This is a genomic window from Microbacterium sp. LWO14-1.2 (genome assembly GCF_038397715.1).
Taxonomy (GTDB): domain Bacteria; phylum Actinomycetota; class Actinomycetes; order Actinomycetales; family Microbacteriaceae; genus Microbacterium.
In genome coordinates this window covers 1,515,594-1,623,701 of sequence record NZ_CP151633.1, presented here as the reverse complement: position 1 = coordinate 1,623,701, position 108,108 = coordinate 1,515,594, and the positions used below count along the sequence as shown (strand labels likewise).

Genomic DNA, 108,108 nt, shown 5'->3' with positions numbered 1-108,108 from the left:
TGCGGGCAAGTTCTACGAACCGATCCTTCGTGAGTCCTCGACGGGAACAGACTCCGTGACCTGGGGGGAGATGGTCGAGGCCCGTCTCCTCGCCGAGTTCCGTAATCGAGACGTGACGGTGCAGAAGCTCCGCCCGGCGATCGAGCGGCTTCGCGAGCAGTTCGGGCGCTATCCACTCGCTCTTGCGCGCCCTTTTCTCGAAGTCGAGGGACGGGAGCTGGTGCAGGTGGTTCAGGAACAGGTCGGTCTCGACAAGTCCCTGCAGCTCGTCGTCGTCCGCAACGGGCAGAGCATCCTGACAGCTGCGACGCAGCGGTTCAGCGGTGCCGTGCAGTACGTGAACGGCGCTGCCGGAAGCATTCAGCCCGATATCCGCACCCCCGACGTCGTGATGGACCCCACTCGCACCTTCGGACAACCAGCGGTGCGCAACGTGCGCACGGAGATTCTGGCGAGCGACTACCGGGCCGGAAGCTCTCGTGACGAGCTCGCCGACCTCTACGACCTCACGGCCGGCCAAGTCGACGAGGCGCTGCGATTCGAGCTCATCATCGGCAGCGATCGAGCTGCGTGATGGTGCCGTTCTCGCCGATCTTCTTCGCGGACGAGAACACCCTGGGATTCGCCAAGATACTGCAGCGCTCCGGGCGCACCGACATCCTGTCCCCTGGCCATGATCGCCTTCCTGAGGTGCCGCTCGGAACGCCCGACTTGGACTGGATGCCGCTCGTCGGCGCGCGCGGATTCATCGTCGTCACGCGGGACCGCCGTATCCGTACGCGGCCGGCCGAGCTCGCTGCCTACCGGCAGCACGGCATCAGGTCGGTGTGGCTCGGGGCCAAGCGAGACATGCGTCCGGACGAGCAAGCAGAACTGTTCCTGCGCTTCGAGGAGCGAATCGTCCGGGAGATCATCAAGCGAGGTGCAGGGCCGTGGGCGCTGGCGTTGACCCTCACCGGTCCCCGCCCCATCCGTCTGACCGGATTCTGATCGACTGCGCTGGATTACGGCCGACCTCGGGTTGATCCTGCTATCGCAGTTGTGCGCTCGGGTCGCAGGAATTCCAGGAACGCCTGCGACCCGAGCGCGAAAGTGCGACGCGGCGCGCCCCTCAGCCCCGCCGTGCCAACCCCGCCACTGCGGCTCCGGCCACCGTGACCGCCGCCGCCCCGAGGAACAGCCACGAGAACCCGCCGGTCAGGGCCTCCGGCGCAGAGACCCCGGCCGCGGTCAGCGCCTCGGTCCGCAGCGAGGCGACCGTGCCGAGCACGGCGAGCCCGAGGGCGCCGCCGATCTGCTGGCTGGTGTTCACGAGCCCGCCGGCGAGTCCGGCCTCGCCGCCCTCGACCCCGTCGACCGACAGCTGCGTGGCGGTGACGAACGCACCGCCGAGACCGATGCCGATGAGCAGGGTGGGCCCCAGCAGCTGCGCGACGAATCCGGCATCCGCGGGCGCGAACGACAGCCACACGAGACCCGCGGCCAGCACGAGCAGCGATCCGATCAGCGTCGCGGTCAGGCCGAGGCGCTGCACGAGCGCGGGGACGACGCCGGCGACCACGACGAGCGCTCCGGCGAGGGGGAGCTGCGAGAGCCCGGTGGTGAGCGCGTCGTAGCCGAGTACCGCCTGCATGTAGACGGAGAGGGCGAAGAACAGCGCGACCATTCCGGCGCCGACGAGCAGCACGACCGCGTTGCCGATCGACAGGGTGCGGTTGCGGAACACCCCGAGCGGGACGAGCGGGGATGCCGTGCGACGCTCGATCGCGACGAACGCGGCTCCGAGCCCGACGGCGACGACGAGAAGCGCGAGAGGGAGCGGGTGCAGGATGCCGACCTGCTCGACGGCACTGAGGGCACCGACCACTGCGACGAGCGCACCGGTGATGGTGACGGCGCCCCACACGTCGAGCCTCTCGCTCGGCGACGCGGTGTCGCGCGAGATCAGCAGCGGCACGGCGACGAGCACGACGATGCCGACGGGGACGTTCACGAAGAACACCGACTGCCACCCGAACGCTCCGGTGAGCACCCCGCCGAGCAGCACGCCGGCGGCCGAGCCGATCCCGGCGACCCCGCCCCACACGCCGAGCGCCTTCGAGCGGTCACGCGCCTCGGGGAACAGCTGCGTGAGCAGTGCGAGGGCCGACGGAGCGAGCAGCGCCGCCGACACCCCCTGCAGGGCACGCGCCGCGAGCAGAATCTCGCTCGAGAACGACAGGCCGGCCAGAGCGGATGCCGCGACGAACCCCGCCGTGCCGAGAAGGAAGATCCGGCGGTGGCCGTACCGGTCGGCGAGGCGACCGCCGAGCAGCAGCAGTCCGCCGAACGCGAGGACGTAGGCCGTGATCACCCACGCCAGCGCGGCGGTGCTCATGTCGAGCTGGTCGCCGAGCACAGGCAGTGCGATGTTGACGATCGACGCGTCGAGCACGACGAGAAACTGCGCGAGAGCGAGGAAGGTCAGCGCGAGCCAGCGCCGGGTGCTCCGGGCGGTTGTAGCGGGTGCGGACGTGGTGACGGTCATGACAGACTCCTTGTCGATATCGGTGTTAGTGAGTGGTCACTCACTCGGAAGGGCATGAAGAAGCGAGCCCGGGTGGGATGGTTCATTCGGGATGACGGATGCCGTGCGCGACGATCTTCGCCCACGGCGCGCTGCTCTCGTCGACGCGCGCCGTGACGATCAGGTGACAGAGCTGCCCGTAGGCGATGAAGCGCTGCACGGCGTCGTCGCTCCCCGCCGAGCGCTGCCGCACGAATTCGGTGACCTTTGCGAGCCCGGCGCGCAGCGCCTCGCCGATCTCCGGGATCTCCGCCGCGGACTGCGCATGCACCTGCAGCATCAGCAGCGACCGGTCACGGATGAGGTCGGCGTACGCCTCGCCCATCGCATCCAGCACCTCATCGGGGGTGGGGGACTCGGCCGCATCGGCGCCCGCATCCAGAGCTTCGACGATGCGCTCGAAACACGCCTCGAGCGCTGCGACGAAGAGCTGCTCCTTGCGCGGGAACAGCTTGAAGACGTACGCCGGCGAGATCTTCGCCTCGCGAGCGACATCGGCCACGGTCGTGCGGAAGTACCCGCCCCGAGCGAACTCCACGAGTGCCGCCGCCGCGACCAGGGGGCGACGGACGTCGGCGGTCGAGAGGACAGGGGTGCGCGGGGTCATGGAAGCGACTGTACTCGCATGAGAGTGATTGGTCAATCACTCTCATGCGGCGTTCATCGGGGCCGCGGGTGCCGAATGCCTGCGAAAGCAGAATGCCTACCGGAGACGGTCAGTATCGTGGATAGTGACGCATCTAGCATCCATTCTGATTGTCGTCTTGATCCCGCATTTGGTGGCCGCGCCCCGCACAGCGGATACTCGACGCATCCGCTCCGACCACTTCGGGGCAGCTCACATCATGACCTCCACGCCTTCTCCCGCCCTCGCGCCGACCATCGCCGTCCTCGGCGCCGGACGGCTCGGCACCGTCCTCGCCGGCGCCCTGCGCGCGGCCGGCTTCACTGTCCATGGCCCTCTCGGGCGCGACGCGGAGTTCTCGACCGTCGACCTCGCGATCCTCTGCGTGCCGGATGCTGCGATCTCTGACGCCGCGGCAACCGCCCGCCCGCAGGCCCACCGCCTCGCCCACGTCTCCGGGGCCACCGGGCTCGGCGGCGTCGACCTCAGCATCCATCCCCTGCAGACGTTCACGGGAGGGGAACCGCCCGAGGTGTTCGCCGGAATCGGGGCCGCCGTCGACGGACGAACGGATGCCGATCTCGCACTCGCCACGGAGATCGCCACGACCCTCGGCATGCACCCGTTCCGGGTCGACGACACCCACCGCGCGAGCTATCACGCCGCGGCATCCTTCGCGTCGAACTTCGTGCTCACGGTGCTCGACGCGGCCGAGGAGCTTGCGAACGAGGCCGGCGTGGAGCGCGCGCACCTCGTGCCGCTCGTGCGGCAGACCGTCGAGAACTGGGCCGCGTCCGGCGCGGCTGCCGTGCTCACCGGGCCCATCGCCCGAGGCGACGAGGCGACCGTGGCACGGCAGCGCGCGGCATCGGGTCACCTGGGCGACCTCTTCGACGCGCTCGCCGCGGCGACGCGCGACCTCGCCGGACGGAAGGACGACGCATGAGGATCCTTCGGACGATCGCCGAGGTGCGCGCCGCTGTCGGCGACGCGAAGGCCGCCGACCAGAGCGTCGGACTCGTTCCCACCATGGGGGCGTTCCACGAGGGACACCTGTCGCTCATGCGCGCGGCGCGAGAGCAGACCGACCTCGTCGTCGTCTCGCTCTTCGTGAACCCGACTCAGTTCGCGCCGAACGAAGACCTCAGCACCTACCCGCGCGACGAGGCCCGTGACGCTGCGCTCGCCGAGACGGAAGGCGTCGACATCCTCTTCGTGCCGGATCCGTCGGAGATGTACCCCGACGGCTTCGCGACGACCATCCACGTCGCGGGCATCACCGACGTCCTCGACGGCGCGAGCCGCGGCGCCCACCACTTCGACGGCGTCGCGACCGTCGTCACGAAGCTCTTCGGCATCGTGCGCCCCGACACTGCATACTTCGGGCAGAAGGATGCGCAGCAGGTGCTCGTCGTGCGCCGCGTCGTGCGCGACCTCGACCTCGGGGTGCGGATCGTCGCCTGCCCGATCGTGCGCGAGTCCGACGGACTGGCGATGAGCTCGCGCAACGTCTATCTCGACGCGGATGCTCGGTCGCAGGCCGCCGCGCTGAACCGGGCGCTGGATGCGGGGGAGACGGCGCACCAGTCCGGAGGCGAGATCGTGCCGGCGGCCCTCGCGACGCTGGCAGATGCGGGGATCGAGCCCGAGTACCTGGAACTCCGGGATGCTGAGACGCTCGAGCCCGTCGCTCGCGCCGACCGCGACGCTCTGCTGCTCGTCGCCGCTCGCGTCGGCGCCGCCCGCCTGATCGACAACCACCTGCTGAGGGGAAACCCCGGATGAGCGCGCACGCCGCCCCGACCCGCCGCCTGACGATCGCCGATCTCGCTCGCAAGAAGGGCGCGGGTGAGCCGATCGTCATGGTCACCGCCTACGATCATCCCGGCGCGCGGATCGTCGAGGAGGCCGGGGTCGACATGGTGCTGGTCGGCGACTCCGCCGCGATGACCGTGCTCGGCTACGACAGCACCGTGCCCGTCACGATCGACGAGATGCTCATGCTCACGAAGGCCGTGCGGCGCGGACTGTCGCGCCCCCTGCTCGTGGGCGATCTGCCGTTCGGTTCGTACGAGGGCTCCGATGCCCTCGCACTCGAGACCGCGCAGCGCTTCGTGAAGGAAGCGGGGGTCGATCTCGTGAAGATCGAGCGCGGGGGAACGACGGTCGATCGCGCCCGCGCACTGGTGAATGCCGGCATCCCCGTCGTCGGACACGTCGGCCTCACGCCGCAGACCGCGACCGCGCTCGGTGGCTTTCGCGCGCAGGGGCGCACCGCCGAGGCCGCGCTCGCCGTGATCGACGACGCCCTCGCGCTGCAGGATGCCGGAGTCTCGCTGCTCGTGGTCGAAGCCGTGCCCTCGGCGGTGACGGCGGCGCTCATGCCGTTGCTGCGCGTGCCGGTGATCGGCATCGGAGCGGGCGCGGATGCCGACGGCCAAGTGCTCGTGTTCCACGACCTGCTGGGCATCTACGACGGACCGGCTGCCGCTTTCGTCAAGCGGTATGCCGAGGTGCGGGCGGCGTCGGTCGCCGGAGTCGCGGCCTACGCGAGCGAGGTGCGGTCGGGGGAGTACCCCGCTCCCGAGCACGGGTACGGGATGCCGGAGGCCGAGGTCACGCGGCTGCAGGAGCTTCTCGCAGAGCGGTAGAACTCGTTCGTTCCCTCGGCCTTCTCGTCTTCCCTCGGCCGCGAGTCTTCCCTCGGCCGCGAGCGTGGGATGTGGCCGAGCGAACGGCATCCGGCCGCGGGAACCACCCCGCGGTCAGGGCTCCCAGCGCAGCAGGTCGCCCGGCTGGCACTCGAGCACCTCGCACAGGGCGTCGAGCGTCGTGAACCGCACCGCCTTCGCACGGCCATTCTTCAGCACCGCGAGGTTCGTGGGCGTGATGCCGATGCGCTCGGCGAGCTCGCCGACGCTCATCTTGCGCCGGGCCATCATCACGTCGATGTCGACCACGACCGGCATCAGATCACCTCGTTGTCGAGCTCGGACCGCAGCGATCGCGCCTCGACGTCGCGGTCGATCGCCTGCCGCAGCAGCGCCTTCATCACCACGACGAGCAGCGCCATGCCGCACAGCACGAGTCCGGCGCCTCCGATCAGCGCGACGATCCCCGGTGCTGCATCGCCCGGAGCCAGCAGCGCCGCGAACGCGAACGTCAGCACTGCCGCGGCGAGGATCGCCCCGATGATCACGTCGACCAGCCGGAACGAGGATGCCGAGAAGATCGACCCCCGCCGCACGCGCGTCAACAGCATCCACACGCAGATCCCGAACACCTGCATCGTGCCGACCCCCAGCACGATGAGGCCCACGATCGCAACGCGCCCCCACAGCTCCTCGGCCCCCAGATCCAGCCAGAGCATCGGTGCGACGAGCGCCTGCACCGCGACCGACCCCAGCAGCGCGATCGCGATCAGGACCCGCAGCACGAGGATCGTCACTCGTCCCATGTCTCACACCTCTCATCGAAGAACAACAGGAATCTATCGTTAATCGTTCGATGAGGCAACGGGGGTGGGCTGCGGCATCCTTCGCGGGGTGCGGCTGTGAAGGAGTTCACGCGTAATGAAGGAGGGTTTCGGGTGGATCGTCCTTCGTTGCGTGTGATCTCCTTCGTTGCGCGCGCGGGGGGCGGCGAGAAGGGCGGGGCGGGGCGGGCCGCAGAAGCGCGAGAGGGGCGCGGAGGGATGCCGCGGCGCAGCGCGCCTACGCGGACCGGCGCACGCGCAGCACGAGGGCGATCACGGCGAGGGCGATCACGACGGCACCGTATCCGAGGCAGACCGCGGTCAGGCCGAAGACTCCGACGAGCATTCCGGCGACGACGGCTGGGACGGCGAAGGCGAGGTAGGCGAGCACGTAGATGACGGCGAAGGCGTCGGCGCGCTCGGTCGCGGGGATGCGCGGCGCCAGGGACGCGACGACTCCCGAGAAGGCGGTGCCGAACCCCATGCCCGTGATGGCCGTGACCACGAGGTAGAACGGCAGTGATCCGGCGCTCAGCGCGATGAGCGACAGAGCGGTGCCGACCGTGAGTGCGGACGTCCCGAAGATCACCGAAGTGCGCGCAGAGCGGTGGCGGAACGCGAACGCCGTGATCGCTCCGACGCCCGCGAGCATCGCCACCGACAGGCCCTGCCAGGTGTGCGCCTCGCCGCCGAGCTCGCTGCGCACGATGGTCGCTCCGAGCGAGAGGAAGAGTCCGCCGGTCGCCCATCCGGCGATGATCGCGGGCGCTCCGCGCCAGAAGTCGCCGCGCACGGCCGACGGCACCGACAGGCGGAACCGCAGCGACGCCCAGGCGCCCGCTCGCAGGGGAGCGGTCTCGGGTGCCACGAAGAAGAGCCCGGCGAGGATGACGTAGACCGCCGTGAGCGGGGCGAACACGTCGAGCAGAGCGGCGCGCGTGAGGTCGAGGGCGATGCCGGCGAGCAGGGCGCCGAGGGCGAGGCCGATCCCCGGGCTGAGGGCGTTCCACAGGGCGGCGGTCCGAGCGCGACCGCGTGGCGCGAGGTCGAGCGCGGCGGCCGAGAGCGTCGAGATGAGCACGCCGCTCGCAGCACCCTGCAGGATGCGGGCGAGCATGAGCGTCACGACCGTGTCCGCACGCCAGAACAGCAGCATGCTCGCCGCGAGGAGCAGGAATCCGGCGATCGCGACCGGCCGGCGGCCCACGTGGTCCGACAGCGAGCCGGCCGTGAGCAGCGCCAGCAGCAGCGCGATCGCGTACACCGCGAACACGGCGCTGATGACGATCGCGTCGAAGCCGATCTCGGCCGCGAGCACGGGGTAGAACGGCGACGGCGCGCTCGCGCCGGTCATCATGGCGATCTGCGCGACGATCGCGAGCGCGAAACCGAAGCGATGGCGACGGCTGCCGGGCTGCGCGTCGGCGGGGGTCGCGGCGGATGTCGACGCGGAGGTGGCGATCGGCGCGGTGGTCATGGGGCTCCTGTTCGGTTCGAGAATCATCGAACCTTGGCGAGCGTACTCGCCCTCGCGCGATTGTTCAACTATTCTCGAACCATGCCTGGTGACCTGCCGCACCCCGAGCGCTCCGACATCCAGCTCACGGACGTGCTCTTCGCCCTCAGCGACCCCGAGCGCCTCGCCATCGCCCGCCAGCTCGCCGGCGGTCCGCTCGACATGGCCGCCTGCCACGCCACCGACCCGAACCTGCCGAAGTCGACCAAGTCGCATTTCATGAAGGTGCTGCGCGAAGCGGGCGTCATCCGCAACGAGCCGAACGGGCGACGGCGGATGCTGACACTGCGCCGCGACGACCTCGACGCCCTCTTCCCCGGGCTCCTCGATTCCGTGCTGCGCGGCTGACGCGGCATCCTCCCGTCTCTCCGCCGTGCGCTGCGGTCGCAGATTCGCGTCCGCGTCGCACGGATGCGCGGCAGACCTGCGACGCAGACGCACAAGTGCGACGCGCGCGCGACGCTCACCACAAGTGCGACGCACGCGCGGCGCTCACCGGAAGTACGACGCCCCGTTCAGGTCGAGCACCGCGCCTGACGCCCACACGGCCCCCGGCGACGTGAGATAGGCCACGGCCTCGGCGACCTCCTGCGGGGTGCCGACGCGATCGAACGGGCTCTGCCCGCGGATGCCGTCGCCCCCGGCTCCCTCGAGCTTCGGCGTCTGCCGGTCGGTGGCGATCATGCCTGGAGCGACCGACGCGACCGAGATGCCGTGCGGCGCGAGCACGAGCGCCATCGACTGCCCGAACGCCTGGAGTCCGGCCTTCGTCGCCGCGTAGGCGGGGTGGTCGGCCTCGCCGCGGAACGCTCCGCGCGACCCGATGTTCACGATCGCCCCGCCGTCGCCGCGCGCGATCATGTGCTGCGCGACGAGCATCGTCACGTTCGAGGCGCCGACCAGGTTCACGGCCGTCATCTGCGCCCACGCCTGCTGCCAGGCCTCGTAGGTCGTCGCATCGACGCGGTGCTCGTTCGCCGCACTCGGCGCGACGGCCGCATTGTTCACCAGGATGCTGAGCGACCCGAGCGCCGCGATCGCGGCATCCACCACGTCCCGGGCACCCGCCGGATCGCCGAGGTCTCCGCCGACGATCGCGTGCCCCGAGCCGTCGAGCGACGCGAGAGTCTGCTCCGCGGCGTCGCGGTCGGCGCCGTAGTGCACCGCGACCCGGTCGCCGCGGCGGGCGAAGGCCTGCGCGACAGCGCGGCCGATGCCGCGCGAGCTGCCGGTGACGAGAGCGGTCGCCATGTCAGGACGCGACGCGTCCGCGGGCGTCGCGCACGTCGCGGATCGGCTCGATCTCGGCCCACACCGCGTCGAGAGACAGGTGCAGCACGCCGGCGATCGCGGCGATCGTCGGGAACGCCGGAGTGGCGACGCGGCCGGACTCGATCTTGCGCAGGGTCTCGGGTGAGACGCCGGCGTCGAGCGCGACGCTCAGCATCGATCGCTCGCCGCGAGCGCGACGCAGCAGGGCGCCGAGGCGCTCTCCCCGCTCGACTTCGGCGGGGCTCAACGGCAGGCGGACCATCATGCGCCCATTCTAATACCGGGATAGTATTACCGGGATAGTTATCGCAACGATGGGCGGCGCAGCACATGATCGAGATCCTCAACCACGACCAGCTCGAGCGGGCACGAGACACCGGGGCTCTCGTCGGCGGCATCCTGCAGACGCTGAAGCAGCGCACCGCGGTCGGCGTGAACCTGCTCGACCTCGACCGGTGGACCAGAGAGCTGATCGAGGATGCCGGAGCCGAGTCCTGCTATGTCGACTACGCCCCGTCGTTCGGCCGCGGACCCTTCGGCCACTACGTCTGCACCGCGGTGAACGACGCCGTGCTGCACGGCATGCCGCACGATCGCGTGCTCGCCGACGGCGACCTGCTCACGCTCGACCTCGCCGTGAAGCTCCACGGCGTCGCGGCCGACGCGGCGATCAGCTTCGTGGTCGGCGAGCACGCGGCATCCGCCGATCTGGCCCTCATCGACGCGACCGAGCGCGCCCTCGCCGCCGGGATCGCCGCCGCCGGGCCCGACGCGCGCGTCGGCGACCTGTCGCACGCGATCGGCACCGTGCTGAGCGAGTCCGGATATGAGATCAACCTCGAATTCGGCGGGCACGGCATCGGATCGACCATGCACCAGGATCCCCATGTCGCGAACGACGGACGCCCCGGTCGCGGGTACCGACTGCGTCCCGGACTGCTGCTCGCACTGGAGCCCTGGGTCATGGCCGACACCGCCGAGCTCGTCACCGACGCCGACGGCTGGACCCTCCGCAGCGCGACCGGATGCCGTACCGCCCACACCGAGCACACGATCGCCATCACGGACGACGGCGCGGAGGTGCTGACGCGCGCCCGCTGACGCTCGCCCGCTGACGCGCGCCCGCTGACTCGGAAGACGGATGCCGCGCGTCAGCGCTTCCGCAGGCCGCTCCGGATCCTGCGCACCGCCCGACCGGCCACGTCCTTGAGGCGTCCGCCTGGCCAGACGCGGCGCAGCTCGACCGCACCGCCGCTCGTCGCGACGGGCGTGCAGGTGCGTCCGGCGAGGAGCGGTGAGCGTCCGGCGCCGGCAAGCGTCGCAGCATCCGCTGTCAGGGGCACGTCGAAGGTCCATCCGGCGCGGCGGACCTTCGCGATGATCCGCGCCTCTCGCGACTCGTCGTCGGGGCCGAAGACACGCAGCGGGTCGATCGCGACGGTCGTGGTCGACCGTTTGCGCAACGACGCGCTCGTCACGTGCCTGACCGAGTCGCCCTCGCCCGGGACGACGAGCTCGATGCGGTCGTTCTGCAGCTCCCGCCCTGCGTTGAGGAGTCCGGTGGGGAGTCCGTCGAACGCCACGGGCAGCGACGTCAGCGCGCCGTCGTCGAAGGTCAGCGCCTCCCGCCCGTCGCGCGTGATGGCGACGCGCAGGGCGAGTCTCAGTCCGCCGCCGCGCGACCAGGATGCCGAGGTGACGGTGACCCGGCAGTCCATCTCCTTCTCGAAGCGCGCGAACGTCACGAGATCGGCGCGGCGGTCGGCGCGCAGCAGTGCGGCCCTGATCCGCTGGGGGAACGCGAGCCCGGCGTCGACGCCCGGCCCGAACCGGCGCTGCACGATGGGGATCACGGCGTCGAGCAGACGGTCGCGGTACTCGGCCGGGTAGGCGACCATGCGCTTGCCCGACACCCGCTTGAGGATCTTGCCGCGGAACCAGTGCCGCAGCAGGCGATCCCTCAACCGGCCGGGTTCGGTGTACTGCTCGACGAGATCGAGCACCGCCTCGAGGTGCGGGAAGTACGACTCCGGGTCGATGCGCGCCGAGCTCGCACTCCCCGACCGCTTCACCCAGGCGTAGCAGGGGACGCTGCCGAGGATCGAGATCGTCCGTGCCTCGAAGTACGCGCGCATCACGAAGAGGTGGTCCTCGAGGCGCACCTTGCCGTCGGGGAACCGCACGCCCTTCTCGCGCAGGAACGCGGTGCGGAACATCTTGTGCGGCGTCAGCATCTCGAGCAGCGGGTCTTCGCCGAGCTGCGCGTTCGGTACGTCGCGGCGGTAGATGCGGCGGGGCAGAGGTCGGCCGATTCCGACCTCCTTACCCACGATGACGTCGGAGCCGTGCTCGTCGGCGTAGTCGCACAGCGCCTCCAGCGCCGACTCGAACAGCCAGTCGTCCTGATCGACGAACTGCACGTAGCGGCCGCGCGCGGCGGCGACGCCCTCGTTGCGCGGAGTGCCGGGCCACCCGGAGTGCGGCAGGTACAGCACACGCACGTACGGCCGCGTGCTCTCGACCTCCGCCAGCCGCTCCCTGGTCTTCCCGTCGGATCCGTCGTCGCAGAGCAGCACCTCGAACTGCGTGCGGTCGAGGGTCTGCCGGTCGAGGGAGGAGATGAGCTGGTCGAACGCCTCGTTCGGATTGAACACGGGCACGACCACGCTCACGCGCACCGACTCGGGAGCGGACGACTCGGCGGGAGGGGACTGGGGATCTTCGGACACTGTCGACATCGTGAAGCAGTCAATCAGTGTCGGCTATGGATGCGCACGGGGGTTGCGATGCGTCTGCCGACGTGCAGTCTCGGGCGAAACTCCCACCCCATGCCCAGACTTAACGATATATCGTTGAGTATCGCTCACCGGCTCCACCAACAGCACTGGGAGGTCATCATGAACAACGCATTCCCCTTCGGCACCGGCTCCACCGGCGGCGACAACCCGCTCGGCGGCATCTTCGGATCCGGCGGCTTCGGCGGCCCCAACGGTCCGGCCGGCGCGCTCTTCGACGCGCTCGACCAGCTGCGCAAGTCGTTCGACCAGCAGCGCCCCAGCGGTGGGACGCGCATGGCCCGCGGCGACGTCCGCACCGCCGTGCTCTCGCTCCTCGCCGAGCGCCCCATGCACGGCTACCAGATCATCAGCGAGATCGCCGAGCGCAGCGGCGGATCGTGGAAGCCCAGCGCAGGATCGGTGTACCCGACGTTGCAGCTGCTCGCCGACGAGGGCCTGATCGAGGCCGAGGAGCAGAACGGTCGCAAGACCTACTCGCTCACCGAAGCCGGTCGCGCCGTCGCCTCCGAGTCGACCGAGACGCCCGCGCCGTGGGAGTCCAGCTCCACCAAGGACGGCCACCGCAACGACCCGCGCTTCTCCGCGCTGCCGAAGGCCGGTGTCGACCTCGCGGCCGCCGCCGCCCAGGTCGGACGCAGCGGCAGTCCCGAACAGGTGCAGCAGGCCATCGACGTGCTCGACGAGGCCCGCCGTAGGCTGTACACGATCCTCGCTCAGGACTGAACGCGAACGAACGGGAACCATCGATGACGGATGCCGCGGCGCAGGGCGCCCACCGCGCCCGCTACCGCCGCATCGTGTCGTTCGCGGCCCGCGAGTTCATCGCGATCTGGTGGTTCGAACTCGTGCTCCCACGGTTCGGACTCGCCGGCATCGCCGAGCGGACCCGCGGGTCGCGCATGCAGCGCTTCGCGCGGCGGTTCCACAGCCTCGCGATCGACCTCGGCGGTCTGATGATCAAGGTCGGGCAGTTCATGTCGTCGCGCCTCGACGTGCTGCCGCCCGAGATCACCAAGGAGCTCGAGGGGCTGCAGGACGAGGTGCCGGCCGTCCCCTTCCCCGACATCCGCCGCGTCGCGGAAGCCGAACTCGGCGCCCCGCTGACCCGCGTGTTCGCCTGGTTCGACGAGACGCCGGTCGCCGCGGCATCCCTCGGCCAGGCGCATCGCGCTCGGCTGTCCGACCAGAATGCCGCAGACACGGGCCTCCGCGACGTCGTCGTCAAGGTGCAGCGGCCGGGCATCGACGGGATCGTCGCGGTCGACCTCGCCGCCCTGCGCCGCGTCTCGCGCTGGGCGATGCGCGTGCGGTTCGTGTCGGACCGCGTCGACGCGCCCGCCCTCGTCGAGGAGTTCGCCGCGACGAGCTTCGAGGAGATCGACTACCTGCACGAGGCCCGCAGCGCCGAGCGCTTCCGGGAGAACTTCGCCGACGATCCGCGCATCGACGCCCCCGAGATCGTCTGGGAGCGCTCGACCCGACGGGTGCTCACTCTCTCCGACGTCACGGCCATCAAGATCAACGACACGGAAGCTCTGCGCGCGGCCGGCATCGACCCCTCGGCCGTCGCCGACGCGTTCGCCGAGGTCATGTTCGACCAGGTGTTCACGCACAGCTTCGTGCACGCCGATCCGCACCCCGGCAACATCTTCGTCACCCCCGACGCGTCTTTGCCGACCGGTTTCCGGCTCACCTTCATCGACTTCGGGATGATGGCCGAGGTGCCGGACAACCTGCGCGACGGGCTGCGCACCCTGCTCATCGCGGTGACCGCGCGCGACAGTCACGGACTCGTCGCCGCCGCGCAGGAGATCGGCGTGCTGCTGCCCTCGGCCGACACCGGCGAGCTGGAACGCGCGCTCACCGCGCTGTTCGCCCGCTTCGGCGGCATGGGGTTCGCCGAACTCGCGAAGGTCGATCCGCGCGAGTTCACGGACTTCGCGAACGAGTTCGGCGACATGGTGCGCTCGCTGCCCCTGCAGCTGCCCAAGAACATGCTGCTGCTCATCCGCGCCGTGTCGCTGACCTCGGGCATGTGCTCGAGCCTCGACCCCGACTTCAACGTGTGGGATGCCGCAGAGCCCTACGCCGGACGCCTGCTGCGCGAGCAGAGCGGCGGTCTCATGCGCGACATGGCCGACCAGGCGATGGAGACCGCCGCGATCACTTACCGCCTGCCGAAGCGGATCGACGCGATCATCTCCCGCGTCGACGCGGGAACCGTGACGTTCGACACGTCGCGACTCGAACGCCGTCTCGACCGGCTCGAGGGCATCGCCCGGCGCATCGGGTCGGGTGTGCTGTTCGCGGCGATGCTCGTCGGCGGGGCGCTGCTGGTGCCGACGCTCGAACCCCTCGGCATCACCCTCATCTGCGCGTCGGGGCTCCCGCTGCTGCACGCCGTCTTCGCCGGCCTCGGTCGCCGCTCGCGCTGAGCCCGCTTCGCGGGGCTTTGAGCGAGCGGTCGCCGCGTTTCGTCTCGGTCGACTTCGTCGTCCTCGCTCAACGACCGGGGGTGACGACCGATGGGCGCGAACCGGCCCCGATATGCCGGCATGGGAGAATCGGGAGTCATGGACACTCCTGACGAGACACCCCCCTCGCGGACCGACGTTCAGAAGACCACCACCGGAGCCCTGCGGCAGGCCGGGATGCAGGCGGGCAAGATCGTCCGCGACATCGCCGCCGTCCCGCCGCGCAGCGTCCACCCGGCCCTCGTGCCCGGCGTCTCGGTCGAGGAGACCGGACGCAGGTACCGCACCGATCCGCTGGTCTTCGGCGTCGCCGCATCCCTCACCATCGCGTTCATCGCGTGGGGCGTGTTCGCGGGCGACAACCTCGCCGGCACGACGTCGGCGGTGCTCGCATGGGTGGTCGAGTACTTCGGATTCTTCTTCACGACGATCGCGACCGTCATCCTCGTGTTCATGCTGTTCATCGGCTTCAGCCGGTACGGACGCATCCCGCTCGGTCGCGACGACGAGGAGCCCGAGTTCTCGATGTTCTCGTGGATCTCGATGCTCTTCGCCGCGGGCATGGGCATCGGCCTGGTCTTCTGGGGCGCCGCCGAGCCGCTGACGTTCTTCGAGTCGCCGCCGCCGGGCACGGTCGAGGCGAACACGCTCGAGGCCATGCACACCGCCCAGGCCCAGGTGCTGTACCACTGGGGTCCGCAGGCGTGGGCGTTCTACGCGCTGGTCGGCGGCGCGATCGCCTACGGCGCTTTCCGCCGCGGCCGCACCCCGCTGATCTCGTCGATCTTCGCTCCGCTGCTCGGCGAGGGGCGCACCACCGGACCGCTCGGCCGCACCATCGACATCTTCTCGATCATCGTCACCCTGTTCGGCACGGCCGCGTCGCTCGGCCTCGGCGCGCTGCAGATCGGACACGGCGTCGAGATCGTCAGCGGCATCGGCGAGCTCGGCAACGGCGTCCTCATCGCGGCGATCGCGGTGCTCACCGCCTGCTTCATCGCGTCGGCCGTGTCGGGCGTCTCGAAGGGCATCCGCGCGCTGTCGAACATCAACGCGGTCGCCGCCCTCGTGCTGGCGTTCTTCGTGTTCTTCGTCGGGCCGACGCTGCTGATCCTCAACGTCATCCCCTCGGTGGCCGTGCAGTTCCTCGGCGACCTGCCGCAGATGATCGCGCGCTCGGCATCCCAGGGCGACGAGACGCAGATGTTCCTCTCGACCTGGACGATCTTCTACTGGGCGTGGTGGATCTCGTGGTCGCCGTTCGTCGGCATGTTCATCGCGAAGATCTCGCGCGGACGCACGCTGCGCCAGTTCGTGTCGGTCGTCATCGTGGTGCCGGCCGTGATCTCGCTCGTCTGGTTCGCGATCTTCGGCACCACGGCGATCCAGCAGCAGATGGACGGTGCCGGCCTCACGGTCGACCCGCCGGAGGAGGTGCTGTTCGGCGTGCTCGAGAACCTTCCGTTCCCGCTGATCACCAGCATCCTGCTGATCCTGCTGATCTCGATCTTCTTCATCACCGGCGCCGATTCCGCGTCTCTCGTGATGGGCACGCTGTCGCAGCAGGGCCGCCCCGACCCGTCACGCTGGGTCGCGGTCGTGTGGGGTGTGCTCGTCGGAGTCATCGCCGCCGTGCTGCTCGTCAGCGGCGAAGAGGGCAGCGGTCTGCGCTCGCTGCAGAACGTGACGATCATCGCCGCGCTGCCGTTCGCGGTGATCATGGCGTTCATGATGGTCGCCTTCATGAAGGACCTGCGTCGCGACCCGATGATCCTGCGCGAGCGCTACGCGCGCATGGCCGTGCGGCACAGCGTCATGGCCGGACTCGAGGAGTACGGCGACGACTTCGCGCTCGTGCCGGTCGAGTACGACCACTCGGAGGACGACCTCGCCTGGATCGACGAGGCCGAGGTCGACGACAGCCTCGCCGAGGTCTACGCGACGGCCACCGAGGCGATCGACATCATCCCGGAGGCGGACACGGATGCGGGGGTGGATGCCGCGGCATCCCCTGCCCCGACGGACCCGCCCGCGGCGCTCGCCGAGGACACGGCCGAGTCGGTCGACGAGGCAGGCGGTACCGCCCCGACCGAGCGCTGACCCGCCCTTCGCGCGTCAGCGACCGGGCGCGACGGTCTCGACCGGCTTCTCCGCGGCAGCCGTGATGCGGGCCGCCATCCCGGCGAAGATGAAACCGTGGAAGGGCAGCACGGCGAACCAGTACAGCCGTCCGGCGAGTCCTCGGGGGAAGAACACGGCACGCTGCTCGTAGCGGGCGCCCTTGCCGTCGGGGAGTGCGCGCAGCTCGAGCCACGCCTCGCCGGGCACCTTCATCTCGGCGCGCAGGCGCAGCAGTCCGCCGCTCGCGTCGGACGCCTCGGTGTCGCGCCCCGGTTCCTCGACGGCCTCGACGCGCCAGAAGTCGATCGCGTCGCCCACCCGCGCCGCGGCCTTGTTGCGGCGGCCCCTGCGCAGACCGACGCCGCCGACGAGGCGGTCCATCCATCCGCGCACGGCCCAGAGGAACGGTGACGAGTACCAGCCGTTCTCCCCGCCGATGCCGATGATGACGCGCCAGAGCCCCTCGACCGAGGCGGTGGTGCGCAGCGACCGCGCATCCGTGAAGACCATGCGCCCGGCCCATTCGGGGTCGCTCGGCAGCGGGTCGCTCGGCGCGCCCGAGACCTCGGAGTCCTGCCAGCTCGTCTCGATCGCGTCCGCGTTCACTCGCCCGAGTGCGAGGCGCACCGACTGGCGGTACGGCGTGAGCCCGCCGTCGGGCCGGGGGATGAGGTCGTCCACGGCGCGGTCTTTGACGATGCACTCGTTCTGCAGCGACGCGACGAGCGGTCGTGCGATCGAGCGCGGCACGGGCGTCACGAGGTTCACCCAGTGCGAGGCGAGGCCAGGGGTCAGCACGGGCAGAGCGGCGATCGCCCGCTGGGGGAGACCGGCTTCGACCGCATAGCCGTTCATCATCTGGCCGTAGCGCAGCACGTCGGGTCCGCCGATGTCGACGGCGCGGTTCACGCTGTCGTCGACGCGGGCGGCGCCCAGCAGATAGTGCAGCACGTCGCGCACGGAGATCGGCTGGATGCGGTTGCGCACCCACTTCGGCGCCGGCATGTACGGCAGCACCTCGGTGAGGTGGCGGATCATCTCGAACGAGGCCGAACCGGAGCCGATGACGACGCCCGCCTGCAGCACCAGCGTCGGGACCCCCGACTTCAGGAAGATCTCGCCGACGTGCACGCGGGATCGCAGGTGCGCCGAGAGCTTCACGTCGTCGGGGTGGAGTCCGCCGAGGTAGACGATGCGTCGCGCGCCGGCGGCCGCCGCGGCATCCGCCACCGTCTGGGCTGCCTGCTCGTCGCTCTCCTCGAAGCCCTTGCCCGCCGACATCGAGTGGATCAGGTAGTAGACGACGTCGACGTCGCGCATGGCCTCGGCGACGGCATCCTCGTCGTCGGCGGATCCTTCGACGATCTCGGCGTCGGAACCCCAGGGGAAGGATGCCGCGCGCGCCGCGTCGCGCGCCAGCACGCGCACGCGGTAGCCGGCGTTGAGGAGCCGCGGGGTGAGGCGCCCGCCGATGTATCCGGTGGCGCCGAGGACGAGAGCTCGGGGCATCGATCCGTCGTCGCGGGGGACTGCGCGCAGCGCGTCTTCGTGGCCGGTGGGCTGGGTGAGCTCCGTCATGCTCCCGAGGGTATGCCGAGACACCGGAATTTTCACTAGGCTTCCGAATCACTAGTTCATCTAGTAACCTGCCATCGAAGGTAGGTGATGGATATGTCCGGAGCAGCGAATTCCCCCGTTCGCGTCGATCAGGCCCCACATGACGCGACGTCGACGCTCTCGGATGCGGCCAGCCTCGCGCCGCTCCCCGCCAGCGAGGCCGTGGGACGCGTGATCGGGATCGATCGCGCGTCCCTCGTCTCCGCTCGACCGGGTCGCGAGATCCTCGGAGCGGCAGGGCTCATGGTGCTCGTCGCCGCCGCATCCGTGCCGCTGATGACCGTGATCGTCACACAGCTCCTGCAGGCGTGAGCCGCAGACCGCAGACCACCGTTGGAAGAGAGAAGGGAAGCCCTCATGGGACTCGATGACAAGATCAAGAACGCCGCTCAGGACATCGCCGGCAAGGCGAAGGAGACCGTCGGCAAGGTGACCGACAACGAGAAGCTCGAGGCCGAGGGCAAGGCCGACCAGGTCAAGGCCGACGCCAAGAAGGCCGGCGAGAACGTCAAGGACGCCTTCAAGAACTGAGGCGTTCACGTCACGCGGGGAGGCGGCGGTGCCGCCTCCCCGTCGTGCGTTTCCGCGTGCATCCGGCGCGCGAACCGGGGGAGCAGGGAGAACATCATGTCCGAATCACTCAAGAGCGAGTCCCTCTGGCGACGGCTGGGCCGTCGACTGGGTCTCGTCAAAGACGACGAGCCGCGCCGTCTCACGGTCGACGACGTCACGGTCGTCGATCGACCGATGCTCCGCCGCGCGGTGGCCGGCACCGTCGTCGGCAACCTCATGGAGTGGTACGACATCGGCGTGTACGGGTACCTGGCCGTGATCATCGGCCGGGCGTTCCTGCCCGACGCCTCGGAAGGCGCTCAGGCCCTGTTCTCGCTCGGCGTCTTCGCCGTGACATTCGTCGCGCGTCCGCTCGGCGGCATCGTGCTCGGACAGCTCGGCGACCGCCTCGGGCGTCAGCGCATCCTGGCCTTCACCCTCATCATGATGGCCGCGGCGACCTTCCTCATCGGCGTGCTGCCCGACTACTCCGTGATCGGCGTCTGGGCGCCGATCCTGCTCATCGTGCTCAAGCTCGCGCAGGGATTCTCGACCGGCGGCGAGTACGCCGGCGCCACGACCTTCATCACCGAGTACGCGCCGGACAAGCGCCGGGGCTTCTACGCCTCGCTGCTCGACCTGGGGTCGTACATGGGCTTCGCCGTCGGTGCCGCGTTCGTGTCGATCCTGCAGCTCACGCTCTCGGATGACGTCATGCAGGGCTTCGCCTGGCGCATCCCGTTCCTCGTCGCCCTGCCTCTCGGCGCCGTCGCCATCTACTTCCGGCTCAAGATCGAGGACACCCCGGCCTTCCAGGAGGCGCAGGACTCCGCGAAGCGCGCGGCCGATGAGGCGCAGGCGTCCGCCGACGCCCCGAAGGGCGTGTTCGCGCTCATCCGCTCCTACTGGCGCGAGCTGCTGACGGCGTTCGTGCTCGTCGCCGCCGCCAACACCGTCGGCTATGCCCTCACCTCGTACATGCCCACGTATCTGACCGGCACCCTCGGGTACGACCCCGTGCACGGCACCCTGCTGACGCTGCCCGTGCTCGTGGCGATGGCCCTCTGCATCCCGTTGACCGGTCGGCTCTCCGACCGCATCGGTCGCCGGAAGGTGCTGTTCATCGGGTCGGTCTCAGCGATCGTGTTCGCCGTGCCCGCCTTCCTGTTCATGATGCACGGCGAGATCTGGTCGACTGTGCTCGGCCTCGTGCTGCTCGCCTTCCCCGTGACGTTTTACGTCGCCAACCTCGCGTCATCGCTGCCCGCGCTCTTCCCGACCTCGTCGCGGTACGGCGGCATGGGCATCTCGTACAACCTCGCCGTGGCGCTGTTCGCCGGCACCGCGCCGGTCGTGATGGAGGCGCTCGTGCAGTGGACCGGGTCGTCGCTGGCGCCGGCCTTCTACGTGATCGGCACCTCGATCGCCGGATTCATCGCGGTGATCGTGCTGAAGGAATCGGCGCGCCGACCGCTCCCCGGGGCGATGCCGAGCGTGCAGACGATCGAGGAGGCCGTCGAGCTCGTCGAGACGCAGGACGAGAACCCCGACCTCGATCTCGACGAGCTGTTCCCGGAGCGGGTCGAGGCGGGCGCGCCGGACGAGGCGGGCGCGCGAGACGAGGCGGGCGGGCGGGTCGAGACCGGCGAGCGGGCCTGAGCCTCAGGGCTATTCGCCCGAGGACTCGGATTCCTCGTGCGAGCGGATGACGTCGCGCAGCTCCTGATCGAGGTCGGAGGCCTCTTCGATCGCCGAGGTCATGCCGGCGAGGAAGCGCGTCACGACGGCGCGCTCCTTGTCGCTCATCTCGTCGACGAGGGCGAGCATGCGGCGGTGCATGGCGCCGAGCGTCTCGCGCACCTCGTCGTCGCTGCTCACGGTCGGCACCACGACGCCCGCGCGGCGGTCGGTCGGGTGCGCTTCACGGCGCACGTGACCGCCCTTCTCGAGGCGGTCGATGAGGGTGGTGGTGGATGCCGTGGAGATGTCGAGCATGCGGGCGATGTCGATCGGGCGCACGATGCGGCCGGCGCGCTGCTCGCGCAGCAGGAAGCGCAGTGCGACGAGATCGGTCTCGTTCATCTTCATCGAGGCGCGGGTACGGGCACGCATCGCGGTCTCGGCCGAACGGTAGCGACGCAGCAGGTTCAGCACGTCGACCGTGCTCGCCGAATCGGCGTCGGGGTACCAGTAGCCCGACCGCGTGAATTCCTCGGGAGACTGAGACATCAGGCCACCTCGTCGTCGTCGCTCATGCGATCCTGCTCGCGCGTGAGCATCTCGACCGCTCCGAATTCGACCTCCGCGGGCACGATGCTCAGCATCCCTCCGGTGATCGCCTCGTTCTCGGCGGCGACGATCTGCTCGAGCCGCCAGTCGGGGACCGTCGGGAAGCGCTCGCGCAGGCGCTCAATGACGTCGGAGTACAGGATGTACCCCGCCTCTTCGGGCGTGAATCGCTCTCCCATGGCGTCCTTTCCGACAGGACTCCATCCTCTCACCCGTTCGCGAAGCGCAGTGCATTGCATATCACTAGTCTGCCTGCTTACGTGGTTCTCTTGTAGAATGGTTCAGTCAGGGGGTGACGGAATGGCCGAGATCAAGGATGCGACGCAGGTGACGACGCGCGAGCTGGTGGAGCGTGTCGACGACCTCCGTCGTGCCGAGTCGCAGCTCGCTCGCAGGCTCTCGTCTCGCCGCGCACCGAATGACACCGACCGTGAGGCCATGCGATTCATCGCGGAGGCCCCGGCCGACTCCCCCGCGACGCCCGGCGACCTCGCCGCGCACCTCAACGTCAGCACGGCGGCGGTGACCAGCGTGCTCCGTCGCCTGCAGGAGCGCGGTCAGATCGTCGTGGCACCGCACCCCGTCGACGCGCGGTCGAAGGTGCTGCGGCCGTCGCTGCGCGATCTGAACTCCCCCGTCGACGATCTCACGCAGCGCATCGAAGACATCGCGAGCGAGTTCACGCCCGAGCAGAGCGACGTCGTCGCGCGCTTCCTGCGCCGTCTGACGGAGGAGATCAGCGACCTTTCGTGAACCAGTATTTCCCTTGGCTGGCATTTAGCTAGGTAACCTAGTAATCTAAATGTTGAAGGAACCACGGGATGGGAGACACGATGGGACACCTCACCTACGGGAACTCGACACTGCCGATCGACGTCGAGGACGAGACTCTGACGCACGTCCGAGCCGTCACGCTCACCAAGCTTCGGCGCAACGAATCGTTCGCCCTCACGCTGCACACGCCGGGAGGCGTCGAGACGCTGTGGGTGCAGGCGGCGATCCCGCTGCGCTTCGTGATGGAGGAGGAGACGCCCATCGACCGGGCGCTCCTCGTCAAGATGATGAACGCCGCGAACTCCTCGGGAGGCCTCGACCTCACCCGTGCCGAGTTCGCAGACGTGGCGGCTGCTCCGCAGCTCCACGCCATGAGCGCCTGACGATGTCGAAGCGCATCGGAGTCGCGGCACGCGCCGCGGCAGGAGCACGCACTCGTGCAGTCGCCACGCCCCGCGGGCTGTGGGTGGAGGTCGAGCCCGGCTTCCATGTCGGCAATGACGGGCTGCAGTACCTCGGGTCGATCACGGTCGTCCCCGGTCGGGGGTTCGAAGCGTCGGGGCCTCGGTCCGACGTGATCGGGATCTTCTCCGACCTCGACGACGCGAAGGCGGCCGTGGCGTCGGCGTCGGCGTCGGTCGCTCCGGAGGGCGCGTCTCTCCTGCGCTGAATCGCGGTCTCGGCGTATATCGGGCGGCCGTCACGATACGTGTACGATCGTACGCATGACCTCCGCCGAAACGATTCGACGCACCACGCCAGACCGCACCGTCCGTCGTGCGCGCATCGCCGTCTCGGCACTCTTCCTCACGAACGGCGCGCTGTTCGCGAACATCCTCCCGCGCTATCCCGAGATCAAGGCGAGCCTGGGTCTCGACAACGTCGGCTACGGTCTCGCGATCGCCGCATTCCCCGCCGGAGCCATCGCCGCCGGACTCCTCGCCGCCGTGCTCATCCGTCGCTTCGGCTCGGCGCGCATGGCCGTCTTCGGCACGATCGCGACCGGCCTCGGGTTGCTCGCGGCGGCGCTGTCGCCCTCCGGCATCCTGTTCGCCGTCGCCCTGCTGATCGGCGGCGCGTCGGATGCGATCACCGACGTCGCGCAGAACGCCCACGGGCTGCGGGTGCAGCGCCGCTACGGGCGGTCGATCATCAATTCGTTCCACGCGATCTGGTCGATCGGCGCTGTGCTCGGCGGCGGTATGGCCGCGGCGGCCATCGCGCTGCAGCTGCCGCTCGGCGTGCACCTGGGCATCTCGACCGCCGTCTTCGTGACGGTCGCGCTGGTCGCGCTGGCGTTCTGCCTGCCGGGGCGGGATGAGGAGGCGGATGCCGAGGCGACAGCCGATCCGGCCGAGGTCGCCACGGCCGTGCGCCGGCGCGTCACGCCGCGACTCGTCATGATCCTCATCGCGCTCACCCTGATCGCCATGGCCGGCGCGGTCGCCGAGGACGCGGGCAACTCGTGGGCGACGCTCTACCTCTCGGAGTCGCTGGGCGCCGCGGCGGCCGTCGCCCCGCTCGGCTTCATCGCGCTCGTCGGCGCGCAGTTCATCGGACGGATGCTGGGCGACGGCCTCACCGATCGGTTCGGCCAGCGCGCGGTGGCCCGCGTCGGCGGACTCATCGCCGCCGCCGGCATGACCCTCGCGCTCGTGTTCCCCAGCGTGCCGGGCACGATCGCCGGATTCGCGGCCGTCGGGTTCGGCATCGCGACGCTCATCCCCGCCGCGATGCATGCCGCCGACGAGCTGCCAGGACTCCGTGCCGGTGCCGGGCTCACGATCGTCTCGTGGCTGCTGCGCCTCGGATTCCTGCTGTCTCCGCCGTTCGTCGGTTTCCTCGCCGAGACCGAGAGCCTGCGGGTCGGTCTCATCGTGGCGCCGGCGGCAGCGCTCGTCGCGGCGCTGCTCGCCGGCGTGCTCGAGGGGCGCAAGCCCCGCGCATGACGGTGCGCGATCAGGGCGCGGTGTAACCGCCGTCGACGAGGTGGTAGCTGCCCGTGATGAAGCTCGCGGCGTCGCTGGCGAGGAACGCGATGAGGTTCGCCACCTCGTCCGGGCGACCGAGACGACCGATCGGGTGCTTGCTCACGAGGAACGCCTTCGCCTCGTCGCCCATGGTCGCGAGCAGCGGGGTGTCGATGAAGCCGGGGCCGACGGAGTTCACGCGAACGCCCTTGTCGGAGTACTCCAGTGCGGCCGACTTCGTCATCCCGACCACGGCGTGCTTGGCGGCCACGTAAGCGGGGGAGTTGGCGAAGCCGACGCTGCCGAGGATCGACGCGATGTTCACGACGGAGCCGCCGCCGTTCTCGAGCATCGATGAGATCTGCGCCTTCATGTTGCGGAACACGGCGTTCAGGTTGATCGAGATCACCTTGTCCCACGCGGCGTCGTCGTAGTCGGCGGTGGGAGCGGATGCGCCCCCGATACCCGCGTTGTTCACGCCGATGCGCAGCGGCGCCAGCGAGTTGGCGAGCGTGATCGACGATGCGATCCAGTCGGTGTCGGTCGCATCGCCCACCGAGGCCTCGGCGGTGCCGCCCGCGGCGCGGATCTCCTCGACCACCGCGTTCGCGTTGTCTGCGTTCAGATCGTTCACGACCACGGCCGTGCCGTTCGCGGCGAGGAGGAGTGCCGTCGAGCGGCCGATCCCGCTGCCCGCTCCGGTCACGATCGCGGAGCGGTCGGAGACGTCGTACTGAGCCATGGGTGGGCTTCTTCCCGGGCGGGCGCCGGTTCCGGGAGATCTTCTCGGACGGGTCCGTCCTTCCTTCCACCCTACGCCCGAATACGGGAGATGGATTCAGTTGAATGGAACTATCGCGACCGAGTCCGGCTCGCTAGACCGCGCGCCTGAGTGCGCGACGCAGGCGCTCGACGGCAGCATCCATGACGGCGGTCCCCGTGTCGGAGAACGATCCCATGCCCCCGCGATAGAGGCGTAGGGCGTCGCGGGCCGCCGCGCGCACGTCGGCGGGTCCGTCGAGGCCCTCGAACTGGCGCGCGAGCCGGTCGGCCACCTCGCCGCGAGGAGTGTCATCGTCGTGCGTCGCTGCGGCTCGGAGCCGCGCGATGGCATCGCGGATCTCGTCGAGCGAATGGGATGCAGTCGGCACGGCCTCAGGGTATCGGTCGAGGGGCAGACGCGGTGGTGCGCGATCGCGGGATGCCGAGCCGAGCGCGGACTGGACGATTCCCTGTTGACACCCGCCCTGCCGAGGTCTAACGTACAACCAAATGGTTGCACAAAGAGAACTGAGCGAAGCGGAGGTCGACCGTGTGTTCCATGCACTGGCGACGTCGACCCGACGCGACATCCTGCGTCGGACGATCGAGCGGGAACAGTCCGTCTCGACCCTCGCCTCCGAATACGAGATGTCGTTCGCCGCGGTGCAGAAGCACGTCGCCGTGCTCGAGGCCGCGAACCTCATCGTCAAGCGCGCCGAGGGACGCGAGCGGCTCGTCCGCGCGAACCCCGAGATGATCGCCCGCGCCAGGGCGCTCCTCGCCCGATACGAAGAGCTGTGGCGGTCGCGCATCGCCCGCCTCGACGATCTGCTGGCCGAGCCTTCGCCGAGCTCGGGCGCCCAGCGAACCACCTCCACCGACAACAGCAGCACCTCACGAACCGACGAAGGAGACTGACATGCCTGTCACCGATATCACCACGGATGCCGAGAACCTCACCATGACCGTCGTCGCGGACTTCGCGGCGCCGATCGAGCGGGTCTGGAGCGCGTACAGCGACCCCCGCCAGTTGGAGCGCTTCTGGGGCCCTCCCGGCTGGCCGGCTACGTTCACTGCCTGGGACCACACGGTCGGCGGGCGCGCGAACTACACGATGAACGGCCCGCGCGGCGAGTCCTCGTCGGGCTCGTGGGAGTTCCTGTCGATCGACGAGCCGCGCGGCTTCGAGGTGCTCGACTCCTTCGCGGATGCCGACGGCAACCCGCTCGACGGCTTCCCGGCGCAGCGCATGACGTTCGCATTCGAATCCACCGCCGACGGCACGCGCATGGTGACCACGAGCCACTTCGATTCGGTCGATGCACTCGAACAGGTCGTCGAGATGGGTCAGGTCGAGGGCATCCGCATGGCGATGAGCCAGCTCGACGCCGTGCTGCAGGATCTCCGAGACTACGCGCAGGGCAAGGGCACGGTCGTCGACATCCTGGACGACACCCACGTGCGCATCACGCGCCTCGTGAACGGCCCGCGCGATCTCGTGTGGCGTGCCCACAACGATCCGGAGCTCATGAAGAAGTGGCTGCTCGGACCCGACGGATGGGAGATGACCGAGTGCGTGGTCGCGACCGAGGTCGGACAGACGTACCGCACCTCCTGGGCACCGGTCGGCGACACCGAGGGTCAGCCCTTCGGGTTCGAGGGTGAGGCGCTCGTGATCGACGCACCTCGGCGCTCGGTGCAGACCGAGCGGATGATCGGGATGCCGGTCGAGACGCTGAACGACCTCAACCTCTACGAGGAGGACGGCGCGACCCTCATCACGCTCTACATCGAGTACCCCGACAAGGAGACGCGCGACATGATCCTCGCCACCGGCATGGCCGACGGCATGGAGGCGTCGTACGACCGGCTCGAGCGGGAACTGCTCGCGGTCTGAGCTCGCGTCGCCGCAGTCGCACCGCCCGGTTCTCGCGAGCCGGGCGGTGCGTCGGTGTCAGCGACGTCGTTCGCGCGTCGACCAGAGCGCGAGCAGCACGAGAACGGGCTGGAAGAACAGCCGCACGAACCGTTTGATCTCGGTGTCGAGGCCGAAGCCGTCGCGGTGGTGCACCCACTGGGCGAGGTTGCCCGGGAAGACGGCGATGAAGAACAGAGCGGCGATCACTCCGACGAGTCGGCGCTTCCCGTGCGCGAACAGCAGCGCGGAGCCGAGGCCGATCTCGACCACGCCGGACGCGAGCACCGTCGTATCCGGATCGAGCGGCAGCGATTCGGGCACCTGCGCCTGGAACTCCTTCCTGGCGAACGTCAGATGCGAGACGCCCGCGAACACGAGCGAGGATCCGAGGAACAGGCGGCCGATCGTGCGCGCAGGTGTCGACATGGCGCGAGTCTACGCCGCGGTCAGATGAGGCGGCGGAGCGCCTCTTCGAGCGAGACGCCCTGCGCGTCGGCGCGGTCGGCGAGGCGCGCGTGCTCCTCGCCCGACAACTGCACACGGAGCTCGATCGGGTCGGTCGACGGCTCGTCGTCGAAGCCGTCGAACAGGTCGGGAGCCTCCGCCCACAGCGGCTCCGCGAGCGACGCGGCAGTGGCGGGGGACGACGCGGATGCCGCGGCGGCGCCGACCGACGCGTTCTCGCCGCCGTCGAGGCCGACGCGTGCGGCGTCGGCCTCGACGGCATCCGCCCAGGGGGCGTCATCGTCGGAGGGAGACCAACCGCCCGCGTTCGCGGAGATCGGCGCGGAGGCCGCGACGGCGGCTCCTGCGTCCGTCGCCATCGTGAATCCGGGGCCCCGGCGCGGTTCCTGCTTCTGCTGATACGCCTTCGCAGCAGCGTTCGCGCGCTCGTCGGCCGCCTCGTTGAGCGGGTGGCCGGCGTGACCCTTCACCCAGGAGAACTCGACGTCGCGCCCGCGGATCGCCTCGTCGATGCCCTCGAGCAGGTCGCGGTTCAGCACCGGGCCGCCGTCGGACTTGCGCCACCCCTTGCGCTTCCAGCCCGGCATCCACTTGGTCACCGAGTCGATCACGTAGCGACTGTCGCACTCGATCAGCAGTTTCTCGGTCGTGCCGGCGGTCGCGCGCAGCAGTTCGAGCACGGCCTGCAGCTCACCCTGGTTGTTCGTGCCGTGCGGCGAGCCGCCCGCGGCCCAGTTCGCGTCGTCGATGTACCAGGCCCATCCATTGGGGCCCGGGTTGCCCAGGGCGGAACCGTCTGCCGCGGCGGTGATCGTCATCCCTCCACCGTAGCCGCGGCGGGCGACACTGCTGGCCCGCACCCTCTCCGTTCGAATCGCGCGACTGGCAAGTCGTAGGCGTCGAGAACTGCAAGTCAGGCGACTCGAAGGTGCGATCAGTCCTCGCGGCTTTCGGTCGAGGGGGCCGACGGAGCCGGGGGCGCGACGGGGAAGACGATCGAACTCACGCTCCCGCCGGTCTCGGCACCGAGGCCGATCGACAGCGGGTCGACCGCGGGCGCGGTGTCGAGCACCTCGGACGCACCGCGTTGGAGCGGCTCGGACGGCAGTGCCCACTGCTTCTCTTCTTCTTCGGGTCGTTGCTGGAACAGTCCCATGCACCCATTGTCGCCCCGCGGGACACGGGCCGGCACAGATTCACACCGGATCGATCGGATGGCGGAAGGTCAGCGGGATGCCGCGCGCACGGCGTCGACCAGCTCTCGCCAGGGGCCGTCCAGGGCTGAGTCGGGAAGTTCGCGTTCGCGGCGCTCCGAGGGGGTCCGCACGCGGATCAGCCACACGAAACGGTCGGCGCCACGCTCGGCATCCGCGTCGTCGTCCCACGGGAGTCGCTCGACCATGGTGATCCACCGCGGTGCTTCGGCGGGGTCGGGCTCGACAGTCCACTGGCGGCGGATGCCGGCGATCCCGCCGGTGCGCACCACCGCGATGACGACGGGGCCGTCAGTCTGTCGAGGGGACTCGCTCATCTCCATAGACTCCCACGGTCGTCCAGGCGCGTCGAGCGGCAGCCTCGGTGGCCTCGTCGACGGCGGCCGCCGCGGCGACGGTCGCGTCGGCGAACTCCGTGAAGTCGGCCGTGCTCGACAGACCGCCTGTGAGCGCCGCGTACCAGACCGACCCCGCGGTCTCCCAGGCGTTGCCGCCGAGGTCGATCGCGAACAGCGCGAACGCGCGGTTCGGGATGCCGGAGTTGATGTGCACCCCGCCGTTGTCTTCCGTGGTGCGGACGAAGCCGTCCATGTGTGCGGGCTGCGGGTCTTTGCCGAGCTCGTCGTCGTCGTAGGCGGTGCCCGGTTCGATCATGGAGCGCAGCGCGCGCCCTTCGACGGCATCGGTGAAGATCTCGGCTCCGATCAGCCAGGTCGCCTGATCGGCGGTCTGCCCCAGCAGGTACTGCTCGGTGAGCGCCCCGAACACGTCGGCGATCGACTCGTTCAGCGCCCCGGGCTGCCCCTGGTATTCGAGATTCGCGGTGAACTGCACGACGCCGTGCGCGAGCTCGTGCCCGATCACGGTGGTGGAGGAGGTGAAGCCCTGGAACACCTCGCCGTCGCCGTCGCCGAACACCATGCGCTGACCGTCCCAGAACGCATTGTCGTAGTCGACTCCGTAGTGCACGGTCGCGTCGAGCGGAGCGCCGGCGTCGTCGAGGGAGTTGCGGGAGAAGGCCGCGAGCAGCATCTCGAAGGTGGCCCCGAGCCCGTCGTAGGCCTCGTTGACGGAGGTGTCGTCGACGGGCGGCTCGTCTTCGCTCCGGACGACCGCGCCGGGCAGGCTCTGAGTGTTGCCCGCGTCGCTGATCGTGCGGTTGGGTGCGTCGGAGAGCTGCGCGACGAGGTCTCCGTTCTCGTCGATGGAGAGGTCGAGTCGCGCACGGAAGGGCGGACGCCCGGCGGTCAGCGTCTGCCGGGCGGCGGCAGCCGCGCGGGGGTAGCGACCCGACGCGGCCAGGCGCGCGAGCAGGTAGGACGGGACGACTCCGGGGGATGCGACGTGGCTGCTCATGCTCCGACCATACGCCGGGGGTCGGACGTTGGAGGAGGGCTGGCGGCATGCCGGCATCCTCGCTAGCCGGGACAACGAAAACGAACCGAGCGACTTGAGATTGAGAATCGTTCTCAATAATGTGGACTCTCGTGACGCCCACGACCTCCCGCCGCGCCGGCGCCCTGCTCGCCCTCTCCCTCTCGACCGCCCTCGCACTCACCGCGTGCGCCGACGATCCGGGCCCGGCCGCGGAGCCGGCCTCCACCGCCCTCCCGTCGAACGACGGCGTCGACGGCGGCGGAGCCGCGGAGGTCGCGTCCCCGGCATCCGCTCTGGTCATCGCCGACGACGACGGCGCTCTCACCCTGCTCGACCTCGAGACCGAGGAGCGCGAAGAGCTCGACGGAGACGGTGTCGCGACGGGAACGGGGCGGTTCCTGCACCGCACCCGCGAGTCCGGCGGCGAGACGGTCGTCGAGGTCGTCGACTCCGGGCGCTGGACGGTGCCGCACGGCGACCACTCCCACTCCTTCCGCGGCGAGGCGCGCGTCGTCGGCGCGATCCAGGGCGAGGGGCCGGCCCTCGCGACTGTCGGCGATCAGGCGACGGCGATCCGCCTCGGCGGCGAAGTCGTCGTGCTCGACCACGAGACGCTCGACCTCGATGACGTGACCCGCCTCGACCTGCCAGGCACCGGCCCGGTCGTCCCCTTCGCGGCCCACCTGATCTCAGCCGCCGGCACCACGGTCGACGTGCTCGACGCGGCGGGCGAGCCGATCGGCGTCTCCGCGCCCTGCACGCAGCCGACGGATGCCGACATCACCCGCGTCGGCGCGGTGATCGCCTGCGCGGAGGGAGCGGTGCTGGTGACGCGGGAGATCGGGGGACAACTCGCCGCCGAGAGCATCCCGTACCCGGCCGGATCGCAGCCGCCCGCGCAGCTCGTCGGTCGCGCCGACCGACCCGACCTCGCCGGCATCGCGGGAGATCACGGCGCCCTGCTGCTCGACACGCGGGCCCGCTCCTGGACGCTCCTGACCACGGATGCTCCGCTCGTCGCAGCCGCCGCGATCGGCGACGACGACAGCCGCACGGTCGTGGTCGCCGCCGACGGAACGGTGCGCGTGCTCGGCCACGACGGCGTCGAGATCTCCCGCACGGAGCCGCTGCTCGCAGCATCCGCTCCCGACCCCGCCGCCCGCGACCGGATCGCCGTGCTCGTCGACGCGCGCCACGCGTACGTGGTCGACCCGGCATCCGGAGCCGTCCACGAGATCGACCACCGCGACGGCGCCGTCACGCGCACCTTCAGCGACCTCGAGCCCCGATACGTCCAGCTCGTCGGCTGACCAGACCCACCGACGGCCCAGCCGTCACGCGCACCCGCGCACCCACCGAGAAGAAGGAGAACATCCATGTCCCGACCTGCACGCAGCCGCCTCGCGGCCGGCGCGCTGGCCGCGCTCGCCGCAGTCGCGCTCGCCGGATGCGCGAGCGCCGAGCCGTCGGCATCCGGCGAATCCGAGGCGCCCGAGCACGACCACCAGGCCGACACCCGCGTCGCCGTCGCGTACGACGGTGGCGTCACTGTGCTCGACGGCGAGACGCTCGAGCCGATCGACGCCGTCGACCTCGACGGGTTCCTGCGCGTGAACGGTGCCGGTGACCACGACGGACACGTCTTCATCACCGCGGCCGACGGCTTCCATGTGCTCGACACGGGGCTCGCGTCCGACACCGTCGAACTCACCGGCGAGGTCTTCGAAGCCGCAGCCGCCGGGCACGCCACCCCGCACGCCGGACGCACCGCGCTGTTCGACGACGGCACCGGCGACGTGCGCATCTTCGACACCGACGCGATCGGCACCGGGACGCTGCCCGACTACGACACCGTCACCTCGGAGCAGGCGCACCACGGCGTCGCGATCGAACTCTCCGACGGGACCGTGCTGTCGACCATCGGCACGTCGGAATCCCGCAGCGGCGTGCGACACCTCGCCGCCGACGGCTCGGAGCTCGCCCGCAACGAGGAGTGCCCCGGCGTGCACGGAGAGGGCGCACTGAAGGGCGAAGCCGTCGTGTTCGGCTGCGAGAACGGCGTGCTGCTGTTCGACGGCGGCGAGTTCACCAAGATCGCCGCGCCCGACGCCTTCGGCCGCTCGGGCAACGCGTACGTCAGCGACACCAGCGCGCTCGCCGCGATGGACTACAAGACCGACCCGGATGCCGAGGGCTACCTGCTCTCGAAGCTCGCCCTCGTCGACACCGACGCGAAGTCGCTCTCGATCGTCGACCTGCCCGAGGGCATCGAGTACACGTGGCGGGGCGTCGGTCGCAGCGGTCACGACGACATCGTGCTGCTCGCCGCGGACGGGTCGCTGAACGTGCTCGACGAGTCGGGCGAGATCGTCGACTCCTGGGACGTCATCGACCCGTGGGAGAGCCCCGAGGAATGGCAGCAGCCGCACCCCGGCCTTCGCGTCGTCGGCGACATCGCCTACGTGACGGAGCCGGCGTCCGACCGCATCCTCGCCGTCGACCTGCACACCGGCGAGATCACGGCCGACGTGACCCTCGACGTCACGCCCAACGAGTTCGTCGTCGTGGGGGCCGCCGGGCACTGAGCCGGCGTGCGCGGCTCGCGTCCAGCGCGCTCGCGCGTTCGGTCGGCACCTCCGGTGGGAATTCCGCGCGGATTCCCCCCGGAGGTGCCGACTCGGCGAAGGGGGCGGCGTCATTCGTCCTTCGCCTGGAAGAGCTGGATGAGGTTGCCGCAGGTGTCATCGAACACGGCGACCCAGGCGGCCCCGATGTCGGTGGGCGGCTGCGTGAACACGACTCCGTGCTCGGTCAGTCGCGCGTGCTCGGCGGCGAGGTCGTCGACGGCGAACTGGGCGAGCGGTATGCCGTCGTCGACCAGCGCATCGCGGTACGGCTTCACCGCGGGGTGGTCGGAAGGCTCCAGCAGCAGTTCCGCGCCGCCCTCGGGTGAGGTCACCGTCAGCCAGGAGGCCTCGCCGAGCGGAATGTCGTGGTGCTTCGTGAACCCGAGTACGTCGGTGTAGAAGGCGAGAGCCTTGCGTTGGTCGTCGACGAAGAGGCTGGTCAGTTCGATCCTCATGGTGTTCTCCGTGTGGTCGGCCATCGCTCGGCGATGCGGGCGATGGGTTCGGGGTGGAAGTAGTGGAACTTGGAGCGGCCACGGCGCTCGGTCGAGATCAGCTCGGCGGCTTCCAGCACGGCGAGGTGCTGAGAGACGGCCTGACGCGTCAGGGTCACACCGTGCTGCATCGTGAGTGTCGAGCAGATCTCGAAGAGCGTCTGTCCGTCGCGCACCGCGAGCGCATCGAGGATGAGGCGTCTCGTCTCGTCGTCGAGGGCACGGAACAGGTCGGACATCCATCCACAATAGGCAAGTGAACGCTTGCATATCAAGAGGAGGTGGCAGTGGCAGCGCGGTCCGGCGAGGGGCGGCGCGGCACGCGCGGATCGCGACGGAGAACGGATGCCGTGCGGCAGCGCGAGCACGCGCCTCCGCCGCCCAGGTCAGTCGCGTAAAATCAGCACAATGACCGACGCCCACTCCGACGCCGCACCCGACCTCGGACCGGGCCTCGACCCCGCAGACCTCGCCACGACGCTGCGCGTGCTCTCCGAACTGCACAAGGTCGACAACCAGCATCCTGATTTCATCGCCGTGCGCCAGGCGACCGCCGCGATGTTCAAAGACGTCAAGCGCGTGCGCCGCAAGCAGATCCGCGACGCGATCGCCGAGGCCGACAAGGCCGTCGTCGCGCGCACCGCGACGGGTGCCCCCGACCGCATCGACGACGAGACGCGCGGCAACGACCTCGCATCGAGCGTGGTCGACGCTCCGATAGCCGGCGAGCTGCTCAAGCCGCGCAACTGCTACATCTGCAAGCAGCCGTACACGCTCGTCGACGCGTTCTACCATCAGCTCTGCCCCGACTGCGCCCGGTTCAGCCACGGCAAGCGCAACGCCCGTACCGACCTCACGGGCAAGCGCGCCCTGCTCACCGGCGGACGCGCGAAGATCGGCATGCACATCGCACTGCGTCTGCTGCGCGACGGCGCCCACACCACCATCACGACGCGGTTCCCGCGCGACGCCGTGCGACGCTTCTCGGCGCTCCCGGATGCCGCGGACTGGCTGCACCGCCTGCGTGTGGTCGGCATCGACCTGCGCGACCCGGCCCAGGTGATCGGCCTCGCGGATTCCGTGGCCGCACAGGGACCCCTCGACATCCTCATCAACAACGCCGCGCAGACGGTTCGGCGCTCGCCGGGTGCGTACTCCCTGCTGGCGGATGCCGAGCTGCAGCCGCTCCCCGACGGTCCGCTGCCCGAGATGGAGACCTTCGGGCACGCCGCCGATCCGCATCCGCAGGCGCTGCAGGCGTCGGTCGACGCGCACCCGCTGCTGTCGGTCGCGGCACTCGGAGGAACCGTCGCGGAGCAGGGCGGCCAGGCGCTCACCGCCGAAGACCTCGCCCGTCTCGCGATGGCGCCGGGATCGTCGTCGCTCGAGAAGCACGCCGACGGCACGGCGATCGACGCCGGCGGTCTCGTGCCGGACGTCAACCGCGTGAACAGCTGGGTGCAGTCGGTCGACCAGGTCGATCCGCTCGAGATGCTCGAGGTGCAGCTCGCGAACACGACCGCCCCTTTCCTGCTCATCAGCCGCCTGCGCGCGTCGATGGCCGCGTCGCCCGCCCGCCGCAAGTACGTCGTGAACGTCTCGGCGATGGAGGGGCAGTTCTCGCGCCGCTACAAGGGGCCGGGGCACCCGCACACCAACATGGCGAAGGCCGCGCTCAACATGCTCACGCGCACGAGCGCGGGGGAGATGCTCGAGACCGACGGCATCCTCATGACCGCCGTCGACACGGGCTGGATCACCGACGAGCGCCCGCACTACACGAAGGTGCGCCTCGCGGAGGAGGGCTTCCACGCCCCGCTCGACCTCGTCGACGGCGCCGCCCGCGTGTACGACCCGATCGTGCGCGGCGAGGCCGGCGAAGACATCCAGGGCGTGTTCCTCAAGGACTACGAGCCCAGCCCCTGGTGAGCTGACGGCCCCGCACCGCGTTTCGAATCGCTTGATGTGCAGGTTTCGACCGCCGGAATCTGCACATCAAGCGATTCGAACGCCGGGAGAGGGGGCTACCGCGGCCGCACCTCGAGGGTGGCCGACGCCCACTCGCCGAGCTGGTCGAGGATCGGCAGCAGACCGCGTCCGCCGTGCGTGAGTTCGTAGGACACCGTGACGGGCGGACCGGCGTCGACCGACCGGGCGACGAGTCCGGCATCCGAGAGCTCGGCGAGGCGGTCGGACAGGACGGTGTCGCTGATCCCGGTGACAGCGCGGCGCAGGGCGACGAAGGTCGACGGTCCGCCGCCGAGGGATGACACGATCATGCCGTTCCACCGCTTCCCGAGCACGCTGAAGGCCAGGGTGACGGCGGCGTCGCACCTGGTCAGGTCGTGGTCGGCCTCGGGCATGTCCCCATTGTAGCTGTGCTACGTTAACGCGAGCCGCTAAGAAAAACAGAGCGGCTACGAAAACGAAAGGCAGCCCCATGTCCCTGTTCCGCCTGGATGCCAGCATCCTCCCCGCGTCGTCCGCCAGCCGATCGCTCGCCGACCTCGTCGAGGCCGAGTGGACGGCATCCCACCCCGACTCCACCGTGACCCGCCGCGATCTGGCCGCCGACCCCGTGCCCGCGACCGCGTGGTCGGATGCCGTGACCGGCGGCTTCGTCGACGAGGCGCAGCGCACTCCGGCGCAGAACGAGGCCCGCGCCCTCGCGACCACGTTCGCCGACGAGCTGATCGGCGCCGACGCCCTGCTCTTCGCCGTGCCGCTCTACAACTACGGCGTCTCGCAGCACTTCAAGACCTGGTTCGACCTCGCGTACACCGACCCGCGCATCGACCCGCAGGGCACCGCGCTGCGCGGCAAGCCCGCCACCCTCGTGACGGTGCTCGGCGGCAACTACGCCCCCGGCACGCCCAAGGAGGGCTGGGACCACTCCACCGGATGGCTCCGCCGCGTGCTCGCGGACGTGTGGGGTCTCGACCTGCGCGTCGTCGAGCGACCCTTCACCCTGGTCGGAGTGAACCCCGCGCTCGACGCCTTCGCCGACACCGCGCGCGAGCTCAAGGAGAACGCTGAGTCCGACGCCCGCACCTACGGCCGCGAGCTCGCTGCGCGCCGGGGCGAGGTCGCCTGACCCCGGCATCCGGTCCCCGGTGTCGGGCGCGTCAGGCCGGGCGCGGGGGATACGGATGCGGGAGCCACACTGTGACGTTCAGGCCGCCGCCCTGTCGCGGGGTGAGCACGAGCGATCCGTCGTGGGCCTGTGCGATGCGCTGCACGATGGCGAGGCCGAGCCCGACGCCGACGTGATCGCCGGATCGGCCCTCGGTGCGCACCCGCTCCGCGCCCCGCTGGAAAGGCTCGACCAGGGTCGACACGACGTGCGGCGCGAGCACCGGTCCCGTGTTCTCGACGACGACCGCGACCGCTTCCGGCAGCACGTGCGTCCGCACCACGACGGTGCCGTCGGCAGGCAGGTTGTGCACGATCGCGTTATGCACGAGGTTCATGATCAGCTGCTGCAACAGCGCGGGGGAGCCGAGCACGTTCGCGGTGTCGCCGCCCTCGTCGATCGCCACCCCGCGGCGCTCGGCGAGCGGAAGCAGCGTCTCGACGGACTCCTCGGCCAGCAGCGACAGGTCGATCGGCTCGCGCGTGAACACGCGTCGCTCGGCGCGACTGAGCAGGAGCAGAGCCTCGGTGAGCTCGATCGCCCGGGTGTTGACGTCTTGCAGACGGTCGATGAGCCCGTCGACGTCGCGGTGCGGGTCGTCGCGGGCGACCTCGAGCATCGTCTGCGAGATCGCGAGCGGGGTGCGCAGCTCGTGAGAGGCGTTCGCCGCGAACCGCTGCTGCTCCGCGACCTGCGCTTCGAGCTGTTCGAGCATCGCGTCGAAGACGTCGGCGAGATCGCGGAACTCGTCGCGCGGCCCCTCCAGGTCGACGCGATGCGACAGCGACCCCTGCGCGGCGAGCTGGGCGGCGCGGCCGATGCGGTCGAGCGGCGCCAGCATCCGACCGGCGAGCAGCCAACCGCCGCCGATGCCGATCGCGAGCAGCACGAGCATGACCACGACCGCTGCGGGGATGAACGCGCGGATCAGGTCGGAGCGGTTCGGCACGAATTGGTCGATCTCCGTGATGATGTTCACATCCGGCACGTACCGCAGCAGCCACAGGGCCACGGCGGCGAGCAGCAGCGCCCCCGACACGACGACGACGCCCGCGTAGCTGAGGGTGAGCTTCCAGCGGGCGGTGATCCCGCGCCGTCTACGCCTCGGCGTCGGCATCCGCCGTCTCCTCCGCTCCGATGCGGTAGCCGACTCCCGGCACGGTGCGGATGAGCCACGGCTCCCCGAGGCGCTTGCGCAGCGATGACACGGTGATGCGCACGGCGTTCGTGAGGGGATCGGCGTTCTCGTCCCAGGCGCGTTCCAGCAGCTCCTCGGCGCTCACGACGCCGCCCGCCGCGTCGACGAGCACCTCCAATACGGCGAACTGCTTGCGGGTGAGGGCGACATAGCGACCGTCGCGATACACCTCGCGGCGGAACGGGTCGAGCCGGAGCCCCGCGATCTCGAGCACCGGCGGCCGCACGCGCTGACGACGACGGTCGAGGGCGCGCAGCCGCAGCACGAGCTCGCGCAGCTCGAACGGCTTCGTGAGATAGTCGTCGGCGCCGAGCTCGAAGCCGCTGGCCTTGTCGTCGAGGCGGTCGGCCGCCGTGAGCATGAGGATGGGGATGCCGCTGCCCGACGCCACGATCCACCGGGCGACATCGTCGCCGGAGGGGCCCGGGATGTCGCGGTCGAGCACGGCGAGGTCGTAACTGTTGATGCCGAGCAGTTCGAGCGCGGTGTCGCCGTCTCCGGCGATGTCGGCGGCGATCGCCTCGAGGCGGAGTCCGTCGCGCACGGCCTCGGCCAGATACGGCTCGTCCTCGACGATCAGCACGCGCACGACAGGACTCCCATGTGCTGAGAGCTTACGCACCCCGACATATCGCGAGCGTATGCAAAATCGCATACGACCCGGCAACACCCGCGCTCGTTGACTGAGTGCCATGAACACTTCTCCCGCTCTCAGACAGCGCCGCCGCGTGACGGTGATCGGCGCCGTGCTGCTCGCCGCCGTGATCGCCGGGTCGGCGCTGCTGATCGGACAGCAGTCGCTGGCCGCGGCATCCACTCCCCTCCTCTCCGGACCCGTGACGCAGGCCGACGGGCTGATCCGCGAAGAGGGGACGGTGTCGGTGTTCGACGACGTGCCGGCGGTGACGAACCTCGACGCAGACCTGCTCGCCGCCGTGCGGGCGGCAGCGACGGCCGCGGCCGAGCGCGACGGCGTGCGCGTGCACGTGAACAGCGGATGGCGTTCGGCCGCCTACCAGCAGCAGCTGCGTCAGGATGCCGTCGCCGAATACGGTTCCGAGCAGGAGGCGGCGCGCTGGGTGGCGACGCCGGAGAACTCCGAGCACGTGTCGGGGGATGCCGTGGACCTCGGCCCCGTGGCGGCGCAGGACTGGCTGTCGCAGCACGGCGCCGAGTTCGGCCTGTGTCAGATCTACGCCAATGAGCGCTGGCACTTCGAGCTGCGGCCGGGTGCCGTCGCGAACGGCTGCCCGCTCATGTACGCCGACCCCACCGCCGACCCGCGGGTGCAGCGATGACCCTGACGGCGCCGACGACGCGCCTCACCCTGTCACGACTGCACGCTCCGACGCTCGAGACGCTTCCCGCGGCGGTCGCCGCGAACGTCGCCCGGATCCGCGAGGCGACGGACACCCGCATCATGGCGGTCGTGAAGGCCGACGGCTACGGACTCGGCGCGCTCACGGTCGCCAGAGCCGCGCTCGCCGCCGGTGCGGAATGGCTCGGAGTCACGGATGCCGCAGACGGCAGCGCCCTGCGTGCGGCCGGCGTCGAGGCGCCGATCCTCGCCTGGCTGAACCCGTCGGGGGTGGATGCCGCGCAGGCCGCCGCCGACCGCATCGACATCGCCGTCGGCTCGGTCGACGAGCTGCGGCAGCTCGCGGCGGATGCGGTTCCCGGGGCGCCGCTGCTGCGCGTGCACCTGCACCTGGACACCGGCATGACGCGGGGCGGGGTGCCGCTCGACGACTGGGCCGAGCTGCTGCGCGTGGCCCGAGGGGCCCGCGACCGCCTCGACGTCGTCGGGGTCATGGGGCATCTCCCCGACGCCGACAGGGCGGACCCTGCGGCGAACGCGCCGGCCGTGCTGCGTCTGCGACACGGCCGCGACGCGGTGCTGCGGGCGGAGTTCGGGCCGCTGCTCGTGCACCTCGCAGCGACCTCCGGCGCGCTCACCGACCGCGCGACCCACTTCGACCTCGTGCGGGTCGGCGCGGGGCTCGTCGGCATCGACCCGTCGGAGACCGTCGCACTGCACGGAGCGGCGCGGCTCACAGCATCCGTCGTACACAGCAGCGCCGTCGCGGCGGGGACGCCCGTCGGCTACGGCGGGGCGCACACGACCGACCGCGACACGCACCTCGCCGTGATCGGGGTCGGGTACGCCGACGGCATCCCTCGCGAGCTCGCATCGGGGGCGGCTGTCGCGATCGACGGCATCCGCTGCCCGCTCGTCGGGCGGGTGTCGATGGACCAGATCGTGGTCGACACCGGAGACCGCCGCGTGCCGCGAGGTGCCACGGCGGTGGTGTTCGGGCCCGAGGGTGGTGCGGTGCCGAGTGTGCAGGAGTGGGCGCGGTGGGCCGGCAGCATCCCGCACACGATCGTCACGGGGATCGGAGCGCGTGTGCAGCGGGGGATCGCAGGAGATCTCGCGTATCGAAGGACGGAAGGGCAGATGTCGTCCTTCGTTGCGAGAGATCTCCTTCGTTGCGGGCGCGGGCGCGGGCCGGCAGGGCGCGGGCCGGCAGAGCGCGGGCACGCAGTGCGCGAGCAGGAGGGGCACGCATGAGGGTGCTGGTGATCGGAGGGGGACAGAACGCCGAGCATGCGGTGTCGCTCGCCTCGGCCGCCGCGGTGGCGGAGGCGCTGCGGTCGCGCGGGCACGCGGTGAGCGAGGTGACGATCTCCCGGGAGGGGGTGTGGCAGGTGCCGAGGCTCGCGGAGGGAGCGGATGCGGCGGCCTCACTGGCCGCCGCACTGGCGCTGCTCGGCGACGCCGACTTGGTGTTCCCCGCCGTGCACGGCCCGCTCGGGGAAGACGGGGCGCTCGCCGCGCTGTGCGCCCTCGCGGGGGTGCGGGTGGTCGGCTCCGGTCTGCGCGCCGGGGCGATCGGCATGGACAAATGGGCCACGAAGCTCACCGCCCAGGCGGCCGGTCTGCGGATCGCGCGCGGCCGGGTCGTCGACGCCGCCGACCTGGGGGATGCCGAGTTCGACGGCCCGGTCGTCGTGAAGCCCGTGTCGAGCGGATCGAGCTACGGCGTCGGGCTCGTGCGCGAGGAAGGAGGGCTCGCGGCGGCGCTGCGCGAGGCGGCGCGTTACGACCGGAGGGTGCTCGTCGAGGAGGTCGTGCGGGGGCGCGAGATCGACGTGGCCGTGATCCGGGAGGCGGGCGGTGTGCGGTGGGCGGCTCCGCCGCTCGAGATCGAGACGACCGGTCTGTTCGACACCGCGACGAAGTACGACGGCACGGCGCGCTTCACGGTGCCCGCCGCTCTCACGACGGCCGAGCACACGGGGCTCACGAGGGCGGCGCTGACCATGTTCGATGCCCTCGGCTGCGCGGGTGTCGCGCGCATGGACTTCTTCCTCACCGCCGACGGGCCGGTGCTGAACGAGGTCAACACGATGCCGGGCCTCACCGCCGCATCCCAGGTCCCGCGGATGTTCGCCGCCGCCGACGTCTCCTACCCCGACCTGGTGGAACGCCTCGTGCGCGCCGCCGAGGTGCCGGGCCGGTGAGCGCGCGGGTCGGCTGGCCGGACGTCGCGAAGGGCGTCTGCATCATCCTCGTCGTGCTGTGGCACGTCGTCACCAAGCACGCGGTCGGGATGCCGGGCGCCGGCACCGTGACCGACGTGTGGGCCACGGTGAACGCCCAGCTGCTGCCGTTGCGCATGCCGCTGTTCTTCCTGATCTCGGGGATGTTCGCGGGGCGTGCCGTGCTGGCCGCCGACGGGTCGTCGTGGCGACGCCGGGCGGGCCGGCTGCTGGCGGTGTACGTGATCTGGGTGCTCATCCAGACCGCCGTGCTCGCGCTCACGCCCGACTTCGACACGGCCAGGGCCGAGACCGGATGGGAGCTGCTCGCGCAACTGACGATCAGTCCGACGAACCTCTGGTACCTGCTCGCGCTCGCCGCCTACCTCGCCGTGGCGCGGCTCACCCGCGACGTGTCGACGGCGGTCGTGCTGCCGGTGGCGTTCGCGGTGTCGGCGGTGGCCGCCGCAGGCGTCATCCCCGACCTGGGCAACCTGTGGCAGGTCGCGCAGAACCTGCTCTTCTTCCTCGCCGGATTGCGGCTTCGCGAGGGGATCGAGCGGTTCGCCGCGGCATCCGATCCCGTGCGCGCGGTGGGTCTCGGCCTGCTGTACCTCGGGGCGGCGGCCGTGGTCGGTGTGCTGGGGATGCGGCAGTGGCCGGGGGTGTGGCCGCTGCTCGGCGCCGTGGCCGTGGCGTGCGGGGTCGCCGTGTGCGCGCTCGTCGACCGGAGTGCGGCGCCGCTCGCCCGACCGCTGCGGTGGATCGGCCGCAGGACGCTGCCGATCTACGTGCTGCACATGATCCCGCTCGCGCTCCTCGACGCGGGCCTGCGGACCGCCGGGTGGCGGGTCGACCCCGTGGTCGAGGCCATCGGGCCCGTCGTGCTCACCGCTGTCGTCATCGTCATCTGCCTCGCGCTGCACGCCCTCCTCGTACGGTGCGGATTGGGGATGCTGTTCGACCCGCTGTCCCTGTTCGACCGCGCCCGATCCATTCGACTGCATCTTTCGAGTCGGAAAAGCAAGCCCGCGAAACCGAGTGCCTCTTCCTCCTAGCGTGGTCGCATTCCTCCTAGCGTGGTGCGGATTCAAGACGTACGCGCGAGTCATGTGTTACGCGAGGAGAGCTCATCTGCGGCGGAGCCCTCCTTCGCGTAACAGCGTCGAACCGGCGTTCAGCGTGCGGGCCGCGCCTGGCCCTTAGAGCGGCGGGTTGCGGTAACGAGGAGAGCAATCCCCCCGAGGATCAACGTTCCACCGCCAAGGCCGACAAAGGCTTGACCGGGGGTCATGGAACCGACGCCTCCCGTGGCATCAGCGATGATTCCGCTCTCGAAGATCAGGATCGCGAAAGCGATGATCAAAGCGATCCCAGCGGAGAAAAGACTCCAGGCGAAAGTCCTCATTTCATTCCTCTGATGAACATGACGTTCCTCCAGTCCGGCCGCGAGGCCACCGTCAAAACTAGGGGACTAGCGAGTGCCACCGCTGTCCCCCCTTCGGGGGACAGGGGTAGCGACGCGGGGGCCGCTGCCCCTGTTCGACCGCGCCCGATCCATTCGACTGCATCTTTCGAGTCGGAAAAGCAAGCCCGCGAAACCGAGTGCCTCTTCCTCCTAGCGTGGTCGCATGCCGCAGCGCGATCAGTACGACAAGGTCAATCCCGTCACCCAGTACGAGCGCGTGGAACCGCCCGTGCAACATCAGCCGGAGCCGGGGGTGCAGGCGAAGATGACGCCCGTCCCCGATCTCGGCGAGGCCACCTATCGGGGTACCGGCCGCCTGGCCGGGCGCAGGGCGCTCATCACCGGCGGCGACTCCGGCATCGGCGCTGCCGCGGCGATCGCGTTCGCGCGCGAGGGCGCAGACGTCGTGATCGCCCACCTGCCGGGCGAGGAGGAGGATGCCGCGCATGTGCTGTCCCTCATCGAGGACGCCGGCCAGCGGGGACGCGCCGTCGTCGCCGACATCTCCCAGGCCGAGCAGTGCCGGCGTCTCGTGTCGGAGGCCGTCGAGTTCCTCGGCGGTCTGGACGTGCTCGTGAACAACGCCGGCAAGCAGATCGCCGTCGACCGGGTCGAGGACCTCAGCGACGAGCAGTTCGAGGAGACCTTCCGCACCAACGTCTTCGCGAACTTCTGGATCACCAAGGCGGCGCTCGCACACCTCGGCGAGGGGGCGAGCATCGTCAACACCGCGTCGCTCGAAGCGTACAAGCCGTCTCCCGACCGCATCGACTACGCGGCGACCAAGGCGGCGATCAATAACCTCTCGAAGGGTCTCGCGCTGCAACTCGCCTCGCGCGGCATCCGCGTGAACGTGGTCGCTCCCGGTCCGGTGTGGACCGCGCTGCAGGTGTCGGACGGCGTCTCCGACGAGCAGATGCAGAACTTCGATGACGAGAACACCTACCAGCGCGCGGGTCAGCCGGCCGAGCTCGCGCCGGCCTTCGTGTTCCTCGCGTCGGCGGAGTCCGGCTACGTCTCGGGCGCCACGCTCAACGTCAACGGCGGCATGGTCACCCCGTGACCGTCGCGGCGGAGTGCACGGTCGTCTTCCTCCCCGGCCTCGGGCTCGACGCCTCGGCCGTCGTCCCGGTGGCACGCGAACTCGACGCGCGCTTCCGCGTGATCGCGATCGAGCTGCCGGGGCAGGGCGACGCGCCCGACGCCCCGGACGGATCGGTGACGGCGCAGGTGGATGCCGCGGTCGCGGCCATCGCGGCGCGCGCCGACGGCGGGCCGTGGGTCCTGTGCGCGCACAGCATGGGCGGGAAGATCGCGGCGGGGATCGCCGCGCGCGTGCGCGACGGCAGCGCACCGCTGTTCGGGCTGATGGGCGTGGTGCTGCTCGCGCCGTCACCGCCGACGCCCGAGCCCATGCCCGACTCGAAGCGGCACGAGATGCTCTCCTGGGTCGACGACGGACCGATCTCCGGCGCCGACGCCCGCACCTTCGTCGACGACAACGTCGGAGCGCCGTTGCCCGCCGAGTTCCAGGCTTCGGTCGTGGAATCCGTGCGGGCGATGTCACCGGTCGCGTGGCGGCGCTGGCTCGAGCAGGGCAGCGTCGAAGACGTGTCGGCCGGCATCGGCATCCTCTACCTGCCGTGCACCGTGCTCGGTGGGGATCAGGACGACCTGCTCGGCGCCGACGCGCAGCCGGAGCTGCTGTCCGACGTCTACCCCCGTGCCCGGTTCGTGACGCTGCCCGGGGCAGGGCACCTGCTCTCGTACGAGCGTCCGGCCGAGGTCGCCCGTGCGCTCGGTGAGCTGTGGGACGAGGCCTCCGCGCACAGCGCGCTCGTGCCGCACGAGTGGGGACTCGTCATCGCCTCGGCGCGCACGACGCCGAAGGTGCGCAGTGCACTGGCCCGCCGAGCGCTGCCCGACGATCCGCGGTACCGTCCGCGCGTCCTGAGCCCGGCGCAGCTGGACCTGCTCCGCCGCATCGCCGACCGTCTCGTGCCGCAGCCGGACGGCGGACGCATCGATCTCGCGGCGCGCGTCGACTCCGACCTGGCGGCCGGGGGAGGCGACGGGTGGCGACCGGCGGGAGCCCTCTCCGACGACGAGGCGTACCAGGAGGGTCTGGACGCACTCGCGACCGTCTGGCCGGAGGCGACCGACGAGCAGGATGCGCTCATCCGCGACGTCATCGACGGCACGAGCGAGACCGGGGGGCGGCTGACAGCCGACGACCTGAGGCGCTGGTTCGAAGATCTGCGGGTCGACGTCGCGCGGGAGTGGCTCACACACCCGGCCTCGCTGGCGCGGGTCGGCTACGACGGATTCGCGACCGGCGCGGAAGACGTCGACTTCGCCGGCTACCGCGACCTTGCGGCCGGTGCGCGGGACGACTGGGAGCCCTCCGACCTGGGCGTCAGCACGACACCCGATGTCACTCCGGGCGCGACGAAGGAGGATGCCGCGTGAACCTCGACGCGATGAGGACCCACCCGCTCGACGAGGTGGTCGACGTGGTCGTCGTCGGCACCGGAGCCGGTGGCGCGCCGCTGCTGGCCCGACTGGCCGAGCACGGCCTGCGCGTCGTGGCCCTCGAAGCCGGACCGAACCACGACCCCGCCGACTACACCCCAGACGAGATCGACGCGACGGCGATCAACTGGATGTCGAGCCGCTTCAGCGGCGGCGACGCCCCGACCGCGTTCGGCCCCAACAACAGCGGCTTCGGAGTCGGCGGCGGCACCGTGCACTGGGGGGCGTTCACACCCCGACCCGACGAACGCGACCTGCGGCTGCGCACCGAGACGGGCGTCGGCCGCGACTGGCCCGTCGACCATGCCGAACTCACCCGCTACGTGGCGGAGGTCGAGGCGTACATCGGCGTCTCCGGACCCACCCCCTACCCGTGGGACCCGTCGCGGTCGTATCTGTACGAGCCGCCGCAGCGCAACGCCCCGGCCGACCTCATGGCCGTCGGCACGGCAGCGCTCGGCATCCGCTCGGCTGATGCGCCCGCCGCGATCATCACCCGCGACCGGCACCAGCCGCACCACGGACTGCGGCATGCGACGACGAACGTCGGCTCGATCCACCAGGGCGAGCGGCACGGCGCGAAGGCCACCACGGCGATCACCTACCTGCCCGCCGCCGTCGCAGCCGGCGCGGAGATCAGGCCGGATGCCGTCGTGCACACGATCGAACGCGATGCGCGCGGTCGGGTCACCGCCGTCGTCTACCGCAAGGACGGCGCCGACCACCGGCAGCGCTGCGCGGCGCTGGTGCTCGCGGGCGGCGGCATCGAGACACCTCGGCTGCTGCTGCACAACGGCATCGCCAACTCCAGCGGCCAGGTCGGCCGGAACTTCCTCGCCCACGGCGCCGTGCAGGTGTGGGGGCGCTTCGACGAGCAGATCCGCGGCTACCGCGGCTATCCGTCGGCCCTCATCACCGAGGACTTCCTGCGCCCGGACGACGCGGACTTCGCCGGCGGATACCTGCTGCAGAGCCTCGGAGTCATGCCGTTCACGTATGCCACGACCCTCGTGCGCGGCGGCGGTCTCTGGGGGCCGGAGCTCATGGCCGACCTGGAGGTCTCGCGCTACAGCGCCGGCATCGGCATGAACGCCGAGTGCCTGCCGTCGGACGACAATCTGCTGGAGCTGTCGTCGGAGGAGGACGAGTGGGGCCTGCCCCGCGCGAGCATCTCGTTCACGCAGGGGGCCAACGAGAAGGCGCTCGACCAGCACGCGGTGCGCACGATGACCGCGATCCTCGAGGCGGCGGGGGCTCGCAGCACGCGGGTGCTCGCGCGCACCGCCCACACCCTCGGGACCTGCCGCATGAGCGTCGACCCCGACGACGGCGTGGTCGACGGCGATGGGCGCTCGCACGACATCGACAACCTCTGGGTGTGCGACAACTCGACGTTCCCCAGCGCGCTGGCCGCGAATCCCGGGCTCACCCAGATGGCGCTGTCGCTGCGCACCGCGGATCGGATGCTCGCGGCGCGGTGACCCGGCGGTGGGGGATGCCGCGGCATCCCCCACCGGTCAGACCGTCGTGCGGCGGTACCCGCCCGCGTGCTCCTCGACGGCGCCCGCGGCGACGAACTCGTCGATCCAGCCGCCCATCGGCCACTCGCCCCAGCGCTCGGCGAACAGGGCGCCGTTGCGGAGAATGTCGTCGAGATGACGCCACGGCGGGGTGCCCGCGGGGTGCCACTGGTGGTACGCGTGCGCTCCGCCGACCCAGTGCAGCGGGATGCCGAGCGATCGTGCGCGACGGCCGAGATCCGTGTCCTCCGCGCCGTAGCCCTCGTACCGCTCGTCGAACCCGCCCAGCCGCCCCCAGGTGGTGGGCGTGACGGCGAAGGAGAGCGACCAGAACAGGTCGTACTCGGCGAAGCCGGCGGTCTCGATGGTCCCGGTCGCAGGATCCGGACGCACCGGATGCGGGTTCGTCGCCGCCGCGAGGTCGTCGGGGGACGACGGCCGCTGCACGCTCTCGAGGTAGGTGACCGGTCCGCAGAGCAGACCGTCGGGGTGCGAGTGCGAGGCCGCGACGTACCCGTCGAGGAGGTCGGGCCCCGGCAGGCAGTCGACGTCGAGGAACAGGAGCAGGTCGGCGCCCCCGGCGAGTGCGACCTCGGCGGCCGCGTTGCGCGCGGCCCCGACCCTCATGCCGTCGCGCCCCGGCGGGACGTGCACGTGCACGGCGCCGTCGAACGCGGGCGGCTCCGACTCGTCGAGCCAGGCTTCGATACGCACGACCTCGTGCTCCGGCGACGAGACCTCGCGGAGGAAGCGACGCTGGCGGTGCAGGTGGGCGAGCCTGTTCTCGGACGCCGGCGTGATCACGGCGATGCGGGCGGTCATGATGCGACCTCCTCGATCGCCCTGGCGGCGCGCGCGGCGGCGCCCTGCACGCCCCATCCGGCCCAGTCGGGCGTCGAGGCGGAGGCCTGCTCGATGAGCTCGACGATCTGCTGCGGCGTCGAATCGGCCGGGCCCGTCCACGCGTAGCCGTCGGACTGCAGCACCCGCCCGGTGTGCTCCTGCTCGCCGAACGGCCGGTCCTGCGGGAGCACGACGGCACGGGCTCCGGCGGCCGCGAGGTCGGCCACGCCGTTCTGGCCGGCCGCGCTCACCACCACGGTCGCCCGGCACAGCATCGGCCACACGTCGTCGACCCGGTCGTCGCCGCGCGCGCCCGCCGTCTCGACCACCCAGCCCTGCGCAGTCAGCAGATCGGCCGTCTCCGCGAGCTCCGGCTGATCGAGCGTGCGGCTGAGGAAGAGCACCCGCCTCGCGGTGTCATCCTCTCCTCCGTCGCGGTCCCGTCCGTCGTATCGGGAGATCGCTCCGACATGACGGACGCGGTCGATGCGGCCCGCCAGCTCCGCGGCGTCGATCGTGCCGGACGCCCACGGCGCCACGATCCGATCCGCGACGTCGTAGCCGAGGCGGTGCGGGGAGTCGGTGCGGTCGCCGGGCTGTGCGAACACGACGGTCGGCACCCCCAGCAGGCGCACGAACGCGGTGACCTCTACGCTGACGTCGACGACGAACACCGACACCGGGTTGCGGGCGATCCAGTCGGCGATGACCGCGAGGCGCTCCCGGTGCCCTGGGTGTCCGATGGGAGCCCAGTGCAGAGCGCCGCCCGCCGTGACATCGCCGAGCTCGTGCGCCTCGCGGCTCACTCCGTCGGGTCCGACCACGGGGTCGGCATCCGCGGGCAGACGGATCCAGGTCGTGCCGTCGCCGAGGGAGTCGGGGGCGGGGAGGCTCGAGAACACCGTGACCTCCTCGCTCAGATGGCGACGGATCGCCCGCATCCGCGTCACGTGTCCCCACCCGTGATGATGCACGTACCAGCCGATCATGCTCCGACCGCCTCCACTTCTTCGACGGGCCGGATCTCATCGGCGACCTCGGCAGGACTCTGTGCTGCCACGGCCAGCACGCGTTCGACCTCGCGATGACGGCGGGCGAGGGAGTGACGGGCGGTCGCGGCAGCTCGCACTCGATCGCGCAGTTCGCTCGACGCCGAGCCGCGGGCGAGCGCGACGGCCGCCTGTGCGAGCGCCGCGACGTCTCCGGCGGCGACGACGGAGCATCCGGGCAGGCCGGCCAGCACCTCGCTCGCGCCCCCTTCGTCGAACGCGACCACGGGCGTGCCCGTCATCAGCGCCTCCGCCAGCACCAGCCCGAAGGGCTCGGACCAGACGGGGGTGACGAGCGCGACCGCCGAGGCGCCGACGAGAGCGCACAGTTCGGGCTGGCGCAGCGGGCCGACGTACTCGACGCCGTCGCCCAGGAGCGGCTCGACCTCGCGGGCGTAGTACTCCGCGTCGCCGATGCGCCCGGCGATCCGGATGCGTGCACCGGCCAGACGGGCGGCGCGGATCGCGAGGTGCGGGGCCTTCTCGGGGACGATGCGCCCGAACCAGACCCAGTGGTCGCCGCCCGTCCCTCGCTGCCACTGCGCGCTGTCGACCCCGTTGGGGAAGACGAACGCGTCGACGCCCTCGGCCGACCACGCGCGAGCCGTGTACTGGCTCACCGCGAGGAAGCGGTGCGGGGCGGACGACGGAAGAGCGCGCGCGGCATGCACCATGTCGGGGAGCGGCGGGGTGTGCAGGGTCGTCACGACCGGCACCCCGGTGTCTCTGCTCCAGAGGATCGGGTCGCCGTGGAGACTGTGGTTGTCGACCACGTCCACGCGATCGAGCGGATCGGTGAGCCGGGCGCGGACGCGGGCGAAGGCATCCGACATCCGCCGGTTGTGTCCCGTGGGATTCTCGGTGTCGGACGCGTCGCGCGCATGGTGCCACCGAGGGCTCGGCAGGTGCAGGTCGACGGAGGAGTCGAGGAAGTCCGAGCCCTCGGCAGCGCACAGGTCGACGTGGTGGCCGCGGCGCCGCAGCCATCGAACCCGGTTCCATACGACCGCCTCGAGGCCGCCGGCGTGCGGTTGACGGAGCGCATGCCGCTCCGGTGCCACGACGAGCACCCGCAGCCGCTGTCCGGCGCTCACGCCGACACCCCCGCGATCGCGTCGCGGTAGAGACGTGCGTGCGCGTCGCGGACCGCTCCTCGCTCTTCACTTCGCTCGGTCCGGCGGCTCACGAGACGGTCTGCGACGGGCGAGGACGGATGCCGGGCATCGCCCGCCCACGTCACGGCATCCGCCAGCGTGCGGGGGTCGTCGAGATCCACGACGTGGAATTCGGACGGATGCTGCGCCCGGATGTGTCCGACGTCGGTCCCCGCCACGCGCACGCCCAGGTCGTAGCAGAGCTCGACCCACCCGGAATGCGTTCCGTGGCGGTAGGGGAGGACGAACAGGTCCAGTCCGCCGAGCCAGGCCTCGACCTCGGCGTCGTCCAGGTACGGGGTGCGTCGCACTCGCACGGCGGTCTGCCCGGAGGCCGCGGCGAGCACCCGCTCGGCGACGCGCTCGTCGCGCACGCGCTCGTTCAGCAGCACCTCGACCTCGACCGGCCGACCGGCCCCGTCGCGCATCCGCACCGCGTCCACCGCCGCGCGCACCGCGCTCTCCGCGTCGATGTTCGGACGGAGATCGCGCAGATGGATGCCGACGCGCACCGCATCGTCCGCGAGGACCGGGTCGTCCTCGCGAACCGGTGCCGTATCCTCGCGAACCGGTGCCGCGGCCTCGTCGAGCAGCGTCGGGTGGGCGAGCACCAGGCTCGCGCGACCCCAGCGCCGCTCGATCTCGGCCGCGGCGGACGGCGTGAGCGTCACGAGTCGGTCGGCGAAGGGGACGATCACGTCGAGCAGTGCCCGGTACGGCTCCTGGTCGACGATCTGCGGGTTGTCGAGGTCGTGCACCGTGAACACCACGGGGCGCCCCGCCCGCCTGGCAGCATCCAGGCCCGCGCGCAGTTCGTCCGGCGAGAACGACTCCAGACCGAAGTGCACGTGCAGCAGGTCGTACTCGGCGGCGTTTTCGCTGAGCCACGGCGCGGTCAGGGCGACCGGCGGCCACCACTGCTCGGCCGGAGCTCCGGGGACCGGAGGGTCGGGCAGCAGCGCGACCCGATGCGGGTCGGTGATCGCGTGGATGTAGGGGTGGGAGGACGGAATGGAGGCGACCCGAATGGGCGCTGAGGTTGTACCGATGGGAGTCTTCCTTGCATGACTGAGCGCTCTGAATTCACAAATCGCAGGGGCGGAAGCGCCGAAATGCAACGGGGTTAAGGAGGGAAAGGGGGAGGTATACGTTCGAAGCATGAACCACCCTTCCCCTGACGTCACGACCATTGCGTCCGCCGGGTCGGCGGTGCTAGGGCGCCGCCGGCACTACGGGGAGTTCTACGGCCTCGCCCCGCTCCCCGAGGGTTTCGGCGTCGTGCTGGGCAACTGCCAGGCCGAATCGCTGCGGCTCGTGATGGACGCTCCCGAGCGACGGTTCATCCGCGTCCCCCCGGTGCACGAGATGACAGAAGAGGATGCGCGTCGTCTGCACGAGCTCGTCCCCGCCGCGCACACCGTGGTCACGCAGCCCGTGCGCGACGGCTACCACGACCTCCCGCTCGGCACGCGGCAGGTCGCCGCAGCGACGTCGGCGAGGGTGCTCACAGTGCCACCGGTCCGGTTCGCCGGTCTGCATCCGTTCCAGGCGGCGATCCGCGTCCCGGGTGTCGAGGAGGAGCCGCCCGTCGTGGCGTATCACGACATCCGAACCCTCGCGGCGGCCGGCGGCCTCTCGGTGTCGTCGTCGATCGCGCCGGAGGCTGTGCGCGCGATCGGCCGCTCCTCGGTCGAGGTCCTTCGCACCCGCGAGTCGAACGCGGGCGTGCGGGTGTCCGATCTGTTCGACGCGGTCACCGCCGATCACGCGCGCACCGTGAACCACCCGGGCAACGCCGTCTGGCTCCCGCTCGGAGCGCGGGTGCTCGACGCGCTGGGCGACACCGACGGGCCCGTCGACCCTGGTCGGCCGCTGCTCGACGCCGTGCGGGCTCCGCTCGCCCCCGAGGTCGTCGAGGCGTGGGACCTGCCCGACGAGCCGCGCGCGGAGTGGATCGTCGAGGGGGAGAAGGTCGGCGACGAGGAGGTGCGCGAGGCGCACACCGCCTGGTACGCCGCCCACCCCGAGTTCGTCGCGGCGGCGATCGAGCGCCTCGCTCCGCTGCTCGCGATCTGGCGCGCCGCGTGACCCGCGCGCCCCTGCTGCTCGTCCACCCGGGCGAGCACGGCGTCGCCGTCTACGCCCGCGACATGGCGTCTGCGATCAGCGGCCTCGCCGACGTGCAGACGGTCGATCCGGCCGACCTCGCGCACGTGCCCGACGGCACCGCCGTGCACGCGCACTTCACCGACCGGCTCTGGGGCGACACCCCCGAGGAGGCCTCGCGGACCTTCGTCGACCTCGCGACACGGCTGCGCCTGAGCGTCACCCTGCACGACGTGCCGCAGGAGTCCGACGGCGAGCAGAACCGTCCGCGACGTCGGGCCGCGTACGGGCTCGTCGCGGCCGCCGCCCACGCCGTCGTCGTGAACAGCGAGCACGAGCAGGCGCTGCTGCGCGAGGAGGACGTGTGGTCGGGACCGGCCGCGGCCATCCCGCTGCCGGTCGAGCTCGCGACGGATGCCGGACGGGCTGCTGCGGACGGATCGGTCGGCGTCCTCGGCTACTTCTACCCTGGCAAGGGGCACGACGAGGCGGCGGATGCGGCGGCAGCGGCCGGCATCCGCACGCTCACCGTGCTCGGGCGAGCCTCCGACGGACACGCCGGCGAGCTCGAGACGTTCGTCCGCCGTGCCGCCGACCTCGGCGTCGCGGTCGAGGTCACCGGGTGGCTCGACGACGACGAGATCGCGCGACGCGGACGCGCCGTGACGGTGCCGGTGATCGCGCACCGGCACATCTCGGCATCCGGTTCCCTGGCCTCGTGGATCGGCTGGGGCCGGCGTCCGGTCGCGGTGCGCAACCGCTACATCGACGAGATGGCGGCTCTGCGACCGGGGACGCTGACGACGGTCGACGAGACGCAGCTCTCCCGTGCGCTGGGTGCGGCGGCGGCCGACCCCGACACCACCTGGCACGGACTCGCACGCCTGCCGCACTCGCGGGCGGACGCCGCTGACGCCTACCTGCGCCTGTGGGACGGACAGGGCTCGTGACGACGCCGTGGGTCGTCGGCAACGCGTGGGATGCGGTCGACGGCGTCGTGCCGGACCCGCTGCCGCGCGTCTCGGTGATCGTCTCGCACTACGACCAGCCCGGCGAGCTCGCCCGCACCCTGCAGGCGCTCGCCGCGCAGGACTATCCGCGTGAGCTGCTCGAGATCGTCGTGGCCGACGACGGCTCACCCGGCGAGGTCGAGGTGCCGGAGGGTGTGGTCCTCGTGCGGCAGGAGGACCGCGGCTTCCGCCTCGCCGCCGTGCGCAATCTCGGCGTCCGCGCCAGCGGCGGGGAGGTGCTGTGCTTCCTCGACGCCGACACCTCGCCGGAGCCGGGGTATGTGCGCGCGCTCACGCGGCTGCCGGCTCTGCTGCCCGAGGCGGTCGTGGTCGGGCGTCGTCGTCACGCCGACTTCACGGGCATCGCCCCGGATGCGCCCGTCGTCGAGGCCGCCCTCGGCCGCGAGCTGGCGGAACCCGCCTGGTTGGCGGAGGAGTATGCGCGCAGCCGCGACCTGCTCGACGCCGACGATCGCTCGTACCGGTTCGTGATCGGCGCGGTCATGGGCTGCTCGCGGCGTCTGTTCGACGAGGTCGGCGGGTTCGACGAGACGTTCACGACGTACGGCGGCGAGGACTGGGAGTGGGCGCACCGCATGTGGCAGGCGGGCGCGGTGCTCGCTCATGTGCCGGATGCCGTGGCCTGGCACGACGGCCCGGAGTGGGCCGACCGCGATGGATCGGGGATGGACCGCGCCAACGCGCAGACCCTGCGGCTGCAGTCGTCGATCCCGGTGCCCGGCTCGTCGCCGCGCGCCCTGTGGTCGGGACCGGCGGACCTCGTCGTGCGGGTGCGGGGCGAGCACTCGGCGGCGGCCCTGTTCGTCGCCGCGGATTCGCTGTTCGCCGCGTTCCCTCGGGCGAGGCTGTTCGTGGACGAGGTGCCGGCCGAGCTGGCCGAGGATCCCCGCGTGGCCGTGTCGACGGGAGACGTCGACGCCCGCGTCGTCTGGGACATGCCTCGCCCGGTCGTGGTGCTGGAGGCCGCCTGGATCCAGGATGTCGTCCGACGCCTCGGCACGGGGCGCGTGGGATCGGCCGAGCTCGTCGCCGGGGACGGCTCGTCGCTCGGGTCGCTCCGCTCACGCCGCGCGACGCACCGCGCAGCGCGCTGGGGCACGGAGGACGGCTTCGAGAGCGTGCGGACGCCGGCCGACGGCATCCATGCGCTGCGATCCGACCCGCGGGTCGAGGCCTGGGTCGGCGGATGGGGCGGCGTCGAGTCCTTCTGCTGACGGTCTGTGGCCGGGGCAGTGAGGGCGCGTGCAAGAAGGATCAGAGTCTGTCGACCGCCGTCACGGTGACGACGGCCGCGCCCTCCTCGTCGGAGGCGGCGAGGTCGACGGTCGCCGAGATGCCCCAGTCGTGGTCGCCCGCCGGGTCGTCGATGATCTGACGCACGGTCCATTCGGTCGCGCCCTCGGTGAGGAGGAGCAGCTGAGAGCTGCGCGCGTTCGCGCCGGTGAGGATCTCGTCGTGATCGGCGAAGTACCCGTCGAGGGCGTCCGACCAGGCGTCGGCGCCGAACGACGGGTCGAGCTCGCCGAGTGCGATGACATCCTCGCGGGCCGCGAGCTGCACTCGACGGAACAGCTCGTTGCGCACCAGAATTCTGAAGGCGCGGACGTTCGCGGTCAGGCGCTTGGGCGCCGGCGGCACGATGGGCTCGTCGTCGTGGTCCTGTGGGACGCCGGCCACGAGCTCCTCCCACTCGTCCAACAGGCTCGAGTCGACCTGTCGTACGAGCTCGCCCAGCCACTCGATGAGGTCGCGCAGATCCTCGTCCTTCAGCTCCTCGGGGATGGTCTGCGACGCCGCACGATACGCGTCGGAGAGGTAACGAAGCACGACCCCCTCTGAGCGGGCGATCTTGTAGTGGGCGACGTATTCCCCGAACGACATGGCCCGCTCGTACATGTCGCGGACGACGGACTTCGGATGCAGTTCGAAGTCGCGGATCCACGGCTGCGCCGCGCTGTACGTCTCGAAGGCCGCCGTCAGGAGCTCGTCGAGCGGCTTCGGATACGTGACCTCTTCGAGCAGCTCCATGCGTTCGTCGTACTCGATGCCCTCGCGCTTCATCGCCGCAACGGCTTCGCCGCGCGCGAGGAACTCCTGCTGCCCGAGCACGGCGCGCGGGTCGTCGAGCGTGGCCTCGACGATCGAGATCATGTCGAGCGCGTAGGAGCCCGTGCCCGTGCCGGCGGACGGATCCGGGTCGAGCAGCTCGAATGCGGCGAGGGCGAAGGGTGACAGTGGCTGGTTCAGCGCGAAGTTCGGCTGCAGGTCGACCGTGAGGCGGATGGCGCCGTCGGGCGCGCGCTCCACGACACCCGATTCGAGCAGCGTGCGGAAGATCCCGATCGCCCGTCGGGCCAGCTCGCGCTGCCGCGCGCGCGGCTCGTGGTTGTCGTATACCAGCGCGCGCATATTCGCGAAGACGTCGCCGCCGCGGGCGATCACGTTGAGCATCATGGCGCTCGTGATCTGCATGTGCGAGGTCAGCGTCTCGGGCTCCGCGTCGATCAGCTTCCGGAACGAGGGCTCGCCCCACGACACGAACCCGTCCGGTGCCTTCTTGCGGATGATCTTCCGCTTCTTCTTCGGATCGTCGCCGGCCTTCTTGATCGCCGCGATGTTCTCGGTCTCGTGCTCGGGGGCCTGGGCCACGACCGTCCCCGCGGTGTCGTACCCCGCGCGTCCTGCCCGCCCCGCGATCTGGTGGAACTCCCGCGCGTTGAGCTGCCGCATCCTGGTGCCGTCGAACTTCGTCAGCGCCGTGAGCAGCACGGTGCGGATCGGCACGTTGATGCCGACGCCGAGTGTGTCGGTGCCGCAGATCACGCGCAGCAGGCCGCGCTGCGCGAGCTGCTCCACCAGGCGGCGGTACTTCGGCAGCATCCCCGCGTGGTGCACGCCGATGCCCGCCCGCAGGAAGCGCGAGAGCGTCTTGCCGAAGGCGGTGGTGAAACGGAACCCGCCGATCAGCGCCGCGATCTCGTCACGCTGCTCGCGCGTCGCGACCTTTGTGCTCGACAAGGCCTGCGCCCGCTCCATCGCCGCCGCCTGCGAGAAGTGCACGACGTAGATCGGCGCCTGCCCCGTGCTCAGCAGGTCGTCGATGGTCTCGTGGATCGGCGTCGTCTCATAGAAGAAGTGCAGGGGCACCGGGCGTTCGACGCCGGTGACGGATGCCGTCTCGCGGCCGGTCCGCCGGGTGAGGTCGGACGCGAGCTGCGTGACATCGCCGAGGGTCGCCGACATGAGGATGAACTGCGCCTGCGGCAGTTCGAGCAGCGGAACCTGCCACGCCCACCCGCGGTCGGGGTCGGCGTAGAAGTGGAACTCGTCCATCACGACCTGCTGCACTGCGGCATCCGGTCCCTGACGCAGTGCGAGGTTCGCGAGGATCTCGGCCGTGCAGCAGATGATCGGGGCGTCGGGGTTCACCGACGAGTCGCCCGTGATCATGCCGACGTTCGCGGCGCCGAACACATCGACGAGCGCGAAGAACTTCTCGCTCACGAGCGCCTTGATCGGCGCCGTGTAATACGAGCGCCGCCCGGTGACGAGGGCGGCGTAGTGGGCGCCGACCGCCACGAGCGACTTCCCCGTGCCGGTGGGCGTCGAGAGGATCAGGTTGTTGCCCGAGACGATCTCGATCAGCGCCTCGTCCTGCGCGGGGTAGAGGCTGATGCCGGTCGACTCGACCCAGTCGACGAACGCCGTGTAGACGGCATCCGCGTCGGATCCGTCAGCGAGGGTCGTCGGATCGAGGAGCATCCTCCGATCCTTTCATCCCCGGGTCTGCTTTCGAATCGCTTGACTTGCAGCTCCGACGCCCTAAGAGCTGCAAGTCAAGCGATTCGAAAGGGCGTGACCTCAGACCGCGGTCGCGGCGCGCAGCGCGATGCGGATCATGTCGCCGAACGTCTGCTCGCGCTCCTGTGCGGTGGTCTCCTCGCCGGTGACGATGTGATCGGAGACCGTGCAGATGGCCAGCGCGCGGCGCTCGTAGTAGGCGGCGAGCGTGTACAGGCCGGCGGCCTCCATCTCGACGCCGAGCACGCCGTGCTTCACGAACGGCTCGGTGAGCTCGGGGCGGGTGCTGTAGAACTGGTCGCTCGAGAAGAGCAGGCCGACGTGCACGGCGGAGTCGATCGGCTCAGACTCGCTCGCCTCGACGGCCGCGCGCAGCAGACCGAAGTCGGCGACGGGCGCGTAGCCGAGCCCGTGGAACCGCACGCGGTTGATGCCGGAGTCGGTGCACGCGCCGTTCGCGATGACGATGTCGCGAACCGCGAGCTTCTCGGTCAGGGCGCCGCACGAGCCGACGCGCACGATCGTCTCGACCCCGTAGGAGTCGAACAGCTCGTTCGCGTAGATCGCCATCGACGGCTGCCCCATGCCCGACCCCTGCACCGAGACGCGGTGCCCCTCCCAGGTGCCGGTGTATCCCAGCATCCCGCGGGTCTCGGAGTAGAGCTCGGCGTCTTCGAGGAACGTCTCGGCGATCCACTTCGCCCTGAGCGGGTCGCCGGGGAACAGGACGATGGGGGCGATCTGGCCGGGCTCTGCGGCGATGTGCGTGCTCATCACTCCAGCGTATTCACGCCGACCCACCCCTTTCCATGCCACCCACCCCTCTATGGACGCTCACGAAGGGGGTGGCTCGCGCAGAAGGGGGTGGCTCGGCGCGCGAGGGCGGGGCTGCGCGGCGAGGGCGGGGCGCGAGGGCGGGCAGGGCGGGCGGGGCGCGAGGGCGGGGCTGCGCGGCGGGATTGTCAAGACCCGTGCGGTGCGGGTGGCGCCCCCGTAGCCTCGCAACGACACGACCCGAGAGGACCGAACATGGGCACCGAGAACGACACCGACGGCATCGACACCGACCGCACGGACATCAGCTCCGAGCCGTCGCCCGGCGCGGAGGAGAACGACAACCTCGGCACCGAGGACAACAAGAGCGAGCCGCCGCGGGTGCTCCCGTCCGACGGCGACGACGACGGCCGGCACAGCAGCGACGTCGAGGCCGAGCGGGACTGATCCGTCCTCAGTCCTCGTCGACGAGTTCGCCGCGGATGCGTCGCAGGTCCTCCATCAGCGACCCGATGAGGATCCAGTGCGCAGACGACGGCGGGCGGATGACGAGGGGCGCCGTCAGTGCGGGGATCGTCGAGGTGAGGGCCTCGGGTTCCCGCGCGACGTCGGCGATCTGCACCGCGAGGCGCACGTCATGCCCCGCGCGCCGCAGCTGATCGGCGATCGCGACGACCGCGGGCTCCTCGCCGATCGAATCGTCGTAGTGATCGAAGTACGCGCGCGTCATGCCGATCGTCTGCGTGACGATCGGGGTGAGCTTGTCGAGCAGCGCCCGCATCTCGGCGAGGTCGGACCGGTGCGTCGAGCGGCGCGGGTTGAGCGTCAGCGACTCCTCGCCGGCCGCGATCGACGCCTCTGCCGCGTCGCGCATCGGGCGCAGCAGCCGCACCTCGAGCATGAGCTCCTGCAGCTGTGCGGGTGACTGCGGCTCGGGGAGGGCATCGGCGAGACGGTCGAGACTCGCGGCGAGTTCGCCGCCGAGCAGTCCGAGGTCGCGCTTCGCGGGTGCGACCATCACCGGCGGCACGATGAGCGCGTTCACGACGATGCCGATGACGACGCCGATGAGGGTCTCGAAGATCCGCGCGAGCGCGTAGTCGGGGGTCGACCCGAGCGCCAGCACGAGCATCGCCGAGATCGCGACCTGGTTGCCGGTGCCCGGTGTGGCGCGCAGCGCCCACGCGATGAGCATGGCGACGACGATGGCGAGCAGCACGATCCAGCTGGGCGAGCCGAGCAGCAGGCCGAGGGCGACGGCGATCACGACGCCGACGATCACGCCGATGCTGCGCTCGAGCGCCTTCGACAGCGACTGGTTGATGCTCGGCTGCACGACGAGCAGTGCAGCGATCGCGGCGAACACGGGCAGCTGCCCCGGCACGACCCATCCCGCGAGCAGCCAGGCCGCGATCGTCGCGGCGGCGGACTTGACCACCTGCAGCAACGGGGAGCGCTTCGAGGCGCGGATCGCGGCGGGGATGCGCATTCCTCCACGCTACTCGCGGCAGCCTCGGCATCCGTCCCCCTTGCGCTCTCGCCCCGCACCCTGTCAACCCCTTCGCATCCGAGCGCCGAAGGGCGTCGAATAGAGCAACGAACACAAGTCGAATCAGTGAGGAGCATCACATGGCGCAGATCATCGAGACCATCGACGTTCACGTCCCCGTCGACGTCGCCTACAACCAGTGGACCCAGTTCGAGAGCTTCCCGGAGTTCCTCGACGAGGTCGAGTCGATCGTGCAGATCGACGACACGCACAACCGCTGGAAGGTGAACGTGGGCGGCGCGACGCGCGAGTTCGACGCCGAGATCACCGAGCAGCACCCCGACGAGCGCGTCGCGTGGAAGAGCACGGGCGGCGACACCGAGCACGCCGGCGTCGTGACGTTCCACAAGCTCGAGGACCTGACGACCCGCGTCACCGTGCAGATCGACTGGGAGCCGGAGGGCCTTCTCGAGAAGGTCGGATCGCTCGTCGGCGCCGGATCGCACGCCGTGAAGAAGGACCTCAAGAACTTCAAGGAGTTCATCGAGAAGCGCGGGGCCGAGACCGGCTCCTGGCGCGGCGACGTGGACGCCTGACACCCGCATCACCCGGCGAGGCCCGGACGGCAGCAGTCGCTGTCTCCGGGCCTCGTCGCGTGCGGGCGCTCGCGGCCTCTGCGGCCTCCGCCGACGCCTAGGTGTTCTTCTCCGGCAGGTTGTGAACGCGGGCTGAGGGTGTGAGTCCGCCGATTCCGCTGTGGGGTCGGTGGTGATTGTAGTGATGAAGCCACTCGGGATAGGCGGCTTCGCGTTCGGTCTCGGATGTGTAGGGGCGGGCGTAGGCCCATTCGGCGGCGAGGGTGCGGTTGAAGCGTTCGACCTTGCCGTTCGATTGGGGGCGGAACGGTCGAGTGCGTCGATGCTTGACGCCGTCTCCGAGTGCTGTGGCGAAGGCTCGTGAGCGATAGCAGGCGCCGTTGTCCGTCATCACCGCAGCGACCGTGATGTCGTGTTCAGCGAAGAAGCTGCGGGCTCGACTCCAGAACGCGGCGGCTGTGTCGCCGCGTTCGTCGCCCAGCCGTTCGGAGTAGGCCAGTCGGCTGTGGTCGTCGACCGCGTGATGCAGGAACACGTATCCGCGCGACGGTGACGCGCCTCGACGGGCAGCGCGATCACGGACGACGCCGGCTCGGCGGTCTTGCTGGGACCCTCGACCATAAGCACGCCAGCCGCCACCGTCAGGGATCCTGCTGAGCTTCTTGATATCGACGTGAACCAGCTCGCCCGGGACGCTCATCTCGTAACGAAGCGCCTTCGGTCTGCGAACGGGCAGGCCGGTGGCTTGATCCAGGTGCTGCAGCAACGGCATCCGATAGCGGGTCAGTACCCGGCCGACCGTCGAGCGCGGAACCCCCAGATGCCAAGCGATCCGGTGCGGACCCCATCGTCTCGTGAATCGCAGCGCGATGATGCGACGCTCCAATCGCAGCGCCACCCGGTTCGGTGACGAAGCCGGCCGTGAGCTGCGATCCGTCAATGGCAACCCGGCCCGATAACGGCGCGACCACCGCGACGCCGTCGCGGGCGAGCATTGGAACCGTTGCGCGGCGACGCGGACCGACCAACCATGATCAACAATCGACGACGCGAGACGACGACGCCCTTCAGGCGTCAAGGGAGCATTAGCGTGAGTCACGAAGACCTCCGGTGAACGAAGTGAGGGTGGTACCCACATCGTCCCGGAGGTCTTCGCTACATCAAACGATCACAACGTCCCGGAGAAGAACACCTAGGGATCGGATGCCGCGAAGATAGGGCATCCTCCCGATGTCGAGGGGGCGCCTCAGAGCGGAGTGTAGGGACATCCCGACAGAGGAGATGTCATGTACGAGCACCCGTACCTCAGCTACCAGGTCACCGAGTTCGACCGGCAGGAGCTGGAGCGCGCCGCCGAGCGTCGCCGCTTCCTCGGCGAGCACGCCGACCAGATCGTCCCCCGGCCGGCGGGACCGCTGCGCCGGTGGGCGGGGCGGATGCTGCGCGGCTCCGCCGCATCGCGCGAGGGCGCGAAGGATGCCGTCGCCGGCCGTCGCGCGACGCCCTGCGAACCCGCACCGGCCCGGTGACGCCGACCGATCCTCCGCCGAGGGCGGAGGCCGTGCCGGATGTCGGAGGGGAGTGGCACGATGAGTGCATGTCCCCGTCCGCCCCGAGCACCGCGATGGTCGGCCGCGAGGCCGAGACGCGGGTCGTGCGCGCGGTCTTCGAGCGGTCGCTGGAGGGCACGCCGGTCGCCCTGCTCGTCGAGGGGGAGGCGGGCATCGGCAAGTCGCGGCTGCTGCGCGAGTTCGCCGCCGAAGTCGCGAACCGCGCCGACGTGCACGTCGGATGGTGTCTCGATCTCGGGGCGTCGCGCACGCCGTTCGGGCCGCTCGTCGGCATCCTGCGCTCGATCGTGTCGCAGCTGGGTGCCGAGAGCGTGCGCGCGCAGCTGGGCGTCGGCGCCGAGGCGCTCGGGATGCTGCTGCCCGAGCTCAATCCCACCGAGCGCAGTCAGACGAGTCCTGATCGGGTGCGCGATGCGATCGCCGCGCTCATCGAGGTCGCCGCCGAACGCAACCCGCAGGTGCTGATCGTCGAAGACCTGCACTGGGCCGACGACTCGACGCTCGCGATCCTCGCCTTCCTCATGCGCTCCCTGACCCGGGGGCGCATCATGCTGCTCCTCTCGTGCCGCAGCGACGACGTGCGCCGGGGTGACGCGGTGAGCTCGTTCATCGGCGAGTCCACGCGCGCGCGTCTGCTCGACCGCGTGCAGGTCGACCGCCTCGACGCCGATGCGGTGCGCGAGCTCGCCGAGGCGATCATCGGTCAGCCGCTCAGCGACACCGCGCTCGAGCGCATCCGGTCGCGCGCCGAGGGAGTGCCGTTCTTCATCGAGGAGATCGCGGGATGCTCGGCCGGTCCGCTCCCCGGCACACTGCGCGACCTGCTGCTCGCCCGGTTCGACCGTCTCGGCGACGACGCACGCCGCGTGGTGCAGGTCGCCTCGGGTGCCGATCGTGCGCTGACCCATCCGACGATCTCCGCGCTCGCCGGGCTCGCCGACGGGAGGCTCGACGAGGCGATCCGTGAGGCGACGCAGAGCGGCATCCTGATCGTGGTCGACGACGAGTACCGCTTCCGCCATGCGCTGCTGCGCGAGGCCGTGCACGACGACCTGCTCCCGGGCGAGCGCGCCCGGCTGCATCGTTCGTACGCCGAGCTCATGGAGCAGCAGGGCGCCGGCGCGGCGAGCGGCGAGCCGGCTGCCCTCGCATACCACTGGCAGCTCGCGCAGGACCCCCGCCGGGCCCTGGCGGCGGCCATGACGGCGATGAGCGATGCCAAGGCACGGTTCGCGTTCGCGAGTGCCGCGCGGTTCGGTGAGCTCGTGCTCGACCTGTGGGCCCAGGTGCCCGACGCCGAGATCGTCGTCGATGTCCCGCGCCTGGAGTTCCTGCGCTCGCTGGGCTCGGTGCTGCGCAACGCCGGCGATGGGGAGAGAGCGCTCGCCGTGGTGAATCTCGCGCTGTCCGAGGTCGACCCCGCGGCCGTCGACCCGCGCACCCACGCGCGCCTGCTGCGCGACAAGGCGTACTACACGATGAACCTCGGGCGGAACGGCTCGGTGCCGCTGCTGCAGGACTCGCTCTCCGTGCTCGACGGTCGCGTCGACGACGATCGGCTGCATGCCTCGATCCTCAATCAGCTCGGCAGCCGGTACATGGTCGCGGGGCGCCTCGCCGACGCGATCGACATCGCGACGGAGGCGGAGCGCCGCGGCGACGCGGCGGGCTCGGACGAGGAGACGTCGATCGCGGCGAACATCCGCGCGGCCTCGCTCGCGCATCTGGGCAGCGTCGCCGACGCGCACGAGCAGTACGCGCTCGCGCTCGCCCGCGCGAACACGACCAACGCGGAGCTGCGCTACCGCGTCAACTACTCCGACCTGCTCGGTCTGCTCGGGCGTTATCGCGACGCGGTCCGTGTGGCCGAGGAGGGGATGGAGCGAGCCCGCGAGTACGGCGTCGAGCGCACCACCGGCGCGATCATGACGCAGAACATGGCGGTGCCTCTGCTCGAGATGGGCGAGATCGAGCGCGTCGAGGGGATGCTGGCGCGCGAGCTCGCACAGGCCACTCTGCGCATCTTCCACGCCTACTCGACCATGACGCGTGTGCGTGTGCTGTCGTGGCGCGGTCGCCACGTCGAGGCCGCCGAGATCGTGCGCGAGTGGCACCCGGTGTTCGCCGAGGCCGGCGTCGACGAACGGCAGATCTGGTACGACGAGATCATGATGCGCCTCTCGGTCGCCGAGAGCGGAGGAGACCTGCGGGCCGCGCTCGACGAGGTCCGTGCCATGCTCCGCGACGACGGCCCGAGGCTGCTGCACGAACGTCGCCTGATGCTCGAAGCGGGGTGGCTCATCGCCGAGCTCCGGGCGACCGGCGAGGCGGTCGACGACGCGGTGTCCGAGGTGCGCGAGGCCTGGCTCAGCCAGCCCGAGCAGCTCCTCGACGACGCGTGGTGGAGGATCCTCTCGGCGTTCCTCGACCCCTCGATCCCCGCGCTGCGGTCTGCTGTCGACCTCGCCGACGGCGACGATGTGCCGGTCACGTTCCGCGTCATGGCCCGTCTCGTACTCGCGCGGATGCTGGTCGACACCGCAGAACGGCCGGCCGCCGCATCCGTCCTCGACGAGGCGCGACGCACGGCCGAGACCCTCGGACACGTGCCCCTCGGGCGGGCGGTCGCCGAGTTCGCGCACGCCGCCGGGCTCCGCGCGGCCGATTCCCGGCATGCGGGAGGCGTCGGGTCGGGCGACGCCGAGCCGCTCACCGCGCGCGAGCTCCAGGTGCTCGAACTCATCGCCGAGGGGCTCAGCAACCGTCAGATCGCCGAGCGCCTCTTCATCAGCGTGAAGACGGTGAGCGTCCACGTGTCGGCGGTGCTCCGCAAGCTCGGGGTGGCGAGTCGGACGGAGGTGGCCGTCCTCCACCGCGAGAACACCCCGACCGTTCGTCAGCCCGCCGTGATACGTTGACGGAGTGTGCGCGCCGGATGATCTGGCGCGGCACAGGTCGCTTCAGCGGCCGTATCAACAGAAAGTAGAAAACACATGGCCACTGGCACTGTGAAATGGTTCAACGCGGAGAAGGGCTTCGGCTTCATCGCTCCTGATGACGGTTCGGAAGACCTCTTCGCTCACTACTCGGCTATCGCCGGCTCCGGTTTCAAGGAGCTCCGCGAGAACCAGAAGGTCGAATTCGACGCTGAGCGTGGCCCCAAGGGCATGCAGGCGGCGAACATCCGCGCTCTCTGAGCACGCGCTGACTTCCTGAAGCCGGTCGGATCCCTCACGGATCCGGCCGGCTTTCTGCATCCCTCCCCCCGCATCCCACCCCCGCATCCCACCCTGCATCGCGCACCACGCCCCGCACCCGGTCCGGCACCCCGAGATGAGGGTCGCCTTACTTTCTGTTAGATTAGGCCAGGCTTACCAAAGCCCTGGCGCCCCTCCGTGCGCCGTACCCTCCATCTCCAACCGAAGGGAACGCCTGTGCGCACCTCCCGTCTCCTCGCCGCCGGTGTCGCCGCGGCGCTCGCCGTGGGCCTCGCCGCCTGCTCGACCCCGTCCGGCGGCGACTCCGACTCCGCCGGGAGCAACCCGGCCGACGACTCGGCCTTCCCGGTCACGATCGAGCACGTCTACGGCGAGACCACGATCACCGAGAAGCCCGAGCGCGTCGCGACGGTGGCGTGGGCCAACCACGAGGTGCCGCTCGCGCTGGGCATCGTGCCGGTCGGCATGAGCAAGGCGACGTGGGGCGACGACGACGACAACGGCATCCTGCCCTGGGTTGAGGAGAAGCTCGACGAGCTCGGCGGCGAGACCCCGGTGCTGTTCGACGAGTCCGACGGCATCGACTTCGAGGCCGTCGCCGACACGCAGCCCGACGTGATCCTCGCGTCGTACTCCGCGATCACCAAGGAGGAGTACGACACCCTCTCCAAGATCGCCCCGGTCGTCGCGTACCCCGACATCCCCTGGGGCACCACCGTCGACGAGATGATCGAGATGAACTCGAAGGCCCTCGGGCTCGAGGACGAGGGCGACGCCCTCGTCGAGAAGCTGCACTCCGACGCCGAGGCCGCGCTCGACGCGCAGGGCGACCTCAAGGACAAGAAGGCGATGTTCTTCTTCGTCGACCCGACCGACCTCAGCCAGATCGGGTACTACACGCCGATCGACCCCCGCGTCGGCTACCTGAACGAGCTCGGAATGCCGCTCTCCTCGCTGCTCGAGGCGGATGCCGACACCGACCAGTTCTACCTGCAGGTCAGCGCGGAGGACGCGGCGAAGTTCGACGATGTCGACCTCATCATCACGTACGGCGACGACTCGACGCTCGCCCTCCTGCAGGCCGACCCGCTCCTGTCGAAGATCCCCGCTATCGCCGAGGGCCGCGTCGCCGTGCTGCCCGACTCCACCCCGCTCGCGGCATCGGCCAACCCGACGCCGCTCTCCATCCCGTGGGGCATCGACGCCTACTTCGAGGCCCTGGCTGCGCCGCTCGCGCAGTGATCGTCCGCGCCATCCCGCTCTGATCCCGTGACCGCTGTCGCCGCTCCCGCGCCGGGCATCGCAGACCTGCGACGCCCGGCGTGGGTGCGTACCCTCTGGCTGCTGGCCGGCGTGGGCGTGCTGCTCGTGCTGTGCGCGCTGTCGGTCAGTTTCGGGGTGCGGGCAGTCACGCTCGACGACATCGGGGCGGCGCTCTCGGGGCACGCCGACACGATCGCCGAGGCGGCTGTCGTCAAGCGCATCCCGCGCACGGTCCTCGCGCTCCTCGTCGGAGCGGCTCTCGCACTGTCGGGCGCGACCATGCAGGCGGTGACCCGCAATCCGGTCGCCGACCCGGGCATCCTCGGGGTGTCGAACGGCGCGTCCTTCGCCGTGGTGCTGGGGCTCGCGTTCCTCGGACTCACGAATCCGTACGGACAGATGGCCCTCGCCATCACGGGTGCGGCGCTCGCGGCCGCGTTCGTGTACACCGTCGGCTCGCTCGGCCGTGGCGGGGCGACCCCGCTCAAGCTCGCCCTCGCGGGTGCGGCGACCTCGGCCGCCTTCGCCTCCCTCATCAGCGCCGTCATGCTGCCGCGCGTCGACCTGCTGCAGGCCTTCCAGGCGTGGCAGATCGGCGGGGTCGGCGGTGCGGAGTGGCCGCGCATCGCGCTGACCGCGCCTGTTCTCGCGCTCGGCGCCCTCATCTGCCTGGCGAGCGCGCGGGGCATGAACTCGCTCGCGCTCGGCGACGACATGGCCAAGGGGCTCGGCGAGCACGTGTTCCGCACCCGGCTCGTGTCGGCGCTCGGTGCCGTGATCCTCGCCGGTGCGGCCACGGCGATCGCCGGTCCGATCGGGTTCATCGGCCTCGTCATCCCGCACGTGTGCCGGATGCTGATCGGCACCGACCACCGCTGGCTGCTGCCGTTCTCGGCGACCGCGGGTGCAGCGCTGCTGCTCGCGAGCGACATCGTCGGCCGGGTCATCTCGCCGTCGTCGGAGGAGATCCAGGTGGGCATCATCACCGCGGTCATCGGAGCGCCGTTCTTCATCTGGATCGTGCGCCGGCAGAAGGTGCGGGAGCTGTGAGCACCATGGATCGCACCGCGCCGGCCCAGACCGTCGCCCACGACCGCATCGCCGCGATCGTCACCGGACGCCGGGCCCGCCACCGTCGCCATGCGGTCGCCACGATCGTGCTCGGCGTGCTGCTGCTCGTGCTGTTCACGGTCGCGCTCATGGTGGGCAACACGTTCTACCCGCTCGACGCTGTCGTACGGGTCATCCTGGGCGAGACCGTGCCCGGGGCCTCGTTCACGGTCGGGGAGCTGCGGCTGCCTCGCGCCGTGCTGGCGATCCTCGCGGGCATCGCGTTCGGCATGGCCGGGGTCTCGTTCCAGACGCTGCTGCGCAACCCGCTCGCCTCGCCCGACATCATCGGCATCTCGAACGGCGCGGGCGCCGCCGCGGTGATCGGCATCATCGTGCTGGGCCTCGACGGACCGCTCGTCTCGCTCCTGGCCCTCGGCGGCGCGCTGGTCACCGCCGCAGCCATCTACCTGCTGTCGATCCGCGGCGGCTTCGCGGGCACCCGGCTGATCCTCATCGGCATCGGCGTCTCGCTGATGCTGCAGAGCGTGATCTCGTACGTGCTGTCGCGGGCCGCGTCGTGGGACATCCAGACCGCGATGCAGTGGCTCACCGGCAGCCTGAACAGCGCCTCCTGGGAGCGCGTCGCCCCGCTCGCCATCGCGGCGCTCGTGATCGTGCCGCTGCTGCTCGCGCAGGGCCGGGCGCTCGGCGCGATGCAGCTCGGCGACGACTCGGCATCCGGGCTCGGGGTGCGGGTGAACACGACGCGCGTGCTCTGCATCCTCGGCGCCGTGGCGCTGCTCGCGTTCGCCACCGCCGCCACCGGGCCGATCGCGTTCGTCGCGTTCATGGCCGGTCCGATCGCCGCGCGCATCACGGGACCCGGCGCGAACCTGCTGCTGCCGAGCGCGTTCGTCGGCGCCGCGCTCGTTCTCGGCAGCGACCTGCTCGGCCAGTTCGCCTTCGGTGAGCGCTACCCGGTCGGCGTCATCACCGGTGTGCTCGGCGCCCCCTACCTCATCTATCTGCTCGTCCGCACCAATCGCTCGGGAGGCTCTCTGTGACCGAGGCGCATACCCTGACGGCGGAGTCCGTCACCCTCGCCTACGGCGACCGCACGGTCATCGACGGCCTCGATCTGCAGATCGCGCCGGGCAGGATCACCACGATCGTCGGGGCGAACGGATGCGGCAAGTCGACGCTGCTCCGCTCGCTCGCGCGCCTGCTCTCACCCTCGGCGGGGCAGATCGTGCTCGACGGCACCTCGGTGCACACGCGCCCCACGAAGGAGGTCGCGCGCATCCTCGGACTGCTGCCGCAGTCGCCGGTGGCGCCGGAGGGCATCGCGGTGGCCGACCTGGTGGGCCGGGGCCGGCACCCGCACCAGAAGATGCTGTCGCGCTGGAGCACCCACGACTACGAGGTCGTCGCCGACGCGCTCGCCGTCACCGGAACCACCGACCTCGCCGATCGCAGTGTCGACGAGCTGTCCGGCGGGCAGCGTCAGCGGGTATGGATCGCGATGGCGCTCGCGCAGGAGACCGACATCCTGCTGCTCGACGAGCCGACCACGTTCCTCGACGTCGCGCACCAGGTCGAGGTGCTCGACCTGCTCACGGACCTCAGCGTCTCGCGCGGCACGACCATCGTGATGGTGCTGCACGATCTGAACCTCGCCGCCCGCTACTCCGACGAGCTCGTCGCGATGAAGGACGGACGCGTGCACGTCACCGGCACGCCGCAGGAGGTCGTGACGGCAGAGCACGTCGAAGAGGTCTTCGGCCTCGCGAATCAGATCACCACCGACCCGGTTTCCGGAAAGCCGATGGTCACACCGATCGGGAGGCACCATGTCCGCTGAGACCACCACCGAGCGTCCCACCTATGTGCTGGCGCGTGCCGAGGTGCGCGCGGTCGACCGCGTCTCGCCGAACTTCGTGCGGGTCACGTTCGGCGGCGACGAGCTGTTCGAGTTCGGAACGCCCGGCGACGTGTTCGACTCCCGCATCAAGCTCGTCTTCCCGCCGGCGTCCGGCGTGCTGCCGGCCCTCGATCGCGAGACCGACAACTGGTGGGCCTCGTACCTCGCGGTGCCCGAGGACGAGCGCGGCTCGATGCGCACGTACTCGGTGCGCGAGCTGCGCGTGACGGATGCCGGCACCGAGGTCGACGTCGACTTCGTGCTGCACCTCGCACCCGGCCTCTCGGGACCCGCGTCGCGCTGGGCCGACGCCGCTGCCGTCGGACAGGAGCTGTACGTGGTCGGGCCGCGCCGCGGCCTGCCGTCCTCCGCGCACGGGGGAGCGGAGTTCGAACCGGGTACCGCGGCATCCGTCGTGCTGGCCGGCGACGAGACCGCCGCGCCCGCGATCGCCCGCATCCTGGAAGACGCTCCGCGCGATCTGCGCGGCTGCGCGTTTATCGAGGTGCCGTCGGCCGACGACGTGCTCTCGATCGCCGCTCCCGCGGGCGTCGAGGTGCGGTGGCTGCCCCGTGCGGACGAGCAGGCCCATGGACTGCAGCTGATCCCTGCGGTGCTCGAGTACCTCGGCGACGCGGATGCCGCAGACGACGTCGACGTGACCGACATCGAGTCCGAGGACCTGCTCTGGGAGACCCCCGACTACTCCGGGCTCGGCGAGGACATCGCGGTGGCGGATGCCCCGGCGGAGCGCTACTTCTGGATCGCCGGCGAGAGCGGGGTCGTCACCACCCTGCGCCGTCACCTCGTGAAGGATCTCGGCATCGATCGCGGGCAGGTGGCCTTCATGGGCTACTGGCGTCGGGGTGTCGCGATGCGCGGCTGATTTCGCGGAATTCCGCCATACGCTCACCGTTTCGCCGGGGTTGAGCAACCCATATCGATATTCCGTCCGATGGACCGTCGGCCTCTGTCAGCATGGCCGAGTCAGATCGTCGGGGGGAACCGTCATGCGCACGAACCAGCTCATCCATTCCGCGGCCATCGTGCTGCTCGGCGTGCTGGGGGTGGGTGTGCTGGCGGGCGTCGAGCTCGTGACCGCGCCGGCCGCGAGCGCGACCGAGCAGAACCCGCGTCTGGGCTCCATCGGCGACCGCGTGTGGCGCGACGAGGATCGCGACGGCATCCAGGATCCCGACGAATCCAGCGCCGCCGACGTCACGGTCGTGCTCTACGGCGCGGACGGTGCGGAGATCGAGCGGACCGAGACCGACCGCAGCGGAGAGTACTCGTTCCGGAACCTGCCGCTGGGCTCGTACACCGTGGGCTTCGAGCGCCTTCGGCCGAACGTCGTGCTCACCGTGCGCGACGCGGGCGGCGACGACGCCGTCGATTCCGACGCCGACCCCGCGACTGGCCGCACCGGCGTGATCATCCTGTCGGCGGGCAGACCCGACGTCACCGACGTGGATGCCGGTCTGGCCACCCGACTCGGATCCATCGGCGATCGGGTGTGGGATGACCGCGACCGTGACGGTGTGCAGGATCCGGACGAGCCAGGGCTTCCGGGCGTCACGGTCGTGCTGTTCCTCGAGGACGGCACCGAGGTGGAGCGCGCCGCGACGAACGCGGCCGGCCGATACTCGTTCACGGAGCTGACGCTCGACCTGTACACGGTCGGCTTCACGGGCCTGCCCGAGGGTGCCGTGCTCACGACCGCGAACGCGGGCGACGACGACGGCGCGGACTCCGATGCCGACCCCGCCACGGGGCGCACCGGCGGTGTGCCGCTCACGACCGCGACGCCCGACGTGACGGATGTGGATGCCGGAGTCGTCATGGCACGCAGTGCGGGCTCGATCGGTTCTCGCGTCTGGCGCGATCGCGACCGTGACGGAGTGCGTGACGCGGACGAGCCTGGAGTGGCCGGTGTCACGGTGGTGCTGTTGCGCGAGGACGGCGCGGAGGCGGCGCGGACGACGACGGACGACTCCGGCGCCTACTCCTTCACGCAGGTCCCGTTCGGGCGGTACACGGTGGTCTTCCAGGGGCTGGCGCGCGGCGACGGGTTCGCGCCGCGCGACGCCGGTGACGACGCCGCGGACTCCGACCCCGACCCGCTCACCGGACGCACGGGCGTGATCGCGGTGACCGCGGCGGCTCCCGATGTGACCGGCACTGACGCGGGCATCGTGGCGCTGCCGCCGAGTGCACTGCCGCCTGCCGCGCCGCCCGCTGGTCCGCCCGCGACTGCGCCTGGTTCGGCTGGGGTGGCGGGAGCAGTGGCGCCGTCCGCCGCCGGCCGGCTGCCCGACACGGGCCCCGACACGGTGTCGATCGTGCTCCTGACAGTCCTCGGCGGGGTGCTCACGACTGTCGGCCTGCTCGCTCTCCGCCGCCGTGCTCCTCTTCCCGCCGCCGGTCGGGACGAAACGCGCTGACCGGACGGATCCTTCTCCGGGTCGTTGAGCGAGCGGGTCCTGCGGGTCGTTGAGCGAGCGAGTCCTTCTCCGGCTCGTTGAGCGAGCGGATCCTTCTGCGGGTCGTTGAGCGAGCGAAGCGAGACGAAACGCGGTGACCGTCGTGTGACGCTCGCCGCGTTTCGTCTCGCTCGCTGCTCCGCTCCGGGGGTTACTTCGCGAGGAAGCCCTTCAGGGCTGCGTTGACCTCGTCGGCGTGGGTCCAGAGGAGGCCGTGCGGGGCGCCCTCGACCTCGACGTACTCGGCCTCCGGCACCGCCTGGTGGAACCGACGTGCGGTGGCGTCGATGGGGAGGATGTTGTCCTTCGTGCCGTGCAGGATCAGGGTGGGCTTTCCGGCGGCGCGCACCGCCTCGACGTCGCCGCGGAAGTCCTCGATCCACGACGGCACCACGGCGTAGGCGGCGACGGGGGCGCTGCCGACCGCGACGTTCCAGCTGCCGGTGACGGCTTCCTGGCTGATACGCGAGCCGAGGTTCTCGTCGAGGTTGTAGAAGTCGTTGTAGAACTGGGTGAACCACGCGAAGCGGTCGCCCTTGGCGGCGGCGGCGATCCCGTCGAACACGTCCTGCGGCACGCCCTCGGGGTTGTCGTCGCGCTGCACGAGGAACGGCTCGAGCGAGGCGAGGAAGGCGAGCTTGGCGACGCGATCGTGGCCGTACTTCGCGACGTAGCGGGCGAGCTCGCCGGTGCCCATCGAGAAGCCGACGAGCACGACGTCGCGCAGGTCGAGCGTCTCGAGCACGGTGTTCAGATCTGCGGCGAAGGTGTCGTAGTCGTAGCCGGAGCCGACCTTCGACGACTGGCCGAACCCGCGGCGGTCATACGTGATGACGCGGTAGCCCTGGTCGAGCAGTTCGCGGGTCTGGCGCTCCCAGCTGTGGCCGTCGAGCGGGTACCCGTGGATCAGGACGACGGGCTGACCCGAACCCTGGTCCTCGTAGTAGAGCTCGACGGGGGTGCTGTTCTCGTTTCCTACGGTGATGTAACCCATGATCCTGATCCTTTCGGTTCCGGTGAGAACGATCGTTCTCGCTCGATAGGACCAACATAGAGAACGTTCGTTCTCGTGTCAAGTAAACTCTTGGGTATGACCGAAGAAGAGGCTCGCGAACGCATCCTCTCCGCCGCGGAGGAGCTGTACTACCGCAAGGGATACGCGGCCGTGGGCATGGACGAGCTCCGTGCCGCGTCCGGCGTGTCGCTGCGCCGGCTCTATGCGCTCTTCCCCGCGAAGGCCGACATCGTCACGGCTGTGCTCGACCGCAAGCACGGGGAGTGGGAGTCGGGACTGACCGGGGCGGTGACGGATGCCGGAGACGATCCGCGCGATCGCCTGCTCGCCGTCTACGGGTACCTCGAGGACTGGTTCTGCACCGACAGCTTCCGCGGATGCGCGTTCATCAACGCGTTCGGCGAGCTGGGTGGCACGAACCCCGAGGTCGCGGCGCTCGTGCGCGACCATAAGGCCTCGTTCCAGCAGTACATGGCGGGCCTCGTCACAGACGCCGGCGCCCCGGCATCCCTCGCAGCGCAGCTGTCGATCCTGGCGGAGGGCGCCCAGAGCACGGCCGCGATCTCGGGCGACTCGTCCGTGGCGGCCCAGGCGCGAGGCGCGGCAGAGGTGCTGATCGACGCAGCCGTCCGCTGACCTCTCTCGCCGTCACGCTCACGCGTACCGAAGGAGATCTCGCGTAGCGAAGGACGGATGCCGCGCATGAGTCCTTCGCAACGTGTGATCTCCTTCGCACCGAACAACCCCGCACTCGCCGTATTTAGCTAGCCAGGCTAGACGTTAGCCAAGCGAGAGTCAAGGGTCTGGGCGGCTCGGGGCCGGGCGCGTAGCGTGCGGGGCATGGAATCCCGGACGAACGACATCCTCCGCCAGGCCGCGATCATCGCTGCGGCGACCTTCATGCTGATCGCCGCCGCCGTCGGATCCGGTGCGTTCGGCGGCACGTCGGTCGACGAGCTGCAGGACGGCGCGCTGTCGGCATCCGGCTCGTACCTCGCGCCCGCCGGACCCGCGTTCTCGATCTGGTCCCTCATCTATCTCGGTCTGATCGCGTACGCGGTGTGGCAGGCGCTCCCCGCGCAGCGGACCGACGAGCGTCAGCGCACGGTCGGCTGGTGGATCGCCGCGACCATGGTGCTCAACGGCCTCTGGCTCGTGACGGCGCAGTTCCTCACGCTTCCGCTCACCGTCATCGTGATCGCCCTACTGCTCGCCGCTCTCGCCCGCGTCATGGTGCTGCTGAATCGGCGCAGCGCACGCACGATCCCCGAACGGATCGTGGTCGACGGAGCCAACGGCCTGCACTTCGGGTGGGTCACGATCGCGACCGTCGCCAACACCGCGGCCTGGTTCACGCAGATCGCCCCGGCCGACTGGGCTGAGCAGGCGGAGGTCTGGGCCGTCGCCGTGCTGGCCGTCGTCCTCGTCATCGGCGTCGCGAGCGCGCTCGTGCTGAAGCGCATCGCCCCGGCGCTGGCCACCGCCTGGGGGCTCTCGTGGCTCGCGGTCGGACGCCTCACCGGCGAGCCCGACAGCACCGTCACCGCCGTCGCGGGGATCGTGGTCGCGGTGGCGCTCGTCGTCGCGGGCGTGGTCGGGGTCCTGCGGCGCCGCCGCACGGCATCCGTGTCCCGCTGACCCGCTCGCGCACCAACTTTTGCGGCCATGGGCAACTTCTGCGGCCACTGTGCTCCCGCACGGCCGCAGAAGGCGCCGAGGGCCGCAGAAGTTGCGGGGGCGAGGGGAAGACGCCCAAAGCGCCCTCAGAGCACGAGCCGGTAGCCCATTCCCGACTCGGTCAGCAGGTGCTCCGGCGACCCGGGTTCGCGCTCGAGCTTCTTGCGCAGCTGCGACATGTACAGGCGCAGGTACCCGGAGTCGGAGACCTGCTCGCTGCCCCAGATCTCCTTCAGCAGGTCCTGCCGGGTGACGAGGGCGCCGGGATGCCGCGCGAGGTGCTCCAGCATCCGCCACTCGGTCGGCGTGAGGTGCACGCGCGAGCCGGAGCGGGTGACGGTCTTCGTCGCGAGGTCGACGACGACGTCCCCGAATCCGACGGTGGACTCCCCGGCCGGCGCCGCCCGTCGCGACAGGGCGCGCAGGCGGGCGAGCAGCTCGTCGACCTGGAACGGCTTGGTGACGAAGTCGTCGGCCCCGGCATCCAGCGCCTCGACCTTGTCGGCGGAGCCCGTGCGCCCGGAGACGACGATGATGGGCACGCTCGTCCATCCGCGCAGCGCCTGGATGACCTCGATCCCGTCGAGTCGCGGCATGCCCAGGTCGAGCATGATCAGGTCGGGGTGGGTCTGCGCGGCCGTCGCGACGGCCGCGGCACCGTCGGCGGCGACGACCACCTCGTACCCGTGCGCGGCGAGCGTGATGCGCAGCGCGCGCACCATCTGCGGATCGTCGTCGGCGATGAGGAGCTTCACTCCGCCCCCTCCGTGTCGGCGCCGGCGAGCGGCAGCGAGATGACCATGGTGAGCCCACCGCCGGGGGTGTCCTCGGGTGTCAGGCTACCGCCCATGCCCTCGGCGAACCCGCGCGACAGGGCGAGACCGAGTCCGAGCCCGGTGGTGTTGTCGGTGTCTCCGAGCCGCTGGAACGGCTGGAAGATCTGGTCGCGCTTCTCGGCGGGAACCCCGGCGCCGCGATCGATCACGCGGATCTCCGCGTGATCGCCGATCGCGCTCGTCGACACGATGACGCGGCTGTCGTCGGGCGCGTGCCGGTGCGCGTTGGCGATCACGTTCACGAGCACTCGCTGCAGCAGCACGGGGTCGGCGGACACCGCGGGCAGGTCGGCGTCGAGGGCGAGCTCGACGTCGGCGGGACCGAGTGCGAGCTCGTCGACCGCGGCGAGCACGGGCCCGGCGACGTCGAGCCGCATGGTCGAGACGGCGAGCACGCCGGCCTGCACCCGGCTCACGTCGAGCAGGTCGGTCACCAGCGACGACAGGGTCGCCAGGCTCTCGTCGGCGGTCGCCAGCAGCTCCTCCCGATCGGATGCCGAGAGGCCGTGCGCCCCGCGGAGTCCGCCGATCGCGGCGACCGCCGATGCGAGAGGGCGCCGCAGGTCGTGGCTCACCGCCGACAGCAGAGCCGTGCGCACCTGGTCGGTCTCGGCGAGGGCGGCCGCCTCGCGGGCGGTGGCGCGCAGGTCGGTGTGCTCGATCGCGGCGGCGAGCTGCGCGACGATCGCGTCGAGCAGCCGGCGGGCCGGGGTGTCGAGGGGTTCGCCGCTGAGCTCGAGGATCGCGGGCGACGCTCCGTCGACGGCGACCGTCGTGACGCGGCCGTCTGGTACGGGTTCGCCGTCGCTCGCCAGCACCTCCCCGTCGGGGGTGAGCAGGCGCACCCCGGCGAGGCCGAACGCCTCGCGGGTGCGGCTGACGAGCGCGATCAGGGCGTTGTCGCCGCGGAGCACGTTGCCGGCGACCGCGGCGAGCAGCTCCGCCTCGGCGGCGGCGCGCTGTGCGGTGCGGGCGCGCCGGGCGGCCTGGTCGACGATGATGCTCACGAGCACCGCGATCACGACGTACAGGGCGAGCGCCAGCACATGCAGCGGGTGGGCGATCGTGATCGTGAAGAGGGGCGCCACGAACAGGAAGTCGAGGGTGACCCCCGACAGCACGGCCGCGAAGACCGCGGGCCGCACACCGCCGACGAGAGCGACCACGACGACGAGCAGCTGATAGGCGAGCACCTCGGCCGTGATCGACTCCGGGCTGCGGAACGTGAACATGACCCACGACAGCAGCGGCCCGAACACGAGCGCGACCGCGAAGCCCAGGACCTGCCGCCGCCAGCCCAGGGCGCCGCCCGTGATGCGGGGGAGCCGCACGCGGTTGCCGGCCGCGGCGTGCGTGACGATGTGCACGTCGATGTCGCCGGAGCGCCGGATGACCTCCGAGCCGATGCCCGGTCCCGTCAGTGCTGCCGCGAGCCGTCCGCGCCGGCTGACGCCGATCACCAGCTGCGTCGCATCGGCACCCTGCGCGAACTCGACGAGCGTGGCGGGGATGTCGTCGCCGATGATCTGATGGAAGCTGCCCCCGAGCGATTCGACCAGCGACCGCTGCGCGGCCAGGGCGCCGGGGGTCTCGTCGCGGAGTCCGTCCTGGGCAGCGACGTGCACGGCGAGCAGTTCGCCGCCGGCCGACCTCGCGGCGATGCGGGCGCCGCGGCGCAGCAGGGTCTCGCCCTCCGGGCCGCCGGTGAGGGCCACGACCACGCGCTCGCGCGCCTGCCACGTGCCCTCGATGCCGTGATCGGCCCGGTAGCTGCGCAGCGCCGAGTCGACCTCGTCGGCGAGCCACAGCAGCGCGAGCTCGCGCAGTGCGGTGAGGTTGCCGAGACGGAAGTAGTTCGACAGCGCGGCGTCGATGCGCTCCGCCGGATACACGAGTCCCGCCGAGAGGCGGTCTCGGAGCGACTGGGGCGCCAGGTCGACGACCTCGATCTCGTCGGCCGCGCGCACCACGGCATCCGGGATCGTCTCCTGCTGAGCGACGCCGGTGATCTTCTCGACGACGGCGTTCAGCGAGTCGATGTGCTGCACGTTCACGGTCGTGACGACGTCGATCCCGGCATCGAGCAGCACCTCCACGTCCTGCCACCGCTTCGCGTTCGCCGAGCCGGGGGTGTTCGTGTGCGCGAGCTCGTCGACGAGCGCGATCTCCGGATGCCGTGCGAGCACCGCATCCAGATCCATCTCCGTGAGCGGCACTCCGCGGTGCAGCTCGGTGCGGCGCGGGATCTCCGGGATGCCGACGGTCTGCGCGGCCGTCGCGGCTCGGTCGTGCGTCTCGACGATCGCGATCACGACGTCGCGGCCCTCGTCGAGAAGGCGCCGCCCCTCGGCCAGCATCTCGAACGTCTTGCCGACGCCGGGTGCGGCGCCGAGCAGCACGCGGAGCCGACCCCGCTTGCCGGATGCCGTCATTCGCCCTCCCGCTCATCGAGCGCGAGATTGAGTTCGGCCGTGTTGATGCGCTCCTCGCCGAGGAATCCCAGATCCCGCCCTTGAATCCTAGACTCCACGAGGTCGCGCACCTCCTGCTCGGGCAGGTCGCGCGCCGCCGCGACGCGCGGCACCTGGAGCAGCGCGTAGGCGACGCTGATGTGCGGGTCGAGACCCGAACCGGATGCCGTCACGGCGTCGGCCGGCACGGCATCCTCGCTCACGCCCTCGCGCTCTGCGATCGCCGCGCGACGCTCCTCGATCGATGCGACGAGGTCGGTGTTCTCGGGTCCGAGGTTGCTGCCGCTCGAGCTCGTGCCGTCGTATCCGTCGCCGGCGGCGGACGGACGGGACTGGAAGTACTCCGGGAGCGCCTCGCCGTCGGCATCCGTGAACGACTGCCCGATCAGCGCGCTGCCCTTGTCATCGGGCAGCGGCGACCCGTTCGCCTGGAACGGCAGCAGGAGCTGGCCGATGCCGGTCACGACGAGCGTGTACGCGACGCCGAGCACGAGCGTGAGGACGACCATGGCGCGCACGGCGACGCCGGTGGTGCGAAGGGTGGAGCGGGTGGACATGAGAGGCCTTTCGGTGTGCGGGTCGTGCAGAAGCGGGCGGGACGTGTCAGAACCCGGGGATCAGACTGACGACGAGGTCGATCAGCTTGATGCCGATGAACGGGGCGATCACACCGCCGAGGCCGTAGACGAGCAGGTTGCGCTGCAGTATCTGCGAGGCGCTCGCCGGGGTGTACTTCACACCGCGGAGCGCGAGCGGGATGAGGAACACGATCACGATCGCGTTGAAGATGATCGCGCTCGTCACCGCGGATGCCGGGGAGTGCAGCTGCATGATGTTCAGCGCCGCGAGTCCGGGGAAGACGCCCATGAACATCGCCGGGATGATGGCGAAGTACTTGGCGATGTCGTTCGCGAGGGAGAACGTCGTCAGCGCGCCGCGCGTGATGAGCAGCTGCTTGCCGATGCGCACGATGTCGATGAGCTTCGTCGGGTCGGAGTCGAGGTCGACCATGTTGCCGGCCTCCTTCGCGGCTGAGGTGCCCGTGTTCATCGCCACGCCGACGTCGGCCTGAGCCAGCGCCGGGGCATCGTTCGTGCCGTCGCCGGTCATCGCGACGAGGCGGCCGCCCTCCTGCTCGCGCTTGATGAGCTCGAGCTTCTGCTCGGGTGTCGCCTCGGCGAGGAAGTCGTCGACGCCGGCCTCCTTCGCGATCGCGGCGGCCGTGAGCGGGTTGTCACCCGTGATCATGACCGTGCGGATGCCCATGCTGCGCAGCTCGTCGAACCGCTCTCGCAGGCCGTCCTTGACGATGTCCTTGAGGTGCACGACCCCGAGGATGCGGTCGCCGGGCGCCGCGCGGACGGCGACGACCAGCGGGGTGCCGCCGCTCGAGGCCACGCCGTCGGTGAGGGCGGCGAGTTCGGCATCCGCGTCCAGTCCGAGCCAGGCGGCGACGGCGGAGCCGGCGCCCTTGCGGATCTGCGTGCCGTCGGCGAGGTCGAGTCCCGACATGCGGGTCTGGGCGGTGAACGGCACGACGACGGCATCCGCCGGCTGTTCGACACGGATGCCGCGGCTCGCCGCCAGATCGACGATCGACGCCCCCTCCGGGGTGGGGTCGGCGAGGGAGGAGAGGGCGGCGACGCGCAGCAGCTCCTCGGCGTCGATCCCCGACAGGGGCAGCACCTCGTGGGCGCGCCGGTTGCCGTAGGTGATCGTGCCGGTCTTGTCGAGCAGGAGCGTGGTGACGTCGCCCGCGGCCTCGACCGCGCGGCCCGACATGGCGAGCACGTTGCGCTGCACGAGGCGGTCCATGCCGGCGATGCCGATGGCCGACAGCAGCGCGCCGATCGTGGTCGGGATGAGGCAGACGAGAAGAGCGATCAGGACGGGGATGCTGACGGGAGATGCCGCGTACGACGCGATCGGGTTCAACGCCAGCACCACCACCACGAACACGATCGAGAGGCTCGCGAGGAGGATGTTGAGGGCGATCTCGTTCGGGGTGCGCTGACGGCTCGCACCTTCGACGAGCGCGATCATGCGGTCGACGAACGTCTCGCCGGGCTTCGACGTGATGCGCACGACGATGCGGTCCGACAGCACGCGGGTGCCGCCGGTGACGGCGCTGCGGTCGCCGCCCGACTCGCGGATCACCGGCGCGCTCTCGCCCGTGATGGCCGATTCGTCGACCGTCGCGATGCCGGCCACGATGTCGCCGTCGCCGGGGATCAGGTCGCCCGCCGCGACGATCACGATGTCGTCGCGCTGCAGCTCAGCCGACGACACGTCGACGGTCTCGGAGCGCTCCGCCGTGGCATCCGTCGTCGCGTCGTACCGTATGACCCGCCGGGCCATGGTGCTCGTGCGGGTCTTGCGCAGGGTGGCGGCCTGCGCCTTGCCGCGGCCTTCGGCGACCGATTCCGCGACGTTGGCGAACAGCACGGTCAGCCAGAGCCAGATCGCGATGCCCCAGGTGAACGGAGCGGGCACGGGGGTGCCGCCGGAGGCGGCGGGTCCGCCGAGGAACGGCTCGGCGATCGCGAGGACGGTCGTGAACGCCGCGCCGACCCACACGAGCAGCATGACGGGGTTGCGCAGCAGTGAGGCCGGGTTGAGCTTGCGCAGCGCACCGGGGAGGGCCTGCGTGAGCTGCGCCCACCCGAACGAGCGGGGTGCGGGCGGTGCGGCGGCTGCGCCGGCATCCCCCTCGGTCGTCGAGCGAGCGGCATCCCCCTCGGTCGTCGAGCGAGCGGAGCGAGACGAAACGTGCGAATCCATGATCAGGCGAGTCCTTCGGCGAGCGGTCCGAGTGCGAGCACGGGGAAGTAGGTGAGTGCCGTGATGATGACCGTCACGGCGGTGAGGAGTCCGACGAACTGGGGCCGGTGGGTGGGCAGCGTGCCGGTCGTCTCGGGCACGCGCTGCTGGGCGGCGAACGACCCGGCGAGGGCGAGCACGAGCACGATCGGGATGAACCGGCCGAGCAGCATGGCGACGCCGAGGGCGGTGTTGAACCAGGGCGTGTTCGCGGTGAGACCGGCGAACGCGGAGCCGTTGTTGTTCGACGCCGACGTGAAGGCGTAGAGGACTTCGCTCATGCCGTGGACGCCGGGGTTCAGGATGCTGGTCGACTCGACGTCGGCGCGGATCCCGGGCACGGCGAAGCTCAGCGCGGTGCCGAGCAGCACGAGCGTCGGCGTCACGAGGATGTAGAGGCTCGCGAGCTTGATCTCGCGCGGACCGATCCGCTTGCCGAGGTACTCGGGGGTGCGGCCGACGAGGAGTCCGCCGACGAACACCGCGATCACGGCGAGCACCAGCATCCCGTACAAGCCCGATCCCACCCCGCCGGGGGCGACCTCGCCGAGCATCATGTTGAGCATCGGCATCATGCCGCCGAGCGCGGTGTACGAGTCGTGCATGGAGTTCACCGCACCGGTCGAGGTGAGAGTGCTGGCGCTGCCGAACAGGGCGGAGCTGAGGATGCCGAAGCGCACCTCCTTGCCCTCCATCGCCGATCCGGCGAGCTCGGGGGCCGTGCCGCGGCCGGCGAGCTCGAGCGCCGAGAGGGCGAACGTCGAGACGAGGAAGATCGTGCCCATGACGGCGGCGATCGCGTAGCCCTGCCGGTTGTCGCCGAGCATCCGTCCGAAGGTGCGCGGGAGCGCGAACGGGATCACGAGAATGAGCAGGATCTGCAGGAGGTTCGTGAAGCCGGTGGGGTTCTCGAACGGGTGCGCGGAGTTCGCGTTGAAGAATCCGCCGCCGTTGGTTCCGAGCAGCTTGATGGCCTCCTGTGACGCGACCGGTCCGCCGGGGATCGTCTGCGTGCCGCCGGAAACGGTCGTCACGTCGGTGAAGCCGGCGAAGTTCTGGATCACCCCGCCCGCGAGGAGCGCGACCGCGCCGATCAGGGCGAGGGGGAGGAGGATGCGCCCGAGGGCGCGGATCAGATCGACCCAGAAGTTGCCGATCGTCGTCGAGCCGCGGCGGGCGAACCCGCGGATGAGCGCGACGGCCACCGCGAGACCCACCGCCGCCGACACGAAGTTCTGCACCGTGAGACCCGCGAGCTGCACGGTGTAGCCCATGGTCTGCTCGGGCGAGTACGACTGCCAGTTCGTGTTGGCGACGAACGACGCGGCGGTGTTGAAGGCGAGCCCCTCCGGTACGGCGGGCAGGCCGAGCGATTCGGGGAGGAACGCCTGCAGACGCTGCAGCCCGTACACGAGCAGCAGACCGACGACGGAGAACGCGATCACGCTGCGTGCGTAGGCGCGCCAGGTCTGCTCGGATGCCGAGTCCACACCGATCACGCGATACACGCCGCGCTCGACGCGGAGGTCGCGCGGCGTGCTGAACACGTGCGCCATGTAGTCGCCGAGGGGGCGATAGAGCAGCACGAGCGCGACGATCAGCACGGCCGCCTGGAGGACGCCGAACCAGATCTCGGCGCCGGATCCCGCGCCCATCAGAACTTCTCCGGCGCGACGAGGGCGACCACGAGGTAGACGGCGGCGGCGACGGCGAGGGCCGCGCCGATGATCTCGAAGACGATCACAGTCTCTCCACCCCCTTCGCGATGAGGGTGACCAGGGCGAACAGCGCGAGAGTCAGCGCGATGTAGATGATGTCGAGCACGAGAGTCGATACAACTCCCGTGCGGGGGCCGTATCCGTGATCCTCACGCTTCCCCTACGGCGGTATGCCGGAATGCATGCGGGATGCTCACGCCGAGTGCGGGGATCTGTCCCGAGGTGACACCGCTCGAGCGAGTCGCATCGGCGCCGACGCCCGCATCCGCCTCAACCGGCCGTACACTCACGAAGTGAGCGCGACGCGACGCCGGCCGGGGCCGGGCACCATCATCGTCCTGGTGCTGGTCGCCATCGCCCTCGTCTGCCTCGTCAGCGGCATCCTCCCCGCACCGGATGCCGGGGCGCTCGGCGCACGGATCACGCCCGTCCTCGGATTCGTCGTCGCCATCACGATCGTCGCCGAGCTCGCGCGCGATGCGGCGGTGTTCGACCTCGTCGCCCAGCGCCTGGCCCGCTGGGGTCGCGGACGCGTCATCGCCCTCTGGGCCTCGGTCGTCGTGCTCGCGGTCGTGAGCACGGTGTTCCTGTCGCTCGACACGACCGCCGTGATCGTCACACCCGTGGTCGTCGTGCTGGCGCAGAGCATCGGCGTCTCACCGCTGCCCTTCGCGTTCGCGACCGTGTGGCTCGCGAACACGGCCTCCCTCGCGCTGCCCGTCTCGAACCTCACGAACCTGCTCGCGGCGCCCGCGATCGGCGAGTCCCCGGCATCCTTCCTCGCGCTGAGCTGGGCGCCGACTCTCGTCGGCATCGTCGTCCCGGTCGCCCTCCTGACGATCGTGCACCGCCGCACGCTCTTCGGCGGATATCGGATGCCGTCGGCCGCCGCACCGTCCGATCGCGTGCTGTTCTGGGGAGCAGCCGGCATCCTGATCCTCCTCATGCCGCTGCTGGCGCTCACCCACGACGTGTGGATTCCGGCGACCGTCGCCGCCGTGCTGCTCGTGGTGCTGTTCGCCGTGCGTCGGCCGCACGTGCTGCGCCTGTCGCTCGTGCCGTGGCAGGCGATCGGCCTCGCGGCCTCGCTGTTCGTGCTGGTCGAGACAGCGCACGCGAACGGCATCCTCGACGTCCTCTCCGCCCTCGCGACCGACGGTCACGGGGTGGGGCAGCTGCTCGGACTCGCGTCGGCGGGGGCGCTCGCCGCCAACGGGGTCAACAACCTGCCCGCGTATCTGATCCTCGAACCTGCGGCTTCCGACCCCGTCACGCTCATGGCGCTGCTGATCGGCGTGAATCTCGGACCCCTCATCACCCCGTGGGCGTCGCTCGCGACGCTGCTCTGGCATCACCGGGTCGTGTCTCTGGGGGTCGAGATCCGCTGGCGCACGCTCATGCTGTGGGGTGCGGCGGTGGCCGTGCCGACGGTGGTGATCGCGACCCTCGTGCTCGCGCTCGTCGCCGGCTGATCCGACGATTCAGATCGCTGCCCACTCCTCCGCGAGGATGCCGTAGTTCATGCCGTCGAGCCACTCGCCGGAGCGGTGCAGGGCGGTCTTGCGGCTGAACTCCTCGCGCCGCATGCCGAGCCTCTCCATGAGGCGCCACGACGGCTCGTTGTCGGCGAAGCATCCGGCGTGCACGCGGCGCAGCCCGAGGGGCCCGAAGCACGTGTCGATGACAGCGCGGATCGCCTCGGTCGCATAGCCCTGTCCGGTGTGCGCGGGATCGAGCACCCAGCCGAGCTCCGCCTCGACGCCCTTCGCCTGGTCGGCGACCTCGAGCTGCGCCCATCCGTCGCCGATCCGGATCATCACGTCGCCGATCGCGGTGGCGCCGCTGTCGGCGGCGACGAGTTCGATCAGGTGCATCGCCGCGAGCCGGTCGGGGTCGAGGTACCGCTCGCGGAACGCCTCGATCGTGTCGGGCGCGAGCCCCAGCCAGCGGTTCACGTCGGGCAGGCGCCGCCACTCCCACATCACGTCGATGTCGGCCGCGGTCATCGGGCGCACCTGCAGCCGTTCGGTGCGGACAGGCCAGACCTCGTGCGCGCTCATCCCCTCAGCCTAGACAGGCGCCTGCGCGTGCCCGTTCCCGTGTCGAGTCGCCCCGCGCCCGCCCTCCCCCGCGCCCCCGCTCACTTGCGCCGAGACCCACCCCGCGCCCCCGCTCACTTGCGCCGAGACCCACCACCCGCGTCCAAACCCACCACCCGCGTCCAAACCCACCACGAAAGACGTCGCGGATGGTGGGTCTCGGCGCGCGTGGTGGGTCTCGGCTGCTCAGGCAGGCGGGCGCAGCAGGCAGGCAGGCAGGAGGGTGGGAGCGAGGCGCGCCCCGGCTCACGCCTCGGGCGGACCCTCCGGCCGGTGCGCCCGGCGACCGCTCACGACCACGGGGCGGCCGGCGCGCTCCTGGCCGGGCAGCGGACGCGACCGGCGTCCGTAGATGAGCTCCGACGAGTCGAGCAGCCACGGCACGAGCGTGATCGTCACGCCGTGCACGAGCATGAGCTGATTGGCCATGCGGCGGGCGCGACGGTTGTGCAGGAACGTCTCCCACCAGTGCCCCACGATGTACTGCGGCAGGTACACGGTCACGACCGACGCGCCGTGCTTCGCCCGGTACTGCTTGATGAACTGCGCCACCGGCTGCGCGAAGGCGCGGTAGGGCGACTCGACGATCACGAGCGGGATCGGCACGAGGTGGTCGCGCCATTCGCGCTGCAGCTCGGCCACGTCATCGGATGCCACGGCGACGTGCAGTCCGATCGTCTTGTCGTGCTTGGCGGCCACCGCGTAGTCGACGGCCTTCGCGACGGGCTTCTGCAGACGGTTGACGAGCACGATGGCGAGGTCGCCCGTCGCGCCGAACTTCGTCGTGTCGTCGATCGCGATCTCGTGCTCGACGTCGCGGTAGTACCGCTTCACACCCATCATCAGGAACGCCAGGATCGGGATCGCGAAGAACACGAGGTACGCGCCGTGCGTGAACTTCGTGATCGTCACGATCACCAGCACGAGCACCGTGAGGATCGCGCCGGCCGTGTTGATCACGAGCCCGACCTTCGCCGAGCGGCGATCGGATGCCGAGGCGCCGTCGATCCCGGCATCCTTGGCGTCCTCCGCCGGCCCGCGCAGGACGCGTCGCCAATGTCTGACCATGCCGATCTGTCCGAGCGAGAACGACACGAAGACGCCGATGATGTAGAGCTGGATGAGGGTCGTCAGCCGCGCCTGGAACACGACGAGCACGGCGATCGCGGCGATGCCGAGCACGATCATGCCGTTCGAGAACACGAGCCGGTCGCCGCGGGTGTTCAGCGACTTCGGCGCGTAGCCGTCGCGCGCGAGCACCGACCCGAGCAGCGGGAACCCGTTGAACGCCGTGTTGGCGGCGAGCAGCAGTACGCACGCGGTCGCCGCCTGGATGATGAAGAACAGGATGCTGCCGCCGCCGAACGTCGCGGAGGCGATCTGCGCCATGAGGCTCGGCTGCGGGTTCGAGCAGTCGAAGCCGACCAGGTCGCAGGGGTTCTCGGCGTAGTGCACGCCGGCGATCAGTGCGAGCGCCGTGAGTCCGGCGAACAGGCATGCCGCGATCGACCCCATGAGCACGAGGGTGGTCTGGGCGTTGCGGATCTTCGGGGTGCGGAACGCGGGCACGCCGTTCGATACGGCCTCGACGCCGGTGAGGGCGGAGCATCCGCTCGAGAAGGCGCGCAGGATCAGGAGGATCACGGCCGCCTGGCCGAGGTCTTCGGAGTGCACGGCGAACTCGGCGCTCGACGCCACGGGCGCATCGCCGAGGAACGTGCGGATGAGACCCGTCACGATCATGAAGCCGACCGACCCGATGAACACGTAAGTCGGGATCGCGAACACGAGCGACGCCTCGCGGACCCCGCGCAGGTTCACGATGATGATGAGGATCACGAAGCCGACCGCGAGCTCGACGCGGAACGGGTCGAGTCCCGGCACGGCGGAGATGATGTTGTCGACACCCGACGCGACCGACACCGCGACCGTGAGGATGTAGTCGACGAGCAGAGCGGATGCCACGATCACGCCGGGGATCTCGCCGAGGTTCTTCGACGCGACCTCGTAGTCGCCACCCCCCGACGGGTAGGCCTTGATGAGCTGGCGGTAGCTCAGCACCACCACGATGAGCAGCACGACGACCGCCGTGGCGACCAGCGGCGTGAAGGAGAGGAACGTCAGACCGCCGATGAGCAGGATCATCACGAGCTCCTGCGGCGCGTAGGCCACGGAGCTCAGCGCATCCGACGCGAAGATCGGCAGCGCCATCTTCTTGGGCAGCAGCTGATCGTCGACCTGCTGGCTCGTCAGCGGTTCGCCGATGAGGATGCGCTTGGCGAGCGGAGGAGCATCCGTGTTCTCGCGTGATTCATCTGACACGTCCGGCGACTTTACGCCCGCTGACGCTTCCCTCACGTCATCCTCACGGAATCCCTACGGCGCGTCGTGCCTCCCTAACGGAATCCTCACGCCCGTCACGGTGTCAGTCCTGGTGCGGACGGGGCATGTACCACTCGGTGAACTCGGTCGCCCTGCCCTCGGCATCCAGTCGCACGATCCAGAGGTTGAGGTAGTCGCGCTCCGCGGGGTACTTCGTGCGGCCCTCGACGGCCACGAATCCGGCATCCTCGCGGACGATCCACCAGTCGAACGACCATGATCCGGGGTTGTCGAGATCGTCGAGCCATCCGGCGACGATCGCGTCACGTCCCACGCGCGGCTCCGCGTCGGGACTGGTCAGATAGCGCGCGTCGTCGGTGAACAGCGCGCCGATCTGCTCCGGGTCGTTCGACCGCCACGCCTCGATGTACGCCTCTGTCCACTTCTCGCCTGCGCTCGTCATGTGCTCCGTTCTAGACGGGTGCCGAGACCGGGTCAAGCGGGGTGCGACACGCGCCATGGAAGATCCACAGCCCTTTCCGATCACGGACGCGTAACGTCGGAGCCATGACGTCCCTCCAGGTCACCGATGACGCGATACAGCAGACTCGGGAGCTCCGTGACGAGTTCCAGCGTTTCCTGCGGGAGTACGAGTTCGGGATGCGGGAGGTCGAGACGAAGATCGGCATCCTCCGCGACGAGTTCACGCACCACCACTCGTACAACCCGATCGAGCACGTCAAGAGCCGCCTGAAGACGCCGGACAGCATCGTCGAGAAGATCGCCCGCAAGGGCATCGAGGAACCCGACTTCGAGCGCATCCGCGCCGAGATCACCGACATCGCCGGAGTGCGCGTCACCTGCAGCTTCGTCGCCGACGTCTACCGTCTCTTCGACCTGCTCACCGCGCAGGACGACGTCACGGTGCGCACGGTGAAGGACTACATCGCCCAGCCGAAGGACAACGGCTACAAGAGCCTGCACGCGATCATCGAGGTGCCCGTCTTCCTCTCGACCGGCGCTCTGTCGGTGCCCGTCGAGGTGCAGTTCCGCACCATCGCCATGGACTTCTGGGCCAGCCTCGAGCACAAGATCTACTACAAGTTCTCGAACCGGGTGCCGTCGCACCTCGTCGACAGTCTGACGGATGCCGCAGAGGCCGCCGCCGAGCTCGACAGCCGCATGGAGCGTCTGCACCGCGAGGCGCACGGCGTCCCTCAGCGGGAGCTTCCTCCGCCTCCGCCCCCGCACGTCGTGCAGGTCTGACCCCGCGGGTCGGCGGCCCGGCCGTGCAACTTCTGCGGCCTCGGCGCGCTTGTGCGGCCAATAGCGCGGCTCGCGGCCGCAGAACTTCGCCGTGGCCGCAGAAGTTGCCGCGGCATCCGATCCTGCGTCCGCTCCGAACAGAGTGAGACACACGGTGGAGGAGTGCATCATGGCGCAGCGCAGCACGCAGGGAGGCAAGCGGTTCTTCGTCTGGGCCGCCCTGGCAGGACTCGTCAGCGGGGCGGTGTTCCTCGCGGTCGCCGAGCTGTTCGCCCTGATCCTCGCGCGGTCGGCGAGCCCCGTGCTCGCGGTCGGCGGGTTCGTCATCGACATCGTGCCGCAGCCGTTCAAGGAGTTCGCGATCGCGACCTTCGGCGAATACGACAAGATCGCCCTGCTCGCGGGCCTCGGTCTGGCCGTCGTGATCGCATCGGCGGTCGGCGGCATCCTCGAGTACGTGCGTCCGCCGCTCGGCGTGGTCGTCATCGTGATCGCCGGTGCGCTTTCTACCGCCGCGGTCGTGACGCGCGCCGGAGTCAGCCCCCTCGGCTTCCTGCCCCCGCTGCTCGGAGCCGCCGCCGGCGCGGTCATCCTCGTGATGCTGTCGCGGCGCCTGCGCACCTGGAAGGCCGCGGCCGTTCCCGCCGACGGCGAAGAGGCGCCGAAGGCGATGGGCCGTCGCCAGTTCTTCCTGCTCGCCGGCATCGCCGGAGCATCCGCCGTCCTCGTCGGCGTCGCCTCGCGCGCCGTGAGCATGGCGGTGACCTCGGTCGAGGCAATCCGCGACAACCTCAAGCTGCCGAAGCCGAACTCGACCGTCACGATCCCGGACGGCGCTGAGCTCGACATCAAGGGCATCAGCCCCCTGTTCACCCCGAACAAGGACTTCTACCGCGTCGACACGGCCCTGACCGTGCCCACGGTCGACCCCGACACCTGGCGGCTCGTGATCGACGGCATGGTCGACGAGCGGGTCGAGATCAGCTTCCAGGACCTGCTCGACATGGGCCTCGACGAGTACGTCATCACCCTGACCTGCGTGTCGAACGAGGTCGGCGGCGAGCTCGTCGGAAACGCCAAGTGGCTCGGCGTGCCGGTGCGCGACGTGCTGAAGAAGGCGGGCGTGAAGGGGGATGCCGACATGGTGCTCTCGAAGAGCGTCGACGGCTACACGGCCAGCACGCCGCTGTCGGCCCTGACCGACGACAACCTCGACGCGATCTTCGCGGTGGCCATGAACGGCGAGCCGCTGCCGCCCGAGCACGGCTTCCCCGTGCGGATGGTCGTGCCCGGCCTCTACGGCTACGTGTCGGCGACGAAGTGGGTCACCGAGCTCAAGGTCACGACGTTCGAGAAGGACGAGGCCTACTGGACCCCTCGCGGATACAGCGCGGAGGCACCGATCAAGTTCTCGTCGCGCATCGACACCCCCAAACTCGGCGCGGCGGTCGACGCGGGCAGGATCGCGATCGCCGGTGTCGCCTGGGCTCAGACGGTGGGCATCGAGCGCGTCGAGGTCAGCATCGACAACGGGGACTGGACCCCTGCGACCCTCTCGGCGCCCGTGAACGAGAACACCTGGGTGCAGTGGTTCCTCGAGTGGGACGCGACCCCCGGAACCCACTACGTGGCCGTGCGCGCCGTCAACAAGAACGGCGACCTGCAGATCGAGGACCGCGCGCCCATCGCCCCCGACGGGTCGACAGGCTGGCAGCGGTCGCTGATCCGGGTCGCCTGATCCGTGCGTGGCCGATGGCCTGCCCCTAGGGTGGAGCCATGACGTCGCTCCCCGCGTGTGTGATCACCGTGTCTGATCGGTCGTTCGCAGGGGAGCGCGAGGACCGCGGCGGTCCGATCGCCGTCGGCCTGCTGCGGGATGCCGGGTGGCACTGCCCGGATGCCGAGATCATCGCCGACGGAGCGGAGTCGGTCGCCGACGCGCTGCGTCGCGCCGTCGCACGGGGCGTGCGGCTCATCGTGACCACGGGCGGCACCGGTGTCGCACCGCGCGACCTGACCCCCGAGGGGACGCGGCAGGTCATCACCAGGGAGCTGCCCGGCGTCTCCGAGGAGCTCCGCCGCAGCGGGCTCGCCGACACCCCGCTGTCGGTGCTGTCGCGCGGACTCGCCGGCGTCGTCGACCCGGCAGGCGCCCTCGTCGTGAATCTTCCCGGCTCGACGCGTGCCGTCGCATCCGGGGTGCCGATCGTGCTGGGCGTCGCCCGGCACATCGTGGATCAGGTCGACGGAGGGGACCACTGATGAACACAGTCCAGCTGGCAGCGATCTCGGAGCAGCCGCTCGATGTCGACGCGCATCTGCGTGCGGTCGAGCATCCGGCGCTCGGCGGCGTCACGACCTTCATCGGCCGTGTGCGCGACAACGATCCCGATGCCGACACCCCCGTCGTCGGCCTCGAGTACAGCGCGCATCCCGACGCCGAGGCCGTGCTGCGGTCGATCGCCGAGAAGGCGGGAGCGGATGCCGTGGGCTCGGCGCGCGTCGACGTCGCCGTCAGCCATCGGATCGGCCGGCTCGGCGTCGGGGATGCCGCGGTGATCATCGCCGTCGCCGCGGAGCACCGCGCCGAGGCGTTCGAGGTGTGCCGTGCCGTGATCGAAGACATCAAGCGCGACCTGCCGGTGTGGAAGCGCCAGCTGGAGTCCGACGGCTCGACGCTCTGGAAGGGCATCGGCGGCTGACGTCGGGTCGCGCCTGGCTCGCCTCTTCCCGCGTCGCCCCTTCCCGCCGAGCCACCCCTTTGTGCGCGAGCCACCCCTTCGTGCGCGAGCCACCCCTCTGCGCACCGTGTTTACGGGGGTGGCTCGCGAGTAAGGGGGTGGGTCGGCAACGTCGGCCGGAGCTGAGCGACGGAGCGCAGCGACCGAGACGACGCGCCTCAGCCGCCGGCGAAGGGCGGCAGCACGTCGACGAGCAGCGCGTCGCCGAGCGCGCGGTCGTCGTCGCTGCGCACGCCGTCGACGAGCACGGCGCACCGCGGCAGGATCCCGCCGAGAGCCGGATGGTCGGCGACGACGGCGGCGCGGAGCTCGTCCAGCGTCTGCTCCGACCGCTCCTCGGCATCCGTCCCCGCGGCTTCGGCGGCCGCGGCGAAGTAGCGCACGCGGGTCATCGTGTCTCTCCCTCGCGCACCCAGTCGCCGGAACGACCGCCCGACTTCGCCACGATGCGCACGTCTTCGATCACGACCGAGCGGTCGAGCCCCTTGATCATGTCGACGACGGCGAGGGCGGCGACCGACACCGCGGTCAGCGCCTCCATCTCGACGCCGGTGCGGTCGGCGGTCCCGACCGTCGCCTCGACGTGCACCCCGTCGTCGACGATGTCGAGCTCGACGCTCGCGCGGTGCACGCCGATCACGTGGGCGAGGGGCAGGAGCGAGGGCGTCGACTTCGCCGCCTGGATGCCGGCGATGCGGGCGACCGCGAGCACGTCGCCCTTCGGTGCGGTGCCGTCGCGCAGCGCGGTGACGACCTCGGGGCTGCAGCGCACGAACCCGCGAGCGGTGGCGGTGCGGACCGTCGGCTGCTTGCCGGTCACGTCGACCATGTGCGCGCGCCCTGACGCGTCGAGATGCGGGAAGCTCATCCGACCAGCATGACATCGATCGGGTCGCCCACGGCGACGCGCTCGACCTCTGCGGGCACGATCGCGAAGGCGTGTGCGCGGGCGAGGCCCCCGGCGAGGTGCGAGCCGGATCCGCCCGCGGTCGCCGGCCGAACGGTGCGGGTCGCGAGGTCGACCACGGCGGGCAGGTACTGACGGCGTCCCGGCGGTGTGGTCCAGTCGGCGCCGGCGGTGAACGACGCGTGCGGACGGTGGATCTCGGCGCGCCCCTGCAGTGCCAGCAGCGCCGGCCGCACGAAGACCTCGAACGACACGGCCACGCTCACCGGGTTGCCGGGGAGGCCGAAGACGAGCGTCCCCGACCCGAGGGCGCCGAACGCCTGCGGTTTGCCCGGCTGCATGGCGACGCTCGCGAACTCCACCTCTCCGCGGCCGTCGAAGGCGCCGCGCACCGGCTCGTATGCCCCCGCGCTCACGCCGCCCGTGAAGACGATGACGTCGGCCCCGCGCGAGACGGCGTCGGCGGTAACGGCGGCGACGGCATCCGCCTCGTCGGCGACACGCGCCACGAGGATGACGTCGGCGTCGGCATCCGCCACGAGCTGCTGCAGCAGAGGGCCGTTGGAATCCGGGATCCGCCCGCGCGTGGGAGTCTCGCCGGGGGCGAGCAGCTCGCTGCCGGTCGAGACGACGGCGACGCGCGGAGCGCGTGTCACGGAGACCCGGTCGATGCCGGCCGCGACGGCCGCGGCGAGCTGGAAGGCGCCCAGGCGCTCGCCCGCGTGGACCACGGTGTCGCCCGCGCGCAGGTCGGCGCCGCGGCGCCGCACGAACGCACCCGGTGCCGGTGCGCGCAGCACCTGCACCTCGCCCAGTGAATCGGCGAGTCCGCCCGCGGTGTCCTCGAAGGGCACGATCGCGTCGGCGGCGGTCGGCGCCGGAGACCCGGTCATGATCCGCGCGGCCTCGCCGGCGCCGAGTGCGGGGTCGTCCGCCACGCCGGCCGGCAGGTCGGCGATCACACGCAGCGTCACCGGTGTGGCCGCCGATGCGCCGGACACGTCCTGCGCGCGCACGGCGAACCCGTCCATCGCGGAGTTGTCGAACAGCGGGATGTCGTGGGCGGCGGTGGCATCGGCAGCGAGGGTGCGACCGGCGGCATCCTGCAGCGCGACCTGCTCGACGTCGAGCGTCCGCACGGCGTCGAGCACCCGCGCGAGCTGTTCCTCGACCGTGCGGCGGGCGCTCATGCGGTCACCGCCGGACGGATCGCGATCTCGTGCTGTCGGGCGGCGAGCGCGTCGATCACGGCGAGGCGGCCGAGCAGCGGTTCGCCGGCGCCGGTGACGAGCTTCACGACCTCGCCGGCGAGGATCCCGCCGACCTGCACGCACAGCGCCCCGAGCACCCCGACCTGGGCGCAGCTCGGCGGTTCGCCCTCGGTGCCGATCGGGAAGAGGTCGGCCAGCACGACCGGCGCGTGACCGGCGGGCGGAGCCGACCAGAACACGGTCGCCTGCGCGTGCCACTCCTGCACGGCTCCCCACACCAGAGGGATGCCGAGAGCCTCCGCCGCGGCGGCCACGTCGCGCCGCGTGCTGAACGAGTCGCTCGTGTCGACCACCACGTCGGCGCCCTCGAAGAGGCCGGTCGCGTTCGCGGCGTCGAGCCGCACGGTCTGCGGCACCACCACCGCGCCGGGCGACAGAGCCGTGATGGCCCGCTCGGCGGAGACCGTCTTCGCGGTGCCGACGTCTTGCGCGCGGTGCGCGAGCTGCCGCTGCAGGTTCGTGAGCTCCACGACGTCGTCGTCGATCACGGTGATCGTGCCGACCCCGGCGGCCGCGAGCGCGAGGAGCACGGGGGAACCCACGCCGCCGGCGCCGACCACCACGACCCGGGATGCCGCGAGCCGCCGCTGCCCTTCCTCGCCGATGCCCGCGAGCACGGCATGACGGGCGGTGCGGACGAGCTCCGCCGGGTCGAGGGCTGGCGCGGGGGCGACGAGCGGCTGCATGGGACCAGGCTAAGCGCCGGTGGAGGGTATATCGCGCTCGGCGGCGGAATCTGTCATCCTCAGTGCAACAGCCGCCCATCGTGCGCGATGGTCGGCCGCGACGACCGGGGGGTGACAGCGTGGCCGAGACCACGGAGCCGACCGACGCGACCGAGCAGGCGACTCTCGCGCGCAGCGCGCACGAGCAGCGCGCACAGCAGTTGCGCGAGGTGTCGCCGGCGTTCCGCGATGCGCTGGACTCGCGACGCCACGACCGCGTCGGCGCCGACTGGGCCGGCGGCCTGCCCGCGCAATACGGTGTGGCGCCCCGCATCCGCGTCGGCCGGACGAAGTGGTTCACCCTGCTGTGGCTGATCCCGATCGGCCTCGCCCTGATGATCGCGGGTATCTCGGTCGCCCGCGGGATCGTCGACACACCGGCTGTGCAGGACTTCCTGCGCGCCTACCCGGGGGCCTCGTCGCTGCCCGACGGCACCCCCGAGGGGTTTCCGGTGTGGATGCAGTGGCAGCACTGGCTGAACGTGTTCTTCCTCTTCTTCATGATGAGATCGGGTCTCAGCATCCTCGCCGACCACCCGCGCCTGTACTGGACCCGCCATTCCACGCCCGGCCGGGAGTGGTTCCGGATGCAGCGGCCGGTGCCGGTCGACGACCCGACCTACACCGCGAAGGGCGACTCGCTGACCCTCCCCGACGGCGTCGGACTGCCGGGGCGACGGCACTCGATCGGCCTCGCGCGCTGGTGGCACCTCAGCGTCGACGTGCTGTGGCTGCTGAACGGCCTCGTCTTCGTCGTGCTGCTCATCGTGACGGGGCATTGGGCGCGCATCGTTCCGACGAGCTGGGATGTCATCCCGAACGCGCTAAGCACCGCCATCCAGTACCTGTCGCTCGACTGGCCCGCCGAGAACGGGTGGGTGAACTACAACGCGCTCCAGCTGCTCTCCTACTTCGTCACCGTGTTCGTCGCCGCCCCGCTGGCCGTGCTGACCGGGCTCGGGATGTCGCCCGCGCTGTCGACCCGGTTCCGTCGGATCAGCCGCGTGTTCAGCATCCAGTTCGCCCGCTCGCTGCACTTCCTCGTGCTGTGCTGGTACGTGATGTTCGTCGTCGTGCACGTCGCGCTCGTGTTCGCGACGGGGGCGCTGCGCAACCTCAACCACATGTACGCGGGAAACGACGGGACCTCGTGGACCGGGTTCTGGATCTTCCTCGCCACGACCGCGGTGCTCATCGTGGTGTGGGTCGCGGCGACGCCCGTCACGTATCGCTACCCGCGGGCGATCAGACGCGTGGGGATCGCGATCATCGGACCCGTGCAGCGCCTGTTCGAGCACGTCGACGCGAAGCCCGGCGAGTACACCGAGAAGGACATCTCGCCGTACTTCTGGTCGAACGGACGGGTGCCGGACAGCGACGAGTACCGGCGTCTGCAGGAGGGCGGGTTCCGCGACTACCGGCTGCGCATCGGCGGGCTCGTCGAGAACCCCGTCTCGCTGAGCCTCGACGACCTGCGCGAGATGGCGAAGCACGATCAGATCACGCAGCACTTCTGCATCCAGGGCTGGTCGGGCGTCGCGAAGTGGGGCGGTGTCTCGATGTCGGCCGTGCTCGACCTCGTGCGGCCCACACCCGAGGCGAAGTGGGTCGTGTTCTACTCGTTCGCCGAAGGCGCGGAGGGCGGGCTGTACTACGACGCGCAGGACATCGATCAGATGCGCTACCACCTGACGATGCTCGCGTACGAGATGAACGACGAGCCGCTGCCGTTCTCGCACGGCGCCCCGCTGCGCCTGCGCAACGAGGCGCAGCTCGGTTTCAAGATGGTCAAGTGGATCCAGGGCATCGAGTTCGTCGAGCGGTTCGAAGACGTGGGCGGCGGGCTCGGCGGCTACAACAACGACCACGAGTTCTTCGGCTACCGGCAGTCGATCTGATCGGCCGGCGGACACGGTCATGAGGCTGCGCGAGGCGATCGGGCGGATGCCGCCCGCGAGCTTCTCGTTCGTGATGGCCACCGGCATCGTGGGCACAGCGTTCGTCACGATCGGCGTGGACGCGGTCGGGGTCGTCGCGCTGGTGCTCGCCGCGGCCGGCTTCGTCGTGCTCGTCGCGGCGACCATCGCCCGCGCGGTCGTCGCTCCGGACGCCCTGCGTCGCGACGCCCGTGATCCGGGCAGGGCGTTCGGGTTCTTCACGATCGTCGCCGCGACCGGAGTCACGGCGACACTCGCTGCCGCCCTCGGCCTGCGCGCGGTTCTCCCCGGTGCCCTGATGGTGGAGGCGCTGCTCTGGCTCGCTCTCGTCTACGCCCTGCTGCCGTGGATCGTCACGCACCCGTCTGTGCGCCCGCTCCTGCCGACGGTCGACGGTGGGTGGTTCCTGATCGTCGTCGCGACGCAGTCGCTCTCCGTCGTCACGAGCGCCGCCGCGGGCGACCAGCACCTGCTCGCGCTCGTCGCGCTCGGGCTCTGGTCGCTCGGCGTCGTCGTGTACGTGCTGCTCATGGCGGCCGTGCTCGTCCGGCTGCTCTCCGAGAGGGATGCCGCGGGCGACGTCGCGCCGACGGCGTGGGTGCTGACGGGCTCGACCGCGATCTCGGTCCTCGCCGCGTCGCGCATCCTCACGGCGTCCGTGCCCGCGCTCCCCGGCACTGAGGCGGCGGTCACGATCGTGGCGATGGCGCTGTGGTCGTTCGGCACGTTCCTCATCCCGTTCCTCGTCGGCCTCGGCATCCGCGATCTGCTGCGGCGTCGCGCGGCGCGGCGCTTCTCGGTCGGCTGGTGGAGCATCGTCTTCCCCGTGGGGATGTACGCGACGGCGACGCTGTCGTTCGGGAAGGCGGTCGGCGTGCCGGAGTTCGCGATCATCGGCACGGTGGCGGCGTGGTGCGCGGGGGCCGCGTGGCTGCTCGCCGGTGCGGGAGGAGTCGTGGCACTCGCACGGGGAGCGCGTCGATAGTTCCGCTTCTGCGGCGGAATCGACCCTGCACATCCGCAAGAGCGGTAGAGTTCGAGCATGCAGAGCTTCCGCATCGCCCGCGCCGCCCAACTGCTGGGCGTGAGCGACGACACCGTGCGGCGCTGGATCGACCAGGGCCTCCTTCCGACGACCGATGCGGTGCCCGCCGAGATCCCCGGCGATGCACTCGCCGCGCGCGCGATCGCCCTCGCCGACGAGGCGACCGACCCGGGCGGGGCGCTGTCGAGCGCGCGGAACCGCTTCGTCGGCATCGTCACCCGCGTGCAGATCGACGGGCTCATGGCGCAGATCGACCTGCAGTCGGGTCCGCACCGCGTCGTCTCGCTCATGTCCGCCGAGGCGGCCCGCGAACTCCACCTCGAGGTCGGCTCCCTGGCCACCGCGTCCGTCAAGGCGACCCAGGTCGTCGTCGAAGTGCCGAAGGGCTGACATGAACCGCTCGATCCTCCGCTCCGCGGCCGTGCTGGCGCTCGCCGCCCTCGCCCTCACCGGGTGCTCGTCGCCGTCATCCCAGACCGAACCCGCGCCCGACGGGTCCGCCACCTCGGACAGCACCCCGGTGAGCGGCGACCTCACGGTCTACGCCGCCGCCTCGTTGAAGGCCGCGTTCGACGAGATCGGCGCCGCCTTCACCGACGAGAACCCCAACGTGACCTTCAGCCCCGTCTACGACGGCTCGTCGACGCTCGTCACCCAGTTGCAGGAGGGGGCGCCGGGCGACGCGTTCGCCTCCGCCGACGAGGCGAACATGGACAAGCTCTCCGACCTCGCGATCGACCCGACGCTGTTCGCCTCGAACACGCTCGTGATCGCGGTGCCCGCGGGCAACCCCGGTGGAGTCGAGAGCCTCGCCGACCTCGCCGACGTCACGACGGTGCTGTGCGCTCCGGAGGTGCCGTGCGGCGCGGCATCCACCACCCTGCTGTCGAACGCCGGCCTGACCGTCGAACCCGCGAGCCTCGAGCAGAACGTCACAGCGGTCCTGACGAAGGTCGCCGCCGGAGAAGCGGATGCCGGACTCGTCTACGCCACCGACGTGGTCGGGCGCGACGACGTCGAGGTCATCGTGCCGGACGGTGCGGACGACGTCGTGAACCACTACCCGATCGCGGCGCTCGACGGGGCTCCGAACCGCGCCGCCGCCGAGGCGTTCGTCGCCTTCGTGCTGTCGGACGCCGGACAGGAGATCCTCGCGGACCACGGGTTCGGAGCGCCGTGAGCCGTGCCGCGCGTGGCTACGCGCCGCGTGCGATCGTCGTGCCGGCTCTCATCGGCCTCGCGTTCCTGATCCTGCCGCTCGCCGCGCTCGTCGCCCGCGTGCAGTGGTCGACCTTCATCGCCGACGTGACGTCGGAGGCGGCGCGGTCGGCCCTCGTCCTCTCCCTCGGCACGGGGCTGCTCGCGACCCTGATCTGCGTGATCGTGGGGGTCCCCCTCGCGCTGACGATCGCCCGGTCGGGGCCGCGTGTCGCCGCCGTGCTGCGGGCGGCGGTCACCGTGCCCCTCGTGCTGCCGCCCATGGTCGGCGGGGTCGCGCTGCTCTACCTGTTCGGCCGGGCCGGATGGTTCGGCGGCCTCGGTCTCTCGTTCAGCACCCCGGCCGTCGTGCTCGCGCAGACCTTCGTGGCGCTGCCGTTCCTCGTGCTCGCCGTCGAAGGTGCCGTGCGCACCTCGGGCGTCGAGTACGAGCGCACCGCCGCCGCGCTCGGCGCGAGCCGGTGGACGATCCTGCGACGCATCACGCTTCCCCTCGCCGCGCCGGGGATCGTCGCGGGCGTCGTGCTGTGCTTCGCCCGCGCGATCGGGGAGTTCGGGGCCACGGCGCTGTTCGCCGGGAACCGGCCGGGCGTCACGCAGACCATGCCCCTCGCGATCTACACGGCGTTCAACGGTGCGGGCGTCTCGCAGGGCACGGCCGTCGCGCTCGCGCTGCTGCTGCTCGCCGCCGCCGTCGCGGTGCTGCTCCTCGTGCGCGGGTGGCGACCGGGGGCCGCTCGATGAGCGCGACGGATGCCGGACTGCGCGCCCGCGTCGTCGTCGCCCGGGAGCACTTCGCCGTCGACGTCGAGGTGCGGGTGGCCGCGGGGGAGACCGTCGCCGTGATGGGCCCGAGCGGGGCGGGCAAGTCGACACTGCTGCAGGCGCTCGCCGGACTCGCGACGCTCGACGCGGGTGAGATCGCCGTCGACGGGCGCGTGGTCGACCGGGTGTCGGCGCCGCGGGTGCGCACCGAGCCGATGCGGCGCGGCATCGTGCTGCTCGGACAGAACCCCCGCCTCTTCCCGCACCTGAGCGTGCGAGAGAATGTCGCTTTCGGACCCCGCGCGGCGGGCGTCCCGGCGGATGCCGCCCGGCGCGACGCCGATGACTGGCTCGCCCGTGTCGGACTCCCCGGTGCCGGCGACCGCCGACCGCAGGAGCTCTCGGGCGGCGAGGCCCAGCGGGTCGCCGTCGCACGGGCCCTCGCTGCGGAACCCCGGGTCGTGCTGCTCGACGAACCCCTCGTGGCCCTCGACCCCGAGACCGCCGGCGACATCAGGCGGATGCTGCGCGATCAGCTCGACGGCACCACCACCGTCGCGGTGACCCATGACGCCGCCGACGCGGTCGCTCTCGCCGACCGGCTCGTCGTGCTCGAGGCGGGACAGGTGACACAGGAGGGTGCGGTGCGCGAGGTGCTCGCGGCTCCGGCATCCGGGTTCGTCGCGTCGATCGCCGGGGTCAACCGGATCGACGGCCTCAGCGGCGACGGCGGGTGGGTGCGCGGCGACGCCCGCTTGCGCGCTGCGGATCCCGGGTCGCAGGCGCTCGCCGCGACCGACGGGGTCGCGCTCGCCGCCGTCTTCCGCCCAGGCGATGTGCGCGTGGCCGCGGAGGACGGTGCCCCGAACTCGTGGCGGGCCGTCGTGACGCGCGTCGAGCCGACCGTGTCGGGGGTGCGCGTGCTCACCGACCTGGGTGCCGTCGACCTGTCGCTGACGGATGCCGCGGGTCTGCGGCCCGGCGCCTCGCTCACCCTGCACGTCGATCCCGACCGCGTGCGGTTCGTCGCGGCATCCTGACCCCGCCCGCGTCCCACGTCTTCCACGCCGACCCACCCCTTTCCGTCCGACCCACCCCTGTGCAGCCGCCGCAGAAGGGGGTGGCTCGCGCGGAAGGGGGTGGGTCGCGGGCGGGGTCCCGCAGAACGCGCGCGGAAAGGGGTGGGCGGCGCAGGTCGCACACCGGAACGACCCCGACCCCGTCTGCCCGGGCTAGTCTCGAACCATGGCGGGGAACGGGGAGAGGCGATGACGGCCGTACCCGTCGCGATCGGGCGGCGGACGACCGCTCCCGACGCTGCGCTCGCGGCCATGGGCGACCGCCTCGTCGACACCCACGGTCGCGTCCACCGCGACCTCCGGATCTCGCTCACCGATCGCTGCTCGCTGCGCTGCACGTACTGCATGCCCGAGCAGGGCAACGAATGGCTCGCCCGCACCAGCATCCTGTCGACCGACGAGATCGTCGAGGTCGCCGAGGTCGCTGCGGGCCTCGGCATCCGCACCTTCCGTCTCACCGGCGGCGAGCCGCTGCTCCGTCCCGACATCGTCGACGTGGTGCGGCGGGTCGCGCGGATCGAGGGCCCGGACGGACCCGTCGAGGTCGCCATGACGACCAACGGCATCTCTCTCGCCGACAAGCTCCCCGCGCTCATCGACGCGGGGCTCACGCGCCTCAACATCAGCATCGACACGATCGACCGGCAGAAGTTCGCCGACCTCACCCGCCGCGACCGGCTCGACGACGTGCTCGAGGGAATCGCCGCCGCCGCAGCATCCGAGCTGCGCCCGCTCAAGCTGAACGCCGTCGCGATGCGCGGCGTGAACGACGACGAACTCGCCGACCTCGTGGCGTTCGCGATGGAGGTCGGCGCACAGCTGCGCTTCATCGAGCAGATGCCTCTGGACGCCGGTCACACGTGGGATCGGGCGACGATGGTCACGCGCGAGGAGATCCTCGACTCCCTGGGCGCCCGGTGGCGTCTCTCACCGGTCCCGGGCCGCGGCGGAGCCCCCGCCGAGAAGTGGCGCATCGACGGCGGACCCCACGAGGTCGGCGTGATCGCCTCGGTCACGGCGCCGTTCTGCGGAGCGTGCGACCGGCTGCGTCTCACGGCCGACGGGCAGTTCCGCAACTGCCTGTTCTCGAACACCGAGTACGACCTGGCCGCCGTGCTGCGGCGGGAGGCGGCATCCGCTCCCGACGTCCGCACCGATGCGATCGCCGACCTGCTGCGCTCGTGCGTGCACGGCAAACTGCCCGGTCACGCGATCGACGACCCGTCGTTCCTGCAGCCGGCCCGGGGGATGAACGCGATCGGCGGCTGAGCCCGACGTCGGCTTTCTCGGAAGGATGCCCGTTTCTCGGACGATCTCGTCGAGATCATCCGAGATGCGGACGGTCCTCCGAGAAGACGTGTGCGGTCAGCGCGTCGCGATGCTGCTGACGGATGCCGATCGCACCCGGTCCGCCAGTGCGGCGGCCGTCACCCGATCGGGTTGCGCTCCGACGCCGCCGCTGCCCCTGGTCGACGCCGTCCCGCAGGCCACCGCCAGACGCAGAGCCGCGTCGATCGACATCCCCTGCAGCAGTCCCGTGAGGAATCCGGCCGCGAGCGTGTCGCCGGCGCCGACCGTGTCGACGAGCTCTCCCGTCATCGGCGGGACCCCGGCGTGCACGAAGGACGTGTCGCCGTCGGAGCGGCTCGCGGCCACCGCGCCGTCGCCGCCGAGCTTCGCGACGACGACCGCCCCGGTCGGCATGAGGTCGAGGGCGCGGACGACCGCCTCGTCGAGACCGATCGCGCCGGTGACCCCGGTGAGCTCCTCTTCGTTCCCGAAGAAGACGTCGACGTGCGGGAGCAGATCGAGGATGCCGCAGTCCCAGCGCTCCGCGGGATCGAAGTTGCCGTCGAGCGAGGTGGTGAGCCCGGCGGCCCGGGCGTCCCGGAAGAGCACGGGCGCGTCGGCGTGCAGGGAATGCTGGAGGAAGTAGCTGCCCATGTGCAGGTGCGAGGCGGCGCGGAGATCCTCGGCGGTGACGTCCGATGCGCGCACCGTGCCGATCGAGCCCATCGAGGTGAGGATCGCGCGGTCTCCGCTCGGACGGGTGAGGTGCGTGGAGGCGCCGGTCGGCACCGTCGCATCGACGCGCACGGAGCCGGTGTCGACGCCCCGGCCGGCAAGTTCCGCCTCCAGGAACACACCGAAGGTGTCGTCGCCGCGCACGCTGACGAGCCGCGTCGGCGTGCCGAGGGCCGCGGCGCCGCACGCGGTGATCGCGGAGGAGCTCCCCATCGTCAGGGTCGTGCGGGGCACGATCTGCTCGTGCTGCCCGAACCGGATGTCGTCGTCGATCTCGATGATGAGATCGACGCAGAGCTCGCCGACCACCAGCAGGCGTCCGTCCGTCACTGCGGGAGAACCCACTCGCACCACACTCCTTGTTCGCCGCCGTTGGTCCGGCTCCAGTCTGCCGCCGCGAGGCGTGCGGCCTCACGCGCCTCGCGCATCGGCTCCTCGCCGCGATCGGATCCGTGGATGGAGACGAGCATCCAGGGATCGTCGGTGTGGTCCGTGGGCGTCCCGCTCGTGGCGGAGGCACGGACCGGGATCGTCATCGCGATCACGTCGCCCGATCCCAGACCGAGCGCCGCAGCGACGGCATCCGCGACTGCGCGCAGCAGTCCACGCTCCGCGGAATGGGGGAGCACCGCGACCGTGATGACGGGCATCAGTCGGTGACGAGGACCGAGCGGTTGAGGAACGGGGGAGTGTCGGGGTTGCGCCCGCGGAGCGCGGCGAGGTCGACGGCGAGCCGGTGCACGAGCGGCAGGTTGGCCTGCGGGTCGAGGTCGTTGACGTACACGGACGCTCCGGTCGAGCGCACGTCGTCGGCGACGACGTCGGGCGCCTCGCCGAGGAACCACACCAGGGTGTCGGGGCCTGCGCAGGAGATCGGGCCGTGCTGGTACTCCCACATGGAGTACGCCTCGGTCCAGAATCCGGCGGATTCGCGCACCTTCAGGGCGGCCTCCTGTGCGAGCCCGTTGGTCCAGCGGTGCCCGAGGAACACGATGTGCTGCACGCGCTCGGGGTCGGTCGGGAGGTCGGCGGCCAGCGCGGCGCGCGCATCGTCGACGAGATCGTCCGCTGCCCGGCCGATCGAGGCTCGCAGAGCCGTGAGAACGGTGGTGGCGAAGCGCGTCTGCACGATCGACTTCTCGTCGGCGAAGCCCAGGTGCACCGTGCGATCCGCGCACAGGCGGCCGAGGGCGGTGTCGGTATCCCCGAGGATCGCGGTGATCCGGTGCGTTGCGCCGTATCGCTCGACCAGCTCGACGACGTCGGCGGTCGTGCCGGAGCGGGAGATCACGATGATGTGCTCGTCGTCGTCGATCCAGTCCAGCTCACTGGGGATCGCGGCCCGGGTGCGCCCGAGACCCGCGTCGTTGCGGAGGTACGCGTACGCGTCGCCGATGTAGTAGGAGGTGCCGCAGCCGATGACGAGTACCTTCTCGCCCTCGGACGGGAGGAGCGCGGCGTGCTGTACGGCGAGGGAGAGGGCCTGCTGCCAGACCTCGGGCTGGCTGGTGAGTTCCGCCCGTGTCGTCGTGCCGGATCCGGCCATGCTGGAGTTCATCTCGAAGACCCTTCACGTTCTCTGTGCCGTTCCGATGTGGCGGCGATGTGTGCAGATTCAATCAGAAATGAGCACGGAATGAAAGTTCTTGACGGAATGCGCTGATTGTTGAATACTGCAAACGACAAGGACGTCTGCAGCACCCGAAAGCTGCGAGACCAGCTCACGAGAAGGAGAACGACGCGTGGAAACCAGAACAAAACGCTTCGCAGGCATCATCGGACTCGGTGCCGTGAGTGCACTCGTCCTCTCCGGCTGTGCCGGCTTCGGCGGCGGATCGGACGACGGCGGGGATCAGAGCCTCACGTTCACGACCTGGGGCAGCGAGGCGGAGGAGGCCAGCTTCAAGGCCCTCATCGCCCAGTTCGAGTCCGAGCACGAGGGCGTCGACATCAAGCTCAACGTCGTCCCCTACGACCAGATGTTCTCGAACATCGACGCGCAGCTCTCCTCGGGCGACGCCCCCGACCTCTTCCGCGTCGACTACGGCAACCTCGGGGTCTACTCCAGTCAGGGCCAGCTGCTCGACCTGAGCGACTACTTCTCCGACGAGGAGATCGCCGAGTTCACCCCCGCGATGTGGGAGGCCGTCTCGTTCGACGGTGCCCCCTACGGCGTGCCGCACCAGACCGACGTCTCGGCCCTGCTCGTGAACACCGCCATGCTCACCCAGGCGGGCATCGACGTGTCGACGCTGCCGACCACGCAGGATGACGCGTGGACCTGGGACGAGTTCGCCGACGTGGCCGCCCAGCTGCGGTCCGCCCTCCCGGCCGACAAGTACCCCTTCGTCTACAACTGGCAGCTCGGAGGTGCCCCGCGGTGGCTCAGCTGGCTCTTCCAGGCCGACGGCTCGTTCCTCGACGGCACCACGGCGACCATCGACTCCGCCGAGGGGGCCAAGGCGCTGGACTTCACGAGGAGCTTCTTCACCGAGAACTGGGTGCCGCCGACGAGCTCGACCAAGGGCACCGTCTACGCCGACTCGCTGTTCACCGAGGGCACGGCGGCGATGGCCTTCGCAGGATCGTTCCTCGTACCCGACATCGACTCGCTCGCGGAGTTCGACTGGACGGCGCTCCCCATGCCGAAGGACGCCCGCGGTGCCACCGACCTCGGCGGAAACGCCCTGGTGGCGACGAAGGACACGAAGAACCCCGAGCTCGCCGCGGAGTTCCTGAAGTTCATGGTCTCGGCCGATGCGATGAGCGAGTTCTGCGCGAACACCAATGAACTCCCCACGCGCACCGACCTCGAGGGCGACGCCGTCGAGTTCAAGATCCGTCCCGACGTCATGCCGGTCTTCGTGGACCAGGCGTCGACGATCGAGCCGAGCGACGTCAAGCAGCTCACCTCTCCCGCCATGGCCGCGGTCAACACGGCGCTGCAGGACCAGCTCGAGGCCGCCTTCATCGGCGGGCAGTCCACCGCCGACACGCTCGCGAAGCTGTCGGCCGCGATCGAGGAAGCCGCGAAGTAATGACCGTCCTCACCACCCGCGACCGGAGCGACGCGTCCGCGTCGCCCCGGCCGCGGGCGGCCCGCCGTCGGGCCCGACTGCGCGAGTCCCTGGTGGGCTGGGGGTTCGCGGCGCCGAACCTCCTGCTGATGTCGCTGTTCCTCTTCATCCCGATCGTCTGGGCCTTCATCCTCTCCCTCCAGGAGACCAAGGGCTTCGGCGATCCGGAATGGGTCGGTCTCGACAACTACGCCACCCTCGTGTCCGACCCGGTGTTCTGGCAGAGCCTGCTCAACACGGTCGTCTTCACGGTCGCCACCGTGCCGCTCGAGCTCGCCGGCGGCCTCGGCCTCGCCGTGCTGCTCAACTCCGTGCTGCCCGCCCGCGGCCTGTTCCGCACGATGATCGTCCTCCCGATGGTCATCTCCGGTGTCGCGTCGGGCATGATCGCGGTCATCCTGTTCTACGAGTCGAACGGCCTCGTCAACAAGATCCTCCAGGCGATCGGGGTCGACACGATCGCCTGGCAGTCCGCCGGCACACCCGCCATGATCTCGGTCATCGTCGTCGCGATCTGGCTGCGTCTCGGATTCAACATGATCATCTACCTGGCCGGTCTCCAGTCGATCTCACCGGAGCTCTACGAGGCCGCGCGCATCGACGGAGCATCGCGGTGGCAGCAGTTCCGCTCGGTGACCGTGCCGCTCGTCGGACCCTCGACGTTCTTCCTGCTCATCATGAACGTGATCGCGTCGTTCCAGGTGTTCGATCTGATCTTCGTCATGACCGGTGGCGGACCGGGCAACGCCACCTCCGTGCTCGTGACCTACGCGTACCGCAACGGGTTCCAGATCCGCGAGCAGGGATACGGAGCCGCGATCGGCATCGTCATCCTCCTGATCACCCTCGTCTTCACCTTCATCCAGTGGAAGACGAGCCGTACCCGAGACCTGGCCGAGTGAGGACGCACCATGGCTGAGACCACCACCGTCGTCCAGATCGCCGACGCCGCGATCCTGGGCGAGAAGGGCGCGGCGCGCGTGCAGCGCCGCCGCCGCTGGCACGCCAGCGGGAGGAAGGGCGTCGTCTGGCGCACGCTCATCGCGGCGATCGTGTCGATCGTCGTGGTGTTCCCCCTGTACTGGATGATCGTCGTCGCGTTCTCGCCGCGCGGCGAGGTGTTCCTGCCGGGACTGCGCCTGTGGCCGAGCACGCTGACGCTCGAGAACTTCGCGAAGGTGTTCGAACGGGTGCCGGTCGTGGCCTGGCTCGGCAACTCCGTCGTGATCGGCGTCTTCGTGACCGTGCTCACCGTGATCGTCAACCTGCTCGCCGGCTACGCGTTCGCCCGACTGCGCTTCGGCGGGCGCAACGCCGTGTTCATCCTCGCCCTCGCGACCATGATGATCCCGGTGCAGGCGATCATGGTCGCCCAGTTCAAGCTGGTGTCGGGTCTCGGGATCTACGGCACATACTGGGGCGTGATCCTCCCCGGGGCGGCCGCCGCGTTCGGCATCTTCCTCGCGCGGCAGTTCTTCATCGGCATCCCGGACGAGATCATCGAAGCCGCTCGCATCGACGGCGCCGGCCACCTGCGGATCTTCGTGCAGGTGGTGCTGCCGCTGTGCAAGCCGCTGATCGCCGTGCTCATCCTGCTCACTCTCATGGGAAGCTGGAACGACTTCGCGTGGCCGCTCATCGCCCTCAAGGACAACGAGCTGTTCACCCTGCCGATCGGACTCCTCTATCTCAAGAATCAGACCTCGCCCGACTACAACGCGATCATGGCGCTGGCCCTGATCTCGGTGCTGCCGATGGTGCTGCTGTTCATCTTCTTCCAGCGCTACTTCGTGCAGGGCTTCGCCCGGAGCGGTATCAAATGAGTCTCACCTACCTCTGCTCGCTGCCGTTGCCGGATGAGTGGTTCGACGAGCTGCGTCGGCGGATGCCCGACGTCGCGGTGCACCGCGTCTCGCCCTCCGCGCCGCCCTCGGCCGAGCTCCTCGCCGAGGTCGACCTCCTGCACACGAGCGAGTGGCTGCCCGAGGCGGACGCCGTCCCCGGTGTGCGCCTCGTGCAGCTCGACACCTCGGGCGTCGATCACGTCCGAGGCACCTCCCTGTGGGACTCCGGCGTGCCGATCGCGACGCTCGGCGGCATCGCGCCCGTGCCGATGGCCGAGTACGCGCTGATGTCGATCCTGGAGCTCTCGCACCGGATGCCGCGCATCGTCGCGCATCGCGCGGAGCGCTCCTGGCCGTCGAACGCCGAGCGGCTCGACACCCTGACCCCGCGGGCGCTCCCGGGCGCGACGGTCGGGATCGTCGGGTACGGCCGCATCGGTCGGGAGATCTCGCGTCTCGCCACGGCGTTCGGGATGCGGGTGCTGGGCGTGAGCCGGTCGGGCGTGCGCGCCGCCGGCTCCGAAAAGTTCGATACAGGACGTCAGGCGCCCGACGACGACCCCGCCGAGCTGTTCCCGATCGATCGGCTCGACAAGGTGCTGCGGCGCAGCGATGTCCTGGTCGTCGTGGTCCCTCTCACGGAGCTCACCCGAGGACTGATCGGACCCGCGCAGCTGGACCTCCTCCCGCTGGGGGCCTTCGTCGTGAACATCGCCCGCGGCGGCATCGTCGACGAGATCGCGCTCCGCGAACGACTGCGCGACGGCCGTCTCGGCGGCGTGGCGCTCGACGTCTTCGACGAGGAGCCACTCCCCGAGGATTCGCCGTGGTGGACGGAACCGGGCGCGCTGGTGACGCCTCACGTCGCCGGCCTCGCCCCGCAGTATCATGCACAGACACTCGACCTCGTCGTCGAGAATCTGACACGTCTGGCCGAAGATCGGCCCTTGCTGAATGAGGTGGACCGTGCAGCCGGTTACTGAGCCCCTGATCGGGCCGAAGCGTCAGCGCGAGCTTCTCAACTACATCCGCACCTACGGGGCAGGGTCGGTGAGCGAGATGGCCAAGATGCTCGGAGTGAGCACCTCCACGGTGCGCCGCGACCTCAATGAGCTCCAGGACAGGAAGCTCATCGAGCGGGTGCACGGCGGTGCCGCGCAGGTGGACGACGACGTCGAGCCGCTGCGCCCGCAGCGCGAGGTCGCGTTCGCCGAGGAGAAGCAGCGCATCGGACGCGCCGCCGCGGCGCACATCACGCCCAACTCCACGGTGCTCATCACCGGCGGGACGACGACCGAGGCGATGCTGCCGTTCCTCGCCGGCATCCCGGGTCTCACGGTGCTCACCAACAGCCTGTCCGTGGTGAGCCGCCTCGCGCAGTTCACGGACATCGACATCGTCGTGCTCGGCGGACTCCTGCGTCGCACGGAGATGAGCCTGCTGGGGCACCTCACGATCGCGGGTCTCGACGAGTTCGGCATCGACCGGGTCTTCACCGGAGCGTTCGGCGTGGACCCCGAGATGGGGGTCACGGGCACCAACCTCTCCGAGACGCAGACGGACCGGTCGCTCGCGTCGTCGGCGCGGGAGCTGATCGTGCTGGCCGACCATTCGAAGCTCGCGAAGCGGGGACCCGCACGGCTCGTGCCGACCGACGGGATCTCCCGTCTGATCGTGGACGACGGAGCGGATGCCGGAGTCCTCGAGCGCATGAGCGAGGCAGGGGTGACCGTCGAGACATGCTGATCCCGCCCACCCTGGCGGCGGTGGGGCTGGGCGCGAGCCTGCCCGCGATCGCCGCATTCAACGTCATCACGCTCGAGTACGCCGAGGGGATCGTCCTCGGTGCGGAGCGTGCGCAGTGTCCCGTCCTGCTGTCGATCAGCCACAACGCGGTGCGGTTCCACGGCGGACTCGCGCCTCTCGCCGCCGCGTGCCGTGCTCTTGCCGACAGCGCCTCCGTGCCGGTTCTCCTGCACCTTGATCACTGCGAGTCCGCCGACCTCGTGCTCGAGGCCGCCGGGCTCGGATTCGCCTCGGCGATGTTCGACGCCTCGACGCTGCCGTACGACCAGAACGTCGCCAAGACGGCGGAGGTCGCGGCGCGCGGACAGGAGAGCGGGCTCTGGATCGAGGCGGAGCTCGGTGAGATCGGCGGCAAGGACGGTGCGCATGCGCCGGGCGTGCGCACCGACCCCGTCGAGGCCGCCGCGTTCGTCACGGCGACCGGTGTCGACGCGCTCGCCGTGGCGGTCGGCACCTCGCACGCCATGACCGAACGCACCGCCCGTCCCGACGACGCCCTCATCGCGCGGCTCGCGGATGCCGTGCCGGTGCCCCTCGTGCTGCACGGCTCGTCCGGCGTCGACGACGCCGGGATCCGCGCGGCCGTGATCGCCGGCATCCGCAAGGTCAACGTCGGCACGCAGCTGTCGGCGGCCTTCTCGCACGCGATGCGCACGGAGCTCGGCGATCGCGTCGATCCGCGGCGCGCCTTGACCGCAGCGCGAGAAGCCATCGCCGGCGACGTTGAGCACCTGCTCGGCGTCATCTCCGCACCTCTCTGAGATCTCGAAAGGAACCAGCCATGTCCGCCACCGT

The 108,108-nt window shown here is 70.6% G+C and carries 114 protein-coding genes (2 of these 114 running past the window's edge); 65 read left to right on the top strand and 49 right to left on the bottom strand.

Features of this window, described 5'->3' with window-relative positions; translation table 11 throughout:
• Together MRBLWO14_RS07815 and MRBLWO14_RS07810 are read left to right on the top strand one after the other, a co-directional pair.
• Window positions 1-574 carry the 3' portion of a DUF433 domain-containing protein gene (locus MRBLWO14_RS07815; RefSeq protein ID WP_341935889.1) on the top strand. Its footprint begins 107 nt before the window's first position, so only the last 574 of its 681 coding nucleotides appear in the window; the start codon falls outside the window, past its left edge; it ends in the stop codon at window positions 572-574.
• The gene (locus tag MRBLWO14_RS07810) at window positions 574-990 is read left to right on the top strand and encodes a hypothetical protein (protein WP_341935888.1); all 417 of its coding nucleotides are present in this window, start codon (window positions 574-576) and stop codon (window positions 988-990) included. Before MRBLWO14_RS07815 ends, MRBLWO14_RS07810 begins: the two co-directional genes overlap by 1 nt.
• Before the next feature lie 121 nt (window positions 991-1,111).
• Here MRBLWO14_RS07810 and MRBLWO14_RS07805 read toward each other — a convergent pair whose 3' ends face one another.
• Both MRBLWO14_RS07805 and MRBLWO14_RS07800 read right to left on the bottom strand, forming a co-directional pair.
• Entirely contained in the window at window positions 1,112-2,527 is a 1,416-nt protein-coding gene (locus MRBLWO14_RS07805; protein WP_341935887.1) for an MFS transporter, read from the bottom strand.
• An 82-nt stretch (window positions 2,528-2,609) separates the two neighbouring features.
• Window positions 2,610-3,173, bottom strand: a complete 564-nt coding sequence (locus MRBLWO14_RS07800; protein ID WP_341935886.1) for a helix-turn-helix domain-containing protein — start codon at window positions 3,171-3,173, stop codon at window positions 2,610-2,612.
• A 238-nt stretch (window positions 3,174-3,411) separates the two neighbouring features.
• Here MRBLWO14_RS07800 and MRBLWO14_RS07795 point away from each other — a divergent pair, with 238 nt between their 5' ends.
• Genes MRBLWO14_RS07795 through panB form a run of 3 tightly spaced genes read left to right on the top strand, consistent with a single transcriptional unit; the run spans window position 3,412 to window position 5,842 of the window.
• Window positions 3,412-4,137 carry a DUF2520 domain-containing protein gene (locus MRBLWO14_RS07795; protein WP_341935885.1) on the top strand — a complete coding sequence of 242 codons (726 nt, stop codon included), beginning with the start codon at window positions 3,412-3,414 and terminating at the stop codon, window positions 4,135-4,137.
• Entirely contained in the window at window positions 4,134-4,976 is an 843-nt protein-coding gene (panC, locus tag MRBLWO14_RS07790; protein WP_341935884.1) for a pantoate--beta-alanine ligase, read from the top strand. Before MRBLWO14_RS07795 ends, panC begins: the two co-directional genes overlap by 4 nt.
• Window positions 4,973-5,842: a 3-methyl-2-oxobutanoate hydroxymethyltransferase gene (gene panB / locus MRBLWO14_RS07785; RefSeq protein ID WP_341935883.1), complete on the top strand. Its 870-nt coding sequence runs from the start codon at window positions 4,973-4,975 to the stop codon at window positions 5,840-5,842. The genes panC and panB overlap by 4 nt, the downstream gene beginning before the upstream one ends.
• Before the next feature lie 114 nt (window positions 5,843-5,956).
• Here the strand turns inward: panB and MRBLWO14_RS07780 are convergent, their stop codons facing one another.
• The 3 genes from MRBLWO14_RS07780 to MRBLWO14_RS07770 all read right to left on the bottom strand — a co-directional run bounded on the left by MRBLWO14_RS07780 (window position 5,957) and on the right by MRBLWO14_RS07770 (window position 8,143).
• Window positions 5,957-6,160, bottom strand: coding sequence for a helix-turn-helix transcriptional regulator (locus MRBLWO14_RS07780; protein WP_096713933.1), 204 nt, complete (start codon window positions 6,158-6,160; stop codon window positions 5,957-5,959).
• Complete coding sequence (locus MRBLWO14_RS07775) at window positions 6,160-6,648, bottom strand: DUF2975 domain-containing protein (protein WP_341935882.1); 489 nt, start codon at window positions 6,646-6,648, stop codon at window positions 6,160-6,162. The genes MRBLWO14_RS07780 and MRBLWO14_RS07775 overlap by 1 nt, the downstream gene beginning before the upstream one ends.
• A gap of 256 nt (window positions 6,649-6,904) precedes the next feature.
• Entirely contained in the window at window positions 6,905-8,143 is a 1,239-nt protein-coding gene (locus MRBLWO14_RS07770) for an MFS transporter (protein ID WP_341935881.1), read from the bottom strand.
• Window positions 8,144-8,224: 81 nt separating this feature from the next.
• On the opposite strand from MRBLWO14_RS07770, the gene MRBLWO14_RS07765 reads away from it, so the two are divergent.
• Complete coding sequence (locus MRBLWO14_RS07765) at window positions 8,225-8,530, top strand: transcriptional regulator (RefSeq protein WP_341935880.1); 306 nt, start codon at window positions 8,225-8,227, stop codon at window positions 8,528-8,530.
• A 144-nt stretch (window positions 8,531-8,674) separates the two neighbouring features.
• Here MRBLWO14_RS07765 and MRBLWO14_RS07760 read toward each other — a convergent pair whose 3' ends face one another.
• Together MRBLWO14_RS07760 and MRBLWO14_RS07755 are read right to left on the bottom strand one after the other, a co-directional pair.
• Window positions 8,675-9,433, bottom strand: a complete 759-nt coding sequence (locus MRBLWO14_RS07760; RefSeq protein ID WP_341935879.1) for an SDR family oxidoreductase — start codon at window positions 9,431-9,433, stop codon at window positions 8,675-8,677.
• A gap of 1 nt (window position 9,434) precedes the next feature.
• A complete protein-coding gene (locus MRBLWO14_RS07755; protein ID WP_341936179.1) occupies window positions 9,435-9,716 on the bottom strand; it encodes a helix-turn-helix transcriptional regulator in 282 nt (93 codons plus the stop codon).
• 68 nt (window positions 9,717-9,784) lie between these two features.
• On the opposite strand from MRBLWO14_RS07755, the gene map reads away from it, so the two are divergent.
• Complete coding sequence (gene map / locus MRBLWO14_RS07750) at window positions 9,785-10,555, top strand: type I methionyl aminopeptidase (RefSeq protein WP_341935878.1); 771 nt, start codon at window positions 9,785-9,787, stop codon at window positions 10,553-10,555.
• Window positions 10,556-10,605: 50 nt separating this feature from the next.
• Here the strand turns inward: map and MRBLWO14_RS07745 are convergent, their stop codons facing one another.
• Window positions 10,606-12,183: a glycosyltransferase family A protein gene (locus MRBLWO14_RS07745; protein ID WP_341935877.1), complete on the bottom strand. Its 1,578-nt coding sequence runs from the start codon at window positions 12,181-12,183 to the stop codon at window positions 10,606-10,608.
• A 168-nt stretch (window positions 12,184-12,351) separates the two neighbouring features.
• Between MRBLWO14_RS07745 and MRBLWO14_RS07740 the strand changes: the two genes are divergently transcribed.
• The 3 genes from MRBLWO14_RS07740 (at window position 12,352) to MRBLWO14_RS07730 (ending at window position 16,826) form a co-directional block, all read left to right on the top strand.
• Window positions 12,352-12,975 carry a helix-turn-helix transcriptional regulator gene (locus MRBLWO14_RS07740; protein ID WP_341935876.1) on the top strand — a complete coding sequence of 208 codons (624 nt, stop codon included), beginning with the start codon at window positions 12,352-12,354 and terminating at the stop codon, window positions 12,973-12,975.
• A gap of 23 nt (window positions 12,976-12,998) precedes the next feature.
• Window positions 12,999-14,687: an AarF/UbiB family protein gene (locus MRBLWO14_RS07735; RefSeq protein WP_341935875.1), complete on the top strand. Its 1,689-nt coding sequence runs from the start codon at window positions 12,999-13,001 to the stop codon at window positions 14,685-14,687.
• 138 nt (window positions 14,688-14,825) lie between these two features.
• A complete protein-coding gene (locus tag MRBLWO14_RS07730) occupies window positions 14,826-16,826 on the top strand; it encodes a BCCT family transporter (RefSeq protein WP_341935874.1) in 2,001 nt (666 codons plus the stop codon).
• 15 nt (window positions 16,827-16,841) lie between these two features.
• Here MRBLWO14_RS07730 and MRBLWO14_RS07725 read toward each other — a convergent pair whose 3' ends face one another.
• Window positions 16,842-18,425: an SDR family oxidoreductase gene (locus MRBLWO14_RS07725; protein ID WP_341935873.1), complete on the bottom strand. Its 1,584-nt coding sequence runs from the start codon at window positions 18,423-18,425 to the stop codon at window positions 16,842-16,844.
• A 93-nt stretch (window positions 18,426-18,518) separates the two neighbouring features.
• Here MRBLWO14_RS07725 and MRBLWO14_RS07720 point away from each other — a divergent pair, with 93 nt between their 5' ends.
• The 3 genes from MRBLWO14_RS07720 to MRBLWO14_RS07710 all read left to right on the top strand — a co-directional run bounded on the left by MRBLWO14_RS07720 (window position 18,519) and on the right by MRBLWO14_RS07710 (window position 20,675).
• Entirely contained in the window at window positions 18,519-18,776 is a 258-nt protein-coding gene (locus MRBLWO14_RS07720; protein ID WP_341935872.1) for a hypothetical protein, read from the top strand.
• A 45-nt stretch (window positions 18,777-18,821) separates the two neighbouring features.
• Window positions 18,822-18,995, top strand: coding sequence for a CsbD family protein (locus MRBLWO14_RS07715; RefSeq protein ID WP_341935871.1), 174 nt, complete (start codon window positions 18,822-18,824; stop codon window positions 18,993-18,995).
• A gap of 96 nt (window positions 18,996-19,091) precedes the next feature.
• Window positions 19,092-20,675: an MFS transporter gene (locus MRBLWO14_RS07710; RefSeq protein WP_341935870.1), complete on the top strand. Its 1,584-nt coding sequence runs from the start codon at window positions 19,092-19,094 to the stop codon at window positions 20,673-20,675.
• Between the two features lie 9 nt (window positions 20,676-20,684).
• Here the strand turns inward: MRBLWO14_RS07710 and MRBLWO14_RS07705 are convergent, their stop codons facing one another.
• The gene (locus tag MRBLWO14_RS07705; protein WP_341935869.1) at window positions 20,685-21,245 is read right to left on the bottom strand and encodes a MarR family transcriptional regulator; all 561 of its coding nucleotides are present in this window, start codon (window positions 21,243-21,245) and stop codon (window positions 20,685-20,687) included.
• Window positions 21,245-21,484 (bottom strand): hypothetical protein, encoded by a 240-nt coding sequence (locus tag MRBLWO14_RS07700; RefSeq protein WP_341935868.1) that lies wholly within the window; start codon window positions 21,482-21,484, stop codon window positions 21,245-21,247. Before MRBLWO14_RS07700 ends, MRBLWO14_RS07705 begins: the two co-directional genes overlap by 1 nt.
• Before the next feature lie 121 nt (window positions 21,485-21,605).
• On the opposite strand from MRBLWO14_RS07700, the gene MRBLWO14_RS07695 reads away from it, so the two are divergent.
• The 4 genes from MRBLWO14_RS07695 to MRBLWO14_RS07680 all read left to right on the top strand — a co-directional run bounded on the left by MRBLWO14_RS07695 (window position 21,606) and on the right by MRBLWO14_RS07680 (window position 24,028).
• Entirely contained in the window at window positions 21,606-22,058 is a 453-nt protein-coding gene (locus MRBLWO14_RS07695; RefSeq protein ID WP_341935867.1) for a MarR family transcriptional regulator, read from the top strand.
• A gap of 68 nt (window positions 22,059-22,126) precedes the next feature.
• Window positions 22,127-22,462, top strand: coding sequence for a hypothetical protein (locus MRBLWO14_RS07690; protein WP_341935866.1), 336 nt, complete (start codon window positions 22,127-22,129; stop codon window positions 22,460-22,462).
• Between the two features lie 2 nt (window positions 22,463-22,464).
• Window positions 22,465-22,749: a hypothetical protein gene (locus MRBLWO14_RS07685; protein ID WP_341935865.1), complete on the top strand. Its 285-nt coding sequence runs from the start codon at window positions 22,465-22,467 to the stop codon at window positions 22,747-22,749.
• Between the two features lie 55 nt (window positions 22,750-22,804).
• On the top strand, window positions 22,805-24,028 hold the full coding sequence (locus MRBLWO14_RS07680; RefSeq protein ID WP_341935864.1) for an MFS transporter: 1,224 nt from the start codon (window positions 22,805-22,807) through the stop codon (window positions 24,026-24,028).
• Window positions 24,029-24,038: 10 nt separating this feature from the next.
• Here the strand turns inward: MRBLWO14_RS07680 and MRBLWO14_RS07675 are convergent, their stop codons facing one another.
• Window positions 24,039-24,791, bottom strand: a complete 753-nt coding sequence (locus MRBLWO14_RS07675) for an SDR family NAD(P)-dependent oxidoreductase (protein WP_341935863.1) — start codon at window positions 24,789-24,791, stop codon at window positions 24,039-24,041.
• Between the two features lie 133 nt (window positions 24,792-24,924).
• On the bottom strand, window positions 24,925-25,200 hold the full coding sequence (locus MRBLWO14_RS07670; protein ID WP_341935862.1) for a hypothetical protein: 276 nt from the start codon (window positions 25,198-25,200) through the stop codon (window positions 24,925-24,927).
• Between the two features lie 121 nt (window positions 25,201-25,321).
• Here MRBLWO14_RS07670 and MRBLWO14_RS07665 point away from each other — a divergent pair, with 121 nt between their 5' ends.
• Both MRBLWO14_RS07665 and MRBLWO14_RS07660 read left to right on the top strand, forming a co-directional pair.
• Window positions 25,322-25,729 carry a helix-turn-helix domain-containing protein gene (locus tag MRBLWO14_RS07665; protein ID WP_341935861.1) on the top strand — a complete coding sequence of 136 codons (408 nt, stop codon included), beginning with the start codon at window positions 25,322-25,324 and terminating at the stop codon, window positions 25,727-25,729.
• Between the two features lies 1 nt (window position 25,730).
• Window positions 25,731-26,708 (top strand): SRPBCC family protein, encoded by a 978-nt coding sequence (locus MRBLWO14_RS07660; RefSeq protein WP_341935860.1) that lies wholly within the window; start codon window positions 25,731-25,733, stop codon window positions 26,706-26,708.
• Between the two features lie 57 nt (window positions 26,709-26,765).
• On the opposite strand, the gene MRBLWO14_RS07655 is transcribed toward MRBLWO14_RS07660, so the two are convergent.
• The 5 genes from MRBLWO14_RS07655 to MRBLWO14_RS07635 all read right to left on the bottom strand — a co-directional run bounded on the left by MRBLWO14_RS07655 (window position 26,766) and on the right by MRBLWO14_RS07635 (window position 29,764).
• Window positions 26,766-27,155, bottom strand: a complete 390-nt coding sequence (locus MRBLWO14_RS07655; protein ID WP_341935859.1) for a DoxX family membrane protein — start codon at window positions 27,153-27,155, stop codon at window positions 26,766-26,768.
• Window positions 27,156-27,175: 20 nt separating this feature from the next.
• Window positions 27,176-28,012 (bottom strand): ribonuclease H, encoded by an 837-nt coding sequence (locus MRBLWO14_RS07650; RefSeq protein WP_341935858.1) that lies wholly within the window; start codon window positions 28,010-28,012, stop codon window positions 27,176-27,178.
• 116 nt (window positions 28,013-28,128) lie between these two features.
• The gene (locus tag MRBLWO14_RS07645; protein WP_341935857.1) at window positions 28,129-28,350 is read right to left on the bottom strand and encodes a hypothetical protein; all 222 of its coding nucleotides are present in this window, start codon (window positions 28,348-28,350) and stop codon (window positions 28,129-28,131) included.
• Window positions 28,351-28,419: 69 nt separating this feature from the next.
• Complete coding sequence (locus MRBLWO14_RS07640) at window positions 28,420-28,725, bottom strand: protealysin inhibitor emfourin (protein WP_341935856.1); 306 nt, start codon at window positions 28,723-28,725, stop codon at window positions 28,420-28,422.
• Entirely contained in the window at window positions 28,700-29,764 is a 1,065-nt protein-coding gene (locus MRBLWO14_RS07635; protein ID WP_341935855.1) for a M4 family metallopeptidase, read from the bottom strand. The genes MRBLWO14_RS07640 and MRBLWO14_RS07635 overlap by 26 nt, the downstream gene beginning before the upstream one ends.
• A 131-nt stretch (window positions 29,765-29,895) precedes the next feature.
• Here MRBLWO14_RS07635 and MRBLWO14_RS07630 point away from each other — a divergent pair, with 131 nt between their 5' ends.
• Entirely contained in the window at window positions 29,896-31,095 is a 1,200-nt protein-coding gene (locus tag MRBLWO14_RS07630) for an ABC transporter (RefSeq protein ID WP_341935854.1), read from the top strand.
• 66 nt (window positions 31,096-31,161) lie between these two features.
• Complete coding sequence (locus MRBLWO14_RS07625) at window positions 31,162-32,370, top strand: hypothetical protein (protein ID WP_341935853.1); 1,209 nt, start codon at window positions 31,162-31,164, stop codon at window positions 32,368-32,370.
• A 110-nt stretch (window positions 32,371-32,480) separates the two neighbouring features.
• On the opposite strand, the gene MRBLWO14_RS07620 is transcribed toward MRBLWO14_RS07625, so the two are convergent.
• Together MRBLWO14_RS07620 and MRBLWO14_RS07615 are read right to left on the bottom strand one after the other, a co-directional pair.
• Window positions 32,481-32,867: a VOC family protein gene (locus tag MRBLWO14_RS07620; protein WP_341935852.1), complete on the bottom strand. Its 387-nt coding sequence runs from the start codon at window positions 32,865-32,867 to the stop codon at window positions 32,481-32,483.
• Window positions 32,864-33,145, bottom strand: a complete 282-nt coding sequence (locus tag MRBLWO14_RS07615) for a metalloregulator ArsR/SmtB family transcription factor (protein WP_341935851.1) — start codon at window positions 33,143-33,145, stop codon at window positions 32,864-32,866. Before MRBLWO14_RS07615 ends, MRBLWO14_RS07620 begins: the two co-directional genes overlap by 4 nt.
• Window positions 33,146-33,314: 169 nt before the next feature.
• On the opposite strand from MRBLWO14_RS07615, the gene MRBLWO14_RS07610 reads away from it, so the two are divergent.
• A complete protein-coding gene (locus MRBLWO14_RS07610) occupies window positions 33,315-34,835 on the top strand; it encodes an SDR family NAD(P)-dependent oxidoreductase (RefSeq protein WP_341935850.1) in 1,521 nt (506 codons plus the stop codon).
• A 95-nt stretch (window positions 34,836-34,930) separates the two neighbouring features.
• On the opposite strand, the gene MRBLWO14_RS07605 is transcribed toward MRBLWO14_RS07610, so the two are convergent.
• Entirely contained in the window at window positions 34,931-35,269 is a 339-nt protein-coding gene (locus MRBLWO14_RS07605) for a helix-turn-helix domain-containing protein (protein WP_341935849.1), read from the bottom strand.
• 77 nt (window positions 35,270-35,346) lie between these two features.
• Between MRBLWO14_RS07605 and MRBLWO14_RS07600 the strand changes: the two genes are divergently transcribed.
• Window positions 35,347-36,000 (top strand): NAD(P)H-dependent oxidoreductase, encoded by a 654-nt coding sequence (locus MRBLWO14_RS07600; RefSeq protein WP_341935848.1) that lies wholly within the window; start codon window positions 35,347-35,349, stop codon window positions 35,998-36,000.
• 31 nt (window positions 36,001-36,031) lie between these two features.
• On the opposite strand, the gene MRBLWO14_RS07595 is transcribed toward MRBLWO14_RS07600, so the two are convergent.
• Window positions 36,032-37,156 carry a HAMP domain-containing sensor histidine kinase gene (locus tag MRBLWO14_RS07595; protein WP_341935847.1) on the bottom strand — a complete coding sequence of 375 codons (1,125 nt, stop codon included), beginning with the start codon at window positions 37,154-37,156 and terminating at the stop codon, window positions 36,032-36,034.
• Window positions 37,137-37,826: a response regulator transcription factor gene (locus tag MRBLWO14_RS07590; protein ID WP_341935846.1), complete on the bottom strand. Its 690-nt coding sequence runs from the start codon at window positions 37,824-37,826 to the stop codon at window positions 37,137-37,139. The genes MRBLWO14_RS07595 and MRBLWO14_RS07590 overlap by 20 nt, the downstream gene beginning before the upstream one ends.
• A gap of 103 nt (window positions 37,827-37,929) precedes the next feature.
• Here MRBLWO14_RS07590 and MRBLWO14_RS07585 point away from each other — a divergent pair, with 103 nt between their 5' ends.
• Genes MRBLWO14_RS07585 through MRBLWO14_RS07570 form a run of 4 tightly spaced genes read left to right on the top strand, consistent with a single transcriptional unit; the run spans window position 37,930 to window position 41,838 of the window.
• Window positions 37,930-38,535 carry a M15 family metallopeptidase gene (locus tag MRBLWO14_RS07585; protein ID WP_341935845.1) on the top strand — a complete coding sequence of 202 codons (606 nt, stop codon included), beginning with the start codon at window positions 37,930-37,932 and terminating at the stop codon, window positions 38,533-38,535.
• On the top strand, window positions 38,532-39,809 hold the full coding sequence (gene alr / locus MRBLWO14_RS07580) for an alanine racemase (RefSeq protein ID WP_341935844.1): 1,278 nt from the start codon (window positions 38,532-38,534) through the stop codon (window positions 39,807-39,809). Before MRBLWO14_RS07585 ends, alr begins: the two co-directional genes overlap by 4 nt.
• Window positions 39,806-40,762, top strand: a complete 957-nt coding sequence (locus tag MRBLWO14_RS07575; RefSeq protein WP_341935843.1) for a D-alanine--D-alanine ligase — start codon at window positions 39,806-39,808, stop codon at window positions 40,760-40,762. The genes alr and MRBLWO14_RS07575 overlap by 4 nt, the downstream gene beginning before the upstream one ends.
• Window positions 40,759-41,838, top strand: a complete 1,080-nt coding sequence (locus tag MRBLWO14_RS07570; RefSeq protein ID WP_341935842.1) for an acyltransferase family protein — start codon at window positions 40,759-40,761, stop codon at window positions 41,836-41,838. The genes MRBLWO14_RS07575 and MRBLWO14_RS07570 overlap by 4 nt, the downstream gene beginning before the upstream one ends.
• Window positions 41,839-41,957: 119 nt before the next feature.
• Here MRBLWO14_RS07570 and MRBLWO14_RS07565 read toward each other — a convergent pair whose 3' ends face one another.
• Window positions 41,958-42,188, bottom strand: coding sequence for a hypothetical protein (locus MRBLWO14_RS07565; RefSeq protein WP_341935841.1), 231 nt, complete (start codon window positions 42,186-42,188; stop codon window positions 41,958-41,960).
• A 223-nt stretch (window positions 42,189-42,411) separates the two neighbouring features.
• Here MRBLWO14_RS07565 and MRBLWO14_RS07560 point away from each other — a divergent pair, with 223 nt between their 5' ends.
• Genes MRBLWO14_RS07560 through MRBLWO14_RS07550 form a run of 3 tightly spaced genes read left to right on the top strand, consistent with a single transcriptional unit; the run spans window position 42,412 to window position 46,261 of the window.
• A complete protein-coding gene (locus tag MRBLWO14_RS07560; RefSeq protein ID WP_341935840.1) occupies window positions 42,412-43,311 on the top strand; it encodes an SDR family oxidoreductase in 900 nt (299 codons plus the stop codon).
• The gene (locus MRBLWO14_RS07555; RefSeq protein WP_341935839.1) at window positions 43,308-44,717 is read left to right on the top strand and encodes an alpha/beta hydrolase; all 1,410 of its coding nucleotides are present in this window, start codon (window positions 43,308-43,310) and stop codon (window positions 44,715-44,717) included. The genes MRBLWO14_RS07560 and MRBLWO14_RS07555 overlap by 4 nt, the downstream gene beginning before the upstream one ends.
• The gene (locus MRBLWO14_RS07550) at window positions 44,714-46,261 is read left to right on the top strand and encodes a GMC family oxidoreductase (RefSeq protein ID WP_341935838.1); all 1,548 of its coding nucleotides are present in this window, start codon (window positions 44,714-44,716) and stop codon (window positions 46,259-46,261) included. The genes MRBLWO14_RS07555 and MRBLWO14_RS07550 overlap by 4 nt, the downstream gene beginning before the upstream one ends.
• A gap of 36 nt (window positions 46,262-46,297) precedes the next feature.
• Here MRBLWO14_RS07550 and MRBLWO14_RS07545 read toward each other — a convergent pair whose 3' ends face one another.
• The 4 genes from MRBLWO14_RS07545 to MRBLWO14_RS07530 are packed head-to-tail and all read right to left on the bottom strand — an operon-like array spanning window position 46,298 to window position 50,464.
• Window positions 46,298-47,122, bottom strand: coding sequence for a galactosyltransferase-related protein (locus MRBLWO14_RS07545; protein WP_341935837.1), 825 nt, complete (start codon window positions 47,120-47,122; stop codon window positions 46,298-46,300).
• Window positions 47,119-48,132 (bottom strand): hypothetical protein, encoded by a 1,014-nt coding sequence (locus MRBLWO14_RS07540; protein ID WP_341935836.1) that lies wholly within the window; start codon window positions 48,130-48,132, stop codon window positions 47,119-47,121. Before MRBLWO14_RS07540 ends, MRBLWO14_RS07545 begins: the two co-directional genes overlap by 4 nt.
• Window positions 48,129-49,286 (bottom strand): glycosyltransferase, encoded by a 1,158-nt coding sequence (locus tag MRBLWO14_RS07535; RefSeq protein WP_341935835.1) that lies wholly within the window; start codon window positions 49,284-49,286, stop codon window positions 48,129-48,131. The genes MRBLWO14_RS07540 and MRBLWO14_RS07535 overlap by 4 nt, the downstream gene beginning before the upstream one ends.
• On the bottom strand, window positions 49,283-50,464 hold the full coding sequence (locus MRBLWO14_RS07530; protein ID WP_341935834.1) for a glycosyltransferase: 1,182 nt from the start codon (window positions 50,462-50,464) through the stop codon (window positions 49,283-49,285). Before MRBLWO14_RS07530 ends, MRBLWO14_RS07535 begins: the two co-directional genes overlap by 4 nt.
• A gap of 40 nt (window positions 50,465-50,504) precedes the next feature.
• On the opposite strand from MRBLWO14_RS07530, the gene MRBLWO14_RS07525 reads away from it, so the two are divergent.
• Genes MRBLWO14_RS07525 through MRBLWO14_RS07515 form a run of 3 tightly spaced genes read left to right on the top strand, consistent with a single transcriptional unit; the run spans window position 50,505 to window position 53,697 of the window.
• Window positions 50,505-51,434: a WcbI family polysaccharide biosynthesis putative acetyltransferase gene (locus MRBLWO14_RS07525; RefSeq protein ID WP_341935833.1), complete on the top strand. Its 930-nt coding sequence runs from the start codon at window positions 50,505-50,507 to the stop codon at window positions 51,432-51,434.
• Window positions 51,431-52,402 carry a hypothetical protein gene (locus tag MRBLWO14_RS07520; RefSeq protein ID WP_341935832.1) on the top strand — a complete coding sequence of 324 codons (972 nt, stop codon included), beginning with the start codon at window positions 51,431-51,433 and terminating at the stop codon, window positions 52,400-52,402. Before MRBLWO14_RS07525 ends, MRBLWO14_RS07520 begins: the two co-directional genes overlap by 4 nt.
• Window positions 52,399-53,697: a glycosyltransferase gene (locus MRBLWO14_RS07515; protein ID WP_341935831.1), complete on the top strand. Its 1,299-nt coding sequence runs from the start codon at window positions 52,399-52,401 to the stop codon at window positions 53,695-53,697. The genes MRBLWO14_RS07520 and MRBLWO14_RS07515 overlap by 4 nt, the downstream gene beginning before the upstream one ends.
• A 40-nt stretch (window positions 53,698-53,737) precedes the next feature.
• Here MRBLWO14_RS07515 and MRBLWO14_RS07510 read toward each other — a convergent pair whose 3' ends face one another.
• Both MRBLWO14_RS07510 and deoD read right to left on the bottom strand, forming a co-directional pair.
• Window positions 53,738-56,245 (bottom strand): DUF3516 domain-containing protein, encoded by a 2,508-nt coding sequence (locus MRBLWO14_RS07510; RefSeq protein WP_341935830.1) that lies wholly within the window; start codon window positions 56,243-56,245, stop codon window positions 53,738-53,740.
• 99 nt (window positions 56,246-56,344) lie between these two features.
• Window positions 56,345-57,058, bottom strand: coding sequence for a purine-nucleoside phosphorylase (gene deoD / locus MRBLWO14_RS07505; protein ID WP_341935829.1), 714 nt, complete (start codon window positions 57,056-57,058; stop codon window positions 56,345-56,347).
• A gap of 255 nt (window positions 57,059-57,313) precedes the next feature.
• Between deoD and MRBLWO14_RS07500 the strand changes: the two genes are divergently transcribed.
• Complete coding sequence (locus tag MRBLWO14_RS07500) at window positions 57,314-57,505, top strand: hypothetical protein (protein WP_341935828.1); 192 nt, start codon at window positions 57,314-57,316, stop codon at window positions 57,503-57,505.
• A 7-nt stretch (window positions 57,506-57,512) separates the two neighbouring features.
• On the opposite strand, the gene MRBLWO14_RS07495 is transcribed toward MRBLWO14_RS07500, so the two are convergent.
• Window positions 57,513-58,547, bottom strand: a complete 1,035-nt coding sequence (locus MRBLWO14_RS07495; RefSeq protein WP_341935827.1) for an FUSC family protein — start codon at window positions 58,545-58,547, stop codon at window positions 57,513-57,515.
• 140 nt (window positions 58,548-58,687) lie between these two features.
• Here MRBLWO14_RS07495 and MRBLWO14_RS07490 point away from each other — a divergent pair, with 140 nt between their 5' ends.
• Window positions 58,688-59,143, top strand: coding sequence for an SRPBCC family protein (locus MRBLWO14_RS07490; protein WP_341935826.1), 456 nt, complete (start codon window positions 58,688-58,690; stop codon window positions 59,141-59,143).
• Between the two features lie 97 nt (window positions 59,144-59,240).
• On the opposite strand, the gene MRBLWO14_RS07485 is transcribed toward MRBLWO14_RS07490, so the two are convergent.
• Window positions 59,241-60,242, bottom strand: a complete 1,002-nt coding sequence (locus MRBLWO14_RS07485) for an IS481 family transposase (protein ID WP_341933284.1) — start codon at window positions 60,240-60,242, stop codon at window positions 59,241-59,243.
• A 187-nt stretch (window positions 60,243-60,429) separates the two neighbouring features.
• Here MRBLWO14_RS07485 and MRBLWO14_RS07480 point away from each other — a divergent pair, with 187 nt between their 5' ends.
• The 9 genes from MRBLWO14_RS07480 (at window position 60,430) to MRBLWO14_RS07440 (ending at window position 70,610) form a co-directional block, all read left to right on the top strand.
• Entirely contained in the window at window positions 60,430-60,672 is a 243-nt protein-coding gene (locus MRBLWO14_RS07480) for a hypothetical protein (RefSeq protein ID WP_341935825.1), read from the top strand.
• A 68-nt stretch (window positions 60,673-60,740) separates the two neighbouring features.
• Window positions 60,741-63,632: an AAA family ATPase gene (locus MRBLWO14_RS07475; protein ID WP_341935824.1), complete on the top strand. Its 2,892-nt coding sequence runs from the start codon at window positions 60,741-60,743 to the stop codon at window positions 63,630-63,632.
• Window positions 63,633-63,707: 75 nt separating this feature from the next.
• Window positions 63,708-63,911 (top strand): cold-shock protein, encoded by a 204-nt coding sequence (locus tag MRBLWO14_RS07470; RefSeq protein WP_050723174.1) that lies wholly within the window; start codon window positions 63,708-63,710, stop codon window positions 63,909-63,911.
• Window positions 63,912-64,148: 237 nt separating this feature from the next.
• On the top strand, window positions 64,149-65,174 hold the full coding sequence (locus MRBLWO14_RS07465; RefSeq protein ID WP_341935823.1) for an iron-siderophore ABC transporter substrate-binding protein: 1,026 nt from the start codon (window positions 64,149-64,151) through the stop codon (window positions 65,172-65,174).
• Between the two features lie 27 nt (window positions 65,175-65,201).
• The gene (locus MRBLWO14_RS07460; RefSeq protein ID WP_341935822.1) at window positions 65,202-66,245 is read left to right on the top strand and encodes an iron ABC transporter permease; all 1,044 of its coding nucleotides are present in this window, start codon (window positions 65,202-65,204) and stop codon (window positions 66,243-66,245) included.
• Window positions 66,246-66,250: 5 nt separating this feature from the next.
• The gene (locus MRBLWO14_RS07455; protein ID WP_341936178.1) at window positions 66,251-67,312 is read left to right on the top strand and encodes an iron chelate uptake ABC transporter family permease subunit; all 1,062 of its coding nucleotides are present in this window, start codon (window positions 66,251-66,253) and stop codon (window positions 67,310-67,312) included.
• Window positions 67,309-68,109: an ABC transporter ATP-binding protein gene (locus tag MRBLWO14_RS07450; protein ID WP_341935821.1), complete on the top strand. Its 801-nt coding sequence runs from the start codon at window positions 67,309-67,311 to the stop codon at window positions 68,107-68,109. The genes MRBLWO14_RS07455 and MRBLWO14_RS07450 overlap by 4 nt, the downstream gene beginning before the upstream one ends.
• A complete protein-coding gene (locus MRBLWO14_RS07445) occupies window positions 68,099-69,055 on the top strand; it encodes a siderophore-interacting protein (RefSeq protein WP_341935820.1) in 957 nt (318 codons plus the stop codon). The genes MRBLWO14_RS07450 and MRBLWO14_RS07445 overlap by 11 nt, the downstream gene beginning before the upstream one ends.
• 124 nt (window positions 69,056-69,179) lie before the next feature.
• Entirely contained in the window at window positions 69,180-70,610 is a 1,431-nt protein-coding gene (locus tag MRBLWO14_RS07440) for an SdrD B-like domain-containing protein (RefSeq protein WP_341935819.1), read from the top strand.
• Between the two features lie 190 nt (window positions 70,611-70,800).
• Here the strand turns inward: MRBLWO14_RS07440 and MRBLWO14_RS07435 are convergent, their stop codons facing one another.
• Window positions 70,801-71,643, bottom strand: coding sequence for an alpha/beta hydrolase (locus tag MRBLWO14_RS07435; protein WP_341935818.1), 843 nt, complete (start codon window positions 71,641-71,643; stop codon window positions 70,801-70,803).
• A gap of 96 nt (window positions 71,644-71,739) precedes the next feature.
• Here MRBLWO14_RS07435 and MRBLWO14_RS07430 point away from each other — a divergent pair, with 96 nt between their 5' ends.
• Window positions 71,740-72,300: a TetR/AcrR family transcriptional regulator gene (locus MRBLWO14_RS07430; RefSeq protein ID WP_341935817.1), complete on the top strand. Its 561-nt coding sequence runs from the start codon at window positions 71,740-71,742 to the stop codon at window positions 72,298-72,300.
• A gap of 204 nt (window positions 72,301-72,504) precedes the next feature.
• A complete protein-coding gene (locus MRBLWO14_RS07425; protein WP_341935816.1) occupies window positions 72,505-73,302 on the top strand; it encodes a tryptophan-rich sensory protein in 798 nt (265 codons plus the stop codon).
• Window positions 73,303-73,427: 125 nt separating this feature from the next.
• On the opposite strand, the gene MRBLWO14_RS07420 is transcribed toward MRBLWO14_RS07425, so the two are convergent.
• The 6 genes from MRBLWO14_RS07420 to kdpF are packed head-to-tail and all read right to left on the bottom strand — an operon-like array spanning window position 73,428 to window position 81,212.
• The gene (locus tag MRBLWO14_RS07420; RefSeq protein WP_341935815.1) at window positions 73,428-74,096 is read right to left on the bottom strand and encodes a response regulator; all 669 of its coding nucleotides are present in this window, start codon (window positions 74,094-74,096) and stop codon (window positions 73,428-73,430) included.
• Window positions 74,093-76,609, bottom strand: coding sequence for an ATP-binding protein (locus tag MRBLWO14_RS07415; protein WP_341935814.1), 2,517 nt, complete (start codon window positions 76,607-76,609; stop codon window positions 74,093-74,095). Before MRBLWO14_RS07415 ends, MRBLWO14_RS07420 begins: the two co-directional genes overlap by 4 nt.
• Window positions 76,606-77,205, bottom strand: a complete 600-nt coding sequence (gene kdpC / locus MRBLWO14_RS07410) for a potassium-transporting ATPase subunit KdpC (protein WP_341935813.1) — start codon at window positions 77,203-77,205, stop codon at window positions 76,606-76,608. The genes MRBLWO14_RS07415 and kdpC overlap by 4 nt, the downstream gene beginning before the upstream one ends.
• Window positions 77,206-77,251: 46 nt before the next feature.
• On the bottom strand, window positions 77,252-79,429 hold the full coding sequence (gene kdpB, locus MRBLWO14_RS07405; RefSeq protein ID WP_341935812.1) for a potassium-transporting ATPase subunit KdpB: 2,178 nt from the start codon (window positions 79,427-79,429) through the stop codon (window positions 77,252-77,254).
• Window positions 79,430-79,431: 2 nt separating this feature from the next.
• Window positions 79,432-81,123 carry a potassium-transporting ATPase subunit KdpA gene (gene kdpA, locus MRBLWO14_RS07400; RefSeq protein WP_341935811.1) on the bottom strand — a complete coding sequence of 564 codons (1,692 nt, stop codon included), beginning with the start codon at window positions 81,121-81,123 and terminating at the stop codon, window positions 79,432-79,434.
• On the bottom strand, window positions 81,123-81,212 hold the full coding sequence (gene kdpF, locus MRBLWO14_RS07395; protein ID WP_341935810.1) for a K(+)-transporting ATPase subunit F: 90 nt from the start codon (window positions 81,210-81,212) through the stop codon (window positions 81,123-81,125). The genes kdpA and kdpF overlap by 1 nt, the downstream gene beginning before the upstream one ends.
• A gap of 267 nt (window positions 81,213-81,479) precedes the next feature.
• Here kdpF and MRBLWO14_RS07390 point away from each other — a divergent pair, with 267 nt between their 5' ends.
• The gene (locus tag MRBLWO14_RS07390; RefSeq protein ID WP_341935809.1) at window positions 81,480-82,658 is read left to right on the top strand and encodes an SLC13 family permease; all 1,179 of its coding nucleotides are present in this window, start codon (window positions 81,480-81,482) and stop codon (window positions 82,656-82,658) included.
• A 9-nt stretch (window positions 82,659-82,667) separates the two neighbouring features.
• Here MRBLWO14_RS07390 and MRBLWO14_RS07385 read toward each other — a convergent pair whose 3' ends face one another.
• From MRBLWO14_RS07385 to MRBLWO14_RS07375, 3 genes are all read right to left on the bottom strand, one after another.
• Entirely contained in the window at window positions 82,668-83,246 is a 579-nt protein-coding gene (locus MRBLWO14_RS07385; protein ID WP_341935808.1) for a GNAT family protein, read from the bottom strand.
• 285 nt (window positions 83,247-83,531) lie between these two features.
• Complete coding sequence (locus MRBLWO14_RS07380) at window positions 83,532-85,496, bottom strand: APC family permease (protein WP_341936177.1); 1,965 nt, start codon at window positions 85,494-85,496, stop codon at window positions 83,532-83,534.
• Window positions 85,497-85,710: 214 nt separating this feature from the next.
• Entirely contained in the window at window positions 85,711-86,070 is a 360-nt protein-coding gene (locus MRBLWO14_RS07375) for a nuclear transport factor 2 family protein (RefSeq protein WP_341935807.1), read from the bottom strand.
• Window positions 86,071-86,174: 104 nt separating this feature from the next.
• Here MRBLWO14_RS07375 and MRBLWO14_RS07370 point away from each other — a divergent pair, with 104 nt between their 5' ends.
• From MRBLWO14_RS07370 to MRBLWO14_RS07355, 4 genes are all read left to right on the top strand, one after another.
• Complete coding sequence (locus tag MRBLWO14_RS07370; RefSeq protein WP_341935806.1) at window positions 86,175-86,873, top strand: GTP pyrophosphokinase family protein; 699 nt, start codon at window positions 86,175-86,177, stop codon at window positions 86,871-86,873.
• A gap of 169 nt (window positions 86,874-87,042) precedes the next feature.
• On the top strand, window positions 87,043-88,611 hold the full coding sequence (locus tag MRBLWO14_RS07365) for a molybdopterin-dependent oxidoreductase (protein WP_341935805.1): 1,569 nt from the start codon (window positions 87,043-87,045) through the stop codon (window positions 88,609-88,611).
• A gap of 38 nt (window positions 88,612-88,649) precedes the next feature.
• Window positions 88,650-89,135, top strand: a complete 486-nt coding sequence (locus MRBLWO14_RS07360; protein WP_341935804.1) for a MogA/MoaB family molybdenum cofactor biosynthesis protein — start codon at window positions 88,650-88,652, stop codon at window positions 89,133-89,135.
• On the top strand, window positions 89,135-89,575 hold the full coding sequence (locus MRBLWO14_RS07355) for a molybdenum cofactor biosynthesis protein MoaE (protein ID WP_341935803.1): 441 nt from the start codon (window positions 89,135-89,137) through the stop codon (window positions 89,573-89,575). The genes MRBLWO14_RS07360 and MRBLWO14_RS07355 overlap by 1 nt, the downstream gene beginning before the upstream one ends.
• A gap of 197 nt (window positions 89,576-89,772) precedes the next feature.
• On the opposite strand, the gene MRBLWO14_RS07350 is transcribed toward MRBLWO14_RS07355, so the two are convergent.
• From MRBLWO14_RS07350 to MRBLWO14_RS07335, 4 genes are read right to left on the bottom strand one after another with little or no spacing between them, the layout of a single operon-like run.
• Window positions 89,773-90,006, bottom strand: coding sequence for a MoaD/ThiS family protein (locus MRBLWO14_RS07350; protein ID WP_341935802.1), 234 nt, complete (start codon window positions 90,004-90,006; stop codon window positions 89,773-89,775).
• Window positions 90,003-90,482 (bottom strand): cyclic pyranopterin monophosphate synthase MoaC, encoded by a 480-nt coding sequence (moaC, locus tag MRBLWO14_RS07345; RefSeq protein ID WP_341935801.1) that lies wholly within the window; start codon window positions 90,480-90,482, stop codon window positions 90,003-90,005. Before moaC ends, MRBLWO14_RS07350 begins: the two co-directional genes overlap by 4 nt.
• Complete coding sequence (gene glp / locus MRBLWO14_RS07340; RefSeq protein WP_341935800.1) at window positions 90,479-91,711, bottom strand: gephyrin-like molybdotransferase Glp; 1,233 nt, start codon at window positions 91,709-91,711, stop codon at window positions 90,479-90,481. The genes moaC and glp overlap by 4 nt, the downstream gene beginning before the upstream one ends.
• Window positions 91,708-92,478: a HesA/MoeB/ThiF family protein gene (locus tag MRBLWO14_RS07335; protein ID WP_341935799.1), complete on the bottom strand. Its 771-nt coding sequence runs from the start codon at window positions 92,476-92,478 to the stop codon at window positions 91,708-91,710. The genes glp and MRBLWO14_RS07335 overlap by 4 nt, the downstream gene beginning before the upstream one ends.
• Window positions 92,479-92,597: 119 nt before the next feature.
• On the opposite strand from MRBLWO14_RS07335, the gene MRBLWO14_RS07330 reads away from it, so the two are divergent.
• The 7 genes from MRBLWO14_RS07330 (at window position 92,598) to moaA (ending at window position 99,830) form a co-directional block, all read left to right on the top strand.
• On the top strand, window positions 92,598-94,415 hold the full coding sequence (locus MRBLWO14_RS07330) for a molybdopterin-dependent oxidoreductase (protein ID WP_341935798.1): 1,818 nt from the start codon (window positions 92,598-92,600) through the stop codon (window positions 94,413-94,415).
• Window positions 94,416-94,434: 19 nt separating this feature from the next.
• Window positions 94,435-95,439, top strand: a complete 1,005-nt coding sequence (locus MRBLWO14_RS07325) for a tellurite resistance/C4-dicarboxylate transporter family protein (RefSeq protein ID WP_341935797.1) — start codon at window positions 94,435-94,437, stop codon at window positions 95,437-95,439.
• Between the two features lie 57 nt (window positions 95,440-95,496).
• The gene (locus MRBLWO14_RS07320; RefSeq protein WP_341935796.1) at window positions 95,497-95,889 is read left to right on the top strand and encodes a TOBE domain-containing protein; all 393 of its coding nucleotides are present in this window, start codon (window positions 95,497-95,499) and stop codon (window positions 95,887-95,889) included.
• A 1-nt stretch (window position 95,890) separates the two neighbouring features.
• On the top strand, window positions 95,891-96,679 hold the full coding sequence (gene modA / locus MRBLWO14_RS07315) for a molybdate ABC transporter substrate-binding protein (protein ID WP_341935795.1): 789 nt from the start codon (window positions 95,891-95,893) through the stop codon (window positions 96,677-96,679).
• Complete coding sequence (gene modB, locus MRBLWO14_RS07310; RefSeq protein ID WP_341935794.1) at window positions 96,676-97,461, top strand: molybdate ABC transporter permease subunit; 786 nt, start codon at window positions 96,676-96,678, stop codon at window positions 97,459-97,461. Before modA ends, modB begins: the two co-directional genes overlap by 4 nt.
• Window positions 97,458-98,522: an ABC transporter ATP-binding protein gene (locus tag MRBLWO14_RS07305; protein WP_341935793.1), complete on the top strand. Its 1,065-nt coding sequence runs from the start codon at window positions 97,458-97,460 to the stop codon at window positions 98,520-98,522. Before modB ends, MRBLWO14_RS07305 begins: the two co-directional genes overlap by 4 nt.
• A gap of 228 nt (window positions 98,523-98,750) precedes the next feature.
• Window positions 98,751-99,830 (top strand): GTP 3',8-cyclase MoaA, encoded by a 1,080-nt coding sequence (gene moaA / locus MRBLWO14_RS07300; RefSeq protein ID WP_341935792.1) that lies wholly within the window; start codon window positions 98,751-98,753, stop codon window positions 99,828-99,830.
• A 96-nt stretch (window positions 99,831-99,926) separates the two neighbouring features.
• On the opposite strand, the gene MRBLWO14_RS07295 is transcribed toward moaA, so the two are convergent.
• Genes MRBLWO14_RS07295 through MRBLWO14_RS07285 form a run of 3 tightly spaced genes read right to left on the bottom strand, consistent with a single transcriptional unit; the run spans window position 99,927 to window position 102,144 of the window.
• A complete protein-coding gene (locus MRBLWO14_RS07295; protein ID WP_341935791.1) occupies window positions 99,927-100,931 on the bottom strand; it encodes a carbohydrate kinase family protein in 1,005 nt (334 codons plus the stop codon).
• Window positions 100,913-101,236 (bottom strand): hypothetical protein, encoded by a 324-nt coding sequence (locus MRBLWO14_RS07290; RefSeq protein WP_341935790.1) that lies wholly within the window; start codon window positions 101,234-101,236, stop codon window positions 100,913-100,915. Before MRBLWO14_RS07290 ends, MRBLWO14_RS07295 begins: the two co-directional genes overlap by 19 nt.
• The gene (locus MRBLWO14_RS07285) at window positions 101,236-102,144 is read right to left on the bottom strand and encodes a sugar isomerase (protein ID WP_341935789.1); all 909 of its coding nucleotides are present in this window, start codon (window positions 102,142-102,144) and stop codon (window positions 101,236-101,238) included. Before MRBLWO14_RS07285 ends, MRBLWO14_RS07290 begins: the two co-directional genes overlap by 1 nt.
• 184 nt (window positions 102,145-102,328) lie before the next feature.
• On the opposite strand from MRBLWO14_RS07285, the gene MRBLWO14_RS07280 reads away from it, so the two are divergent.
• The 7 genes in view from MRBLWO14_RS07280 to MRBLWO14_RS07250 are tightly spaced (at most 20 nt apart) and all read left to right on the top strand, a layout consistent with a single transcriptional unit that may run on beyond the window.
• A complete protein-coding gene (locus MRBLWO14_RS07280) occupies window positions 102,329-103,624 on the top strand; it encodes a sugar ABC transporter substrate-binding protein (RefSeq protein WP_341935788.1) in 1,296 nt (431 codons plus the stop codon).
• A complete protein-coding gene (locus tag MRBLWO14_RS07275) occupies window positions 103,624-104,565 on the top strand; it encodes a sugar ABC transporter permease (protein ID WP_341935787.1) in 942 nt (313 codons plus the stop codon). The genes MRBLWO14_RS07280 and MRBLWO14_RS07275 overlap by 1 nt, the downstream gene beginning before the upstream one ends.
• A gap of 9 nt (window positions 104,566-104,574) precedes the next feature.
• Entirely contained in the window at window positions 104,575-105,486 is a 912-nt protein-coding gene (locus MRBLWO14_RS07270) for a carbohydrate ABC transporter permease (RefSeq protein ID WP_341935786.1), read from the top strand.
• A complete protein-coding gene (locus MRBLWO14_RS07265; RefSeq protein WP_341935785.1) occupies window positions 105,483-106,490 on the top strand; it encodes a D-2-hydroxyacid dehydrogenase in 1,008 nt (335 codons plus the stop codon). The genes MRBLWO14_RS07270 and MRBLWO14_RS07265 overlap by 4 nt, the downstream gene beginning before the upstream one ends.
• Window positions 106,474-107,253: a DeoR/GlpR family DNA-binding transcription regulator gene (locus tag MRBLWO14_RS07260; RefSeq protein WP_341935784.1), complete on the top strand. Its 780-nt coding sequence runs from the start codon at window positions 106,474-106,476 to the stop codon at window positions 107,251-107,253. Before MRBLWO14_RS07265 ends, MRBLWO14_RS07260 begins: the two co-directional genes overlap by 17 nt.
• Window positions 107,247-108,074 carry a class II fructose-bisphosphate aldolase gene (locus MRBLWO14_RS07255; protein WP_341935783.1) on the top strand — a complete coding sequence of 276 codons (828 nt, stop codon included), beginning with the start codon at window positions 107,247-107,249 and terminating at the stop codon, window positions 108,072-108,074. Before MRBLWO14_RS07260 ends, MRBLWO14_RS07255 begins: the two co-directional genes overlap by 7 nt.
• 20 nt (window positions 108,075-108,094) lie before the next feature.
• Window positions 108,095-108,108 carry the 5' end (the start) of a hypothetical protein gene (locus tag MRBLWO14_RS07250; protein WP_341935782.1) on the top strand. It continues 430 nt past the right edge of the window, so 14 of the gene's 444 nt are visible here — the first part of the coding sequence; the start codon lies at window positions 108,095-108,097; its stop codon lies off the right edge, out of view.

What these genes read in the sequence shown, in the direction of transcription:
- MRBLWO14_RS07810 (WP_341935888.1), top strand. Translation starts at nt 574, where the DNA reads ATGGTGCCGTTCTCGCCGATCTTCTTCGCGGACGAGAACACCCTGGGA.
- MRBLWO14_RS07805 (WP_341935887.1), bottom strand. Translation starts at nt 2,527, where the DNA reads ATGACCGTCACCACGTCCGCACCCGCTACAACCGCCCGGAGCACCCGG.
- MRBLWO14_RS07800 (WP_341935886.1), bottom strand. Translation starts at nt 3,173, where the DNA reads ATGACCCCGCGCACCCCTGTCCTCTCGACCGCCGACGTCCGTCGCCCC.
- MRBLWO14_RS07795 (WP_341935885.1), top strand. Translation starts at nt 3,412, where the DNA reads ATGACCTCCACGCCTTCTCCCGCCCTCGCGCCGACCATCGCCGTCCTC.
- panC (WP_341935884.1), top strand. Translation starts at nt 4,134, where the DNA reads ATGAGGATCCTTCGGACGATCGCCGAGGTGCGCGCCGCTGTCGGCGAC.
- panB (WP_341935883.1), top strand. Translation starts at nt 4,973, where the DNA reads ATGAGCGCGCACGCCGCCCCGACCCGCCGCCTGACGATCGCCGATCTC.
- MRBLWO14_RS07780 (WP_096713933.1), bottom strand. Translation starts at nt 6,160, where the DNA reads ATGCCGGTCGTGGTCGACATCGACGTGATGATGGCCCGGCGCAAGATG.
- MRBLWO14_RS07775 (WP_341935882.1), bottom strand. Translation starts at nt 6,648, where the DNA reads ATGGGACGAGTGACGATCCTCGTGCTGCGGGTCCTGATCGCGATCGCG.
- MRBLWO14_RS07770 (WP_341935881.1), bottom strand. Translation starts at nt 8,143, where the DNA reads ATGACCACCGCGCCGATCGCCACCTCCGCGTCGACATCCGCCGCGACC.
- MRBLWO14_RS07765 (WP_341935880.1), top strand. Translation starts at nt 8,225, where the DNA reads ATGCCTGGTGACCTGCCGCACCCCGAGCGCTCCGACATCCAGCTCACG.
- MRBLWO14_RS07760 (WP_341935879.1), bottom strand. Translation starts at nt 9,433, where the DNA reads ATGGCGACCGCTCTCGTCACCGGCAGCTCGCGCGGCATCGGCCGCGCT.
- MRBLWO14_RS07755 (WP_341936179.1), bottom strand. Translation starts at nt 9,716, where the DNA reads ATGGTCCGCCTGCCGTTGAGCCCCGCCGAAGTCGAGCGGGGAGAGCGC.
- map (WP_341935878.1), top strand. Translation starts at nt 9,785, where the DNA reads ATGATCGAGATCCTCAACCACGACCAGCTCGAGCGGGCACGAGACACC.
- MRBLWO14_RS07740 (WP_341935876.1), top strand. Translation starts at nt 12,352, where the DNA reads ATGAACAACGCATTCCCCTTCGGCACCGGCTCCACCGGCGGCGACAAC.
- MRBLWO14_RS07735 (WP_341935875.1), top strand. Translation starts at nt 12,999, where the DNA reads ATGACGGATGCCGCGGCGCAGGGCGCCCACCGCGCCCGCTACCGCCGC.
- MRBLWO14_RS07730 (WP_341935874.1), top strand. Translation starts at nt 14,826, where the DNA reads ATGGACACTCCTGACGAGACACCCCCCTCGCGGACCGACGTTCAGAAG.
- MRBLWO14_RS07725 (WP_341935873.1), bottom strand. Translation starts at nt 18,425, where the DNA reads ATGACGGAGCTCACCCAGCCCACCGGCCACGAAGACGCGCTGCGCGCA.
- MRBLWO14_RS07720 (WP_341935872.1), top strand. Translation starts at nt 18,519, where the DNA reads ATGTCCGGAGCAGCGAATTCCCCCGTTCGCGTCGATCAGGCCCCACAT.
- MRBLWO14_RS07715 (WP_341935871.1), top strand. Translation starts at nt 18,822, where the DNA reads ATGGGACTCGATGACAAGATCAAGAACGCCGCTCAGGACATCGCCGGC.
- MRBLWO14_RS07710 (WP_341935870.1), top strand. Translation starts at nt 19,092, where the DNA reads ATGTCCGAATCACTCAAGAGCGAGTCCCTCTGGCGACGGCTGGGCCGT.
- MRBLWO14_RS07705 (WP_341935869.1), bottom strand. Translation starts at nt 21,245, where the DNA reads ATGTCTCAGTCTCCCGAGGAATTCACGCGGTCGGGCTACTGGTACCCC.
- MRBLWO14_RS07700 (WP_341935868.1), bottom strand. Translation starts at nt 21,484, where the DNA reads ATGGGAGAGCGATTCACGCCCGAAGAGGCGGGGTACATCCTGTACTCC.
- MRBLWO14_RS07695 (WP_341935867.1), top strand. Translation starts at nt 21,606, where the DNA reads ATGGCCGAGATCAAGGATGCGACGCAGGTGACGACGCGCGAGCTGGTG.
- MRBLWO14_RS07690 (WP_341935866.1), top strand. Translation starts at nt 22,127, where the DNA reads ATGGGAGACACGATGGGACACCTCACCTACGGGAACTCGACACTGCCG.
- MRBLWO14_RS07685 (WP_341935865.1), top strand. Translation starts at nt 22,465, where the DNA reads ATGTCGAAGCGCATCGGAGTCGCGGCACGCGCCGCGGCAGGAGCACGC.
- MRBLWO14_RS07680 (WP_341935864.1), top strand. Translation starts at nt 22,805, where the DNA reads ATGACCTCCGCCGAAACGATTCGACGCACCACGCCAGACCGCACCGTC.
- MRBLWO14_RS07675 (WP_341935863.1), bottom strand. Translation starts at nt 24,791, where the DNA reads ATGGCTCAGTACGACGTCTCCGACCGCTCCGCGATCGTGACCGGAGCG.
- MRBLWO14_RS07665 (WP_341935861.1), top strand. Translation starts at nt 25,322, where the DNA reads ATGGTTGCACAAAGAGAACTGAGCGAAGCGGAGGTCGACCGTGTGTTC.
- MRBLWO14_RS07660 (WP_341935860.1), top strand. Translation starts at nt 25,731, where the DNA reads ATGCCTGTCACCGATATCACCACGGATGCCGAGAACCTCACCATGACC.
- MRBLWO14_RS07655 (WP_341935859.1), bottom strand. Translation starts at nt 27,155, where the DNA reads ATGTCGACACCTGCGCGCACGATCGGCCGCCTGTTCCTCGGATCCTCG.
- MRBLWO14_RS07650 (WP_341935858.1), bottom strand. Translation starts at nt 28,012, where the DNA reads ATGACGATCACCGCCGCGGCAGACGGTTCCGCCCTGGGCAACCCGGGC.
- MRBLWO14_RS07645 (WP_341935857.1), bottom strand. Translation starts at nt 28,350, where the DNA reads ATGGGACTGTTCCAGCAACGACCCGAAGAAGAAGAGAAGCAGTGGGCA.
- MRBLWO14_RS07640 (WP_341935856.1), bottom strand. Translation starts at nt 28,725, where the DNA reads ATGAGCGAGTCCCCTCGACAGACTGACGGCCCCGTCGTCATCGCGGTG.
- MRBLWO14_RS07635 (WP_341935855.1), bottom strand. Translation starts at nt 29,764, where the DNA reads ATGAGCAGCCACGTCGCATCCCCCGGAGTCGTCCCGTCCTACCTGCTC.
- MRBLWO14_RS07625 (WP_341935853.1), top strand. Translation starts at nt 31,162, where the DNA reads ATGTCCCGACCTGCACGCAGCCGCCTCGCGGCCGGCGCGCTGGCCGCG.
- MRBLWO14_RS07620 (WP_341935852.1), bottom strand. Translation starts at nt 32,867, where the DNA reads ATGAGGATCGAACTGACCAGCCTCTTCGTCGACGACCAACGCAAGGCT.
- MRBLWO14_RS07615 (WP_341935851.1), bottom strand. Translation starts at nt 33,145, where the DNA reads ATGTCCGACCTGTTCCGTGCCCTCGACGACGAGACGAGACGCCTCATC.
- MRBLWO14_RS07610 (WP_341935850.1), top strand. Translation starts at nt 33,315, where the DNA reads ATGACCGACGCCCACTCCGACGCCGCACCCGACCTCGGACCGGGCCTC.
- MRBLWO14_RS07605 (WP_341935849.1), bottom strand. Translation starts at nt 35,269, where the DNA reads ATGCCCGAGGCCGACCACGACCTGACCAGGTGCGACGCCGCCGTCACC.
- MRBLWO14_RS07600 (WP_341935848.1), top strand. Translation starts at nt 35,347, where the DNA reads ATGTCCCTGTTCCGCCTGGATGCCAGCATCCTCCCCGCGTCGTCCGCC.
- MRBLWO14_RS07595 (WP_341935847.1), bottom strand. Translation starts at nt 37,156, where the DNA reads ATGCCGACGCCGAGGCGTAGACGGCGCGGGATCACCGCCCGCTGGAAG.
- MRBLWO14_RS07585 (WP_341935845.1), top strand. Translation starts at nt 37,930, where the DNA reads ATGAACACTTCTCCCGCTCTCAGACAGCGCCGCCGCGTGACGGTGATC.
- alr (WP_341935844.1), top strand. Translation starts at nt 38,532, where the DNA reads ATGACCCTGACGGCGCCGACGACGCGCCTCACCCTGTCACGACTGCAC.
- MRBLWO14_RS07575 (WP_341935843.1), top strand. Translation starts at nt 39,806, where the DNA reads ATGAGGGTGCTGGTGATCGGAGGGGGACAGAACGCCGAGCATGCGGTG.
- MRBLWO14_RS07565 (WP_341935841.1), bottom strand. Translation starts at nt 42,188, where the DNA reads ATGAGGACTTTCGCCTGGAGTCTTTTCTCCGCTGGGATCGCTTTGATC.
- MRBLWO14_RS07560 (WP_341935840.1), top strand. Translation starts at nt 42,412, where the DNA reads ATGCCGCAGCGCGATCAGTACGACAAGGTCAATCCCGTCACCCAGTAC.
- MRBLWO14_RS07545 (WP_341935837.1), bottom strand. Translation starts at nt 47,122, where the DNA reads ATGACCGCCCGCATCGCCGTGATCACGCCGGCGTCCGAGAACAGGCTC.
- MRBLWO14_RS07540 (WP_341935836.1), bottom strand. Translation starts at nt 48,132, where the DNA reads ATGATCGGCTGGTACGTGCATCATCACGGGTGGGGACACGTGACGCGG.
- MRBLWO14_RS07525 (WP_341935833.1), top strand. Translation starts at nt 50,505, where the DNA reads ATGAACCACCCTTCCCCTGACGTCACGACCATTGCGTCCGCCGGGTCG.
- MRBLWO14_RS07510 (WP_341935830.1), bottom strand. Translation starts at nt 56,245, where the DNA reads ATGCTCCTCGATCCGACGACCCTCGCTGACGGATCCGACGCGGATGCC.
- deoD (WP_341935829.1), bottom strand. Translation starts at nt 57,058, where the DNA reads ATGAGCACGCACATCGCCGCAGAGCCCGGCCAGATCGCCCCCATCGTC.
- MRBLWO14_RS07500 (WP_341935828.1), top strand. Translation starts at nt 57,314, where the DNA reads ATGGGCACCGAGAACGACACCGACGGCATCGACACCGACCGCACGGAC.
- MRBLWO14_RS07495 (WP_341935827.1), bottom strand. Translation starts at nt 58,547, where the DNA reads ATGCGCATCCCCGCCGCGATCCGCGCCTCGAAGCGCTCCCCGTTGCTG.
- MRBLWO14_RS07490 (WP_341935826.1), top strand. Translation starts at nt 58,688, where the DNA reads ATGGCGCAGATCATCGAGACCATCGACGTTCACGTCCCCGTCGACGTC.
- MRBLWO14_RS07480 (WP_341935825.1), top strand. Translation starts at nt 60,430, where the DNA reads ATGTACGAGCACCCGTACCTCAGCTACCAGGTCACCGAGTTCGACCGG.
- MRBLWO14_RS07475 (WP_341935824.1), top strand. Translation starts at nt 60,741, where the DNA reads ATGTCCCCGTCCGCCCCGAGCACCGCGATGGTCGGCCGCGAGGCCGAG.
- MRBLWO14_RS07470 (WP_050723174.1), top strand. Translation starts at nt 63,708, where the DNA reads ATGGCCACTGGCACTGTGAAATGGTTCAACGCGGAGAAGGGCTTCGGC.
- MRBLWO14_RS07455 (WP_341936178.1), top strand. Translation starts at nt 66,251, where the DNA reads ATGGATCGCACCGCGCCGGCCCAGACCGTCGCCCACGACCGCATCGCC.
- MRBLWO14_RS07445 (WP_341935820.1), top strand. Translation starts at nt 68,099, where the DNA reads ATGTCCGCTGAGACCACCACCGAGCGTCCCACCTATGTGCTGGCGCGT.
- MRBLWO14_RS07440 (WP_341935819.1), top strand. Translation starts at nt 69,180, where the DNA reads ATGCGCACGAACCAGCTCATCCATTCCGCGGCCATCGTGCTGCTCGGC.
- MRBLWO14_RS07435 (WP_341935818.1), bottom strand. Translation starts at nt 71,643, where the DNA reads ATGGGTTACATCACCGTAGGAAACGAGAACAGCACCCCCGTCGAGCTC.
- MRBLWO14_RS07430 (WP_341935817.1), top strand. Translation starts at nt 71,740, where the DNA reads ATGACCGAAGAAGAGGCTCGCGAACGCATCCTCTCCGCCGCGGAGGAG.
- MRBLWO14_RS07425 (WP_341935816.1), top strand. Translation starts at nt 72,505, where the DNA reads ATGGAATCCCGGACGAACGACATCCTCCGCCAGGCCGCGATCATCGCT.
- MRBLWO14_RS07415 (WP_341935814.1), bottom strand. Translation starts at nt 76,609, where the DNA reads ATGACGGCATCCGGCAAGCGGGGTCGGCTCCGCGTGCTGCTCGGCGCC.
- kdpC (WP_341935813.1), bottom strand. Translation starts at nt 77,205, where the DNA reads ATGTCCACCCGCTCCACCCTTCGCACCACCGGCGTCGCCGTGCGCGCC.
- kdpB (WP_341935812.1), bottom strand. Translation starts at nt 79,429, where the DNA reads ATGGATTCGCACGTTTCGTCTCGCTCCGCTCGCTCGACGACCGAGGGG.
- kdpA (WP_341935811.1), bottom strand. Translation starts at nt 81,123, where the DNA reads ATGGGCGCGGGATCCGGCGCCGAGATCTGGTTCGGCGTCCTCCAGGCG.
- MRBLWO14_RS07385 (WP_341935808.1), bottom strand. Translation starts at nt 83,246, where the DNA reads ATGAGCGCGCACGAGGTCTGGCCTGTCCGCACCGAACGGCTGCAGGTG.
- MRBLWO14_RS07380 (WP_341936177.1), bottom strand. Translation starts at nt 85,496, where the DNA reads ATGGCGCTGCCGATCTTCGCGTCGGATGCGCTGAGCTCCGTGGCCTAC.
- MRBLWO14_RS07375 (WP_341935807.1), bottom strand. Translation starts at nt 86,070, where the DNA reads ATGACGAGCGCAGGCGAGAAGTGGACAGAGGCGTACATCGAGGCGTGG.
- MRBLWO14_RS07370 (WP_341935806.1), top strand. Translation starts at nt 86,175, where the DNA reads ATGACGTCCCTCCAGGTCACCGATGACGCGATACAGCAGACTCGGGAG.
- MRBLWO14_RS07365 (WP_341935805.1), top strand. Translation starts at nt 87,043, where the DNA reads ATGGCGCAGCGCAGCACGCAGGGAGGCAAGCGGTTCTTCGTCTGGGCC.
- MRBLWO14_RS07360 (WP_341935804.1), top strand. Translation starts at nt 88,650, where the DNA reads ATGACGTCGCTCCCCGCGTGTGTGATCACCGTGTCTGATCGGTCGTTC.
- MRBLWO14_RS07355 (WP_341935803.1), top strand. Translation starts at nt 89,135, where the DNA reads ATGAACACAGTCCAGCTGGCAGCGATCTCGGAGCAGCCGCTCGATGTC.
- MRBLWO14_RS07350 (WP_341935802.1), bottom strand. Translation starts at nt 90,006, where the DNA reads ATGACCCGCGTGCGCTACTTCGCCGCGGCCGCCGAAGCCGCGGGGACG.
- moaC (WP_341935801.1), bottom strand. Translation starts at nt 90,482, where the DNA reads ATGAGCTTCCCGCATCTCGACGCGTCAGGGCGCGCGCACATGGTCGAC.
- glp (WP_341935800.1), bottom strand. Translation starts at nt 91,711, where the DNA reads ATGAGCGCCCGCCGCACGGTCGAGGAACAGCTCGCGCGGGTGCTCGAC.
- MRBLWO14_RS07335 (WP_341935799.1), bottom strand. Translation starts at nt 92,478, where the DNA reads ATGCAGCCGCTCGTCGCCCCCGCGCCAGCCCTCGACCCGGCGGAGCTC.
- MRBLWO14_RS07325 (WP_341935797.1), top strand. Translation starts at nt 94,435, where the DNA reads ATGAGGCTGCGCGAGGCGATCGGGCGGATGCCGCCCGCGAGCTTCTCG.
- MRBLWO14_RS07320 (WP_341935796.1), top strand. Translation starts at nt 95,497, where the DNA reads ATGCAGAGCTTCCGCATCGCCCGCGCCGCCCAACTGCTGGGCGTGAGC.
- modA (WP_341935795.1), top strand. Translation starts at nt 95,891, where the DNA reads ATGAACCGCTCGATCCTCCGCTCCGCGGCCGTGCTGGCGCTCGCCGCC.
- MRBLWO14_RS07305 (WP_341935793.1), top strand. Translation starts at nt 97,458, where the DNA reads ATGAGCGCGACGGATGCCGGACTGCGCGCCCGCGTCGTCGTCGCCCGG.
- moaA (WP_341935792.1), top strand. Translation starts at nt 98,751, where the DNA reads ATGACGGCCGTACCCGTCGCGATCGGGCGGCGGACGACCGCTCCCGAC.
- MRBLWO14_RS07290 (WP_341935790.1), bottom strand. Translation starts at nt 101,236, where the DNA reads ATGCCCGTCATCACGGTCGCGGTGCTCCCCCATTCCGCGGAGCGTGGA.
- MRBLWO14_RS07285 (WP_341935789.1), bottom strand. Translation starts at nt 102,144, where the DNA reads ATGAACTCCAGCATGGCCGGATCCGGCACGACGACACGGGCGGAACTC.
- MRBLWO14_RS07275 (WP_341935787.1), top strand. Translation starts at nt 103,624, where the DNA reads ATGACCGTCCTCACCACCCGCGACCGGAGCGACGCGTCCGCGTCGCCC.
- MRBLWO14_RS07270 (WP_341935786.1), top strand. Translation starts at nt 104,575, where the DNA reads ATGGCTGAGACCACCACCGTCGTCCAGATCGCCGACGCCGCGATCCTG.
- MRBLWO14_RS07265 (WP_341935785.1), top strand. Translation starts at nt 105,483, where the DNA reads ATGAGTCTCACCTACCTCTGCTCGCTGCCGTTGCCGGATGAGTGGTTC.
- MRBLWO14_RS07255 (WP_341935783.1), top strand. Translation starts at nt 107,247, where the DNA reads ATGCTGATCCCGCCCACCCTGGCGGCGGTGGGGCTGGGCGCGAGCCTG.